This window comes from Bacillus cereus (assembly GCF_002577405.1).
GTDB lineage: Bacteria > Bacillota > Bacilli > Bacillales > Bacillaceae_G > Bacillus_A > Bacillus_A cereus_AU.
The window spans coordinates 278,349-393,691 of sequence record NZ_NULR01000006.1; the positions used below are offsets into that span (position 1 = coordinate 278,349).

The window sequence follows — 115,343 nt, forward strand, 5'->3', positions numbered from 1 at the left end:
TTTGAATTGAGCATTTTACAACGATTAATCGCGCAAGCAAAAAATCCTCGTGGAACAATTGGTTCCTCCATGCTTTGTATTATGAACACTGCACATACGAAATTAACAAAGTGGGCATTGCAAAAAGTACATATAAAGACAGATGCAGTCATATTAGATATCGGCTGTGGTGGTGGTAAGGCAATACATACTCTTTCAAAACAAACCCCACTTGGGAAAATATATGGGATTGATTACTCCAATCAAGCTGTTGAAAACTCAAAGAAAGCAAATATGCAAGATATAAAAACAGAGAAAGTAATCATTCATCAAGCTAGCGTCTCCTCTATTCCATATCATACGAACTTCTTTGACCTCATTACTGCCTTTCAAACCCATTACTTTTGGCCTGATGTTGAACACGATTTAAAAGAAGTATTTCGCGTCTTAAAACCGAACGGATCCTTTTTATTAGTGGCTGAAACTTTCAAAATTCAATATCATATGGATAAATTTAAGACGACAGAAGAATTAATAAGCCTCTTTTATACGACAGGCTTTCAAAGTGTGAAATATTATGAAGAAAGAGGTTGCCTTTGTGTAATAGGAAACAAGTAAAAACAGCAGACCTTGAAGGGACTGCTGTTTTTACTAGATTACTTTAAAGATACTCTTAATTTGTCTTGCAAATAACCAATTTTTCGTACCGTAGTTATCATTTAGACTATCTAAATTGATAGATTTTCCGTTAGCAAACTTTAATTCTAACGTTGTATTTTTGTCATTTGTTTTTAAGTTGCTATTTGTAATGTCATCATACTTTAATTTTTCAATTTCAATATATTCTTCTTTTTCTTGTCCGATAACGACATGGTCTTGGAAGAAGAACAATACTTCTACTTTCTTACCGAAACAAAATACATTTTTCGTATAAATTAATGTCGCATTATCAAGTCCAACACATACTTCTTTCATCTCTTCCACAACGTGTCCAAAGTCTTCTTCTTGTCTTGCGTTTGATTCTGCAATCCATTCTTCGATTGTTTTCATGTTAATTGCCATATTGCGCCCCCTGGTTCGTTCATCGCTTTGTTTAAAAATAAATACTATATGAAAATATAAGTGATAAGTACTATGTTTTCAAGGGCGAACGATATATTCAAAATAAAGTTAACTTTCAAAGTAATATATTAGGAACATCTATTTCATTATATTTTAAACGTTTGAACGAGGCATTCTTCATCATCAATTAGCTGTTTTTGTTCGTCAAATTCAATTTTCATCTCGCTATATACTTTCTTCCAAAAAGAAATAGCTGGTATATTTTTTATAAGTTCAATAACGAAATATTGTCCTCGTTTCTCTTCTAGTAAATTTCCAATAACCTTTTTCCCGATTCCTTTTCCCTTATATTGATTCAATATAAAAATATCATTAATACCAAAATCGTTTTCCTTCTTCAAAAATGGCCGTTCCAATAGTAATAAAAACCCTATAATGCTATTATCGGCTTTTATGAAATATGGAGTAATTCCATCAACTTCCCAAAACATGTGCAAATCCTCGTATTCAAAAAATCCGTTCGCTCCAATCGTTATATTAGTAGTGAATTTAGAAAGGTCATGAAGATATAATGCGTACAAATTACGGAGTATTTCTTTTTCTGATTCTTGAACTTTTTGAAGTGCTACAACCATTTTTTAAAATCCCCTTCCCTATATGTAACTATTTCTCCCACTTTATTATTCGGTAAAAAAGATTACTTCCCTTTACACAAAAAAATAGCACTTAAAAAAGTGCTATTCTGCTCTCCTTGCCGCTTGCTGAATTGGATCCCAAACGCTGTTATATGGTGGTGCGTAACTTAAATCAACATCTTCTAAATCGTGAATGCTCATTTTATTGAAAAGTGCCATCGCGATTACATCAATTCGCTTATCTACACCTTCTTCTCCCATTACTTGTCCGCCCAATAATTGTTTCGTATCGGAATGATATAGTAATTTCAAGTGAAGTGGTTTGGCAATTGGGTAATAACCTGCTATATTTGTTGAATCTACTTTGACCATCTTATACGGGATGTTTATTTCTTTCGCTTCTTTTTCATTTAAGCCTGTTCTCGCTAATGTCAGATCCATAAATTTAATGATGCCTGTACCTAACGTACCTTTAAATGATCTTCGTTTATCAACCATATTAAGTCCAGCAAGTCGCCCTTGTTTATTTGCGGTCGTTCCGAGCGGGATATGATCATGAATTTCCTTTATAACATGATAATGTGTTGCACAATCACCAGCAGCATATACATCTTGCACATTCGTTTGCATATATGCATTTACCTCGATTGCCCCTTTATAATTTGTACGTATATTCGTTCCTTCAAGAAAATCAGTATTTGGTTTTACTCCGACAGATACTAAAACAAGATCCGCTTTATATGTACCTTTATCCGTTTCAATTTGTTCTACTCGCTCTTTTCCAATAAACGCTTTTACATTTTCATTCGTTACAATTTCAATATGATGTTTATCTGCTTCTTTATGTATATACTCCGCCATATCTGCATCATAAATCGTACCGATATGATCATTTCGCTCAATCATTCGAACTTTCTTACCAAGTTCGACGAATGTCTCTGCCATCTCCAGCCCGATTGCACCGCCGCCAATAATGGTTACGTCCTCAACTTTATTCGTTTCTAGCGTTTTTAATATGCGCTCAGCATCTGGAATTGTTTTTAAAAGATGAACACCTTGTAACTCTCGTCCTTCCCATTCTGGCATAACAGCGCGTACTCCGGTCGCAATTAATAAACGGTCATACGAAAATTCAAAAACATCTTTCGTCTTCGTATGTACTGCATACACAATTTTCTTTTCCGTATCCACTTTTGTTACTTCATGACGTACTTTCGCATCAATTCCGTATTTATCACGAAATGTCTTCACATTCCGCGCAATTAATTTTTCAGTTGAAGCAATCGCACCGCTAATGACATAAGGTAATCCGCACTGAGCGTATGAATAGATTTCACCTTTTTCTAACGTCACAACATTCGCCGATTTATCGTTTCTAACAATTTGCATTGCTGCGCTCATACCAGCTGCATCTCCGCCAATAATGACATAGTTCACTTTACCACTCCTTCTTTTTTTACATACTCTTTACGATTTCCATATTTTATAGAAATAACACCTACCTCCATTGTAAAGAAAGAGAATTTCATCTACAAATTTGGTGCACAAACCTATACCTTACTAGGTAACCGTCGTGTCTTATAAACAACATGTGTAATATGCTATAACAGTTACTATTGAAAGTAGGTGAAATATACATGTGCGCCGGCCTTCTCGCCCAAACTCCAGAGGAACCGCAAGAACCGAAACCCGCCTTATCACTTGACCAAGAGTTTTCCATTAATACAACACTTTATAGTGCTCGTGCTTGGTTATCTAATGATGAGACTTTCTCACAAACTATTTGGAAAGGTTCTCACTTCGCTTCAGCCTCACACGCTGGCAAATCCATCTTACCAATCGGTACTGTTAAAATTTTAAATTTATCTGATGATACAATAACAGTTACTGCATCATCTGATCCTGATGATACAATAACAGTTACTGCATCATCAGGATCAGATGATGCGCTCAAAATAGTCGTTCCCCCTCATTCTGAAGCTGTATTAACATCTAGTGCTTTATCTGATGTGCAAGCTAGTACATCAGGAGGAGCAAGCAAAGTCACATTCCTCTTTCACATCTTTTTCTCAAGGGATCCTGGTTCAGATAAAAAACCATAAAAAAGGTACAGTTATGCACTGTACCTTTTTTACGCACTCTACTCTCTTGATTTGATCAGTTCAACATTATAAGACTCAATATTAGTTAACGCCCCTGTAAAATATGGATTTTCTCTATACCAAGATTGTTTTAAAAAATACGCTTGCATATCTTTCGTTTGAAAAATATGTCCATGCCTTGCGTATATTTCATTTCTGGCAATTTTCAATTGTTCTTTCGATAAATATCTTAAATCCGCACTCGTTAATTTTCGAATATCACTATCTGGGAAGATGAAACCATTATATACATATGAAGTCGTCACTGGCGGAGTGACATTATAAACAACGTTTTTTTCTGCACTTTTCTTTTGAAACGGGAGATTATAAGCCGAAAGTGCCGTTACCGTTTCTACCTTTGTCGTTTCCCTTCCACTTTCTCCATTTCGTTCTAAATAAATCGCCGCACTTCCATCAGTCGCTATCGGTCCCCACGTAATCTCTTCTCCGGTCAGCGCTGTAACTGGCTTTTGATTCACGTACAATGTCGCACCAGGTGCATTCGTTTGGACTGTAATATATTGCCCTTGTAGTGTTAAATCTATCGTTACATTATTTTGGCTTTGTTTCATAAGTACAACCTTTTCCTCACGTGATAGTTTAACATATTCATTTTTAAATTCTGATTGAAATACTTGAGTTCCTGGAAGAAATGGTCCATATTGCTTCTCAAACTTTTTTTCATCCGTCTTATCAATTTCTTTTCCGTTCATTTTTAAAGATGTGCCTTTTTCATTTGTAAGCAAAGTTGTATAGTACGTCTTCGCTTTCAATTTATACCGATCAAATATAAAGAAATACTTCCCGTCTTTCGTTAAAGAAAAATCTGCTCTTTCTATTCCATCCCCTTGTTTTTCACCTTGCCTCAAATATTCTTTCAATTCATTCACGTAAGATGGATTTTCTTTTATATACGAAAATAGAGGCATTAAACTCTCTCTCGTTACAATAACCGATGGATCATCTGCCTTGATGATCTCAGCTAATTTCTCCCCGTCCCGCTCTTGTAAAATCGTAATCATCCGGTCTACTTGTGCCACCTGCGTGTAATACGATGATCCGTACAAATACAATCCAACAATCGCTACAATAAGTATTAATAAAAGTGTAATACCAACTTTTGTACCGCCGCTCATGTTCTTCTTTACTACAGGACTTCCCCTCTTCGTCCCGCAGTTTTGACAAAATTGCACACCATCTTCAAACCGAATTCCGCACTTTGTACATACATTCATCCATTCAACCACCTTTTCGTTAGAAGCCAGTTAATCCCTGTGTAATGGTTTGAATTATCGTGCTAATGTAAGACCAAAGTACAATGAATGTTGCGATTCCAATTAAAATATTTGCGATAATAAGTGTGTAAACTGGATCTAGTCCACCGTTGTCTAGTTTTAATATAGCTACGATGATACTAATTGACATATACGTTGTAGCCACCCCTAATAATATTGGTAGAAAAAAGATTAATAGGAAACTAAACAGAAAAGAAAGAACTAATATGGCAATAGCCGGAGTCGCTATCGTTCCCCATATGCCGAATACTTCAAGAAATGAAAAAGATGATTTCATCATCTTACCACTTACAAAAATAATAAATCCGACAAATAAAGTTAAAATTAATAAAAAGAAAAAGACCGTTACAGCTTCTCCAAAAAATGTAGGAGTAGAAACATCTGGTACTAATGTTCTCGTAACAGTTGCTGCAGCACTCATCATTCTATAAAAAATACATGCTCCTAAAAAACAAATAAGAACAAGACTTACAATTCCATTTCGCACTTCAATATTGCCACTTTTCATAATCGCTGTCGGTGCTTTTAAAGCATGTGTAAAAAACTGAAAATAGCCACTCGCAAATCGTTTCGCTTGCTCTACCGTTTCATTCGGACGAGTTTCCTTTACTTGTGCTACGCGCGCTTGTTGCTCTCCTCCTTCCTCTGCACCACTTGCCACCACTTCTGCCGTTAACGACTGTCCACAATTCCCGCAAAACTTCGCCTCTGCTGCATTCTCCGTATTACACGCCGGACATTTCATGCTCTCATCCCTCCTTAAGCATATACCTTATAGGGTGTTACAAATTCAATATATGACTTTGTACATAAAACATGACTACAAGAAAAAGATTATGAAATCCTCCTTTTGAAGGAAAATATAGAGACTAGCAATCTAGAAAAATAATGCTATTATGAAACAGAGCAAATAAAGTGAACCTTTAAACAGATTGGATGAAAGACAATGGAATTTATAAACTCTATTTTTCAAATACTTCTTACAAGTGTAATCCAATTATTTTCTTTAATTGGAGTCATCATTGTAATCGGATTGCTATTAGGTTATTTAGAATCACTAACAAGAATGTATTGGTCGAGGGCTTTCGGAAGAAAAGGATTCCTTTTAACTGCGTGGATTGGTGTTCCTATTCACGAACTTGGACATGCCATTATGTGCGTACTATTCCGTCATAAAATTGTAGCAACGCAGTTCTTCCCAACAGATACAAGTCAAGGAGCTTTAGGTTACGTACAACATCAATACAATCCAAAAAGTATATATCAACGAATCGGGAATTTCTTTATCGGTATCGGTCCTATCATTTCTGGTATTACTGCATTAATCCTTTTAATGCGCTATTTCGTACCAGAGTCGTATTCCTTATTTAATACAACTCTCGAAACAACTGTTGCCTCTACTTCTATTAACTTAGACATGATCCAAAACATGTTTTTATCAACATTCTTTTTATTAAAAAGCTTGTTTACAATGAGTAATTTATTGAATCCTTCTTTTTGGTTCTTTTTATTTATCGCTATTTGCATTTCCGCACATATTGCTTTAAGTAAACCAGACATTAAAGGATCCATAGACGGTGTTATCGTCATGTTTATCGTCTTATTTTTATTCAATATAATAGCAGGGCTTTTCCAATACGACAGTAATCTGCTAATTGGACAGGTTATGAAATATAATATGTATCTCATTGCATTTTCTAGTGTGGCACTGCTGTTCTCTTGTATTTCTACACTTGTGAGTTTTGGGTTTTATAAGATGAGAAGAGGGCGTTCGTTTTGAACGCCCTCTTCTATCTTTAAATAATTATTTATCAGATTTAATAAGCTATTGAATCGGAATTGATGGTCCAATCAATTCGTTTGCTTTCCCCGAATACGGTACAAGTGAATATTTCCCCGCCACTATATTAATTCCATCAAATCTACTAATAGAAATGCCGCCATCTTTATTCGATACAGATGCCTCTTTAAATGTATACACTTCTCCAGATTCTGATTCGATTTTAAAATAAATATCTTCATTTGTACTTTGTGTCACATCATAATAAATCGTTGTGGAAATCGGCGTAGAAACTACTTTATTAACAGTTACTTTATTGCCATCATATAAAATAATTGTTTCATTTAAATCAAACGTCTGCCTCTCTTTCATCAACTGAGCTTGCGATACTTCTATATTAAATATCCATGGCTGCTCGATTACAGTATCTCTGTTGAATGTATCATAAGTAATTTCGATTTGAAGTACATCAGTTTGTGGCATTTCACTTAACTCAACACCACCGTAGATTGTAAACATAGAATCATTTACTTCAATTGATTGTGCATCCTTTGTATTAGAAAAGTCATGCCCATTTATTCGTACCTGTGGAATTAAATATGTTTGGTAATCAAATTTCACACCTTTCGCTGGCTCAAATGTTGAACTGATAAGTAGTTTATTGTCATCCACTAGTACCTCGTTTAAAGTCAGTTTACCGTATTTATTTTCAGCAGTTTTCCCAATAGCAGTCTTATACGATGAATAGTCTAGTGGTTGCTCTTCATCAATATATTTTTCAATCAATCCCGCAAAAAATGGTGTATTTGCTAAAGAAGATTGTCCAAGTGGCACTGTAATACTGACAATTAGCATGCAAACTACAGCGACTCCGAACCATTTTTTTGATTGTGTTTTTTTACGGAGCTTACTTTTCACACGCTTTTCCCACTGCTTTCCCTCTAGTTTGGTTAAGGAAACCTCCTCAAATTCTGTGATATCCAACTGAATGTCATTTAACTCTTTATAAATCGACATGCCCTCACACTCCATTTTTAAAAATAAAAATCTGTTTGAGCTTTTTTCGTCCGCGTGACAGTTTGTTATGGATCCATGATTCTTTCACGTTAAGATGGGAAGCAATTTCGCGAGACGGTACACCTTCTAAATAATACTTTTCAAAAATGTTACGCTCTGTTGCTGACAACTTACTAAGTAGTTCCTGTACGTCTAAGAAGTCGCTTTGTTTTCTTTGTTCTTGATACAGACGATCATTAATTTCTGTACAGACAGTTTGTTGCTGATTTCTCGCATTTTTCCGTTGATAATCAATTGCTCGATATTTAGCAATGGCTGCCATCCATTGTTTAAACGTATTTTTACTTGGATCGAATGAATCGATATGAAACCAAACGGCTAATAATACATCATCTAAACATTCTTCATAATCTTGCTGATTACTCTGTACATATTTTTTAATAATAGCGCTGAGTAATCCTCCATATGTTTGAATAATAAACGTAATGCTTTTCTCATTACGTTTTTTAATTTGTTTTACAACATTTTCTTCCGTTATCTTCAAAGGTAGACCTCCTTGTACTGCTAATTGGTATCTACTTTCTAATACGAATGAAAAACAATAACCCTATCACTGTTTTTCATATTGCAAACACAATTTCACCATTAAACAACATATATCTTGCTCATAATGAGAAGAGCTAGTTCATTGCGAACTAGCTCTTCCCTTTAATTACTTCTCTTATAATCACAATGCTCAACCGGAACACGAGCGTGCCCTTCTTCATCGGTACACCATGACTGTGACTGGAATGCAAGGAAGATACCAATCCATTCTTCTTCTTTTTCAAAGTGAATGAGTATTCCTCCGTCTTGCCATATCCCATTATCACCTTGCCATTTTTCTACATTCCCTTGATTCATATGAATATCGTGTATACCGTTTCCTGGTTTGAAATGAAAATAAGAATCGGGTGTGTTTTCTTCTGGCCCCCATCTTTCACCAAACGCGTAAATAATTGCTTTTTCCTCGATTGCTCGTTTTATATAACGTTCTATTTTTTCATTTAAATCATTATCAACACCTGCTTTTTCAGCAGGTAAAGGAATCATTTGCTTCGAATCAAATAAATTGCCTCTTACATAATCTAAAGCGACTTTCGGTTCATTGTTTTTCACTTCCGTAAAACCAAACGGTAATGTCGGTAATATATGAATCGCCTCTGACTGAGTATTATTACTCGCAAAATATAAAACTTCTGACGGATAACTTTGTGACTTTACGTTAATTGCAATGCGATAGTCTACTCCTGCTTCGCCTTGTAAATGAACTTGATAATGAGGTGTTTTCCCTTTTCCAATCTTTGATTGTACAACTGTACCTTTTAATACACCATAGTTTTTTAGGGGCATACCTTTCATCTCCTATTCATTTAGTAGAAGCTTTTCATATTTAAAACATTATCCAATCATAAAAAAAATCCTCCTACGTTAGGAGGATTTTTCACTTTATCAACACATACCAAATAATTACCTCCACCACTACAAGCAACACCGCACCAAAGATCATTAATGTCGTTTTCTTTAATAGTTCATTTTCACGATGAGGTATATTACATAAATAAGCACCTAGTGTAATACGTGATGGGCAAGCGATTGTCGCTACTGATGATGCGGTGTTTTGAAGCGTTGTGACGTATTGCCACGGGAGTGCTACGTTTTGCGCTGTTTGCATTTGTAGTTTTATAAACATTGCATTTGATCCTGCGTTACTACCTGTTAAAAAACCGCCGATTCCGCCGATGAACGGAGCTACGAAAACAAAAAACGTACCAAATGTTTCACCAGCTGTTTTTGCAAGTAATAAATGCATGCCAGATGCACCCATTAGTTCTGAAATGGCGATAAACATTGTCGTTGTAATAGCGAAAGGAATCCATTGTTTTATCGTTTGCGAGAGTGATTGTTTAATAATTTTTGATGGAATACGGAAGAAAATAATTGTAAATAAACAAGTCATACCGAGCCAAAATCCTGGTGAATACAGCATTTCTAATCTATAAGAATATGATTTTAAATCGAGAACTGCATATGATCTGAGCAAATCATGTAATGCTGGAACGAGGCGAGAAAGTAAAATGCAAACTGTTAAAAATATATAAGGGCTAATAATTTTTATAATGGATACTTCTCTCTCCGTTGCCGCAGCATGTTCTGTCATAAGGTTTTGCTCACTTTTTCCTTTTAGTTTAATGATAAGAAAACCAAACGTAATCGTAACGATAGAACTTAGTATCCCTGCTAGCTCAACACTTACGTACGCATTAGAAAGATAGATTCCAAGAGAAAATAATAGAAAGAATCCTACTCCTTCTTTCCACTTTTCAATAACAGCCTTCCAGCCACCAACAACGTGTAAAGAAAGAATGACGAAGTAAGCAAACATTGGGATACTTAATAGTGCTGTATTTGTACCAAGTGTCGTGAGTGGCATATTTATAAGCTGCGAACCGATAATCGTACCTGTTGCCATCGCTCCCCATGAACTAGCTAGTAACCCGATAAATGAGAGTAGTACAGCTTGAAACGGTTTATATCCTAATGAAAGAAAAATAGGTGCCGCGACCATGAAACCAATACCGAATCCACTTACTGATTCAATAAGCGGACAAATGCCAAAACACATAAGCAGCATTTGTAATAAGCGATCGTGAGTAACTTCTTCTAGAAAACGTGCTACTTGATCGATGTATCCCATTTTGTTCATGAGGTGAAATAAAAAAATACCGAAAAATAAAACGTATCCAACAATAAAACAAATTAACCAACCTTTAATCGTCGCGTGCACAGTTTCACTTATCCCTAACCGAAATGTTGGCGAGAGTAAAACAATTCCAACAGAAACGGCATAAGAAATTAATGAGGATCTTAATGACGTTTGTTTAAACAAAAATAAACAAATGAAAATCATCATAATTGGGATGAGTGCCAACAATATGGACATGTTATCATCTCATTTCGTTAAAAATACAATTTTTAACTATTATATAACAGATAGAACGATTTTCAATTGTTTTTGTAACAGAATCAAAAAAGAACCGAAGCGGCTCCTTTTTGATTCAATCCCATTTTCTTTTATCTTGAAAAACCGTCTGCTGTCCGATTATTTTGTCTAACACAACAAACACAATATAAGCACATATTACTTGCAATACAATATTCCCAAGTTTCATTAATTCAAATGAATGGATCCATCGGAATAATTCATTTAATAATACAATCGAAACGATACTAAATAGTTCTATACTAATCGAAAATATACATACTTCGAAAATAGATTGCTCTTGAATCCTGTTTAAGTTGGAAAAGATGAATAAATACCCTAGAAATAGAGCCATTAACTCCATTTTCGTCATGCTAATTAGCCAGGCATATAGTGGTACTGTTAATAGAAGATATAATAGTTTCCGTCTTAGCATGCCTTCTCACCTCTAAAACATATATATTTTCTGTATATTTTAACATTTATCACATAAAAGAAACAGAAGAGACTTATGCCTCTTCTGTTTCTTTTACTGCATGTATTAACTCACATATTTCATCTAGCTTTTCATTTTCTAACAGCTCAATAACTTTACTCCCAACGACAACACCGTCACATAGTGTAATCATTTCTTCTACATGTTCTTTTGTTGAAATGCCGAATCCTGCAACTACTGGTAAATGCGTATGTGATTTTACTTTTTCTAAGTAACTATGAATCTCGCCTTTAAAGTTTTGACGTACTCCCGTTACGCCTGCTACTGTAACTGCGTAAACAAATCCTTCTGATTCACTCGTAATTTTTTCGATTCGCTCAATTGGGCTCGTTACAGTTACAAGTGGAATTAAAGCGATATTCACCTCTCGAAGTAATGGGGCAATAATGTCTTGTTCTTCATACGGTAAGTCTGGAACGATAATACCGTCTACCCCTGCTTCCATACAGTTCTCGATGAATCGTTCTTTTCCAAATGCAAGTACCGGATTTAAATATGTCATGAGTACAAATGGAATTTGTACTTCTTTCCTTACCTCTATTAACGCTTGAAAAATACCTTTTAATGTTACGCCGCTATCTAACGCTCGTTTCCCTGCTCTTTGAATCGTTGGGCCGTCCGCGACTGGATCTGAAAACGGGATACCAATTTCAACGATGCTTGCTCCTGCTCCATCTAGAAAACGAATTCTTTCTTTTAATTTCTCAAGGCCACCATCTCCGCCCATTACGTACGGAATAAATGCTTTTTTACCATTTTCAAACGCTGCTGTAATTCTTTCTACTCCCATTGTTTACACCTCTTCCATATAACGTTTTATGCTCTCTACATCTTTATCACCACGGCCAGATAAACAAATAACAAGTCCTTCGTCTTGCTTCATTTGCGGTGCTAATTTTAAAGCGTACGCGACAGCATGTGAACTTTCTAGCGCCGGAATAATCCCTTCTTTTTTCGTTAATAATTGAAATGCCTCTAACGCTTCCTCATCTGTAATGGAATGGTAAGAAACGCGCCCAATATCTTTTAATAAACTATGTTCTGGTCCAACACCAGGGTAATCAAGTCCTGCTGAAATAGAGTGTGCTTCTTGAATTTGTCCTTCTTCATTTTGCAGAAGATACATCATCGATCCGTGTAAAACACCGACACTTCCTTTCGTTAAAGTCGCTGCATGTTTTTCTGTATGAACGCCTTTTCCAGCTGCTTCTACGCCGTAAAGAGCTACTTCTTCATCGTGTACGAACGGGTAAAACATTCCCATCGCGTTACTACCACCGCCAATACAAGCAACGACTGCTTCTGGTAGTCTTCCTTCTAACGCTTCATATTGTTTTTTCGTTTCTTTCCCAATTACACTTTGGAAATCACGAACCATTTGCGGAAATGGGTGTGGTCCGAGAACAGATCCCATAATGTAGTGCGTATCATGCACGTGTGAAACCCAGTAACGAAGCGCCTCGTTCACCGCATCTTTTAATGTGCCGCTACCTGCCGCTACACTTTCTACTTTCGCTCCGAGTAATTCCATTCGGAACACATTTAATTTTTGACGTCTCACATCTTCTTCTCCCATAAAGATGACGCATTCTAATCCAAGAAGGGCACATACAGTAGCTGTTGCCACTCCGTGTTGTCCTGCTCCTGTTTCAGCGACAACTTTTTTCTTGCCCATTCGTACTGCAAGAAGTGCCTGACCAATCGTATTGTTAATTTTATGAGCTCCTGTATGGTTCAAATCTTCACGTTTTAAATAAATCTTTGCTCCGCCGCAATACTTCGTCATATTTTCAGCAAAATAAAGCGGCGTTTCTCTTCCGACGTACGTTTTTAAATAATGAGTTAATTCCTTTTGAAACGCTTCATCTTGCATCGCTTCTTTATATGCTTCTTCTAGTTCTAATACAGATTGCATTAACGTTTCTGGAACATATCGTCCTCCGTATATACCGTAATGTCCTTTTTCATCTGGATATGTGTAGTTCATTTGGAACACTCCTTCGCTTTTTTAATAAATTGTTTTATTTTCTCCAAATCTTTCTTTCCTTCTGTCTCTATTCCGCTGCTCACATCAACCATATAAGGCTGAACAGTTCGAATGGCTTCTTCTATATTAAGGATGTTTAATCCACCAGCTAATATCGTTTTCTTTCGCAACTCTTTTGGCATATGTGCGAGTAATTCCCATGAGAATGTCTTTCCATTTCCTCCATGGAACTTTTCTTTTGGGCTATCGAATAATAGATAATCTGTTTCGTATTTTTTCGCATGTTCAATATCTTTCTCTACAGCTACTCCTACCCCTTTTATAGACGGAATATTCAATTTTCTAATTTGATGATTGTCTTCATCCCCATGTAGTTGCACATGTGTTAACCCGCACTCATCTGCAATTTTCTGTATCACTTCTACTGATTCATTTACGAAAACACCGACTTTTAACACGTTTGCTGGAAGCTCCTGAATGATTTCTTTAGCTAGCTCTGGGACGATTTTTCGCTTACTTTCTGCAAAAACAAATCCGATTGCATCTGCTCCGTATTCGCAAGTACGTTTTGCTGTTTCCATATCAGTAATGCCACAAATTTTCACTTTCATATGTTCACCTTACAGTCTTCAAAAAAGGTACTGATAGAAGATGATGTCATAAGCGCTTCTCCGACTAATACGCCTTTTGCTCCGGCTCGTTTGACGCGGATAATATCTTCTTTTGAATGAATGCCACTTTCACTAATCCAAAGTAGGTTTTCCTCATTCAATCGTTTTCCGAGCTTTTCAGTTTGTTTTAAATCTACTTCAAACGTTTTTAAATTACGGTTATTTATACCGATAACGTGCGGATTTAATTCGATTGCAATTTCTAATTCTCGTTCATCATGCACTTCAACAATTGCTTCTAATCCTTTTTCTAGTACGTAACTATATAGCTCTTTTAGCTTCTCTTTTGACAATGCTGCAACGATTAATAAAATAATATCTGCTCCTGCTTCATATGCTCTATCAATTTGAATCTTATCGATTATAAAATCTTTGCATAAAAGCGGAATGTTACTTTCTTCTCTTGCCGTTTGTAAATCATGAAACGATCCTTTAAAAAATTGACCGTCTGTTAACACCGAAACTGCTCCAGCACCGCATTCTTCATATGTTTTTACTTGCTTTCGTACATCAACGTGTAAATTGATATCTCCTTTTGATGGTGATGCTCGCTTTACTTCTGCAATGACAGTGAACTGCTGCAACGCTTCTACGAGTGAATGTGTCTTTCTACTTTCTTTTAATGGTGTATACGTTTCATATAACTCCGCAACTTCTACTTTCTTCTGCTCTACAATTTTGTCTAAAATCGTCCCCACTTTAATTCACCCTTTCTAATTTTTCGTTGCTTGCTGTAATTAATAAATTTAATTTTGCTAATGCTTTTCCAGAGTCAATGCTATGCGTTGCTAGTTTAACTCCTTCTTCAATCGTTTCTGCTTTTCCGTTTGCGAAAAGAGCAAGCCCTGCATTTAATAAAACGGTATCGCGGTATACTCCCTTTTCTCCGCTCAATACGCCGATTGTAATCTTTGCGTTTTCCTTTGAATTCCCGCCTCTAATTTCTTCATTTTTCACTCTTGAAAAACCATACTTTTCCGGATCAATACTCATTTCTACTATTTCATCATCCTTTAAAAGGGCGACATGATTTTCTCCTTGCAGTGATGCTTCATCTAAAAAGCCACTTCCGTTTACGACAATCGCTTGTTTCCGTCCTAGCTTTTGTAATACTTGCGCAACTGGTAATAACATATCTCGTTTATAAATACCGACAAATTGTGTTTCTAAATGAACTGGATTTGTTAATGGTCCAATTAAGTTAAAGATCGTCGGAACGTTTAATTCTTTTCTTATTTTCATAATGCGCCTTAATGCTGGATGCATCGCTGGTGCGAATAAAAAGGCGATCCCAACATGTTCTAATAAATAATCAATTTCTCTTGGCGTACTGCTAATGTTTACACCAAGTTCTTCTAATAAATCAGCGCTTCCAGTCTTACTAGAAACAGCACGATTACCATGTTTCGCAACCTTTACACCTGCTCCTGCCAGTACGAATGCCGATGTTGTACTAATATTGAATGTTTGCGCACCGTCACCACCCGTTCCGCAATTGTCCATCGCGCCTTTTATATGGTTTGAAAACGGTAATGCCTTTTCGCGAAGAGCACGAACAAGGCCGTATATTTCCTCTGCTGTTTCGCCTTTCGCTTTCAGCAATACTAGGAAAGCTGCAATTTCACTTTCTAATAGGTTTTCACTTAATAAAAGTAGTCCAGCTTTATACATTTCCTCTTCTGTTAAATGTTGTCCCTCCACTAATTTACGAAGATAGTTATTCATACTCTTTCCTCCTCTTTCATTTCTGCTAAAAAGGCACGTATTAACTTTCCGCCTTCTTCTGTTGCGATTGATTCCGGATGAAACTGTAATCCGAAGAGCGGATAATAGTTGTGACGAACTGCCATAATTTCTCCGTCGTCCATCGCCGTGGCCAGTACGTCAAAACACTCTGGCAAGCTAGTTTGCGCTGCAACAAGAGAATGATAGCGCATTGCTTTTAATGGTTGCGTCACGTACGAAAAGATTGATGTCCCGTTATGTTTCACACGTGATGTTTTTCCGTGTTTAATGCACTCCGCTCTCACAATTTCTCCTCCAAATGCAGATATGATTGCCTGATGGCCAAGGCAAATACCTAACATGGGAACGTTCTTATAAAAATGACGAATGACCTCGATACAAATACCAGCATCTTCTGGTTTCCCTGGTCCTGGTGAAAGCACAATTCCTTTTGGATTCATCGCTTCTAATTGTTCTATTGTTATTTGATCATTTCTTACGACGACAATTTCCTCTTCATATTCGCCTAATAGTTGATACAAGTTATATGTGAATGAATCGTAATTATCGATAAGTACAATCATTTCATTACCTCCAAAAGCGCTCTCGCTTTATTTAATGTTTCTTCATATTCAGCTACTGGATCTGAATCATACACGATGCCTGCTCCTGCCTGAACGTACGCTTTTTCATCTTTTACAACCATCGTTCGAATTGCGAGCGCCATATCAAGATTACCTGAAAAACTAACGTATCCAACTGCACCTGCGTATACATTCCTTTTTTCTTTCTCTAGTTCATTTATAATTTCCATCGCTCTAATTTTCGGAGCTCCTGATACTGTGCCAGCTGGCAGGCAATACGCCAATGCATCAAAACCACTCATCAGTTTTCGCAATGTTCCGTAAACTTCAGATACAATGTGCATAACGTGAGAATATTTTTCTACTTTCATATATTTGTCTATTGTAACTGAGCCGATTTCACTTACTCTGCCAATATCGTTCCGCCCAAGATCTACAAGCATCATATGCTCTGCTCTCTCTTTCTCATTTCCTAACAGTTCTTTTTCGATTTCCTCATCTTCCCTCTTCGTTTTCCCCCTCGGTCTCGTACCAGCAATTGGATTTGTCATCACTTTATCCTCTCTTACTGATAACAAACTTTCCGGCGAAGAACCAAGTACAACATAATCTTGAAAATCGATATAGAACATATATGGTGATGGATTCGCAATTCGAAGTTTCCGGTAAAGGGCGAATGGGTCTCCTTTACATTCACTTTGCAAACGTTGAGATAATACAACTTGGAAGATGTCCCCAGCTCGAATGTATTCTTTCGCCGTTTCTACCATCTCACAAAACTCTTTTTCTGTTATGGAAGACGTGAATGATAACATTGATCGTATTTCATTTACTTCCGCTTCTTCTCCCTTTAGTACTTCCTCTTTGCATACTTGTAATCTTTCGTATACTTCTTCATAAGAAGCTGCATCCTCTTCCCTGCATACATATACAAACGACAACTTTTGGCGTAAATGATCGTAAACGATAAACTCACGATATAGTAAAAGGTGTACTTCTGGAATATTTAATGGATCGTGTAAATCTGCTCCAATGTTTTCATATTGCCGAATGACATCATAGCCAATATAACCAACTGCTCCTCCGCAAAACGGGAATGGACTGTCTACTTCCGTTGGTGCGATTACACCTTCTAATACTTGCAGTACGTTGCTTTGCAACTTTTCTGTTCGGCCGTACATCGTTCGTTCTACTTCTATACCAACGCTTTTTACTTCTCCATAAGGATTACACCCTAAGTAAGAATAGCGCCCTTTATCTTGATGAAGCTGTGAGCTTTCTAATAAAAATTTCTTATTCCCTTTCATACGTCTATATAAAGAAATTGGCGTAATGCTATCTCCTTCTTCTTCAGCGATTACTAAAAATGTTTTTCCTTGTTCTTTTTGCTTCATAAATTCTTCTTTCGTCATCATGTCCTTCACCTCGCCCTGAAAAATAAAAAAGTCCCCTACATATCGAAAATATGTAGAGGACGATAAATTTACCGTGGTACCACCTCATGTTGGACGCAAAAGCATCCCGCTTTATTCAGGTACAAAATATATACCTTATCCTTGTAACGGCGGAACCCGGGTTGCCTACTGAAATAATTGTTCAGCATACCTCTCGTAAGCCCATTCCGTATATGGCACCGCACCGGGCTCCCACCTGTCCCCGGCTCTCTGTAACGTCTCCAAATATACGTACTCTTCTTACTTAAACGATTTCATTTATTTAATTTTTTGTATACAAAAAGGGAGTACTCATCCTATAAAAAGGACGGGTACTCCCGTGGTGCCACCTTAATTCGTTACAAACGTAACGCACTTTGCCGTATCAAAAACAATACGTGTCTCTTGTATCGATGAGATCATGTCGCCAAAGCCTACTTCTTTCGTTTCGGTTTGGAAGCTCCGAAGCCCATTCCACATCAATCCCATACTGATTCGCACCAACCATCAGCTCTCTGACATGTTCATCATGTGTACTCTTCTTCATCAACGCTTGCATTTTTTTAAGTTGCACTCATTATATTCCTCTCGTTTCTAAAAAGTCAATGATTTTTTAGAAAAAAATATTTTTTCTTCATTAGATATTATATTGACAAAACAACCTGTTTTTATGTAAATATAATAAATACTCTATTAAAATTAAGGTTTTTTGTCTTATATTTATATATCGAAAAAATAAACCATTATCAAAAAACGCTTACATTTCAGAAAATTCATATTTCAGCATGGATTTTTCTGAATAATCATGATAGATTATAAATATGCATAACGCATCAAAAGACATGACAAACGGAAGGGGAACTACATGAGTACGCAGATGTTAACTTTAACTTCTATCTCTATTTACATGCTGGGGATGTTAGTAATCGGCTATTTCGCCTACAAACGAACGTCCAACTTAACAGATTATATGCTTGGCGGGCGTACACTAGGCCCCGCAGTAACAGCATTAAGTGCTGGAGCATCAGATATGAGTGGTTGGCTTTTAATGGGATTACCCGGTGCAATGTTTAGCGTTGGATTAAGTAGTAGTTGGATTGCGATCGGCCTAACACTAGGCGCATACGCAAACTGGCTTTATGTTGCTCCTCGCTTACGTACCTACTCTGAAATTGCTAATAACTCTATTACTATTCCAGAATTTTTGGAACACCGTTTCCACGACAAATCTCACATGCTACGCTTAGTATCTGGACTTGTTATTATGATTTTCTTTACTTTCTATGTAGCTTCAGGACTAGTTTCAGGCGCTGTATTATTTGAAAATTCATTTGGCATGAATTATCATGTCGGATTATTCATTGTCGCAGCAGTTGTCGTAGCTTACACATTATTTGGTGGTTTCTTAGCAGTAAGTTGGACAGACTTCGTGCAAGGAATCATTATGGTAGTCGCTCTTATTCTTGTTCCTATCGTAACAATTATGAATTCGAACGGACTTGGACCTGCGTTTGATACAATTCGATCTGTAGATCCAACACGTTTAGATATTTTTAAAGGTGCCTCTACTTTAGGAATTATTTCTTTATTCGCATGGGGCCTTGGTTATGTTGGACAACCTCATATTATTGTACGCTTTATGGCGATTTCGTCTGTAAAAGAAATTAAAAGCGCACGAAGAATTGGTATGAGCTGGATGATTTTCTCTGTTGTCGGAGCTATGTTTACTGGTCTTATCGGTATTGCTTACTATTCACAACAAGGGTTGACATTATCTAACCCAGAGACAATTTTCCTTGAACTTGGAAAAATTTTATTCCATCCACTTATTACTGGATTTTTATTAGCAGCTATTTTAGCGGCTATTATGAGTACAATCTCATCTCAGTTGCTCGTTACTTCAAGCGCGGTAACTGAAGATTTATATCGTACATTCTTTAAGCGATCTGCTTCTGATAAAGAGCTTGTATTTGTCGGTCGTATGGCTGTACTTGGGATTGCACTAATTGGGTGTGCATTAGCGTTTAAACAAAATGATACGATTTTAGCTCTTGTTGGATATGCTTGGGCTGGATTTGGTTCCTCATTCGGACCTGCTATTTTATTAAGTCTATATTGGAAACGTATGACAAAATGGGGCGCGCTTGCTGGTATGATTTCTGGTGCCGCGACTGTTATTATATGGACACAGTTTAAATTCTTAAAAGACTTCTTATATGAAATGATTCCTGGTTTCGCTATTAGTTTACTAGTGATCATAATTGTTAGTTTACTAACACAACCTTCAAAAGAAGTTGAAGAACAATTTGAAGATTTCGAAAAACAACATCGTCATAATCTATAAAAAGAAAGCTCTGCTGTTACGATAACAGCAGAGCTTTTTTAATCAAAGTTCGACAATCTTCTTCGCGAATTTAACAAATTCTTTATGTTTCGTTAAATTTAGCATAACACTACTCCTTTATAGTGTTAGTATCAGCACTTATACAGAAAGGGGACTCCAATATGTTAGCATCTTTCCAGCAACAACAAACACGAAAATTTTCACCTATTACAAACGCTTCTACTTCTTGTTTACACATACAGCCTAAACCTACAATTTCCATTGCTCCTTCTGTTATTTCAGTTATTGGTGTTCATATACAAAAAAATAAGCTTAAAATAAAAACCGGACAAAGCGCCGATTTATCAGCTTCCGTTTTGCCAATACAGGCAACAAATCAAGAGCTTATATGGACAAATATGAATTCCGATATCATTACCATCTATCCGAAAGGTGAGTCGGTAACGATTACAGGAAAAAGCGCTGGAAGAGCCGTAGTAATTGTGACTACCGCTGAAGGAAAATTCCGTGATTTATGTATCGTTCATGTACAATCTTATATGATAAATCCAAAGTAAAAGAGTGGCTTCCTTAGCCACTCTTTTACTTTGTTTCAATATTTGAGTTTTTACTCTTTACAAGATGGATAAATCGCTCCTTATCTTTAGGAGAAATAATCTCTGTTTCATATGACCCGTAAACAATTTCAAGTCGATCAAATGATAGTGCATGAGCTGCTATTAGATTTTTCGTGTTCGAAATTCTTTTTATATCTCGTATAAATATGCGTTTTTTAACGAGACCTGATCTAATAGTAATTGTTTCTTCCCCGACAGTATATTTCGTTGTAAACCAACTCCAAATAAATAATATTGCGAACGGAATTGTGAAAAATAAAAGAAAATATTCTCTCCCTGCAAATATTGGTGCAAAACAGGCGCCTACAACAATAAAAAAGATTGGATATAACCATGCATCTTTTTTTGATGAAAATTCCATTACACTCCCCCTTTTAATTTAATTCAATGAATCCTTCCTTTCTCTTTTATTTTGGTATAAAACAAAAAAGAGAAGTCGCTAACTACTTCTCTGTTCAACTCTTATATCATTTTATTTCCTAGCAACTCGTCATAATTCCTGCGTATACACCGGCTTGTTTACCACATGTTTCGCTGTTCGCTTTTGTTGCTGTAGTAAGAATACAGATACACCCAACAATACGAGAATACTGCCGATAATTTGCATTGCATTTAATTTTTCTCCAAGTAAGAAGAACGCTAGTATAGATGCCCCAACTGGTTCCCCTAAAATACTCATTGAAATCGTTGTTGCATTCACATAATTCAACAGCCAGTTATTAATTACATGTGACACTGTAGGTACGACCGCAAGTAAAAGAAAAACGGTCCAATCCCACTTCGTATAGCCTGTAAAAGGCACTTTCAATATAACATTATAAATTCCCATGAAAATACCTGCGAATGCAAAGACTGTAAAGCTATAAATCCAGTGTGATACTTTCTTTACTGTTGTTTGCCCGATAAATAAATAACCGACAACTGCTATCACACTTAAAAAGGATAATATGTCTCCATAAATTGCTTGTTCACTTAGTCCTAAATCTCCCCACCCAATACACATTACACCTAGTATCGCAATTCCCATTGTCGCAATGGCTGAGTATGTTGTTCTTTCTTTAAATAAGAAAAACCCTCCAACTAAAGATACGATTGGTTGGAGTGCTAAAATAATCGTTGAACTCGCAACTGTCGTATGCTTTAAAGATTCAAACCATAAAAGAAAATGTAGCGCTAAAAAGAAACCAGATCCAATTAAAAATCCCCAGTCTTTTATTTGAATCTTACTAAACTCTTCCCGTTTTTTCCAAACGATAGGCAGCATAATAAGTACGATAATCCATAATCGATACATACTTAATATTGAAGATGGTGCTGAGGACATCTTTACAAAAACTGCTGCGAATGAAATGGCTATAATGGAAATAGCTAATGGTAGTGCGATTGATTTTTCTTGTTTCAAATCCTGTCTCCCCTCTCACCTGTAAAAAATCCCACTTCATTATATCCGTTTTCTTTCATAACTTAAATACTAATTTTTTAGATTCTTCGTACCATTATGGTAAAATAGAAATTAAGGCACCCATTAGTGAATATTTCTTTTCACTACAAGCGTCGCTCTTACAATCATTACAGTAAATTTTATTTAGGGGGATCTACATGAACCAAACAATAGGGAGAATTGAAGAAATTTCATTTTTTAGTACATCACTTCAAGAAGAAGTTACGCTTCTCGTTTATTTACCAGTAAATTACACGCCATTGCACAAACATACAGTTGTAATTGCACAAGATGGTAGAGACTATTTTCAGCTTGGTAAAGCACACCGTGTAATCGAAAGCCTTCGTGAAACTGAAGAAATTGACCGTACAATTATTGTCGGTATTCCATATAAAAACGTACACGACCGTAAAGAAAAATATTTCCCAAATGAAGTAAAAAATGCTGCGTATATTCGTTTCCTTGCTCATGAACTTGCACCATATATCGATGAAAATTATCCAACGTATCAAATGGGGAAAGGCCGTGTTTTAATTGGGGATTCTCTTGGCGGAACAGTTTCCTTTATGACTGCGCTTATGTATCCGCATACATTCGGTAAAGTTGTGATGCAATCACCATTTGTGGATGAAACAGTGATGAACTTAGCAAAAGAATTCAAAGATCCACAGGCGTTAGAACTTTATCACGTCATTGGAACAGAAGAAACAGCTGTAAAGCGTACAGACGGACAAGTATCTGATTTCGTAGAACCGAATCATAATTTGAACGCTCTTCTTACAGATAGAAATTTCATCACGCATTACGAGGAATTTGAAGGGAATCATACTTGGAAATATTGGCAAGCAGATTTACCGAAAGCATTTTCTCATATTCTATCAATGAAATAATAGAGAGCAGTATTCAGAATAATTTGATATAATAGATAAAGAGATTTATTCTCAAAATCTAACTAGACTTACAAAGGGAGGAATTGGAACATGAAATTAGGCATTGTAATTTTTCCATCTAAAATGATTCAAGATAAAGCGAACGGATTGCGTAAACGTTATGATCCACATTACGCATTAGTTCCGCCACATATTACATTGAAAACACCCTTTGAGACGCAAGATGAGCAATTAGAATCGATTGTACAAGAGTTACATACAATCGCAAGCAGAACGAACCCTTTCACCCTTCATGTTGGAAAAGTTGGTTCATTCGCACCTGTTAATAATGTTCTATATTTTAAAGTAGAAAAAACGCCTGAACTTACTTTCTTAAATGAAGAAATGCATAATGGATTCTTCACACAAGAACGCGAGTACTCTTTCGTACCTCATTTAACAATCGCTCAAAGCTTATCAGATGCAGAGCACGCTGATGTATTAGGTCGATTACGTATGAAAGATTTCTATTATGAGCAACCAATCGATCGTTTCCACCTTCTATATCAATTAGAAAACGGAACTTGGACTGTATACGAAACATTCCACCTTGGAAAGGGGAACAACTAATTTGCACGCACAAATCGTACAAACGGAAGAACAACTAAGAGATGCATTCTCTGTACGTAAGCAAGTATTTGTGAACGAGCAACGTGTTTCTGCTGAAGAAGAGTATGATGAGTTTGAAGAAACTTCTACACATGTTGTTATATATGATCATGATGCTCCAGTTGGTGCTGGCCGCTTTCGCATCGTTGATGGGATAGGAAAAATGGAACGCATTTGCGTACTAAGTTCCCATCGCAAAAAAGGCATTGGAAAAATTGTTATGGATGCACTTGAGGCGTATGCGAAGGAAAACTCGCTACCAAAATTGAAACTTCATGCCCAAACACATGCTGAAGATTTCTATACAAAACTTGGATACGTAACGAATTCTGATGTATTTATGGAGGCAAATATTCCTCATGTCGTTATGATAAAAGAATTATAATTTGAAAACAGGAGGTAACCCCTCCTGTTTTTTACATTGCTATTTTCTTTTTCTTCCGCTAAAGTTAAATGTTGATGCTATAGTTTTGAAGGTGAATATATGACACAAGAAAAATTTTCACAAAAATCGTTAACATACGCTGACATTCCGCGTGCGACATATCATATTCCGAAAACATCTACTCATTTAATTATGGAAGAAGATGCAGATGCGGCGTATTTTCGTGCTCTTGAACAGCAAAATGTTTATTTAAACGAAAAACAGTTAGAAGCAGTGCGAACGACAGAAGGTCCTGTCCTTACATTAGCTGGTGCCGGAAGCGGGAAAACATCTGTTTTAACAACTCGCGTAGGTTATTTAGTGAATGTAAAACAAGTTCATCCACGAAATATTTTACTACTAACGTTTACACAAAAAGCAGCTGAAGAAATTCGAACTCGCGTAGCGAACTTACCTGGTATGAACCATGCTGCAAGTAGCTATGTTGTCGCTGGTACATTCCACTCTGTCTTTTTAAAATTGCTTCGTAGCCAAGGATATAATCAGCAAATTTTAGCAAATGAAAAACATAAACAAATTATGATAAAGAAAATTTTAAAAGAATTACGTTTAAAAGATGGTTATGATGCGGAAACGATGCTCGCTATGATTTCGCTTGAGAAAAACAAATTGAATCGTCCGAAAGATGTAAAAGCGAAAACACCAGTTGAACAAGAATTCAAAGAAGTATACGAACGTTTTGAAGAGGTAAAACAGCGATATAATTACATCGATTTCGATGATATCTTATTAGAAACGTATTATATGTTAGAAAATAATGCTCCTTTGCTTACTCAATTGCAACAACGTTTCCACTATATTGAAGTAGATGAGTTCCAAGATACATCGTATGCACAATATGAAATTGTAAAATTGTTAGCCTCTCCAAGAAATAATTTATTTATCGCAGGTGATGATGATCAAGCGATATATGGCTGGCGAGGAGCAAGTCACCAAATTATTTTATCTTTTCCAAAAGAATTTGATAACACTACGATTATTGCGCTTAATACGAATTATCGATCCAATCCATTTATCGTCGGACTTGGAAATGAAGTTATCAAACTAAATCAAGAACGTTTTGATAAAGAGCTATATTCTGTTCGTGAGGAAGGTGTACAGCCATTTTATGCACGACCAGCTACGACTCTTGATGAAGCGAATCAAATTTTGCAGCTCATTCAAGAAAAGGTAGATAGTGGTGAGCGAAACTATAAAGATTTTTGTTTACTATATCGCACACATTCTGTAAGCCGCTCGTTACTTGACCAGCTTACAATTCATAAAATCCCATTTATCAAACATGGTGCGAGTCAATCATTTTACGAGCATTCTTTAATTAAACCTGTATTAGATCATTTACGACTCGTGCTTGAACCGTTTCGCCTAGAATCACTTTCTAATATATTGCCAACGATGTATATTGGCCGTGATGATTGTATTTCATTTATTGAACGTGAGCAATGGAAGTATGGTGAAGGACGCTTCCCTTCTCTTCTTCATTTCTTATTACTAAATCCAAGCTTGAAACCTTTTCAAGTGAAAAAAGTAAATGAACGTATCGATTTTATTAAATTTATAAAAGAGCTAGAGCCGAAAAAAGCATTAAAAGAAATTATTCATGGTAAAGGAAAATATTTAGAGTACTTACAAAGTAACGATCGTTCTTCCTTTACGATGCATAAGGACATACAAGAAGAAATGCTAGAAGAATTAATGGAATCCGCGACTCGATTTACGGATATTTCCGCTTACTTAGAATTTATTAATGAAACAATTCAAGGGCAAAAAGAAATGGAAGCATTAAAAACAATGCCTCAAAAAGATGCTGTATCGCTTATGTCGATCCATAACGCAAAAGGCCTTGAATTTCCATGCGTCTTTTTACTTGGTGCAAGCGATGGCATACTGCCGCATACATCTTCTTTAAAAGACGCGAATGACCGTGTAACTGAGACTTCTGAAGCATTAGAAGAAGAACGACGCTTACTCTACGTCGCAATTACACGTGCAAAAGAAGAACTTTACATTTCCTCTCCGCAATTTTTCAGAGGAAAGAAACTAGATATTTCACGTTTTTTATATACTATGCGAAAAGATTTGCCTGAAAAGACATCCACTAAATAAGGATGTCTTTTTTCCATATCACGTTATGTACATCCCTTCTATATAAATTCCCTATTTTTATCATGAGAATTAACGTAATATCGACCATATCCTACTCATATTGTAATAGTGTATGTCAGAACTCACGATAAGGAGTGAACATAATGAGCTGCAATTGTAATGAAGACAATCAACATGATTTTGATTTTAATTGTGTATCTAATGTCGTTCGTTTCATACATGAATTACAAGAATGCGCAACCACAACATGTGGATCTGGTTGCGAAGTTCCGTTTTTAGGAGCACATAATAGTGCATCAGTAGCGAATACACGTCCTTTTATTTTATACACAAAAGCTGGAACACCTTTTGAAGCATTTGCACCAGTAGGAGATCTTAAGCATTGTACTTCCCCCATTTTCCGTGTTGAGAGTATAGATGATGATGACTGCGCTGTGCTACGAGTATTAGCTGTAGTATTAGGTAATGGTTCCCCTGTTCCACCAGGTGACGATCCGATTTGTACGTTTTTAAATGTACCAAATGCCAAATTAAAATCGACCCCTGCTTGTCTAACTGTTGATTTAAGTTGCTTCTGCGCTATTCAATGCTTACGCGATGTTTCTATATAAAACTAAATACTAATGTAAGCATGGATTGGGTGGCANNTGCCACCCAATCCATGCTTAAAAGGTATTATTATGTATTTTTCGTAAAATTAGGAACTTGTCTAGAACATTGAACCTGTCCTTTTCATTAACTGAAAGTAGAAACAGATAAAGGAGTGAAAAACATGTTCTCTTCTGATTGCGAATTTACTAACATCGATTGCGAAGCGAAACCAGCTAGCACATTACCGGCCTTCGGTTTTGCTTTCAATGCATCTGCACCTCAATTTGCTTCACTATTCACACCACTACTATTACCTAGCGTAAGTCCAAATCCAAATATTACTGTTCCAGTAGTAAATGATACAGTAAGTGTCGGAGATGGTATTAAAATTCAACAAATTGGTATTTATCAAATCAGTTATACATTATCAATAAGCCTTGATAATTCCAATGCAGTCCCTGAAGCTGGTCGTTTCTTCTTATCATTAGATACACCACACAACATTATTCCAGGCTCTGGTACTGCGGTCCGCTCTAACGTTATTGGAACTGGTGAAGTAGATATCTCCAGCGGTGTTATCCTTATTAACTTAAACCCTGGCAACTTAATTCAAATTGTACCAGTCGAATTATTCGGTAGTGTAGATGTTCGCGCTGCAGCATTAACAGTTGTACAAATCGGTTAGTAAAAAGGAGTGTCTCATAAGTCAAATTTCTGACTATGTGACACTCCTTTTATTCTGACGTTTTGGAGTAGCATACCCTTTTGAGTAAATCCATTTTATTTTTATAATAAAAAACACTCACAGTAACATGAGTGTTTCATTCTTCATATTGTTTTATTATGTTCTTCTTTTTCCCGCAATTACATCCCTTTTTCTTCACAAATCCTTGTTGCTCTAATTGTTCTTGATATGCCTGTTGTTGCGCTTGGTGCTGTTGCTGTATGTTATACCATTGCTGCAGGTCATATGAATTTCGCCTTGGATTATTGCTCACAGCAAACATCTCCTCTACTGTCAATTCTGTCTATTCACTATATGAACAACTTCTTATTTTCGTTCCCTCATTCTTTTAAACTCCGCTTTTTCTCGGTATTATAACAAATATATTATTCTCCCATAAAATATCCTGTAATCGTTTCAATAATCGCTGCTGCACCTGCAATAGCTAATAATGCCAGTAACGGCTCTGCAACGATAGGAATCCAATTATATAAAACTAATAAAAAAGCACTAACCCAAACACCTGTACACCAATAACAGCTTAATAATTCGCCAATCCACTTTCTTAATCCTTTACCTTTTATTTTTGTAAAAGTTGATACACTTCCATCCGGCTCCGTAATCTCTAACTCATCAATAAACGGTCTTCGTACAAAGGCTGTAATTTTATCATAAACAATGAGACGAGTTAACCTAAAAGCTGCCAGTGCGAAAATAAAAAATAAAAGCCAACTTGTAAACAGCATGATCCCACCTTCCCTTATCTTCTTTCGCCTATTTAAAAAAAAAGGTCTTGAGATTGTGACCAAATCTCCCCGACTCCAATATCTTATTAATGTAAATACAAACAAGAAGATAAGGAGTGACATTAATGAGTTGTAACGAAAATAAACACCATGGCTCTTCTCATTGTGTAGTTGACGTTGTAAAATTCATCAATGAATTACAAGATTGTTCTACAACAACGTGTGGATCTGGTTGTGAAATCCCATTTTTAGGAGCACACAATAGTGCTGCAGTAGCAAATACACGCCCTTTTATTTTATACACAAAAGCTGGAACGCCTTTTGAAGCATTTGCACCAATAGGAGATCTTAAACACTGTACTTCCCCGATTTTCCGCGTTGAGAGCGTAGATGACGATAGCTGTGCTGTACTACGTGTATTAGCGGTAGTATTAGGTAATGGTTCCTCTGTTCCACAAGGTGACGATCCGATTTGTACGTTTTTAAATGTACCAAATGCTAAATTAAAATCGACTGCTACTTGCATTACTGTTGATTTAAGCTGTTTCTGTGCGATTCAGTGCTTACGCGACGTTTCTATCTAATAAGTTAAGTAAACTAAAAAACTATTAGGGTGGTAGAATTTCTCTACCACCTTTACATATTTATAAACCGGCCATATCAATCGATTTGATGTCTTCTATAGATAACCTAATATCTCGCATACTATTTGGCGGCATAATAGACACAATGCCATTACGGTACGATATAATCGATCCAATGTATGAGACCGTCGCTGTCTTTATTCTGCATCTTACTTTCGGAATGTAATGAGGGCGGTTTAATAAAAAATGAATTTTTTCGTCATTATTCATATCCTTAAATGATTTATTGTACGGGATCGTTCTAACTTGCTCCTGCTCTTCTTGTTCCTCTTCTTCTATTTTTGCTTCTACTTGCTGCTCTTCTTGTTGTTTTTGTTCTAGTACCTCTTCCGCAGCACTGCTTACAATATTTTCATTTCTATTGCTTTGTTCTTTTCGATCCTCATTTTCAAAGTTTGTAAGAATAATTCTTTTTATTTTCGGTGCAGCAAGTTCTAAATTTACTTGCGTGATATATAACAACGGTTTTCCAACTGTTGAACTTTTATTTTTATTCTTCACACTCGTCCCTCCCACTTCCATACGTAGCTGAATAAATCGTGTACTATTATAGTTATATTCATCACGCGGCAAGAACTTTCGTAAAATCGTTCTTTCTGAGAACAATAAAAAAGGGCAACCTCAATGTTTAGAGACTGCCCTTTAAAAACTATAATCAATATTTATCCTAAAATATGATATCCTGAATCAACGTGAATGTTTTCTCCTGTTACGCCGCGCGCTAAGTCACTGAATAGGAATACTGCTGTATCCCCAACTTCTTCTGGCGTTGTTGTACGACGAAGTGGAGCACGCTCCTCGATTTCTCTTAAGATTGAGTTGAAATCGCCTACACCTTTCGCAGATAACGTACGAATTGGTCCTGCAGAAATAGCGTTCACACGAATGCCGTGTTGACCTAAATCGTTTGCTAAATATTTCACGCTTGCTTCTAATGAAGCTTTCGCAACACCCATAACGTTATAGTTTTTCACAACGCGCTCGCCGCCAAGGTATGTTAAAGTTAAAATATTTCCGCCCTCTGTCATTACTTTCTTCGCTTCTCTTGCTACAGCTGTTAAAGAGAATGCACTAATGTTTTGTGCAAGTAAAAATCCATCACGAGAAGTATCTACAAATTCACCTTTTAAATCATCACGATTTGCAAAAGCAATACAGTGTGCAACACCGTGAATTGTACCAACTTCTTGTTTAATTGTTTCAAAGCAAGCTGTAAGTTCTTCATCATTCGTTACATCACAAGGTAATACAAGTGATTCTTGCCCTTCTAATGTATCCGCTAATTCACGAACATTTCTTTCTAAACGTTCTCCTGCATATGTGAATATTAATTTTGCACCTGCATTATGCAAAGAGCGAGCAATTCCCCACGCAATACTTCTTTGGTTCGCAACGCCCATAACAACAAATGTTTTCCCTTGTAATAGTTCCATGATATATCCTCCCAGAAATACTTATACTTGTTATTAGTACCTGATACTTATAATTATAGTACCATAAAACCGCTTAAAGGCAAACAAAAAAGTCATTAACGTAAATTTGTTAATGACTTTTTGTTTCTATAAAAAACCGCTCTAATCCTTCTTCCCAAGAAGGCATTTGTAAAAAACCATTTAATCGTAGCATGTTATGTTGAAAGATAGAATATTTCGGTCTCGCAGCCGCAGCCCCGAATTCTTCAGTTGAAACAGGTAATACATCCACTTTCATATTTGCATACGAAAATATTTTTTTGGCAAATTCGAACCAAGAGCACGATCCCCTGTTGGATACGTGATACGTACCATATAAAGAAGTACGAATGAGCTTATTAATCATCATATTTAAATCTGCCACGTACGTAGGAGAGCCAACTTGATCCGCTACAACGGATATTTCATCTTTTTCTTTCCCTAACCGCATCATCGTTTTCACAAAATTACTTCCATATTTACCATACAGCCACGATGTGCGAACGATAAAATATTTATTATGTAACTCTTTGACGAACTGCTCTCCAGCAAACTTTGAAGCCCCATATATATTTATCGGCGATGGATTATGAAACTCATGATAGCCATCTGGTCTGTCACCTTGAAATACATAATCGGTGCTAATATAAACTAACTTCGCCCCTACTAATTGTGAAGCAACTGCTATATTTCGAGCTCCTATCGCATTTATTCCATACGCAAGATCCTGTTCTTTCTCTGCATGATCTACTTTTGTATAGGCTGCACAATGAATGATTATATGTGGTCTTATCTCTTGTACCACTTGCTGAATTCGGGGCATATTTGTGACATCTAGTAATTTTTTATCAAATGGATATATGTCATATTCTCCAGAATTCAACTCCTCTACTAGTTGCTTTCCTAATTGACCATTCGCTCCCGTTATGATAACCCGCTCTTTCATTTACATGCCCCTTACTTTTCTTTTAGTGGTTTCCACCATTCCTTATTCTTTTCATACCATTGCACCGTTTCTTGTAATCCTTGTTCAAATGTATACTTTGGTTCCCAATCAAATTCGTTCTTCATTTTCTCTGCATCGATCGCATAACGGCGGTCATGTCCTAAACGGTCTGTAACGTATTCAATATCTTTTTTTGTTTTTCCTAAGAGAGTAATAATTTGTTCCACAACTTCTACATTTGTTTTTTCATTATTTCCACCTATGTTATATACTTCTCCTACACGTCCCTTATGCAAAACAATGTCAATCGCACTACAATGATCCGTTACATGTAACCAGTCTCTTACATTTAATCCATCACCATATAACGGCAGCATTTTTCCTTCCAGTGCATTCGTAACCATTAATGGAATTAACTTTTCAGGATATTGATACGGTCCATAGTTATTGGAACAACGAGTCACTATAACTGGTAATTGATATGTTTTATAATAAGATAAAGCTATCACATCTGAGCTCGCCTTACTTGAAGAATATGGACTATTTGGAGCTAACGGGGTTTCCTCGGTAAACTTTCCTGTTTGCCCTAAAGAACCGTATACTTCATCTGTTGATACCTGCACGAGCTTAATAAGCGGATACTTTTTCACTAGTTCTAATAAAGTGACTGTCCCGATTACATTCGTATCATAAAACGGGATTGGGTTTTCAATACTACGGTCCACATGCGATTCAGCTGCGAAATTTACAATCACTTGCACGTCTCGCTCCTTTATGACATGCTCTAGCAGCTCTCCATTTTGAATTTTCCCTTTTACAAAAGAGTAATTAGGATGATCTTGAAGAGACTTTACGTTATTTAAATTTCCGCTATATGTTAATGCATCGTAATTAATGATTTTATATGTTTCATATCTTTGTAACATGTAATGAACAAAATTACTTCCGATAAATCCAGCCCCACCTGTTACTAATATATTCATAAACAACTCTCCTACTTAAAAACTATCTTCATATTCCTGAAGTAATGGTAATATGCGGTCCTTATCAGATAAGATAGGGTTTGTTACCGGCCATGGAATCGCTAATTCTTTATCTTCCCAAAGCAAACCTGAATCGTGATTAGCACTATAATACTCATCTACTTTATACATAACAGTAGTATGCGGGACAAGCGTACAAAACCCATGAGCAAATCCTTTTGGAACCAATAATTGCCGATGATTATCCGCACTTAAAATATATCCTCTCCACTGTTTAAACGTTGGTGAATCTTTTCGTAAGTCCACGATTACATCATAAATTGCTCCTTGCATAACTTGAATGAGTTTCGTTTGCGCTTTCGGATTTTTTTGAAAATGTAGTCCCCGAATTGTTCCCGCCTGTGCTGAATAAGATACGTTGTCTTGTACAAACGAATACGTAATCCCTAATGTTTCTAGCACCTTCTTATTATAACTTTCTGTAAAAAATCCCCGCTCATCTCCAAACAACCTCGGTTCTAACAATTTTGCATCGGTAAAGTTTGTTTCTACAACTTTCATATTCTCACCTATTCTCCGTTAAACTGTTTCCCAAAGTTTATATCTCGCGCTAACGTATTCGCCCTTTGAAGAGAAGCATGAGTTCCCGCATCAGTCCACCAGCCGATCATTTCGTTATAAGTAAGAACCCCTCGTTTTAAATACCAATTGTTTATATCTGTAATTTCAAGTTCTCCCCGTGCAGAAGGTTTTAATTCTTTTATATAAGAAAAGACTTTCGAGTCATACAAATAAATTCCCGTAACAGCATAAGAGCTTTTCGGTTTTTTCGGCTTTTCTTCAATTTCAATTATTTTTCGGTTTTGAATATGTGCTACACCAAATCTTTCAGGATCTTCTACAGATTGCAATAGCACTTTCGCACCTTCTTTTTGCTTTGTAAACTCTTCAACATATGGACGAATATCATCTGAAAAAATATTATCCCCTAATATAACTACCATACGATCATTCCCGACGAATTCTTCACAAAGCCCTAATGCTTGTGCAATTCCACCAGCTTTATCTTGCACACGATACGTAAAAGACACGCCAAATTCGTGGCCACTTCCTAAAAAGCTAACAACATCTCCCATATGCTCTTTACCTGTAATAATCATAATATCTGTAATCTCGCATTGTTTCAGCTTATATACCGCATGATAAATCATCGGATACCGTCCAACAGGAAGTAAGTGTTTATTCGTGACTTTCGTTATTGGATATAGTCTCGATCCAGTTCCGCCTGCTAAAATAATCCCTTTCACCCTGCATCTCTCCCTTATGATGGAGATAGTATATCTTTATAATGTTCTACAAACACTGTTCGGTACTTCTCATATGTATCCGCATCAAACTCATCTCCGTTGTAATGAATACACCATAAGTTTGCTTGATTAGGGATACCAATTAAATAGCCAGCCCTTTGAAACTCTAAAGACTGTGATACATCATAAAAGTGGAACCCTTGAAACAAATCTTCTCGCCACGGAATATCATACTGCGTTGCCATGAATAAACCATCAATTGCCTGCACTGATATAAATGATTTATTTTCGTAAAACAACTGATCTAAATTTAATAATTGATAATTCCGTCTTCTGTATTCAATTACTTTCCCTACTAAATTTTTTCCTTCCCACCATATCCCGTTACTCGGTAAAAATTGAGCACCAGCGACTCCTATTAAACCTAGCTTTTCATTTTCTTTAAAAAGGGAAATAAGGGTATAAAACATATCCCGATTAATTAGATACGTATCTTGATGTATATATACTTTGTACTTCGCCGGATATGCAAGTGCCCGGTTGTAAGCACTTGCCATACTCTTTGCATCTCGTATCGGAAAAATTTGAACGGCATAGCCAGGGGGAACAAAAATGTTTCTTATTTGTCTCTCACATTGCTTGAAAAGCTCTTCATTATTTATACAAACAACGACTAATATTGTATGATCTTTCATTTTGTATCCCCTTTATTTTTCCTTATTCACATCTGACATATAGTTCTCTACAAGTACTTTTCTATACTTTTCATAATTCGTCATATTCACATCAAAATGATAATGAATACACCAAGCATCGCGTTGTACAGGTACACCGACTGTATACCCCGCTTTTTTAAATTCCAATGATTGAGATACATCATAAAAATCAAACCCGTCAAATAAGTCTTCCCGCCACGGAATATCATATTGTGTCGCCATTAATAAACCGTCAATACATTCAACAGGAATAAACGTTTTTGATTCATGAAATGGTTGCTCTAAACTTGCCATATAAAACAAATCATCCATATAACCAATGACTTTCCCGACAATCCCACGCCCTTCGTTCCATACACCAGTTGGAGGAACATATTGCGCTCCAACCATCCCAATCATCCCAAGGTGTTCATGTTCCTCAAATAATTGAATTAATCCGTATAGAAAAGCTCCATTTATAATAAAAACATCTTGGTGTAAATACACTTTATACTTCGCTGGATGTGCAATGGCTTGATTGTATCCGCTTGTCATACTTTTCGCTTTCCGAATTGGCATAAATTGTATAGTATACCCGGGAGGTACTGCCAATTTCAATATATGTCGCGCACATTGTGCATACAATTTCCGATCATTTATACATGTAACGAATAATATTGTTTTTTCTGCAGCACTCATAATTGTGATTTTTCTGCTTCAATAATATATTGAAATACAACCGTCTCAGCCATGAAGCCACTTCCAAGACGATATTTTTTACAAATTCCATATAACTCTTCAATAAGTGGTTCATACATTTTATGATCAACATATACACGATCTACTTTACTAATAGAATATCCTGCTTTAAAAAATAGTCTTATCATTTCATTAAAAGTAAAGAAACGAATATGTGTTTTATCTAACAGGCCGTACTCTGTATACGTCCAATTTCCAGCGAGTAAGGGTGCTAACACTGAAATGTGAGAAACGTTCGGTATACTAGCTAAAATCACACCATTTTGTTTTATATATGGTTTTATTTTTTCTATCACAGCCCATGGATCAAATAAATGCTCTAATACGTCCCCAAATATGACGCAATCAAATTGCTCCTTTTCATAAGGCAAATCCATCGTCTCTATATCCCCGAGAACAACGTGATCCAGCTTTTCTTTTGCTTTTTCCGCCGCTTCTGGAAATGCTTCAATTCCTGATACACGTGTACCATTTTCTTTAATAGCCGCTCCTAAAGCACCATTAGAGCAACCAATATCAAGAACTTCTTTCCATTCCTTTTTTATATGTTTTAATAAATTTGGATTCGCTGCATTATAATAATGCTCCGACTTTTCTTCATATAAAGAACTTTTTTCCCGATTCATTTCACACGCTCCTTATGCAAACTGAATTTGAAATATAAATCTCATATGAATTCTATAAAGTGAAACTTTAATCAGTAGGGGGGGTTCATCCCTCACTGATTATTAGCCCTCACCAATCGAGCATTTACGGGCAGCCCGATTCCCATCTAACTTCTTTGCTCCAGCCGAATTTTGAAGCGGGATAAAAGCTGTTAGCTGCATTGATTACATTACTAATACTCTAATATATAGCCAATCTATTAGAGTTAGAATAGCGATAAGTCATTTCTAAAAAACGAAACCCCTTACACTTTATATTGTTTATCAAAAACACCCCGAAAATATTTGCGGTTATACTCGATTGCAGCATTATTCGGAACATAAGAAGCAGCTAATTCATTGTAATAATACGCTTTATCTTGATCTCCTAACTTGCTATAGCAAATACACATTTGCAAATACGGAATCCATGTGTAACTAGCTGGACTATGAAACGGGCTATCCTCTGCAAGTGGTACTTCCGTTGCTAATTTGAACCAAAATATCGCTTCATTATATTTTTGCTGTTCCATATATATATATCCTATTCTTGTACAATTCTCCCCTCTAGGAACACCGTACCGAAATGACTTTACACAAGCCTCAACTGCCTTCTCCCACGTTCCGAGCTTCGCATAACAATCCCCTAACTTACCGCATGCATAAATTTTCTCTTCATACCACCCTTCATCTTGATTCAGAAATGTTTCATATAAAGGAACCGCTTCATCGTATTTTTGATTATCCATAGATTCATTTGCATAATAAAACAATTCTCTCGGACCCAATTCTTCTCCAGCTGCTACAGCATTTTGAAAAATTTTCAAATTACGATCCGTTACATCTTTTTCTTTTTTATGTGTAACAGCAATGTTACTATTAAAAGTTTCACCAAAAACCGCTAAATACTCATGTACTTTACCAAACCATTGAAACTGTTTTTCGCGCTTTATCAGTCGATTTCTTCTCGTGCAATATAAAGGTTTCCCGTTAGAATCCATTGCAAGATGATATGGCATCGAAACAGCATCCACATTAGAATCTAATTCCCCTTTTAATCGTTTCAATGCTTCTTGAGCACCTTCTTCTAATACGTCATCTGCATCTAGCCATAATATATATTCTTGCGTCGCTTTTGAAAAAGAAAAATTTCTAGCCGCCGCAAAATCATCAATCCACTGAAAATCATATATGTTAGAAGTATATTTCTCTACAATTTCTTTCGTTCGATCAACGGAACCTGTATCAACTATTACAATTTCTTCAACAATTTCTTCAACTGCCTCCAAACATCGGGCTATTGTCTTTTCCTCATCTCGAACTATCATACATAAACTAATTGTAATACCTTGCTTGTTCAATATAATCACCTTCTTCCAACTCAATCATATGTTATACAAATACTAAACTTTCCACTTTTTTATATTGTTCAAGTTATTTTAGATTTCTTTTCAATAATTCAAGCGTCCGTGTCATTTTCTTAAGATTTTGCATCTACTATATAATGAAAGCTTTATGGAGGTGAATTTATGTCAAATAATAATTATTCAGATGGCTTAAATCCCGAAGAATCATTATCCGCAAGTGCATTTGATCCTAACCTTGTAGGACCGACATTACCACCTATACCACCATTTACTCTTCCAACCGGGCCAACTGGGCCAACTGGACCGACTGGGCCAACCGGACCGACTGGGCCTTCTGGTGGACCAATTGGACCGACTGGACCAACTGGTCCAACTGGTCCAACTGGATCGACTGGGCCGACTGGGCCAACTGGACTGACTGGACCAACTGGGCCAACTGGACCGACTGGGCCAACTGGACCAACTGGACCGACTGGACCGACTGGGCCGACTGGGCCGACTGGGCCGACTGGGCCTTCTGGATTAGGTCTTCCAGCAGGATTATATGCATTTAACGCTGCTACAGTTAGCTTAGCTCTTGGTTTTGATGAGCCTGTACCGTTTAATACAGTTGGATCTAAATTTGGTACAGCAATCTCCAAATTAGATAATGATACTTTCATCATAAGTGAAACTGGATTCTATAAAATTACTGTTATCGCATATACTGCATCAGTTAGTATATTAGGTGGCCTTGCAATTCAAGTGAACGGCCTTAACATACCTGGCGCTGGAACAAGTTTAATCTCACTTGGGGCGCCTCTCGTTATCCAAGCAATTACACAAATTACAATGACTCCATCAATGGTTGAAGCTGTTGTTACAGGACTTGGATTATCTCTAGCTCTTGGTACTAGCGCATCTATTATTATTGAGAAAATCGCTTAATATTTTACTTAGCAGTAAAACTGATATTAGTTTTACTGCTTTTTCAATTTCAAATTCAATCATGAAACCTTCGTTATCTACATAATCATATTGTTGTATGACATTTTGCAGGAGGCACATATATGGAAAATAAATCAGCTGTCCAGCTTTATCTAGAGTTGTTGAAGAAAACAATTTTATTTGAAATATGGCTAGAATATGAACCATATTTACCTGCTTCGTTACATATTTCTAAGGAAATTCCATACGAACCAGTTACATTACCGCTCCCTTTATTCATTAAACAATATGCCGAAAACCATAACTTGAAAATTGTGAAGCCAAGTGTTTTAAAAAATGAACGTCAAGATGGATTGGATTGGCCAAGAGCAGCACATAGCATGATTGGCCGAGAACGTATTAATCAGTTACACGAAGCAATGGAAACCGTTGTTCGTGAAAATATAGATGGTGATTTTATTGAAACAGGTGTATGGCGTGGTGGATCATGCATTTTTATGAATGGTTTTTTACAAGCTTATAATATTACGAATCGTAATGTGTGGGTTGCTGATTCATTTGAAGGTTTGCCAGCACCTAATTTAGAACAATATCCGAAAGATTACGGGGACTATTTACACACGTTCGATTACTTACGTATTTCTTTAGAACAAGTGCAAGAGAATTTTAGAAAATATAATTTATTGAATGATCAAGTAAAATTTTTAAAAGGCTGGTTTAAAGATACTTTACCAACAGCGCCAATTGAAAAAATTGCAATCGCTCGCCTTGACGGTGATATGTATGAATCCACCATGGATGGCCTTGTGAACTTATACGATAAAGTTTCTAAGGGTGGCTATATAATTATTGATGACTATGGGCTACCACCATGCGCTGAGGCTGTGACAGATTTTAGAAATGAAAGAAATTTAAAAGCCCCTATTATTAAAATTGATTTATTTGGCGTTTATTGGAGAAAAGAATAAGAATCATTTTATTCAACAAGAGGTTCCATTCCGACCAATTGTTCATTCTCATCAATAGTAAAATATTTCAGGAATCTCATTACATAACATAGTCGTTTGCATATTATTGTGAAACTACAATTACTAGATCGGCCGCAAATAACGGGATAAAATAGATATTGTATATTAACAATATCTATTTATCCCCTAAGAAAGGAGTGTACTCATGAGCGAACTTGAAAAAGAAATGACATTACTCCCCCCTCCCGAACTCGTCCTATATGTAGGTGGCGATTTCAAAAAAGTTGGAAAAGAATTTATAAAGCACTTTATTAAAATTGGCGGTTTAAAATCAAACGAAAAAGTACTAGATGTAGGATGCGGTGTCGGCCGAATGGCTGTGCCACTAATGAGTTACTTAACTGATGATGGAGCATACTATGGATTTGATTTATTTAAAGAGGGAATCACTTGGTGTCAAAACAATATTGCGACTATGCGTAATAATTTTCATTTTGAACACGTTGACATATACAATCATTTCTACAATCCCGAAGGAAAAGAAGATGCTTCTCAATATAAGTTTCCATATGAAGACGGAACATTTGATTTCATCTTTTTAACTTCTGTATTTACACATCTTCTCCCGAAAGAATTAGAGCATTATGTATCAGAGATTGTACGTGTGCTCAAAAAAGATGGAAGATGTTTTATTACATTCTTTTTAATAAACCCTGAATCGTCCTATTACTTAAATGCAGGGCTAAGTACATTAGGATTTTATCATCAAATTGAAAATTGCTATGTTGTAAATAAAGACATTCCTAATTTCGCAGTTGCTTATCCTGAAACAGATATTTGTACTTTATTAAATAAATACGGGCTAGAACTGATTAATAAACCTCATTACGGCTTATGGTGTGGCAGACATGAATATACAAGTTATCAAGATATTGTTCTTGCAAAAAAAAGCTTCTGAAAGGAAGTTACGTATGACGAATGAAAAAGAAACGCCTCTCGTTTCCATCCTTATTCCTACTTATAATCGACCTCATTATTTCAAAATTGCTCTAGAAAGTGCAATAGCCCAAACTTATTCAAATATAGAAATTATTATCGGTGATGATAGTACAGATGATGAAACAGAAACTTTAATATTTGAACAGTATTTACCAAATTATAAAAACATAACATACATTCGAAACAATCCTACCCTAGGACAATTTCACAACGACCTTATCCTCTTAGAAAAATCGAATGGCGAGTATATAAATTTTTTAATGGACGATGATGTATTTTACAAGAAAAAAATAGAAAAAATGATGTCCTATTTTTTGCAGAATTCCAATGAAAACCTTGCTCTTGTCACTTCTTACCGAGTACGTATTGATGATGATGGCCATCTAATAGATGACTCCCGTTCAACGCAAAGATTATATAGCGAAGACACACCATTAAACGGAATATTATTAGGGGACTGGATGTTAAAGTCTGGCCACAATATTATCGGGGAGCCGACAACTACTTTGTTCAAAAAAAAGTTACTCACTGACCCTTTTGGCACACTAAAAGGTAGACAATATGCTTGTAGTGTCGATATGGCATCATGGATTTCCTTACTTTCTAAAGGTGATGCTGTGTATATCTCCGAGCCATTAAGTCAATTCCGCCACCATGCTGGACAACAAGTACACAACAAGCTCCTTCAAGGCTCTGAAGATTTCACACATCTCGTTATAACATCAAAAGAATATGGCTTTTTACAAAATACCACGGACTATAGAGCAGCTCTACTTAACGCCTATCAGTGGTGTAAAAATTCTTTACAATATTATCACAGTCTACCAGATCTCATTCCAGATGCACATGTACGTCTTTCCCATTGTTTGGATATAATTATTAAAGAGTTAAATTATTAAGCTATTCGACAAAATAAAAAATGTAAGAACTATACATTGTTCGTATAGTTCTTACATTTTTTCTAAACTATAAAATCCATTAATATAAAGAGCAGTAGAAAGGATTACATACAGTGAAAGATACAAATTCTCAATATCAAATAGACTACGTATTACTATTCATTTTATTTGCCATTGGGACTGTTAGTTGCTTTGCTATTGCAAGTGCACAAGCCTCTTTACCACCATTTTTACAAAACGTAAATTTTGCACTAAAGCAACTTCAATGGTACTTCATTGGATTTCTCGCTATTGGTGTTATTATGATTATCGATTTCGACCGATATCAAAAAATTGCTTGGTATTTATATAGCTTTGCAATGATACTACTTATTGGGCTAGAACTTCAAGTTCCAGGTGCCGTTACAATTAAAGGGGCTACCGCTTGGTACAGGCTTCCAGGTATCGGGAATTTTCAGCCTTCAGAAATTATGAAATTATTTTTAATTATCGTCATTGGACGAATTATAGCGGATCATAATGAAAAATACTTTCTTCGAACACCACGTGAAGATTTTATCTTACTCGGAAAAATATTCGCAACGAGTTTGCCACCACTACTACTTATTGCAAAAGAACCTGATTTAGGAAATACAATGGTAATTTCAGCGATGCTCGCAGCAATGATTTTAGTTTCTGGTATACATTGGCGCTTCATTTTCGGATTAACGTCCGGCATGTTTGCATTAGGCTCTACCTTAACATATATTTATTTTGCTCATACGGAATTCTTTAAAGAGCATATATTAAAAGAGTATCAATTAAACCGATTCTATGGCTGGCTAGCACCTTACCAATATGACGCGCAAGGCTATCAATTAAGACAAGCCTTCTTAGCTACTGGATCAGGAGAAATGCAAGGTAAAGGATGGGAAAATGGACAAGTATATTTTCCAGAACCACATACAGATTTTATTTTCACTAACGTCGCTGAACAATTTGGTTTTTTAGGTGCAAGTATCATTATTTCACTTTTTTTCTTACTCATTTTCCGCATGATTCATATCGCTTTAGAAAGCAATGATCCTTTCGGTAGTTACATTTGCGCTGGCACAATCGGTATGTTTACTTTCCAAGTATTCCAAAACATCGGTATGACAATCGGATTACTCCCTATTACAGGGATTACATTACCCCTTATGAGCTATGGAGGAAGTTCGTTGCTTACATACATGATTGCGATTGGATTTATTTTAAACGTTCGCTCACGGACGAAAATCTTTATGTTTAAATAAAGCGTATAAAAACGATATTTTTATCTCTATCCTTTTTTAGATATACTAATGAAAAATAGGCTGGAGGTTTAAATATGAAATATGACATTATAGGGGATATTCACGGCTGCTTCCAAGAGTTTCAAAACTTAACGACGAAACTAGGATATAAATGGAATAGTGGCTTGCCAGTTCATCCCGACACACGGAAGCTTGCATTCGTTGGTGATATTACAGACCGTGGCCCTCACTCATTACGGATGATTGAAATTGTATGGGAACTTGTCATACATAAAAAAGAGGCTTATTACGCTCCTGGAAATCACTGTAATAAACTGTACCGATTTTTCCTCGGACGTAATGTGAAAATCGCTCACGGACTTGAAACAACTGTTGCCGAATACGAAGCACTTCCTTCTCACGAACAAAAAGTCATAAAAGAAAAGTTCATCACCCTTTATGAACATTCCCCTTTATATCACGTACTCGCTGAGAAACGGTTAATTGTATGTCACGCTGGTATTCGGCAAGATTACATAGGAAGACAAGATAAAAAAGTAGAAACATTTGTATTATATGGCGATATTACAGGGGAAAAACATGATGATGGCTCACCTGTCCGTCGTGACTGGGCGAAAGAGTATAAAGGGGACGCTTGGATTATATATGGACATACACCAGTAAAAGAACCTCGTTTCGTGAATCATACAATCAATATCGATACTGGTGCTGTATTTGGTGGTAAACTAACGGGACTACGTTATCCTGAAATGGAGACTATTTCCGTTCCTTCTTCCCTGCCTTTTGTTCCTGAGAAATTCCGCCCAATTTCATAACCCTTCCTAGCTTAGTACAATCCACGGGTGGCAAGGGATTCTCATATTTTCTAGACGTATCCCACATAAAAACTGGGTGAAGCAATTAAAAAAGATGCGATAAAGTGCATCTTTTTTTCATTGTGCGGCATATACTGTCGCAGGAGGTGACAGAATGAAGAAAAAATCTTCTAAACAAAAAAGAAAATTCTCCCCTTTATATCTTCCCATGTACGGAATTAACAACTGGTGCGGCATTCGAGCTGCAGCGATAGAAGAACTTGAAGAACAAGAGTCATCAAAAAAAAGAAAAGATAAAACAAAATATGTCTCTTTAGAAAATGCTGTAATGAGCCGCATAATCAATCGTAGAAAAATAAAGATGCAGCAAAAAAATAAACATCTCTCTAATCACAATGAACAAGTACTGCATTCTGAAGAAGAAAAGGAAAATACGGAACAAAACATTCCTGCAGCAATAAATAAAAGCATAGAACCAGAAATTCCAGCCGCTATTATAAATCAAGTAAAAAAAATAAAAGAATCATTAGCTTCATCAATTGAGATCCAAACCGAAAAACCGATCATAACTAAGCCCCCTACAGCTGAAAATGCAAAAGTGAAAAAAAGCGGCCGGTATACACATGCAGAGGGCCTTCACTCTCATGCAGAGGGCACGGCTTCACATGCAGAAGGGCTTCTTACACACGCAAAAGGTTCTTTCTCTCATGCAGAAGGATCAAAGTCAAAAGCAACTGGACATAGTTCGCATAGTGAGGGAAGTGAAACGACAGCAGGCGGCTCTTATGCCCACGCGGAAGGTAAACATACGATTGCTTTCGGTGAAGCAGCACATGCAGAAGGAACCGCAACGATTGCTAACGGATTCTCATCTCATGCGGAAGGTAATCATACATCAACAGCTCATTTTGCAGGTAGCCATATTATGGGCAAATTTGGTACAGCAGAAGAAGCTTATTCCTGGTTTATTGCAAATGGGACAAATGACACTGATCATAATATAGGTGCAAAATGGCTTGCTCATAACGGAGAAATGTATATTGATGGTTCTTCTTACAATGCGGGCGGAACGGATTTTGCACAAATGTTTGAGACGGCAGATTCCAGCCCTATTGATGTCGGTTATTTCGTTACATTTAGTAGCGACGAAAAAATTCGAATAGCTACTTCAAACGATTCATTCATTTTAGGAATATCTAGTGCAACCCCCGCTCTTATAGGAAATAGCGGTGCTTTAAGTTGGCAAAAACGCTATAAAACCGATAACTTTGGAAAGCGTCAATATGTGCGTACAGAAACACATGAAATACAACCACTTTTAAATACCGAATGGGATCCAGCTTGTAAGTATATAGCAAGAAAAGACCGTACTGAGTGGCTTCCTGTCGGATTAATTGGACAAATGTTAGTACGTGATGATGGGACTTGCGAAACACATGGATATTGTCGTCCAAATGATGACGGCATTGCTACAAAAGCTGAAAGTGGATTTTTCGTTATTAAGCGTACGGGTGATAATCAAATTTTAATATTATTCCGCTAAGAAAAAAGGGAACAAAATTCTTCAGTGCGTAAGAATTTTGTTCCCTTTTTAAGTATGCCTTAATAACTCTTGCATATCGCTTGGAATCGTTGTAGTAAAAGACATTTCCTTTTCTAAAATAGGATGATAAAACGTCAAAGATGTACTGTGAAGTGCTTGTCGTTTCATTTCATCCCTTCTTCCTCCATATAAGTCATCGCCAAGTAACGGATGACCTATATGCGCCATATGCACACGGATTTGATGCGTTCTTCCTGTCTCAAGTTCAAGCGATACAAGCGTCTTATGAGATGAGCTCTTCATTACTCTAAAGTGAGTAACTGCCCTCTGTCCATCCTCACAAACTGTTCGCTCAATAATGCTATCCGATTTTCGTCCAATCGGTGCGTCAATCGTTCCTTCTCGTTCTATCATTTCTCCATGAACGACTGCTTCATACGTTCGTTTCACAGCTTTTTGTTGATGCTGTTTCGATAATAGATGATGCACAAAACGATTTTTTGCAATAAGCATAAGCCCTGAAGTATCACGATCTAACCTTGTTACAATGTGCACCGTACTTGCAAGATGCTGCTTATCATAATGGGATAAAAGCGCGTTGGCAATACTCCCTACCGGATGTTCTCTAGACGGAATCGTTGACATGTTCGCTTCTTTATCGATGATAAGAACTGCATCGTCTTCATATACAATGCTTAAAGGGATATTTTCCGCAATCATCCCTTCGCTTCTTTCCTCTACTGGAAAAAAGACACGTAACTCTTCACCAGCTTGTAACTGATGACGAACGCTCGCATGTTGATCGTTTACTTCAATTGCTCCGCCATGAAACTTTATATCCGTTAATGCGGCTTTAGAAATCCCTTTCGTTTTCAAAAATTCCCTAACTAAAGTTCCTTCTTCAGCCGGTCCTATATCCCATTTTAATGTAAACCTGTTCAAATATATAAACCCCTTCTATTTATCTGCAACAAACGAGTCACGGACACGTTTCCAGAACGGGAACGGACGGAAACGAACAAATCGTACTTTCTCGTTTGCAACGCGATACTGAATTGATTTCACATCTTGATGAACCATCGTCAAATGATCCACCGTGATTTGCAAGTTCATTCCTGCAGCCGGCTTCAACACACATGTATGATGTTTCGGCAATACGAGCGGTGAGCCTACGGTACGAAACACACGGTTGTTAATGGATGCCATTTCTGCAATCTGAATCGCTTCAATCGAAGGGTGAATAATTGCCCCGCCAAGAGCCTTATTATACGCAGTACTTCCTGAAGGCGTAGAAATACAAAGACCATCACCGCGGAACGTTTCAAAATACTCTCCGCGTATTTCCACTTCCGTTACTAATGTACCTTCTGCACTTTTTACAGTCGCTTCATTCATCGCTAAATACTGTGACTCTTTACTACCATTCACATAGCGAATAATCACTTCTAAAAGTGGATATTCCACCACTTGGAATGGTGTTTTAGCAATCGCAATTACTAACTTCTCTACTTCTGTCGGTAACCAATCTGCATAGAAACCTAAATGCCCTGTATGTACACCCACAAATGCTGTTTCATCCAATCGATTATAATAGCGATGAAACGCATATAAAAGAGTTCCATCTCCCCCAACAGAAATTACAATATCGGGTTCCTTTTCATCCATTGTAAATCCAAAATCTAGCAAATATTCTTTCATCGTGCTTGCCAGTGTATCTGATGATTGATCTCCCTTTGACATAATTGTAAATTTCATCGCCCAACACCCTTTAGTTTATGATTCGGAATCTTTCGTTTCTTGCTTTCTTGAGAAAGCCTTTTGCGCTTCTTGAATTTCAAGACGAATAGAAGACATTTCTTCATCTAATAAAAATGCCGCTTCTGCTGCACGTTGTAAGCGTATTTTAATATCTTCAGGAAAACGCCCACTATATTTATAATTTAAAGAATGCTCAATTGTTGCCCAAAAGTTCATTGCTAGCGTACGTATTTGTATTTCTACTAATACCTTTTTTTCTCCCTGTATCGTTTGAACAGGGTAACTAATAACAACGTGATAAGAGCGATAACCGCTATCTTTCTTTTGCGTGACATAATCACGCTCTTCCACGATTTCAAAGTCATTTCGTTTTCGAAGATATTCTACAACAGGCTTAATCTCATCCACGAATTGACACATCATTCTAAGACCAGCAATATCCTGCATATCTTCTCTCAATCGATCTAACGGTACATTTCTTTTTTCCGCTTTATCGATAATACTCGCAACTGATTTCACTCGTCCAGTTACAAACTCAATTGGGGAATGCTCCGTCAACATTGCAAACTGTGTACGCATTCCTTTTAGTTTCACTTTCAGCTCTGCCACCGCTTGGTGGTAAGGTGCTAAAAATTCTTCCCAATTTCGATTCATTTCAACCACCACCAAAATCAATCCATTTGCTTATAGAAATACTTTTTCTACAGCAGTTACTAATTCTTCTCCGTAATTTGCATTACCTTCAATATTTTCAACTAAATATTCTACTTCTTCTTTTAATCCTTCTAATTCCATTTCAACATCATTCACGTGAATAAACATTGCTGCATCTTTATTCATCGCTTCATGCATTGCTTCCCAGCATGTATGCGGAATGCTTACATAAATGAAAGATGACTCGTTTTCTAGGATATATAAAAATGATAAATTGTCTGAGTCTACAAGTACGTGATTACGCGCACTTAACTCCTTTACCTCTATTTCAGTATTTTCTGCACAAAAAATAAGAGCATTCTCTCTCTTTTCTACGCTCTTAACTTGAATTTTATTTTGCATGCTCTAACTCCTCCATCTCAACTTCCTGTCTTACTTAACAGTATTATTGTATCATAACATGGACGCAAACAAATAAAACATTGAACCAAATTTGCGAAAAAGCGATAATGTGAAAAGAATTATTTTTCAAAAGGAGCGCATACAATGACACAAGAAATTGAAATTGAATTTAAAAATATAGTTACAGAAGAAGAATTCGGCATATTATGCAAATCGTTTTCGATTGAGGCATTTACAAAACAAGTGAATCACTACTTTGAAACACCGAGCTTCTCGTTAAAAGAAACTGGCTCTGCACTTCGTATTCGTCATAAAGGGGAAACTTATACATTAACATTGAAACAACCTGCGGAAATCGGCTTATTAGAAACGCACCAAGTCGTAACAGCAGATGAAGCAAAATTGATGATGGAAACAAACACAATCATTCAAGGGGATGTAGTAGACCAACTACACAAATTACAAATTCCCGTTTCCTCTTTAACGTATATGGGCAATTTAACAACAGAAAGAGCAGAAACGTTATTTGAAGGCGGAACACTTGTCTTTGACCATAGTTTCTATTACAATCACGATGATTATGAAATCGAATATGAAGTACAAGATGAGGAAACTGGTAAAGCCTCATTTATGAATTTATTAAAGCAACATAACATACCAGTTCGCCATACAAATAACAAAGTAAAACGCTTTTTCCTTGCCAAACAAAACAAAGCACGCTAAAGTGAAAATTCCACTAGTGAGTACGTTTTACTGGTGGATACATCTCACTTAAAAAGTACAATATTCATTTATAACATATAGAATAGGCAAAGAATGTTATGAAGGCTGTTTAGTTGCCCTCTCGAACATTCCATTGCTACAATAGATATACATTTCATGGAAAAAGGAGTTTATAAAGGATGAGCAAGCAACCGATGACACCATTTGAAGCAATTGGCGGTGAACAATGCATTGCAATATTAGTGGATACATTTTATTCCTATGTCAGTAAACACCCTGACTTATCTCCCATCTTCCCGGATGATTTAACAGAAACCGCTAGGAAGCAGAAACAATTTTTAACACAATATTTAGGTGGTCCTAATTTGTACACTGAAGAACACGGTCATCCTATGTTAAGAGCACGCCATCTTCCGTTTGAGATTACTCCAAAACGAGCAGAGGCTTGGCTATCATGTATGGAGCAAGCAATGGATGATACAGGAGTGCATGGTCATATAAGAGAGTTTGTTTTTGAACGTTTAGCATTAACTGCTCAGCATATGGTTAATACTCCAAACGAAACAGGTGAAGTGTAATGGATAAGCAGGAAGCAAAGCATATCAATATGCCCTCTCCTTCCGCATGTGAGCATAAGTCTGTAGAAGCATATTTATTTATTGATCCACTTTGTAAAGATTGCTGGGAAATCGAGCCATTTATTATTAAACTATGGCTCGAATACGGGAAATACTTCTCTATTCGTCATATCGTAACAGGAAAAGTGGACGGAACGAACGCTTCCTCACACAAATGGAATAAACCTGCTAATATTCGATTTGTGTGGGAAAAGACAACAAGTTTACAAGGCTTTTCATGTGACGGAAAGGTACATATGCAAGAAGCATCATCAACACCATATTTAGTTTCGATGGCAATTAAGGCGGCGGAGTTGCAAGGCCGAAAAGCAGGTTCGAAGTTTTTGCGCAAACTCCAAGAATACATTTTCCTTGAAAATGTATCGAACCCTGACTGCGAATTATTACTTGCATGTGCGAAAGATAGCAATATTGATGTAGAAGAATTCAAAAAAGATTTACATTCCGCTAGTGCAAAAAAAGCTTTCCAATGTGACTTGAAATTCACAAATGAGATGCATATTACAGAAATACCTTCCCTCGTATTTTTTCATGCGAATTCAGATGAAGAAGGTATTAAAATCGCTGGAACTTATTCCTATGACGTATACGTACAATTATTGAAAGAACTTGTAAAATGCGAAATTGAGCCAGAACCGTTACCACCTTTAGAGGTGTTACTAGAAGCAACACAATTTATCTCTTCAAAAGAAATAGCATTTATATACGACTGCCCGCAGCAAGAAATTGAGCGCGAACTAAAAAAATTACAACTGAAACGAAAAGTACAAATGATTGAAGTAAAATGCGAACGGTATTGGAAATGGATAGCAAAAGAAAAAGACCTGGTGTAAACACCAGGTCTTTTTCTTTACGGCTTATAAAAATATTAAAGGGGATGGGAGAAATTTTCACGTTCAAACAAAGGGGTATATGTTTGTATGTGAATTCGTTCACGCTTATTATATTACAAGATTCGACGTCAGATGACAACCCCTTTTGTCGAATTTCACACTTTTGTCACATTCTAAACGTTTTCATTTTTGAATAAGCTATATAAAAGCTCTTGAAAGGAGGTGTTTTTCATAAAAAAATCCTATATGTTACTAATTTTTTTATGTATCCTTGTTTCTTTTTTCTTGTATATTCTCTCTCTACTACAAGCTTTCCCTAAAATTATTGCCTTGCCTCTTTTATTTGGGGTCATCGTCATCGCTCTTTCCTATTTCAATCATAGAAAACGATTTAAAGGGTTTTAACTTCAAAAATCAACTGTAAAACTGTCTCCTAATTTAGAAAAAGTAAGGAAATACACCTATTATTTTCGACAAATATCGACATAGTTAACTTTTTAAAACATGCGCTAAACAAAAAAGACGAGGATAAAATCCCTCGTCTTTTCTCATTAGTTCTCTTCAAATAATAACGCTTCTAATTCATTTAATTTCTCTTCAAATACTTGTAGTGCCTCTTTTACAGGTTCAGGAGATGCCATATCTACTCCTGCTCTTTTCAGCACTTCAATTGGATAATCAGAGCTTCCTGCTTTTAAGAATTCGTTAATGTAACGTTCTACTGCCGGTTGCCCTTCTTCTAAAATTTGTTTAGATAGTGCTGTTGCCGCACTAAATCCTGTTGCGTATTGATATACATAGTAGTTGTAGTAGAAATGCGGAATACGAGACCACTCTAAGCCAATTTCTTCGTCGATTACTAAAGCGTCACCGAAATATTTCTTATTTAAATCGTAGTAGATCTCCGTTAACATGTCTGGCGTAACAGCATGTCCTTCTTGTACTTTCTTATGAATAATATGCTCAAACTCTGCGAACATCGTTTGACGGAATACAGTACCACGGAATCCTTCTAAATAGTGATTTAATAAATATAGACGCTCTTTCTTATCTTCTGTCGTTTTTAATAAATAGTCATTTAGAAGTGCTTCATTACAAGTTGATGCTACTTCTGCAACGAAGATTGAATAATCTCCATATACGTGCGGTTGTGTCTTTCTTGTATAGTAACTATGCACCGAATGACCAAACTCATGAGCAAGTGTAAATAAATTATTTACATTATCATGCCAGTTCATTAAAATATACGGATTTGTCCCGTATGCACCAGATGAATATGCTCCGCTTCGTTTTCCTTTATTCTCATACACATCTACCCAGCGATTTTCATATGCTTCTTTCAAAATATCAACATACTCATCACCAAGTACATTTAAAGACTTTAATAACATTTCTTGCGCTTCTTCATACTTCACATTCATTTTCACTTCTGGTACAAGTGGTGTATATAAATCATACATATGAAGCTCATCAAGACCTAGGGCACGCTTACGAATATCAATGTAGCGATGTAGTAAGTGTAAATTATCATTTACCGATTCAACAAGTTGATCATACACCGCTTCAGGAATATTATTATTACTTAATGCAGCTTGACGTGCAGAATCGTATTTACGAACGCGTGCATTGAAATTATTACGTTTCACAGCCCCACTTAACGTACTTGCAAAAGTGTTCTTATATTTTCCGTACGTTTCATATACAGCTTTGAATGCATCTTCACGCACACGACGATCATCACTTTCTAAAAATTGAATATAACGACCATGTGTTATTTCTACTTCTTCTCCATCTTCACCTTTAATAGATGGGAATTTTAAATCCGCATTATTCAACATACCAAATGTATTACTTGATGCACTCATCACTTCAGATGCTTCTGCTAATAGCGCTTCTTCAGCTTCAGATAATACGTGCGGACGTTGACGTGTAATTTCTTCTAATGCATGCTCATATACACTTAGCTCTCGATTTTCTTGTAAGAACGTTTGTAGCGTCTCTTCTGAAATAGATAAAATTTCAGGAACGATATAAGCTGTGCTACTAGATACTTGTGAATATAAATTTGTTGCGCGATCATTTAATGCTTGATACACAGAGTTTGTTGTATCTTGATCGTAACGCATATGTGCATATGTATATAGCTTACCTAATCGCATTGAAATTTCATCTTCATATTGCAATGCCTCAAGCAAATTGTCTGCAGAGTCGCCAAGCTTCCCTTTAAATTCAGTTAACTTTGGCAATAGCTCTTTAATAGCTTGGAATTCTTTTTCCCATTCTGCATCTGTTTGGAAAATATCTTCTAATCGCCATGTGTTTGCTTCTTCAATCTCATTGCGATCTGGTAATGATTTTACTCTATTTTGTTCAGCCATTCTGTAAGCCCTCCTTTAAATATCTCTACTTAAGTACAATTCGTTTTTTTCTTATGTAATTCCTTCACGATCAGTCTTTATTATATCCCCTTTTCCTCCTCTCATGTTATACTTTGCCTCAAATAAAGATAGCGCATGCGTTAAGCAAATTTCATCATGCTTCCTAACTTCTTCCTCTGTTTGTAACATAACTACATCCCTCATTTTCTGGTACGTATAAGTATCTACTTTATGCAACACACCTACATAGCATAAAAAGGTCATATATTCAGTTACTGCCTCTTTCCATATGTGTTGCGAAAAATATGGTAGTAGACGTCTCTTCGTATACTTTTTCACGTTATGACATACATATTGAAGGGAAATACAGTCCCCTACCGCAAGCTCACCTATACACTTCATATATATGTAAGCCTGCCATATAAATGGATTTGTTTGAAAAGCAAATAAAGACGGGAGCGGAACACCTATTTCAGAAGGAAAACTCGCTGGGGTACACTTATATTGATATAAGAGGCGCAATAGTGACTTATAATTATAATTCCAAATCGGCAGGGCATTTTGCCGAAAATAGTTCTTCCTTTTCTTCCATTCTTGCCCTATTTTTTCTTTTTGGAAAGGTACGGAAGAAAAGAGCATTTCAAACGTGGTCGTATCGCTTGGTAAATATATCGTATGTGAGAAAGAAACATTTGTAGAAAATGGAGTGATAAAAGCGCATTTCATAAACGATTTTTGTTTCGGACAGAAAAAAATAAGAAATGGCTGAGGATAAGATTGTAAGGAGAAAGCCAGAAGTGAGGAGAATTTCATCCAATATGCAGATTGTTTTTTTAATTGATTTCCACCAATAATCCAGATAACTTGTATACTAGCTTGCCAATACGAATACGTTCGTTTATACAGCTGTTCTACGGAGATATTGGCGCATTGGTATTCGATCGCAATGTTTCTGCCATCTCTCTCTACGAAAATATCTGGTCGTTGCTGAATTTCTGAAAGATAATGCTCTATATCCACATGAAACTTTTGACGTTTTAACCATCTATATAACAATTCTTTTCCGTGCCTATGATACATAGATTCCGCTTCATAAAAGGCAAGGCATGAATCCACTTTCTTATGAGCAAAATGCCAGCTTTTTTGTTTCCCTAATTTCATTAGCACTTCCTTGCCGCAAGCTACGCAAAAGAATCGTTCTTTTTGGCGCATACGGTGTAAAAGCTCTTCATCACGGTTGTAGAGTAAATGAAGTTTTTCTCCGTTCTCTCTTTTAGCGATAAACATCGTCATCACACCCTTTCGATTTCTTATATTCTACAATTTATTACAAATTCCTTTTCAAAAAAGAGATGTCCCAATTTCGGACATCTCTTTTTATAATAAAGGTGATAATAACCGGTACGCCGATTCCACAATGCGTCTATGAAGACGTCTTTTATGAAAACGGTCGACATGAATTTCACTTGATTCTTCTAAATCATCTTTAAAATCTTGCACAAGTTTTCGAATACTATCTGTATCATATAAAAAGGCATTTACTTCAAAGTTCAAATGAAAGCTTCTCATATCCATGTTTGCTGTCCCAATTGAAGCTAAATCAGAATCAACGATGACAACTTTACTATGAAGAAAACCTTTTTCGTATTCATATATCTTTACTCCTGCATCTAATAGCTCTGGGAAGTACGATCTCGATGCGTAAAAGACAGTGCGCTTATCAGGCTTACTCGGCATTAACAAACGTACATCAATACCAGCAAGTGCCGCTACCTTTAACGCGGATAAAATATCATCATCAGGAATGAAATACGGCGTTGCAATCCAAATTGATTTCCGAGCCGAAGCAATCATTGCAAAATACAAATGTTTAATCGTCTCCCATTTATTATCAGGTCCACCTCCAACGAGTTGCACGCCACCCCAATGATCGCCCTCGACTGCCTCTGCTTGTAAATATTCAGGGGCTAACACAGCCTCACCAGTCATATAAAACCAATCTTGGAGAAAAATAAGTTGCAAACTTTGAACAGCTTCACCACGTAAATATAAATGCGTATCTCGCCAAAAACCGAAATATTTATCCTTCCCTAAATATTCATCACCAATATTTAATCCACCTACAAACCCTTCATTTCCATCAATAATAACGATTTTCCTATGATTCCGATAATTAATCTTATCGTTTAAAATCGGAAAGCGCACAGGGAAAAATGGAATCATTTCTACTCCTGCATCATTCAATTCTTCAATATATGAATTTGATAATTTAAAACTTCCAACTGCATCATATAAAAAACGAACGACAACGCCTTCTTTTGATTTTTGTATTAAAATATCTTTAATTTCTGTCCCTAGCTTATCATCACGTACAATGTAATACTCCATATGAATATGATGTTTTGCTCGTTTCAATCCGTCCAAAATAGCCTGAAACGTTTCATCTCCATTTGTTAATGTTCTCGTTTCAGTTTGGAATGAAATATTTAAAGCACCTAATCGATCTGCTAAACGAAATAACAACTCCTGATGCTTATGATCACGCAAAATCCGCTCTTCATAATCTTCATGTCCCTTATATTGTAAAAACGCCTGTTCATCGAGTAACGCCTTCTTTTGGAACATTCTTTTTCTCCGAAAGTTCTGTCCGAATAATAAATAAGCAAAGAACCCAAATACCGGAAAAATACCTAATACAATTAACCACGTAAGCGTTTTAGATGGATGGCGGTTTTCTAAGAAAATAACACAACCAATTAAAAACGCAGATACGGTAAATACAATACTAATAATACCTAAAATCGAAATATCTTTTATCCCAATGACATCCGAATAAAATGCTACATCAATAAACATACGTAACGAAACAAATAATGCGAACAATAGTAGGATAAAGAAAAGTAGCTTTAACGTATTTTTCATCTCTTACCTCCTAACTCAGAAAGCTTTCCTATTCTTCATATAAAAAGCCGATTTCATACTACAGAAATCGGCTTACGTTTTAGCCGGAAAATTATTGCGAATTGTTTCAAGCGCATGCTCTTTCACAATTTGTTTCCCGTACTCACTTACACGATGAATTGTTAAAGTAGATTCTTCTCCATATTCTAAAATAATACTTAAAATACGATCGATTTCTTCTTCATCATGTAGCACTTCATCGAATTCCACATATACATAATAGCGGTCCTCAAATGAATACAGTTCATCTTTTATATCCTCAAAGATTAGACGATGACTTAACGAAATGACATCTTCAAAATCATTAAACTTAATTAAAAAGCCTAACGTACCATCTTCATTAAAGGTTGTTCCTGCTTGTTCTTCTACTTCTTCCACTAATTCTTGCTGGAATAAGGATTCAATCCCTTCATCTAATGGAATGTCTATAATTTTGTCTACACCTATCGGCAGTTCTAACTTTTGTCCATCCTTTGAAAGTTCTGCTTTCGTTACAAGTATTTCAATCCCTTTATCGACTGCTTGCACTTGAATCCATAACGGTCCATCAATAAAGAAATCATCGTGATCACGCGCTTCATCCATCATCTCCCAAAAGAGCTCTTCACTTCGTTCGCGGTCGTACCATATTTCTTCTCGATTAAAACCTCTGTCCTCTATATCAATGTACGTAATAAAAAATTTCATCGTATGATCATTAATTCTTTCAATATCCAAAATATAACTCTCCCTTCCTGCTTAGTATTGTTATGAAGGGATTCCCCACTCATATGATAAATCAATAGATTCTTGTACTTTCATTTTATGATAAGATTCTCCAGAATGGAAATAAAATCGATTTATTTTACAAAAATAGTTATATGCCTATCTTCACTCGATCATCTACATAAATATATCATTATATTGATTTCTTACTCACAAAAAATTTGGACATACATTTCCACATTCCCCCGTACACTGTAATAAAGTGAAACTTCTATTAGAGAAGGTTTTTAGTCCCCAAAGATGCAGGAATCTTTCTTCATCACATACATATAGTTCGCTTATTAAAACATCATAAATGGAGGCAGAAGAATGGACTTAGAGTTTTTAACATCTGTACTAATGATTGTCGGTATCGATGTTGTACTAGGTGGTGATAATGCCATTGTCATCGCACTAGCTAGCCGAAATTTACCTGAATCAAAACGAAATAAAGCCATTCTGATCGGTACTGTTTTAGCAATTGTGCTACGCATTCTCCTTACAATACTAGCTGTCTATTTACTCGACATTCCATTTCTACAGCTTACTGGCGGGGTTTTACTTACATTAATTGCAGTAAATTTACTAACTGATAATAGCAACGATCTTTCTGCTATTCAAGGAAAAACAACTTTATTCCAAGCAGTGCGTACAATCGTATTCGCGGATCTTGTTATGGGATTTGATAATGTTATTGCCATTGCAGGTGCAGCTCACGGGAGGTTTATACTCGTAATAATCGGTTTACTCATTTCTATCCCGATTATTATTTGGGGCAGTAAACTTATTTTAATACTTATGGAACGCTTTCCACTCCTCATTTATTGCGGAGCAGCCATTCTTTCCTATACAGCAGGAAAAATGGTTACACACGAAGACAGACTTGCAACATTTTTTCACAACAACCCAAGTTTCACCAAAGGCATTCCTTTCTTGTTCATTTTCACCGTTCTATGCATCGGCTTTATCGTTCAACAAGTACGATTACGGAATGTGAAACATTAAAAAAAACCTTCTACTCTATAATAAGTAGAAGGTTTTCATATTATTATAATTAATTTACAAGACGCTGTGCTTCACGCAATTGGAACGTTCTTACTGTACGTGGTAAGAAACGACGGATTTCGTCTTCGTTGTAACCTACTTGAAGGCGTTTTTCGTCAATCATAATTGGACGACGTAAAATTCCTGGATAGTCACGAATCATCTTATATAAATCTTGAAGTGGTAAAGACTCTAAGTTTACATTTAATTCTTGGAAAACTTTAGAACGAGTAGAAATAATCTCATCCGTTCCGCTTTCTGTCATACGTAAAATCTCTTTAATTTCCTCAATCGTTAATGGATCTGAGAAAATATTACGTTCTGTATAAGGAATATGATTTTCCTCTAGCCATAATTTCGCCTTTCTACAAGACGTACAGCTTGGAGAACTATATAATGTTACCATACAAAGCTCACTCTCCTTAAAGAGTACAAATTCTGTACTAATTACAGTTTAAATTTCTAATTTCAGCAATTTTTTGCGATAACTTGTCTTATAGCAAAGTGCAAAAATCGCATTTCATGTAAGCAACAACTTATAACAAACAACAATTACTTTTAATAAGTAACTTCTATAATCATTATACAATAGATTTTGCAAGAAATATACAGTAAATTTCCTGCTAGTTGAGAAAACTCTTCCGAGTATTCCACTGCTATGTAACATGATTACACTGTCTTTAACTGTCCTTTAACAACGATATCTAACCCTTTGAACACGCGATTTTCATAGATTTCTCATATGATATATAGTTATTTTCCCATAATCTTTCCTATGAAAAAGAGAACGTTTTCTTACCTTTCCCTGATAATTCAATTAAGAAATGTAAGACTATATAGAAGAAAGAAAAGCAAGAACATTCGTTCTTATTTTAACAAACATTCTTTCCCATGTCTACATGATTTCTAAAGTAATGAAATATTTTTCTGACATTTCTTTCTTTTTTTCCTTTTATCTCATACAATAAACATAGAGACAGGCAAAGGGGGGAATTTGCATATGATCGCTTTTTTTACTGATTTTATCATTGTTGCTACCCTCATCATCGGAATCACAGCATTGATTGGTGTCATTACAAATAGCATCGGTGAAAAACTCTTTGGCGGAAAAGAAAAGATGAAGTTTGTTAATAAAAGTTTGGATGTGCAGTCCGGCTGGAACCAAGTTGGCGGGAAAGGTATTTATAAGAAACGTACGTATTAAAAAAAAGCAGGTAATCACCTGCTTTTTTTTATTTCTCTACTGATGCCCATTTGAAGCTTACTTCGCCACCATATTTATGATTGTACATATCTTTAATTGTTTCTCTTTGTAAGTATGCTCTACCACGTTGATATACTGGAACAATCGCAGCGTCATCAAGTAACATTTTTTCCGCTTCTAATAAGTTCTTCCAGCGAGCATTTACGTCGCTTCCATCTTTCTTCGCTTTCATAATAATCTCATCGTACTTCGGATTAGAATAATTCATTTTATTTTGTGGCCCGTCAGTTACGAACATATCAAGATATGTAATTGGATCTGGGAAGTCTGCACTCCATCCAGAGAATGACATTACATAGTCACCCGCATCTTCTAATTTTAGTTTTTGTGCGAATGGCTGTTGTTTAATTTTCACTGTTAAACCTGGTAAATTCTTTTCTAACTCACCTTTTAAATATTCACCAGTTTTCTTCGATAATTCAACGTCTTCATTTAATAACTCTAATTCAATTTCATTTTTACCAAGCTCTTTTTTACCAGCTTCCCAATACTTTTTCGCTTCTTTCACATTTGGTGTGACAATATCTCCATTTTCAGCACGGAAATCTTTGTTATCCGGCCCTTTAATAAAGTTATCTGGAATTAATCCCGTCGCTGGCTTAGAACCATTATTTAATAACGTATCAACGAATGGTTTACGGTCAAAACCAAGAGAAATTGCTTTACGAATATTTTTATTTGCTAAAGCTGGGTCTTTTTGATTTAAGCGAAGGAAGAATACAGAAGTATCTTCTACCGTTTTAAAATCTGGTTTCCCCTTATATTTATCGATGAACTCTGCTAATAACGTCGCTCGATCGACTGCGTTTGTTTCATATAAATTAATTGGTGTAGACGTATCTTTTACAATATTAAAGTTTACTTCGTCAAGCTTCACTTCTTTATTGTCCCAATATGATGGGCTCTTTGTCATCTTGAAGCTACGTTCATGCTGCCAATCACTTAATGTAAATGGACCATTATAAAGTGTTGTGTTTGCTTCTAAACCAAACTTCGTACCTTGCTCTTTCACATACTTTTCATTAACAGGATAGAAGATCGGATAGACCATTAAATCAACAAGATATGGAATAGAATTATCCAATTCTACTTCTAATGTATGATCATCAATTGCTTTTACGCCTAATTGATCTGGACTCATCTCTCTTTTATTAATTTTTTCTGCATTTTTTATATCATACATAATGTACGCTGATTTTGCAGCTGTATCTGGATTAATCGCTCTTTGCCATCCATATACGAAATCTTTCGCTGTTACAGGTTCACCATTTGACCATTTTGCATCTTCACGTAATTTAAATGTATACTTTTTACCGTCTTCTGACTTTTGGAATTCTTTCGCTACACCTGGAACTAACTTATCATCTTTTCCAAGACGGTATAGTCCTTCCATCGTGTTGTTCATTACTTTCGAAGAAACTGCATCAGCTGATAAAGCTGGGTCCATCGTTGGAATTTCTTGTGTTTCAATTAAGTTAATAACTTGCTTCGTACCGCTTTTCCCGCTATCCCCTTTTGCGTTCGCTTGCGGCTCATCTTTTTGATAACTACATGCCCCTAAAATCATGCTCATTGCTACTGTTGATGCTACAAAAACTGGTATCTTTTTTTTCATACTTCCACCCCTCCAAAAAATGTTAGCCCTTTCATTTTCAAACAGAAAGAAATATATATATGTTCTAATAATTCATATTATACACACAAATATATTTTTTGTATATTTATATTTCTATTTTATTAAAATTTTCTGTTAACACCCAACGAATTTGTAAACGTTTCATACTGCGTTTTTATTGAACTAAAGTGTTAAAAATACCAAATTTTATACTTTTCTAAATTATCAGAGAAAAATAAATTTTATATTCTATAATATCCTATGTATAATTATTCCTCCCTTTTTATCATAAAATAAAGGTTTATTCATATTAAAAATATGTAGGCTAAAATGAGTGCAAAGGATATGAAAGTGTGTTACGATACACTTTGCTAAAAATAGATATCGGTAAAGAGGGGACGGACATGACAGCAATTCACTCCAAAAACGGGCCGACAGAGAAATTAAGTTTATTCTTATTAACATGGCCTATTTTTCTAGAAGTTTTTCTTTTTATGTTGATGGGGATCGCTGATACTTTCATGTTAAGTGCATTATCAGACGATGCTGTATCTGGGGTTGGTGCAGCGAATCAATATCTTCATATCGCTATTTTGGTACTAGAAGTTATCGGGAACGGCGCAGCTATCGTCGTATCTCAATACCTTGGTTCCAAACGTTTTATGGAAGCATCTAAAATATCAGCATTAGCCATCACATTAAATTTAGTGGTCGGGCTCGTTATAAGCGCTGGTTTTCTTTTATTTTCAAAACATATGATGATGGCAATGAACTTACAAGGCGACGTACTAACGTATGCGCAAAACTACTTATCCATCGTCGGAGGAGCTATCTTCCTTCAAGCCATCATTAATTCATTAGCCGCAATTATCCGTGTACACGGCTTTACAAAGCAAGCGATGTTTGTTTCACTTGGAATGAATATTATTCATATCGCCGGAAACTACGTACTTATTTTCGGGAAATTTGGTTTCCCTGAACTTGGTGTGCAAGGTGCTGCGATTTCTTCCGCTGTCAGTCGACTACTGGCACTTATTGTGTTCTTCTGGTTACTATACCGCGTTATGGAATATCGTGTGAAATTACAATATTACTTCACCTTATCAAAAGAATACATCGGGAAAATTTTAAAGATTGGCATTCCATCTGCATTTGAACAAGTCATGTATCAAGCCTGTCAAATTGTCTTCCTATATTACGTAACATATTTAGGAACGGATTCATTAGCTGCTAGACAATACGCTACTAACATTTCCATGTTCACTTATTTATTCGCAATTGCGATTGGTATGGGAACTGCAATTATTATCGGGCGCCTTGTTGGCGGCGGTGAAAAAGATGAAGCATATGAACGCGTATGGAAAAGTGTAAAATGGGCAATTGGCGTAACTTTATGTATGGTCGCTCTCGTTATTACATTCCGTACACAATTAATGGGACTGTTTACAGATAATCCGCACATTATTGCATTAGGCGCGTCAGTTCTTTTACTAAGTGTACTACTTGAGACGGGACGTACAATGAACATTGTCATCATCAATTCACTTCGTGCAGCTGGTGATGCAAAATATCCTGTTTTAATCGGTGCATTCTCTATGGTGTTAATGAGTTTACCGCTCGGTTACTTTTTCGCCTTTCATTTAGATATGGGGCTAGTCGGTATTTGGCTAGCGATTGCGATTGACGAATGGACGCGGGCAATTATTATGTTCTTCCGCTGGAAAAGTAGAGCGTGGGAACGTTATGCGCTTGTTAAACCACCTGAACAAGAAGAGAGTGTTTCTGTTCAAGCGCAGTAAAAATCATTTGATTAAGGTATCAATAATGATAAATGAAATTCCCACCAGCGATTCTTTGAATATATCAATTTATTGACGAATGTTTATAATATAAATGTTTTATATAATAGAAAAAGAGCCATCCTCCCGTAACAGAAGAATGGCTCTTTTTCTTATTGATAGATTTCTTTATATTTCTTATACTCCGCTTCAGAACATAGTACGAAATGTCCTGGGCGAATCTCGCGCATTGTTGGCACTTCATTGCCGTAATCATGTTGAGATGGATCGTATACGATACGTTTACGATTGCGCTCATAATCCGGATCTGGAAGCGGAATCGCTGATAATAGTGATTTTGTATATGGATGAATTGGATTCGCATATAACTCATCACTTGTTGTTAGCTCAACGATTTGACCACGGTACATTACGCCGATGCGGTCACTAATGTATTTTACCATTGATAAATCATGGGCGATGAATAAGTATGTTAAACCTTTTTCTTTTTGTAACTGTTTCAGTAAGTTTACAACTTGCGCCTGGATCGATACGTCAAGTGCTGAGATTGGCTCATCGGCAATGATAAATTCAGGTTCTACAGCAAGTGCTCGAGCAATACCGATACGTTGACGTTGTCCACCTGAGAATTCATGTGGGAAACGGTTTGCGTGTTCTTTATTTAAGCCAACTGTGTTTAACAGTTCATGAACACGGTCCATACGCTCTTTTTTGCTTTTTGCTAGTCCGTGAATATCAATACCCTCTGCAATAATGTCCCCTACTGTCATACGAGGGTTTAATGATGCATATGGATCTTGGAAAATCATTTGCATTTTACGGTTGAATTTCTTCAGTTCTGCGCGTGATTTTTTACCATGTACATTTTCACCATCGAACAACACTTCACCAGCAGTCGCATCGTATAAACGAATGATCGTTCTTCCAGTTGTTGATTTACCACAACCTGATTCTCCTACAAGACCAAATGTTTCTCCGCGGTAAATATCAAATGAAATATCATTAACCGCTTTGACAACACCACCACTCACGTCGAAGTGTTGCTTTACATTTTTTACTTCAATTAATTTCTCACGTTGTTTAGTCATGTTGTTCACCTGCTTTCATTTGAAGAATGCGTTTTTCAACGACTGCCGGCGGTTTTACTTCTGGCGCTTGCTCATGAAGTAACCAAGTTGCCGCATAGTGTGTATCACTTACTTTAAATAAAGGTGGTTCCATTTCAAAATCAATTTTCAGCGCCTGCGGGTTACGTGGTGCAAAAGCATCACCCTTTGGCGGCTTCAATAAGTCTGGAGGCGTTCCAGGAATTGCATATAGCTCTTCTTCTGAACCATCTAAGCTTGGCATAGATGCGATTAAGCCCCATGTGTATGGATGTTGTGGATTATAGAAAATTTCATCAACAGTTCCAATTTCAACAACTTTACCAGCGTACATAACCGCAACTCGGTCTGCAACGTTTGCCACTACACCTAAGTCATGCGTAATGAAAATGATTGCCGCTTCTGTTTTTTGCTGAATGTCCTTCATAAGCTCTAGAATTTGTGCTTGAATTGTAACGTCTAGCGCTGTTGTCGGCTCATCGGCAATTAATAATTTTGGGTTACAAGCTAACGCCATCGCAATAACTACACGCTGTCTCATACCACCTGAGAATTGGTGAGGATATTGTTTTAAGCGAGCTGCTGGATTCGGAATACCTACAAGGTCGATTAATTCTACAGCAACTTTACGTGCATCTGCTTTACTCATCCCTTGGTGTTTAATAAGACCTTCCATAATCTGATTACCAATTGTCATCGTTGGATTTAACGATGTCATTGGATCTTGGAAAATCATCGCAATATCTTTACCGCGTACTTGCTGCATTTCTTTTTCTGTTAGTTTCGTTAAGTCACGACCTTCAAATACGATTTCACCGTTTTTAATACGTCCTGGAGGATTCGGAATTAATCCCATTAACGCTTTAGAAGTAACTGATTTACCAGAACCAGATTCTCCTACAATCGCTAATGTTTCTCCTTTTTTCAAATCAAAAGTAACACCGCGTACAGCTTGTACTTCACCTGCATGTGTATCAAAGGAGACTTGCAAATCTTTTACCTCTAGCAATGTTTTCATTTGTACTTCTCCCCTCTTTTACTTACGCATTTTTGGATCTAACGCGTCGCGTAATCCGTCTGCCATTAAGTTGAATGCTAAGATTAACATACTGATGACAACCGCTGGGATGAACATCATATGTGGATACGTTTGAATTGATTTATAACCGTCATTTACAAGAGATCCAAGTGATGCGAATGGTGGCTGAATACCTAAACCAATGAAGCTTAAGAATGCTTCACCAAACACCGCTGTTGGAATTGTAAACATTGTCATTACGATAATTGGTCCCATTACGTTCGGGATTAAGTGTTTCACAATTAATTGTGTATTCGTTGCGCCTAATGTACGAGATGCTAATACGTATTCTTGGTTTTTTAACTTTAGGATCTGTCCACGAACGATACGCGACATCCCTATCCAACCTGTAATTGCCATTGCAAGTGTAATCGACCATATACCTGATCCCATAATGATTACCATTAAAATAACGATGATTAAGTATGGAATACCGTTAATAATCTCCATAATACGTTGCATAATGTTATCTACTCTACCGCCGTAGAATGCGGAAATACCTCCGTATGCAACCCCAATTACTAAGTCAATCGCTGCTGCTAAAAGAGCGATATATAATGATACTCGCGTACCTTCCCATGTTCTTGTCCATAAATCACGGCCAAGATCATCTGTACCAAACCAGAAGTACTCTTTAATATCACGTTTTTCATATTGGTCAACACCATATTGATCTGTACCGTCAAATGGTAACCAATGAATATTTTCAATCACTGGAATTTTCGGTGGCATTTTTGCACGACCTAAATCCTGCTCTTTATAAGAATGTTTACTTACCATCGGTCCAAAAATTGCTAGTAGTACAATAATGCTTAATAATACGAAACCAAACATCGCACCTTTATGTTGGAACAAACGTCTTCTTACATCTTGCCAAAACGTTAAGCTTGGACGGGCAATGACTTCATTATCAACATTATTTTGATTGGCTGGTTGAAATAAATCTGGAGATAATTTTTGTACATCTTTCATCATTTTTTCCCTCCCGCTAAACGAATACGAGGATCAATAATTCCGTATAAAATATCGACAATGAAAATAACTACGATGAAGATCGCACTATAGAAAATTGTAGTTCCCATAATAACTGTATAGTCATTCACTGTAATAGATTTAACGAACTGTTCCCCAAGTCCAGGTACAGCATAAATTTGTTCAATAACTAGTGTCCCTGTAATTAACCCTGCAACCATTGGTCCTAAAATTGTTACAACTGGAATTAACGCGTTACGAAGTGCGTGTTTTACAATGATAACGCCTTGGCTAATCCCTTTTGCTTTCGCTGTTAAAATATAGTCAGCTTGCATAACTTCAATTAACTCTGCACGAGCGAAACGTGCGATTGTTGCGATAACTCCCATCGATAAAGCAATTGTAGGCATTACTGTAAACTCTGGTCCTTTCCAGAACGCTACTGGGAACCAACCAAGTTTTACCCCTACGAAATATTGTAGTAATGCGGCGAATACGAACGATGGTACCGACATCCCGAGTACGGAAATGACTGTCGCTCCATAATCGACCCATGTATTGTTACGAAGTGCCGCAACAATTCCTAAAATTAAACCGATAAATGTTCCTAATATAATCGCTTGTAAACCAAGTTGTGCTGATGGTCCAATGCGATCCACAATCATATCTGTTACTGGACGGTTATCATATTGGAATGATACCCCTAAATCACCTTGTGCCAAGTTACCTAAGTAACGTGCATATTGAACTGGTACTGGATCATTTAAACCATATTTTTCAAGAATGATTTCTTTTTGTGCCGGTGATAACTTCTCCTGGTTTTTCAGCGGAGAACCCGGAAGTAATTTCATCAAGAAGAAAGTCAGTGTAGTAATTAAAAATAATGTCAAAGCCATGTACACGAAACGTTTTAATACATAACGTCCCATAGTCAAGCACCTCCCCGTTTTTCTCAAAAGCAATAAGATAGTTTGAAATATTCTTACTTTTATTTTTTAAAATAAGAGCATATGCCCATCATAGGCATATACCCTTGTAAACGATGGAAAAAAAGATTATTTTTGTTCAACAGATGCCCATTTGTAAGTTAATTTACCACCATAGTTAATTGGGATAATATCTTTCACGGCACCTTTTACCACATATGCTGAACCTTTTTGGAAGATCGGAGCAATAACTGCATCCTCTTTAATTAATATTTTCTCTACTTCTAAAAGGTTGTTCCAGCGAGCTTGTAAATCTTTTGTATCTGTTTTTGCTTTTAGAATTAGCTCATCATATTTCGGATTAGAATATCCTGTTTTATTTTGTGAACCATTCGTAACAAACATATCTAAATATGAGATTGGATCTGGGAAGTCTGGAGCCCAAATACCAAACGCCATATCGTATTCCTGAGAGTCTTCTAACTTATTTTTTTGCGCAAATGGCTGCTGTTTAATTTTAATCGTTAAACCAGGTAAGTTCTTTTCCATCTCACCTTTTAAGAATTCGCCAATTTTTTTAGCATCTTCGTTATCGAAGCTTAAGAATTCTAGTTCGATTTTATCAGTGCCAAGCTCTTTCTTCGCTGTTTCCCAAAGTTTTTTCGCTTCTTTTGCATCCGTTTCCACTAGATTTCCATTTTCAGCACGGAAGTCTTTTTTATTCGGACCTTCAGCGAAATCTTTTCCAACAAATCCGTAAGCACCGATTGCGCCGTTGTTTAAAATAACTTTTGCAATGTTATCACGGTCAAAGGACATCGAAATTGCTTTTCTCAAGTTTTTATTACTCAAATACTTATTATTTTGATTAAATCTTAAGTAGGCAACTCCAGCTTCTTTTCGTGTTTCAAACTCTGGATTTTGTCTAAACTTATCAACAAATTCCGATGTTAAAACCGCACGATCAATCGCATTTGTTTCATATAAATTTACATCAGTTGATGTATTTTTCGAAATATTGAAATTTATTTCTTCGAGTTTAACTGTTTTGTTATCCCAATATGACGGGTTTTTCTTAAATTGGAAGCTTTGTTCATGTTTCCAATCACTCATAACGAATGGCCCGTTATATAATGTTGTATTTGCCTCTAAACCAAACTTATCACCTTGTGATTTCACAAAGTTTTCATTTAGTGGGTAAAATACTGGATATACTGTTAAATCAATAAAGTAAGGAACTGGATTGTCTAATTCCACTTCTAATGTGTAATCATCAATCGCTTTTACACCTAATTGGTCAGCAGGTAATTCTCTTTTATGAATTTTTTCTGCATTTTTAATATCGAACATAATGTACGAATACGTAGCTTTTGTATCTGGATTTACTGCTCTTTTCCATGAATACACAAAGTCTTTCGCTGTTACAGGCTCCCCGTTCGACCATTTCGCATCTTTTCTTAATTTAAATATGTATTTCTTCCCATCATCTAGCTTTTGGACGTCTTCAGCAACCCCAGGCATTCTCTTTTGATCTTTGCCAGTACGATATAAACCTTCCATCGTATTATTTAATGCTGTTGAAGATGCAGAATCTGATGCTAATGATGCATCCATTGACGGAATTTCAGATAACTCTGTTAGATTAAGAATCTGTTTCCCGTTACTACTACTAGTAGCGTTTTCTTTCCCTTTTGCTTTCGCGTCATCTTTCTCGTAACTACACGCCCCAAGCAACATACTTGCAGTTAAAGTTGATGCAAGTAATAACGGTATCTTTTTCTTCATGTTGTGTTGCCTCCCCTAATTGCCATTCCTGTGCCCCCACTTGTAAAAAAGTAGAATTGAAAGAATAATCTCCAAGTTTCTACAATTTTCATTATACATATAATACGACGATTGTGAATATAGTTTTTTGTTTTTTTGTTAAAATTTTTAATAAAATGTTTATATTTTAAATTTTTTGTAAAGGAATACGTTAACATTGCTACCATCATCTTGAAATTAGAACTCAATTGCATGCAATTTTCAAAAAATTATTTATATTACTTATTATAACTTTTATAGTATAATAATTCTAGTAATATTTTGACGGAGGGGAATATTTTGAATAAAGTTTTTTTTCATACTTGTATACTATTTTTTGTAGCGATAATCGCTTCTAGTGTGGGCGCATTCCTCGTTTCATCACAGTTTTTGTTGAATTTTGTCAACATCTCATTCTATATCGCATTGTTTTTTATTCTTATAGGTGGTTTTTTATTCATCTTTCAAAAGGGATTTTTTAACGTAACAATTTACGCATTCCAAAAAGTGTTTGGTACGAATAAAAAAATTGACTCTTTAATTGAAGAAGCAGAGGAACCTATCGATAAGAAAGAACGTATTTATAAAACATATTCATTCAAATGGACGTATCCGATTTGTATTACTGGTGTCGTACTTGGATTGTTCTCGACTGTCATTAGCTTTACTATTTTGATGTAGTTTGCAAACGCTATTCCATATGATATAATAATCAGCAAAACATTTTGTTATAAAACTTTAGTTCTTTCATATTAAAAGGGCTCAGTTAACAATAAATAAATTTATATGTATGCGATGATAAAGAAGAGTACATATTGGGGCAATTTCAGAGAGCTTGTGGCTGGTGTGAACAAGTAATTGTACAATATGGAATGGGCTTTTGAGCACCAAACCGAACCGAAAGTAGTAGGCTTTGGCGTTATATCCAAACGTTATTATGGATCTGAGAGATTTCACAGCTGTGAAATAATTAGGGTGGTACCGCGGTCCATTCGTCCCTATGTAATTTGGGATGAATGGGCTTTTTTGTATGCCTTCTCTTCCCTATCGCACACTCAATTTTAGGAGGAATTACTTATGTCAGTTATCTTTTCTGGTATTCAGCCAAGCGGAACGATTACACTTGGAAACTATTTAGGGGCTATGAAGCAATTTACAGAACTTCAAAACGAACACGACTGTTATTTCTGCATTGTAAACCAACATGCCATTACAGTACCTCAAGATCCTATACAACTTCGTAAAAATATCCGTAGTCTTGCAGCTTTATATGTTGCATGCGGCATTGACCCTGAAAAAGCTACTTTATTTGTACAATCAGAAGTACCAGCGCACGCTCAACTAGGCTGGATTATGCAATCAGTTGCGTATGTTGGAGAATTAGAGCGTATGACACAATATAAAGATAAAGCATCTGGTAGAGATTCAGTTCCAGCTGGATTACTTACGTATCCACCATTAATGGCTGCTGATATTTTACTTTACAACACAGAAATCGTGCCTGTTGGCGATGACCAAAAACAACATATGGAATTAACACGTGATTTAGCAGAACGTTTCAACAAACGTTTCCGTGAAGTGTTCACGATTCCTGAAATTCGCATTCCAAAAGTAGGAGCTCGCGTTATGTCATTAACAGAACCTACGAAGAAAATGAGTAAATCTGATCCGAATCCAAAATCAATGATCAGTATGCTTGATGAGCCAAAAACAATCGAAAAGAAAATTAAAAGTGCCGTAACTGACTCTGAAGGCATCGTGAAATTTGATAAAGAAAACAAACCTGGAATCTCTAACTTATTAACAATCTACTCTTCATTCTCAGGAAAAACAGTTGAAGAAATAGAAGCAATGTACGAAGGAAAAGGATACGGCGACTTCAAAGGCGACTTAGCACAAGTAGTCGTAGAAGCAATTCGCCCAATCCAAGACAAATATAACGAACTAATCAACTCACCAGAACTAGACGAAATTCTAGACAAAGGTGCCGAAAAAGCAAACCGCGTTGCATTCAAACAACTACGCAAAGTAGAAAACGCAATGGGACTAAGCAGAAAACGTAGGTAACATATAAAGCGGAGGCGACTGTTTAGCCCTGACGGCTAAGGTTCTTTCGCATAGAAGACGCTCTTTGTCTTCTTATGCGGAAGGTTCTTAGACGCGAAGGGCTTGCCGCTGGAGCTGGATTTCTACAAATTAAAAAACCGCCAATTGGCGGTTTTTTAATTTACCTTCTGCTCATTTTCCATTTCCCATAACTTTTCGAAAAACGGTTGTCCTTTTACAAGGCGCTCGCATAATTGTTCGTGCTTTTTAGACCATCCAGTTTTCGCTTCATCATAAAGCTTAGTCCAAACATCTTCAAACTCCATATGTTGAACCATTCCGTATGCTGATGGATCCCACTCCGTGAACCAATAGCGAATTTCAGCTGGATTTTTCGTTGTATGTAATTGATCTAACGCCATGAATAATAATTGTTTAAGCTGTCTTTCTTTACGAGTCAAGCCATTCATAATGAAAGGTGATGGTGATAAAATATGATGTTCTTTTTCAATTTCTTCCACTTGGAACTCATACTTTTCTGCTTGCACATTTTCTACCATCTCATATACCATCTGTTCTTGACGAGGTATAAGTCTGCTTTTTCGAATCGGCACATTGTAGCCAATTGAATCAATCGCAATAATTCCTTTCCCATCTGTAACTACAAAACAATATTCTTGCTGCAAACGTTCGTGATTTTTACGAATATAAGCCTTATGATGTACGTCTTCCAATAACTTTTGCGGAAGCTCTAACAATTCGTTCTCGATGTAATGATATAATGTGGAATCTACTTTTAATAATGGCACTTGATCTAATAGCTCAATCGTATCATCTTTCCGCCATTCGTAAAAATGACAAACGTTATACCCATTTTCTTCACCTTCAAACCAATTTACCCATACATCATGTAGATATAACATTCTCTACCCCTCACTTCACTACTGTTTGTACCAATCATTATGTTCAACTTTGCTTAACTTTATTCCACCTTAGGAAATATATTCTAATTATTATTTTTTCTTCTATAATATAAAAAAACAGGAGATAGCCCTCCTGTTTTTCATGACACATGAAATGCATTTGCTTTATTCAATATTTCCTTCGCATCTATAGATAATAAAGAAAGCGTATCTTCTCCTTCAAAAGCTACACAATCTTTTACAATATGGAATCCAAGCGCGTAACCAAGCATTTTCGGATAGGAATGAAGTCCATTTAATAAAATATCATGCTCCCTCGTTCCCCGTTTTATCGTTATTCTCTCCTGTACAACGTTTTCCCAATAATAAAGTGCTTCTTCTTTTGAAAGATACGTCGTCCACGGCGCATTGTTTTTTTCTGTATACCTTTCCGTTACCGCCTGCTCAGCTAACCCTTCCATGATCATCGTATCAAGTAATGTATATTCTGTTTCTTTCGTCTCAATTTGATGTAACCTGCATATATGATGATATTCATGTGCCAATAACGCTTTTAACTCTTCCACCGAATTTCGTCCACATACGAATAAGAAAATAACGTGGCGCATAGATAGTCCAGCCTTCCCGTTATACTCTTCCTGTATCGTTCGATTATATGAATCTGATAGTAAAATAAAGACAGGGACATCCGGACCTTTTAACCAATTTTTCAATTTATCATACTCTATACTTAACTCTTTCCAAATTTCCTTCTTCTCTAACTCTTTAATTTCTTTTTCTCCTCGCATGACCGGGCGATACATCCCTTTAGAAATTAAAAAGCGATACAACCTTTCTTTTGGCAACGGAATATACTTCGTAAATTTCTCACAAAGCTTTTCTGGCCGTCCATAATATAGATGTAACCACTCGGCTGTTTCAACAACCCCCATCTTTATCCCTCCTTTTTCTTATATATATGCAAAAGGAGAAAAAGACGTAAAAATAAATAAGGTGTTTTTTCGCAATATATTACGAAAAAACACCTTATTTCATCTATTATTTATATGATTTAAATACTAATACTGCGTTATGCCCACCGAATCCTAGTGAGTTACTTAATACCGCGTTTACTTCTTGTTGTCTCGCTTTATTCGGTACGTAATCTAAGTCACATTCTGGATCTGGTGTTTCATAGTTAATTGTTGGAGGGATTACTCCGTCTGTAATTGATTTAATAGAGAAAATCGCCTCAACAGCACCTGCCGCTCCTAATAAGTGACCTGTCATTGATTTCGTTGAGCTAATTGCTACTTTATAAGCATGCTCGCCGAACGTTTCTTTAATTGCCATCGTTTCATACTTTTCATTTGCATCCGTACTTGTACCGTGTGCATTAATATAATCAATATCTTCTGGCTGTAGACCTGCATCAGCTAAAGCTTGACGCATCGCGCGAACTCCGCCTTCACCGCCAGGAGCTGGCATTGTAATATGGAACGCATCACCAGTTGCACCATAACCAGCGATTTCCGCGTAAATATGAGCACCACGTGCTAATGCATATTCTAATTCCTCAAGAATTATAATACCTGAACCTTCACCCATTACGAAACCACTACGGTTTTTATCAAATGGGCGGCAAGCAGTTGCTGGATCTTCATTAAATGTTAATGCTTTCGCTGAACTAAAGCCTGCAAATGCCATACTTGTTAACGGTGCTTCTGCTCCGCCTGTGATCATTGCGTCAGCATCACCGCGCTGAATGGCTTTAAATGCATCACCGATTGAGTTGGCACCTGATGCACAAGCTGTTACAGAACAAGTATTAATTCCTTTCGCTCCTGTCGCGATTGATACTTGACCTGCCGCCATATCTGGAATCATCATCGGTACGAAGAATGGGCTCACTCGGCGTGGACCTTTTTCAGCAAAAATCTTAAATTGTTCTTCGTATGTTTCCATACCACCAATCCCAGAACCAATCCATACACCAATTCGAGGTGCATTTTCTTCTGTAATTTCAAGCTTCGCATCTGCAACTGCCATTTTCGCTGCTGCTACTGCATATTGTGTAAAGCGATCCATACGGCGCGCTTCTTTTTTATCAATATATTTCTCGACTTCAAAGTCGTTAATTTCTGCTGCTACTTTTGCTGGAAACAATTCTGGATCAATTCTTGTAATTCGTCCGATTCCAGATACACCCTTTTTAATGTTTTCCCAAGCTGTTTCAACATCTGTTCCGATCGGTGTAACAGCCCCTAGTCCTGTAATTACGACCCTCTTTTTTTCCATACAAAATACACTCCTTTTTTTCTCTCAGTCCTTATTTACCCCAACGAAGAGCTACCGCTCCCCATGTTAAGCCGCCGCCGAAACCAACAAGTATAATTAAATCACCGTCTTGAATACGTCCATTTTGCAATTCCTCTACCATTGCAATCGGAATTGAAGAAGCTGATGTATTACCAAACTTTTCAATTGTCATACTCATTTTTTCTTGCGGTAAATTTAATCTCTCTCTTGCAGATTCCATAATACGAATGTTTGCTTGATGCGGTACTAAGAAATCCACATCCTCTTTCGTAAGACCAGCTTTCTCCAACACACGAAGACAAGAATCACCAAGTTGACGAACAGCAAATTTAAAGACTTCTCTGCCATTCATCATAACATACTCGTCTTGATAAAGATGCTTGCCACCACTTCCGTCCGCTCCTAATTCGAATGAAAGTACACCTTTTCCTTCCGAAACAGCTCCCATTACGACAGCACCTGCTCCGTCCCCAAATAGTACTGCTGTATTTCGATCATTCCAGTCTACAATTTTAGATAGTTTATCACTGCCAACTACTAATACATTTTTATAAGTCCCCGTTTGAATAAATTGCTGCGCTGTAATCATTCCGTACATAAAGCCAGCACATGCTGCACTTAAATCCATTGCAGCTGCATGTTTTGCGCCAATTGCTTCTTGAATTACACAAGCTACTGCTGGGAATGCGCGATCTGGCGTTACTGTTGCCACTAAAATAAGATCGATATCCTCTCCGCTAATCCCTGCATCTTCAAGTGCTTTTTTAGAAGCCTCTACCGCCATATTTGAAGTATCTATTGTATCATCGGCAATGCGTCTTTCTGCAATTCCCGTTCTCGTACGAATCCATTCATCAGATGTATCTACGATTTTCTCTAAATCGTGATTTGTGACTACTTTTTCTGGCACATATCTTCCGATCCCTAAAATGCCCACGTTCACATCGCAGCCCTCCGTTTTATATCAATTATTATGACTTGGTACTAATTTTAAAACATAAATGTATTTTTGTCTAGAATATATTTCGCATAAAACATAAAGCTAACGCATTATTCACGTTATTTTTCATTAAAAGAAACAGAAACATACCTCTCAAATATAAAAAGACTCAAACCGCTTCTATTCACGGTTCGAGCCTCTCTTCCATCTAAAAAGATGCTTTTTATTCCTTTTCTGCTTTTCTTCTAAACTAGAGAGTTCTCCTCACTACTTTTCCTTTATCCTCTTCATATCTCTGGTTTTCCCCCAGGCGAGAATAAAAAAGGCCCTGACCGCTTCTATCCACGGTTCGGGCCTCTCTTCCATCTTAAAAAGATGTTTTTTATTCCTTTTCTGCTTTCCCAAGCTCATACGCTTCGCCCATTACTTTCATCAATAGCTCTAACACTGGCTGTGCTTTCTCCATATCAAGTGCAATTCCGTTATCATCTAAAATTGCCTTTGCCTCTGGTAAATGCTTCATTGCGATTTGTAAAAATTGCATGCTTTTTTCGTTCATATTATGCTCTTCCTCTCCATTAAAACTTTCAATTCATAATCCATACAATAGTGTAACACGCGGGCTATCCTTCGTATAACTCTTTATATTTTTTCACATGTGCCAATTGCTTATTTAAACCGTATTCTAACGGGGTATTTCTTTTTATTGAAATATCCTCGGCCGCTTCATCTCTTTCTTCCTTACTATTTTTATTTACTTTATCATCTGCACGTAAAAGATTCATGCCTTTTTCCCACAATGACTGTTTACCACTAAGTAAATTATATATCCCAAGATGCTCCCCGTTCGTTCCATTTTCCCATAAGTATTCACATACATCTTCAACGTAAAGTAAATCGCTCCCTTTTTCCTTACTCGTACAATGACACTCTTTCTCATCCAGTTCTGATAAAATGAGCTGATGATACATCATAAAGGATGGTTGCCACGGTCCATATAATGTAGGAACTCGAAATACACTATATTGCAATTCCCCTTTTTTTAATCCTTCTTCCACTTTTGAAAATAGACGTTTATTTTCGGATTCATCTGCGCTCCCTACTTCAATAGAAGAAATTAAATTTAACTTCATTTTATGTTCTTCACACATTCTTATAATCCGTTTTAAATATTGTAATATGACTCTCTCATTCCGAAAACCGCTTTGCTGATTCGGCTCATATAAGCAAACGTAAACGGCATCGAATTTCTCTTCCTCTATCGACTTCCATCCATCTTCATCCCTTATCGAATAATACGTAAATAATGCATTTCGCCCAATTAACAATAACTTCTCTTCATTGATTTTTGTCATACTATCGAATTCATCAAAATCAAGACCATACACTTCTACTTCTTCTGCAATCATTTTATTCACAAGGTGATAACCTACAAACGTAAGTGCACCTATAATTAGCACGCGTTCCATACCACCAACCCTTTCCCCTTGAAACAAATAGCTCCTCATTTATGTATATGGGAGCTTCACAATTCTTCTTCATATTTTTTAAAGAAATCACTCGTTTGCCTAACCATTTTATATTTCACATCTTGCAGATGGAATAAAACAGAAGTATCACATTGATTAAATTGCCTCATTTTCTCGTATTTACGTAACAATTGTTTTCTTCCTCTTTTTTCTTGTGTTGATACGAAAATTTTAACAGGTACACAAGATGGAAGAAGCGTAAATGATTTCTTATTTATTTTTGATTCTAATTCTTCTTCTTTGGAATCATACGCCAAACTTAATTCCTTCACTAATCTTTTGTAAAAAAACTTATGCTCTTTCTCGAACTCCACATATTCTGGTAAATCTAAACATGGATTTAACATAACGACAGAGCGTATACATTCAGGGTATTTATTCATCATTTCAAGCGCTACAAGCGCCCCCATACCATCTGCCATAATGTGCATTTTCGCATTTAATGTCTCTTTTCTTAAAACAACATCATATAAACGTTTTGCGAGACGAACAGATTGATCGTTTCCCCAATGTCTTCCGTATAAATTAGAGGAAAAAACCGTGTAGCCCTCTTCAATAAGGCCATGTAAAAAATAAGATCTTCCCGCATGCTGTGTCCATAAACTTGTACCATTCTCAATAAAGTAGTTGTAATCACCGAGAAGCATAACAGAAAATCCATTTGGCTTCTCCGGTAAATAAATGACACATGGCTCTTTTTCTAAGTAAAAAAAACGTTCTGTAATACTCATTTTTCCCCCGCCTTATTTTCTAAACGTATAAAAGTACTCTTTTATAATGTATGAACAGAATGCAAATTTGCGTTGAAAAATCTACAAATATTTTTCTATATTCTTTTTTCAATTGTGTTACAATAAGGACAGATTGAACGAATAGAGGTGTAAAATATGCGTTTCATTTGGGCATTAATTTGGTCGTTCGCGCTTGTACATATGATGAGCTATGTAATTGGTTCTATGACTGGCGGTACATACGATTTTAACCAAGCGTCTATTTTCTCAGTTGTTCTTGCGGTATTAGTATTAGCGATTGCAGCTGCGATTCCAAACGAGCCAGTAGAACAACACTAAAAAGAGTCCGGATTTTATCCGAACTCTTTTTTTACTTTACATGAACAATCAATTGGTTATTTTCTACATCGACCACTACGTGACTATTATCAGTAATCGTTCCTGCAATTAATTCGCGTGCTAATTTCGTTTCGACTTGACGCTGTACATATCGTTTTAACGGACGAGCTCCGTACATTGGATCAAAGCCTGCTTCTACAACGAATTCTTTTGCTGCATTTGTTAATTCCACTGTAATGTGACGGTCAGCTAAACGGTCTTGTAATTCTTTTACAATTTTATCAACAATACCTTTAATTTCATTCGTTGTAAGAGGTTTGAATAAAATAATTTCATCAACACGGTTTAAGAATTCTGGTCGGAAATGCCCTCTTAATTGCCCCATTACAAGTTCTCTTGACTCTTCTTTAATAGAGCCATCTTCTTCTAGCCCTTCTAATAAGTGAGCAGATCCAATATTTGAGGTCATAATAATAACCGTGTTTTTAAAGTCTACTGTACGGCCTTGTGAATCTGTAATACGTCCATCATCTAACATTTGTAATAAAATGTTGAACACTTCTGGATGTGCTTTTTCAATTTCATCTAACAAAATAACAGAATATGGTTTACGTCTTACTGCTTCTGTTAATTGGCCACCCTCTTCGTACCCAACATATCCAGGAGGTGCGCCAATCAAACGTGACACGGCATGTTTCTCCATATACTCAGACATATCGATACGAATCATTTGCTCTTCACTGTCAAATAACGTTTGTGCTAACGTTTTTGCAAGCTCTGTTTTACCGACACCTGTAGGACCTAGGAAAATGAATGAACCGATTGGACGATTCGGATCTTTAATACCAGCGCGAGCACGAAGTACCGCGTCTGATACTAAGCTTACCGCTTCTTCTTGACCAATCACACGCTCTGATAAAATTTGCTCTAAGCGCAGTAATTTCTCACGTTCGCCTTCAACGAGTTTTGCAACAGGAATACCAGTCCAGCGTGAAACAATATCTGCAATTTCTTCTTCACTTACTTCCTCACGTAATAAACGATTCTCCTGTTTATTATGCGCACCCATTTCTTCTGCTTCTTTTAACTCTTTTTCAATCGCAGGAATTTTCCCGTGACGAAGTTCAGCTGCTTTATTTAAATCGTAATTACCTTCTGCTTCTTCTAATTCACGGCGCAAGCGCTCTAAATGTTCACGTAAGTCACGAACTTTGTGAATATCTTCTTTTTCTTTCTCCCATTTCGCTCTCATGCCACTTGCAACTTCTTTTAAATCCGATAACTCACGTTGCAATGTTTTAAGACGTTCTTGGCTACCTAAGTCCTTTTCTTTCCCAAGAGCGGCTTCTTCAATTTCCAGCTGCATAATGCGGCGCGTTACTTCATCTAATTCTGTTGGCATAGAATCAATTTCTGTACGAATTGTTGCGCACGCTTCATCAACAAGGTCAATCGCTTTATCTGGTAAGAAACGATCTGAAATATATCGATCTGATAAAACGGATGCTGCTACAATCGCGCGGTCATGAATATTTACACCGTGATAAATTTCAAAACGCTCTTTTAATCCACGCAAAATGGAAATTGTATCTTCAACAGTTGGCTCTTCTGCTAATACTTGTTGGAAACGTCTTTCTAGCGCTGGATCTTTCTCAATATATTTACGATATTCATCTAATGTCGTTGCCCCAATACAATGCAGTTCACCACGCGCAAGCATCGGTTTTAACATATTCCCTGCGTCCATCGCTCCTTCTGTTTTACCAGCACCAACGATTGTATGAAGTTCATCAATGAATAATAAAATGCGCCCTTCACTCTTTTTAATTTCATTTAATACAGCTTGCAGACGCTCTTCAAATTCACCGCGGAATTTTGCTCCGGCCACAAGTGCACTCATATCTAATGCGAAGATTGTTCTATCTTTTAATCCTTCTGGTACATCTTTTTTCACAATACGCTGCGCTAATCCTTCAACGATTGCTGTTTTACCAACACCAGGTTCACCAATTAAAACTGGATTATTTTTCGTTTTACGTGAAAGAATACGAATAACGCGGCGAATTTCACTATCTCGGCCGATAACAGGATCAATTTTCCCCGCTCTCACTTCAGCCACTAAATCACGGCCATATTTTTCTAATGCTTCATAAGTTGCTTCTGGATTTTGACTAGTCACTCTTTGATTCCCCCGAACTGTCATTAAAGACTGTAATAAGTTATCTTTCGTAATATGAAATTTTATAAATAATTGATTGATATCGCCTTTTTCTTCAGAAAAAGCAAGCAATACATGTTCTATTGAAATGTAATCATCCTGCAGTTTTTCCGCTTCTTTCCCTGCTCTTACAAGCAATTGTTGCAGCGTGCTTGTTATATATAATTTCCCAGCTTCTGCTCCACTTCCCGTTACAGAAGGTTTCTTTTTAATTAAATTTTCTACACCTTGCTTTAATGCTTCTATATCAATATTCATTTTTTGAAATATACGTACTGCTAATCCATCTTGCTCCTCTAATAATGCAAGCAATAGATGAACAGTATCCACTTCTTGGTGATGATGAGATACCGCTAAAGTTTGGGCACTCATAATCGCCTCTTGTGTTTTCGTTGTCATTTGATTTAAGTCCATCTTTACAGCCCTCCAAAAGTTTGACTTTCTTTGACCTTTGATTTGATTATACGCCAACTGACTTTTTTATACAATAAATTTGCTTATGTATTTTCAAACTTATTATTTGAAAAAGAAAAAAGGAGCATTCATTATGTAACAACAAAAAAAGCCGCAATAACGATTGCGGCTTCTGTTACGGTTTTCTTTTATATGTCCACTGACGGTTATGATTTGTGTTCTCTGGAAACCTATCCCCGGCAGTTAATTTCACCATTTGCGGATCTTTCACCATGCTTCCCGTTTCACCAATTTCTACGTAAATGCCATCATTTGGCGCTTTTTGTCCAGAACGAAACCTGCGATTTTGTCCCATTTCCATTCTCCTTCCATGACGTCTTTGCCTCATTAGTATATCCATTTTAGAAGAAAGCTTTTCTGTCATGTTTAGGAAACAAGTACTACCGTTTACTCATGCACATATATATATTTACACAAGCTTAAGCAGGGATTTCTTTCCTATTTGTAGAAAAAAAAGAAACCAACCTAACTGTAGGCTAGTTTCAAAGGAGAGTCAAACATATACGAGAAGATTACATATTCATTATAAGCCTCCTCATACGAGCAATGTAACCCTTTTCACAATTTGTACATAATGAAAGAAACATTATTTGAACTTTCCGAAAAGATATTGACTTTTCTTCATTTCCAGCGAGAAATAGTAGACACCACAGCACTTTGCGACGTAAGATGGATATATAGTGAAATTTCCATCTATGGTGGTCTCACCCAGTCTAACCTCTTATTTCTGCATATGAAAAACGGAAATACAGATAGATACAAAAAAATTATTATAAGAGGTGAAATTATGAGTAAACAACATTTAATCGCATTAGACTTAGACGGCACTTTATTAACAGACAACAAAATAATTTCCACTCGAACGAAACAGACAATTGCAAAAGCAAAGGAACAAGGACATATCGTCGTCATTTCAACGGGACGTCCATTCCGTGCTAGTTTTGATTATTATAAAGAACTTAATCTTAATACACCGATCGTAAACTTTAATGGCGCTTACGTGCATCACCCTCTTGATTCAAATTGGGGCACACATCACTCTCCACTTGAGCTTTCAACAGCCCAAGAAATTGTCCGAGCTTGCTTTGATTTCGGCGTGAGAAATGTCTATGCTGAAGTCATGGATGATGTATACATTCGTGAAATTGATGAAGATAAAAAACATATTTTCGAATTCGGTTCTCCAAAGATTTTCACAGGAGACTTATTAAATATTTTAAACGATCATCCGACTTGTTTATTAATTGACGCACACGATGATCATTCCGTTGCAATTCGTCAACATTTAACAGACATGCACGCTGAAGTTATCGACCATAGAAAATGGGGCGCACCTTGGCCAATTATTGAAATTGTAAAAAGCGGATTAAATAAAGCTGTCGGATTACAAAAAATTTCAAGCCATTACAACATTCCAAAAGAGCGAATCATTGCTTTCGGTGATGAAGATAACGATTTTGAAATGATTGAATTTGCTGGTCATGGCATCGCAATGGGAAATGCCATCCCTGAATTAAAATCACTCGCAAATCATACAACGTTAACGAATGAAGAAGATGGTATCGCTCTATATTTAGAAGAGGTTCTTGGGTTGTAATCTAAAAATTCCCTGCTTATAGTTTCTCGCCAAACGCTCATACTATAATTAGACGCCGGATTACCGCGTCGATTGTGTTCAGCTAAATAAAGGGGGTTTTTCGAATGGGTAAAAAGAACAAATCAAAACGTTTTATCCAACAAGGAGCCGATTCTATTATGAAGCATGATGCAAGATTCCCGTACAGAGGTACATTAGCTGAGGCAGAAAAAGCGAGAAGTAACTCTTCTTTTGGAGGGGTTTAAATGGGGAACTTACTATTCCAACAAGCTAGAGATGCTGTTGCAAATGCTGTATCTTGTTCAAGCGGCGCTGAACAACAAGATCTCGTATATACAGCAAAAAACGCTTTGCAATCCGCTTATGCAAACTCTTCAACTGCTGAAAAAGTTCAGCTACGCGAAATGCAGGAGCAGTTGCAAAACATTACGAATTTGCATTAAAAAAAGAGGACCAGTTTTGGTCCTCTTTAATCTTTTCGAAACAATCCAAACACCCCGACCGTTTGCAATATATTTGTAAACGCACCTGGATCCACTTGTTTAATAATCCGCTCTAATTCATACAACTCATAACGAGTAATAACCATCATTAACATTTCTTTATTTTCATTCGTATAAGCACCTGTTGCTGGTATAGTTGTAATCCCCCTTACTAATCGTGAGTGAATTGCCTTTCGTACATCTGCCCCATTCTTCGTAACAATTAATGCTGTTATTTTCACATGGCGGGTATGAATTGCATCAATAATTCTCGTTGACACATATAAAGTCACTAACGTATATAACGCTTTTTCCCATCCATACACATAACCTGCAGCGATAATGATAATTGCATTAAAAAAGAAAAAGTATGTGCCGACAGGTTTATCTTTTATCTTAGATAAAATCATCGCGATGATATCTAAACCACCTGTAGAAGCACCCCACTTTAACGCGATTCCTACTCCAATTGCTGAAATAATCCCACCAAAAATCGCATTCAAAATGATATCGTTCGAAACCGCCCGAACTGGGATAATTTCTAAAAACAACGTCATAAATATAACGCATAGAAAACTAAAAAACGTAAAAGCCTTCCCAACCTTTTTCCACGCTAAAATAACGACAGGAATATTAAATAAACTAAACAATACCCCTGTAGATATATGAATAGACAAAAAGTCACCTAATATTTGTGATAATAATTGAGACAATCCAGCAAAACCACTCGCGTACACTTTCGCTGGTGTTAAAAACAAATTCATCCCAATAGCATTTAATAAACCCGCAATGATTACAACAATTAACTTCTTTATAAGTTCGGAATAATTTAACTTCAAATCCATTTCTAATCCACCTTTATTATTCATGAATGTACCGCTATACATAGTCTTTACGAAAAAGGAAATGATAAACGTACAACGTTTAGAAATGGAGTTGATACATATGCCGCATACGAGCGATAACGACAAAAAAGCACGCGATAATAATGCAAAGCGCACTCAAAAAAATGAACAAGAGCAAAAAAATATTCAGCAAGGAAAACGCGCATATTCTAAGAAAACCGATCACCTTTGATTACATCGTACATCAACATAATTGTTGATGTACTTTTTTTACATTTCACAGGAAAAAACATTGAAAATTCACTTCATGTTCACTTCTATATTCTACAATAGCGATAACATATTCGGATGAGGTGTTGGCATGAGAGGGAAACATATTTTCATTATTACTGCACTAATAAGTATAGTAATGCTATCTGCTTGCGGACAAAAAAACGGCTCAGCTACAGTCGCTACAGCAACAGACTCCACCATTACGAAGAGCGACTTCGAAAAGCAATTGAAGGATCGTTACGGAAAAGACATGCTATACGAAATGATGGCACAAGACGTTATCACAAAAAAATATAAAGTATCTGACGATGATGTAGATAAAGAAGTACAAAAAGCGAAAAAGCAATACGGTGACCAATTCAAAACAGTATTAGAAAACAATCGCTTAAAAGATGAAGATGATTTCAAAAATCAAATTGAGTTCAAACTTGCTATGAATGAAGCAATTAAGAAAAGCGTTACAGAAAAAGACGTGAAAGACCACTATAAACCAGAAATTAAAGCGAGTCACATTTTAGTAAGTGATGAAAATGAAGCGAAAGAAATAAAGAACAAATTAGACGCTGGTGCTTCATTTGAAGAATTAGCAAAACAAGAATCTCAAGACCTACTATCAAAAGATAAGGGCGGAGACCTCGGATACTTAAATTCTGGTAAAATGACGCCTGAATTTGAAACAGCTGCCTACAAACTAAAGGTCGGACAAATCAGCAATCCCGTTAAATCAACGAACGGCTATCATATTATTAAATTAACTGATATAAAAGATTTAAAACCTTACGATGAAGTAAAAGACTCTATCCGCAAAAACTTAGAAGAAGAACGTATTGCAGATCCTACATTCGGTCACAAATTGTTACAAGATGAATTAAAAAAGGCAAATATTAAAATAAATGATAGTGACTTAAAAGATACGTTTACACTTGTGTCTGAGCCAGAGAACTAAAAAAGCACCGCCTTATTTTTATAAAAAATAAGGCGGTGCTTTTTATTCAAATTATTTCTTAAAGTACGTCCAACCTTCTTCTTGGTACACTTTTTCTTCTTTCATCAACTTACCAAGCGCACGCTTAAATGCAGCTTTACTCATATTGAAACGTTCTTTAATATCTTCTGGATGGCTCTTGTCCCAAAACGGCATTGCTCCGCCTCGTTCTTCCATATACTCATAAATTACTGCAGCATCATCTTCCATTCCTTCTTCTTTACGAGGAAGAAGCGAAATGTTAATTGTACCGTCATCTTTCACATCAATAATACGGCCCGTTACACGCTCACCGATGCGGACTTGTTCTTTTCTTTCTGTATGGTGTAAGAAAGCACGGAAATGCTCATCAGTTAATATGAATGAACCTACTTGAAGTGAACGATACACACGTCCATTTACGTTTTTATTGCGCATAGATGGCGTCGCATCTACGATAATCTCTTGCATATCACTATCTCTTGCCGGAAGCGCAATTAAACGATCACGATTTGTTAATTTTAACGTACAATACAATTCGTCGCCTACTTCTGGCCATACCGGCATATAAATTGGGAACTCATCAGCCGGGATTAGTATATCTTTTGATACACCAATATCAACAAATACACCTAAACTAGGAATAACCTCTACAACCTTTACCCAATTCCAATCATATGTTGTAATGATTGGTTCCTTCATTGTTGCTGAAATACGATTTTGGTGATCAAGGTATAGGAATACATCAATCGTATCGCCTTCTTCAATTTCTCCAGCTACTTCGTTTTTATGTAGGAAGATTTCTTCCTCTTCGTTTCCAACCATATATCCAATTTCTGTTTCACGTAAAACAGTTACCTGTTCAATCGCTCCTAATTGCAAATACATATTCTTTAATTCCCTTCTATATATATAAAATTATCTTTTTTATCATTCCAAACAAAAGTTAATTATAACACGATTTTTCCTTTATTTGTCCAACTGCCCAAAATTCACTATAATAAAAGGAGGTTACATGAATATAAGTATGAAAACACTTAAGTCTAAGCTCGTTTTCAGCTATACTTTAGTATGTACAGTACATAAAAAGATTAGAATTTTATTTGGAGGTGCTAACTATGGCAAAAGACAGTTCTTTTGACATCGTTTCGAAAGTAGAATTACCTGAAGTAACAAACGCAATTAATATCGCATTAAAGGAAATCCAAAACCGATATGACTTTAAAGGCAGCAAAAGTGATATTAAATTAGAAAAAGAAGTACTTGTTTTAACTTCTGATGACGAGTTCAAATTAGACCAAGTAAAAGACGTTCTTATTTCTAAACTTGTAAAACGTAACGTTCCAATTAAAAACTTGGACTACGGAAAAGTTGAAGCGGCATCTGGTAACACTGTTCGCCAACGCGCAACACTTCAACAAGGTATCGATAAAGATAACGCGAAAAAAATTAACAACATCATTAAAGAAATGAAATTAAAAGTAAAAACACAAGTACAAGATGACCAAGTACGTGTTACAGCGAAAAGCCGCGATGACTTACAAGCAGTAATCGCAGCCGTTCGTAGCGCTGACTTACCAATCGACGTACAATTTATTAACTACCGCTAAAAAGAAAACTCCTCTTAATTAGAGGAGTTTTTATATTTATTAAGAGCAACACCATATTGCTTTATCAAATGATTTTTCCGGAATATAAACTTTACCATTTTCGATTTTGTATTGAATATTATTCCTCTTAAGAACTGCTGTATCAACAGAATGAACACTATCGCCCCACCGAACAAATTTCCCATCGTCACCGTCGTCCCAAAAATGAAAACTTACGAATACAACAAAAAGACAAAAACATAAAGTGAACCACTTCTTTTTCCGCAAATATCTCACCTCTTCTGAAACTGCAAACGAACTACTGAAGAAAAGAGTTACTCATTTCCGTTTCCTTTTAACCGCCATTAAAAATGCGATAAATAGTACATTCACACCGACTATTAAGGAAATAAATAACCAATTCATACCCGTTTCTTCTCCAACTTTATACACATTCGATTCTTCGCGCTTTAAAACGAGATAAAACCTTCCGTTTTCTTCTCTTATAATCTCGTCTTCTAACAACCCTCTTAACTCTTGTTTTTCTCCAACAGCACTTACAGGTAAGGAAACTTTTTGAGTTTCTTTCGTATTATTAATCGCCACTAATGTCACTTCATCTTTATACTTTCGTTTTAGTATACTCATTCCGTTTTTATCATATAAAAGCTCAAACGTACCACGTCGTAAAGAGGGTCTCGTTTGTCTAAGTTCACCTAGCTTTGTTATGTGTTGCATAAACTTTTCATCTGATTTAAAATCCATTAATCGTCTATTATCTGGAACATCCCCTCCATCTAATGCGATTTCAGTTCCGTAATAAAAATTCGGTATCCCCGGGGATGTATATAAGTAAGTGAGCGCTAGTTTTAAACGAGACGGCGGGTAATACATATTTTCTTTTGCAATACGTGCAAATCGCTTCGTTTCTTGATTATCTAAATACGTAGCGAACTCTCCTTCTTTTCCGCTCACATCATATAAAGGTTTCACAGACATATCTGCTTTTGAAAATGACTCTACTATTTTTTCATAGTACTCATTCTCTTCTTTTGTCATAATACGAAAATTTTTCTTTACCTTCTGCAAATCTTTTTGCACTTCATTCCAAAAAGCACGTGTCTTTTTTTCACTATGTATCACATAACTTCCGTCTAAATCGACTTCGTTTATCCACCATTTCATCGAGTCTATTAATTGTTGCTCGTTTTCTTCATACGGAAATTGAAATACAACTTTCATTCCTTTTTCGTGAGCCTCATTTACAAGCTCTTTCACATCATTTTCTGTTCCGAAATGTTCATTTACTTTTTGAAAGTTTCGAACGCCTAATCCATCATACTTTTCACTTCCAAAAAGTGGAGACAGCATAATAGTAGTAAATCCCATTTGTTTTATGTAATCCAATCTTTTTATAATTCCTCGTATATCCCCGCCCTGATATCCATCTAAATTACCAACGTCTAACTGTTTATCATTTTTCGGTTCTCCGTTATTGAAGCGATCAATCATAATGGAATATATGACTTCATCTCGCCATTCCCTTTTTTCTTCCGCAAAAGTATGTACTGGTACAAACAAAATAACAGCTAAACAAAAACAAATGAATAGTTCCCTAGTCCGTATTTTTCCCACATGCATCCCCCATGTTTTTTAATTGTAAGAATATTATACCAATTATCCGAACGAAGCGCATATGCTGATTTCATTCATCACAAAATACTTCATGTTAGGTTTTCTAACATTAATTATAAAGTTTTCTGAATTTTTAGTTGTTTTTTCTTTTATTTCGAATATGATATGAAACATAACAAAATGATGTTATTTTTTCTAACATAATAGGAGGGAAAAGAATGACTACGGGAGATACGGTTTTTATGTTTGTAACGACAGTAATGGTCATGCTGATGACACCAGGATTGGCACTTTTTTACGGGGGCATGGTTCGCAGTAAAAATGTACTCAGTACAACAATGCATAGTTATAGCGCAATGGCTATCGTTTCGATTCAATGGGTTATGATCGGTTATTCCTTATCATTCGGACCAGATTGGCACGGACTTATCGGTACACTTGATTGGTTCGGCTTAAACGGCGTTACCTACGCACCAAATCCAGACTACTCATCTACTATTCCTCACAATTTATTCATGATGTTTCAACTCATGTTCGCCATTTTAACTCCAGCTTTAATTTCAGGTGCATTCGCTGAAAGAATGCGATTTTCTGCCTTTCTTATTTTTATCCTTCTATGGACAACAATCGTTTACAATCCTGTCGCTCATTGGGTATGGGGCGTTGGCGGATGGCTAAGAGAACTTGGCGCGTTAGACTTCGCTGGCGGTAATGTCGTTCATATCACTTCTGGCGTTGCTGGTCTTGTATTAGCTATTTTCCTAGGAAAACGGAAAAACATAAGCGGTACCTCTCCTCACCATTTACCATTTACGATGTTAGGCGCTGGTCTACTCTGGTTCGGCTGGTTCGGTTTTAACGTCGGTAGTGCACTATCTTTAAACGACGTAGCTTTAACTGCATTTATTAATACAAATATAGCCGCTGCTGCCTCCGCTCTAACTTGGATGCTTTCCGAATGGTTCTTCCAATCAAAACCAACTGCGATGGGAGCTGCTTGCGGGGTTGTTTCTGGTTTAGTCGCTATTACGCCAGCTTGCGGATTCGTTACACCTTTCTCCGCTCTGCTTATCGGAGCAATTGGCGGTGTATTATGTTTCGGCGCTGTTTTCTTCCTAAAAACAAAATTCGGATACGACGATACACTTGATGCCTTTGGATGTCACGGCATCGGAGGAACTTGGGGCGGTATTGCAACTGGACTATTTGCAACTACTACTGCAAACGGTGATGGTGCTAACGGATTGTTTTATGGGAATGCCGCTTTACTGTTTAAACAACTTGTAGCAATCGGCGCAACATATGCATTCACGATCATCATGACGTACGCCATTATTAAAGCCATTAACTTCTTCCTCCCTGTCCGGGTCGATGAGCACGAAGAACAAATGGGGCTTGATATTTCGATGCACGGCGAGAAAGCCTATGAATATACGGAACGAGTGAATTAAAAAAGAGATGCAATCTACTTATAGTAGATTGCATCTCTTTTTATCACCCCCGACCACATACCCCGCATAGTATCTTTGCGAATATATCAACGGTTTTTCGGATATATCGACGATTTTTCAAATATATCGATCGTTTCTTTCAATATATCAACGGTTCGACACAACATATCGATTTACCAACAGATTTCGACATGACAGAAGCGCAGAATACCCCCTAACGCTACAAGTAAAATAAAAAAGACGACCGAAATTCAGTCGTCTTTCCCTATTTATTTCGGAGCATTTCCTACATATTGCGTAATATCAACATTTAATGCCTGCGCTAAACGCATGCCGTACTCTTGATCTGCACGGAAGAAGTTACAAACAGCTAATAATTTCGTACGTTCATTTACGTCTTTTAGATCATTTGTTAAGTTTGCAATTAAGTTATCTTGCTCTTCTTTAGAGAATGAACGGTAACGCTCACCCGCTTGTTTGAAGTCATTTGGTTTCTCAATTTTTTCACGAGATACGTAGCCTTCTACTTTCATAGTTGAATCACGGTAAGTTGGATCTTCAACTGGATTTTCTGTATGACGGCTCGGTTCGTAGTTTATTGTAGATGGATTTTGATTCATTTGCATCGCACCATCACGTTGTTGGTTACGAACAGCTGCGTATGGGCAATTTACAGGAATTTGTAAATAATTTGCACCAAGGCGGTAACGCTGTGTATCTGGGTAAGAGAATAAACGACCTTGTAATAATTTATCTTCAGATGGTTCAATACCATTTACAGTTGCACTTGGAGTAAACGCCGCTTGTTCTACTTCCGCGAAGAAGTTTTTCGGATTACGGTTTAACGTCATTGTCCCTACTTCGATTAATGGGAAGCGATCTTCTGGCCATACTTTCGTTGGATCTAGTGGATCGAAATCTAAAGAGTCCGTTTCATCTAGTTGCATGACTTGTACGTGTAAATCCCATTTCGGATAGTTTCCTTTTTCGATTGCATCAAATAAGTCACGAGTTGCATGGTTGAAGTCTTTTCCTTGTACTTGCTCCACTTCTTTTGCACTTAAATTACGTATACCTTGCTGTGGCTTCCAGTGATATTTAATGTAAACAATTTTACCTTCTGCATTAATCCATTTAAATGAATGGACACCAAAACCTTCCATTTCACGATAGTTTGCTGGTGTACCATAATCAGAAAATACCCATGTCATCATATGTGTAGATTCTGGAGTTAACGTCATGAAATCCCAGTAACGATCTGGTGTTTGAATATTTGTATCAGGTGCTGGTTTTAAAGAATGCACCATGTCTGGGAATTTAATTGCATCACGAATGAAGAAAACTGGTAAATGGTTACCTACGATATCATAGTTTCCTTCTTCTGTATAAAATTTAACAGCAAAACCACGTGGGTCACGTGCTGTTTCAGGAGAACCTTGACCATGAATAACCGTTGAGAAACGAACAAATACAGGCGTTTCAGTTCCTTCATTTTGTAAAAATGCTGCTTTCGTATATTGCTTCATGCTGTTTTTCGTTACGAATACCCCGTGAGCACCTGCACCACGTGCATGCACAACACGCTCTGGAATACGTTCACGATCAAAGTGTGCAAGTTTTTCTACTAAATGATAGTCTTCTAACAATACCGGCCCACGGCGACCAGCTGTACGAGAATTTTGGTTGTCTCCAACTGGAGCACCTTGGTTTGTTGTTAAGCGATTATTTGGATTCATCTAGGGGGATCCTCCTCTTTCTCTCATAGTAATTATTATTTATTTAAAATTATTATAAACTAATTATTATTCAAAACTAAATCTTTGTCAACTATCTCCATCATTTTTTTAGAAATAATTTCAGCTAAGCAATCAATAAACACAGATTGTACATTCGGCATATTTGATCTAAAATATGCGACATTTAATTCATCAGTTACACCTTTACATTCATGATCTTTGTCATATAAAACTTCTAAATGGAGCAATATGTTTTAACCCTAAGTAACAAGTAAATTCATACTCTGTAAATATATTATTCATTGCATCTGTTAATTTATGCGCTTGCTCTTTCGTAATTTTTGCAAGCCATGAAATTCCGCCAATCGCTTTATACCGTCCGATTAAATCTTGGAGCGCTTCTTCAGACGGCTTACGCCCGTGACGAATGTGAGTATAATACACCTCTACATCATCTAATGACTCTCGCGTTCCATACGCCATCACAAGCAAACCTATTTTCTTCTTACATCTCAATTTTGTAAATGAGAATCTTTTTCAAGAATATTTGTTCCAAGTATAACAAGTAATAATAAATACGTCAAAATAATAATTCTAAATAAATATTATTTATAATATGATTTTGAGTTTTATATGGCAATTTATTTAATAAAAAAAGCGGCTCACATACATGTAAGCCGCTTTTCCCTTATTCTTTAATATCTACACCATCTAACTACAACAAAAATAAAACGTACAGCGTATATATACACTGTACTCTTGCACACTATTTTCCCAAATATAAAAACCCTTAAATTGAAAACAGTTGAGGTTATGACATGAAATCCCTTATTAAGTCATTCTTTTATAGCTTTTCGCCAATATGCACCATAATGATCAATTCTAACAAGGGGTTCATTTATATTATTTTCTTTCCGGAAATCTGTTACAGCAGCTTCACAAGTATGCAAGCCATAATCATCAATAATAATAAACCCGCCTGGAGATACTTTGTGATATAGATTTGTTAAGCTATCCATCGTAGATTCATATAAATCACCATCGAGTCTAGCGATAGCAATCTCTTTTATCGGCGCAGTAGGTAACGTATCTTTAAACCAGCCCTTTAAAAATGTCACTTGATTGTCGAGTAAATCATATTTTTGAAAATTTCTTTGTACTTCTTCTAAAGATACTCGTAAATAATCAATTGTATATAATGTATCTCCTTGATCTTGAGGGTATTTTTCAACGTTCGGTGCAGGTAATCCTTGAAATGAATCTGCAACCCACACCTGACGATTTTGTATATCATTCGCTTTTAAAAACCCTCTCATAAATATACAACTTCCGCCCCGCCATACACCAGTTTCAATAAAATCACCTGGGATCTCTTCTTTTATAACAGTTTCCATCGCAGCATGTAATTGATTTAATCTAGCACGCCCAACCATACTATGTGCAATAGCCGGCCAATCCATTCCATATTTCCTTGCTTCTGGATTAGGCTGTACTTGATGCATTAGTTTTAAATTATGCACCTCTATAAATCTCATTAGATTTATAGGTATCTCTACATGAGCAGGTGAATACTGTTCATGTTCTTGCCAGATTTCAAATAAAATCGCTTTTTTTAATAATTCAAGATATAAATCACTTCTTTCTTTTAGGGTCATAATATTACTCCCTCCAATTTTCACATTTTCAATGTAAGTTATGAAAAATCCGAATGATTTATTCATGAAATGAGAACCCTTAAAAATCATATTATAAAATTTTAAAAATATATTTTATAACGTACTCCCCATTTTATATTGATTGTTAGGAGTGCAGTAATAGACAATTATGTATATCATTTACCTGTTTTTGAATTTGATAACTATAATTCTCAAGTAAGAACTTCTGCATGGAGTGGTCATACTAATTTTGCATATGATTGAGTAAGATATATGAAACCAAAAAAAATGAGGTAATACATTTCAAATTTTATTTAACAAAAAGGCGGCTCACACAAATGTAAGCCGCCCTTTCCTATTCTTTTATATTTACCCCATACTCTTTAAACCACACATGAATTTGCGCTAAATGTGCTAAAAGCTGAGGCCCAGTCATTAATTGACCAAACCATGGCGTTTGAAATGCACTGCCGCCAGACTCAATCAATCCGCCCAGCTGCTCTTTATCAAATAGTTCGTGTAAAATTGATCCTTTATCCGTTAATAAATTTTGAAGCCATACTGTTACTGCTTTTGTATAGTACGGATTGTGCGTTTTCGGATATGGGCTCTTCTTTCTATATAAGATGTCATGTGGAAGTATGTCTTCTAACGCTTTTCGCAACAGACCTTTTTCGCGGTTTTTATACATTTTCATTTCCCAAGGAATATTCCACGCATATTCGACAAGGCGATGATCCGCAAACGGAACGCGTACTTCTAAGCTTGCGCCCATACTCATACGGTCTTTTCTGTCTAATAATGTTGTCATAAACCATACCATGTTTAAATAAAACAATTGTCGTCTTTTCGCTTCTAGTGGGCTTTCTCCTTCTAAAATAGGAACTTCTTGAATGGATTCTTCATAACGCCTTTGTACATATTGTTGCAAATTCAATTTATTTCGCCATTCTTTTTTCAAAAGTCGTTCCCGCGCTTCTGTAGAACGCATCCACGGGAATGCACTCGATTGTAAATCATCTTCTCTATAAAACCACGGATACCCACCGAAAATTTCATCTGCACATTCCCCAGATAAACCAACGACAAAATCTTGTTTAATTTCACGGCAAAACCATAACAATGAGGAATCGATATCTGCCATACCAGGCAAATCCCGAACGAGTACTGCTTCTGTTAAATACTCTGCTAACTGTTCATTCGAAATGACGCAGCGATGATGGATTGTTTCAAATGTCTCCGTCATTAAGTTAATAAATGGTGCATCTGAATTTGGCTGGAACGCATTCGCTTTAAAGTATTTGTCGTTATCTTCGTAATCAATAGAATACGTGTGTAGTTGACCTTTTCCTGCTCTTTCATATTCTTTCGCAGCAATTGCTGTAATCGCACTGGAATCTACTCCGCCTGATAAAAATGTGCATAACGGTACATCAGAAACTAATTGCCTCGTAATGGCATCTTGTAATAAAAAGCGCGTTTTCTCTACTGTTTCTTCAAAAGAATCTTCATGTTTTTTACTTTCCACATTCCAATATCTCCATATACATAAACCATTCTTTGAAAATGTTAATGCATGCCCTGGACGTAATTCTTTTATACCAGCATAAATACCATGGCCAGGTGTTCTAGATGGTCCAAGGCCGAATATTTCTGATAATCCTTCTAACGTTACTTCCGCCTTCACATCCGGATGCGCTAGTATCGCTTTTAACTCGGATCCAAATAATAATCGCCCGCTATCATATTTATAAAATAGCGGTTTTACACCTAATCGATCTCTCGCAATAAACACTTGTTCTTTCTGTTCGTCCCATACTGCAAACGCATATATACCGTTTAAATGATCGACACATTCCTCTTTCCATTCAATATAAGAAGCTAATAACACTTCCGTATCAGAGTGACCTTTAAACGTATATCCTCTTCTTAACAATTCCTTTCGAATGTCTTCTGTATTATATAATTCGCCGTTGTAACAAATGGCATAATTCGTTTCATCCTTTAAACAAGTCATCGGCTGTTTACCACCCTCAGGGTCCACAACAATTAACCTTTTATGCCCAAATGCAACATTGCCTTTAATCCAAACTTTATTATCATCCGGACCACGCTTCGCTAACGTCTCAGCCATCTTCGTAACGACGTCTCTTTCTCCTTCTAATGAGCGTTTATAATCCACCCATCCTGTAATCCCGCACATATAAATCATCATCCTTCCGTCTTATTTCTTTTCCTAAACGAGCAGTAGTCCCCACCCTATGAGTGCGGATCAAAAAAATGACAAAATTGACAATAAACTACTATCCACATATGGAATAGCATTTTCACTCAGTAAAACGTGTTTTATTGTATGCCCACCTATGTCTAGATGTGTCTAGTTATAAAGAATGCACGAACTGTCTATAACAAGAATAACTACTTTCAATAAAGGAGAAATCATGTATGATACAACGTAAACATATTTTATATAACCAGCCCCGCGCTCATACCGTCGGCAATGTAGAATATATAAATAATGAATGGATATTTTTTGATGACGAAAATGAGGAAGCCTTTTTACTAGAAGATATTGCCGAAGATGGTTTTGAAGTTTTATATAACAGTAACTGGCTACCCGCTCGTTTTTATGAACAAAACATATTGCAAATCGCAGATGAACAACACCCTCTTCAAAATGGAGAAATGATACGAATTCGTAAAAAATTACTTCTTAGTTATAACGAATGGCTTGAGGAATTACCTGATTCTGTCTTTACATTATTAACAGAGGCATTACAATCACTTCATTACTCTTTATATGATTGCATGTATTGTCATAATTATTTATCCTTCTTACCAAAAGAGGAAATGTGCGAAGGAGTAAATATTCTTTTATTCGATAACGAAGAGATGATCTGTACATTGCAGCATCATTTCGTTCGTCACGCTACATCAAATAAAAACATGTTCCGTTTTACGAAAGTAAATGGAGAAGAGCTGCATATCGATGCGACATAAAAATAAAAACCACCTTATCTCCCAAACATTTGAGATCATAAGGTGGTTTTATTTTCAATTAAAATACTTGCCAGCCAATCGGTAATTTTAAACCAAGATAAAATACCGCTACAAGTGCGATAACAAATAATCCCCAAAATGCCCCTGTTGCCTTGTTCTTGCTCATCTTTACAAGAACCATTTCCATGCCGCCGATTACTAAAATACCTGCTAGCATTTTCATGCCGTACCACATGTGCATGCTACCTGTTGCTGTTTTCACAATACTCATGTACAACATAAATCCTGTCACAATAATGATGATATACATTAGGCGAAGCCCCATATGTACACCTTTACCTTTTCTTCCTGCCGAATAAAGTGAATACGCCACAAAGAATAAAATTAAACCTAACGCCCATGCTGTAATATGCATATGTACCATCGTATCCCTTACCTCCTCTTTTCACACTTTTTCACTTTATATGATAACATGTTCATTTATTTTCAGGAAATGTTTCGCTTTTTTATATTTAAATGCTATAATATTTAGAGTATTTACAAACTTCTTGTAATAACAAAAGGGGGAACAATCATGATTCAAACTAAGGATATTATCGAACTTACAGACACATACGGAGCAAATAACTACCATCCACTTCCAATCGTTATCTCTAAAGCAGAAGGTGTTTGGGTAGAAGACCCTGAAGGAAACCGCTATATGGACTTACTAAGTGCATATTCTGCAGTAAACCAAGGTCATCGCCATCCAAAAATTATTAACGCTTTAATCGACCAAGCAAATCGTGTTACGTTAACTTCTCGTGCTTTCCATAGTGATCAATTAGGTCCTTGGTACGAAAAAGTTGCGAAACTAACTAATAAAGAAATGGTACTTCCTATGAACACAGGTGCTGAAGCTGTTGAAACTGCAATTAAAACAGTTCGTCGCTGGGCTTATGATGTGAAGAAAGTAGAAGCAAACCGTGCTGAAATCATCGTTTGTGAAGATAACTTCCACGGACGCACGATGGGTTCTGTTTCTATGTCTTCAAATGAAGAGTACAAGCGTGGATTCGGTCCAATGCTTCCTGGCCTCATTGTAATTCCTTACGGTGATTTAGAAGCATTAAAAGCTGCAATTACGCCAAACACAGCAGCATTCATTTTAGAGCCAATTCAAGGTGAAGCAGGAATTAACATCCCACCAGCTGGTTACTTAAAAGAAGCTCTTGAAGTATGTAAAAAAGAAAACGTTTTATTCGTAGCAGATGAAATCCAAACAGGCTTAGGCCGTACTGGTAAAGTATTTGCTTGTGACTGGGACGATGTAACTCCTGACATGTACATACTTGGTAAAGCACTTGGTGGCGGCGTATTCCCAATCTCTTGCGTTGCAGCAAACCGCGACATTTTAGGCGTATTTGAGCCAGGTTCTCACGGTTCTACATTCGGTGGTAACCCACTTGCATGTGCTGTTTCTATCGCAGCTCTTGAAGTATTAGAAGAAGAAAAATTAACAGAGCGTTCTCTTCAATTAGGAGAAAAATTAGTTGGGCAATTAAAAGAAATTGATAACCCAATGATCACTGAAGTTCGCGGTAAAGGTTTATTCATCGGTATCGAATTAAACGAGCCAGCTCGTCCTTACTGTGAACAATTAAAAGCAGCTGGGCTATTATGTAAAGAAACACATGAAAATGTAATTCGTATCGCACCACCTCTAGTAATCTCTGAAGAAGATTTAGAGTGGGCATTCCAAAAAATTAAAGCTGTATTATCTTAATAATAGTGAGGCATTCCTACATTAGGACTGCCTCTTTCTTTTTTTAGTAATTTACCGTAAAATAAAATTGAATATTCTGTTTCTTTAAAAAGGAGGTAATTGTATGCTTTTGAAATATGGCAAACATATTAACTATTTAGCTACTATTCTTATTTCCATTACATTCATCGGATTCCTATTATCTACAACGTTACTCAGTCACTATTCAACGCCTCATACATTCACACTACTTAAAGCCTCATTTTGGGCCGCCGTTTTCCTTACAGTTATCGGGTTTGGCCGTGAAAGAAGTTCTCTTGCCGTTATGCTAATCGGAATTTGTACGTTAGCACTTATCGGATTTTATATTTTCGCTATTTTAGATTTTTTCAATAACCCAAGGCCATAAAAAAGAGCTATCTTTTGATAAGATAGCTCTCTTCTTCATTTCACTATATTTCGCAGTGTACCGATTCCTTCTACTGTAATGACCACTTCATCACCTGCATGCAAAAATTTCGGTGGTGTGAAACCTTTTCCTACACCAGCCGGCGTTCCTGTGGCAATAATATCTCCTGGTTCTAATGTCATCCCTTTACTTATCGTTGAAATAATTTCTTCTATTGAAAAAATCATTTTATTTGTGTTTGAAGTTTGCCTTACTTCTCCATTTACTACTGTTTCAATGTGTAATGCATTCGGCGTCCCAACCATTGATTTATGAATTAAATACGGTCCCATCGGACAAAACGTATCGAAACTTTTTCCAAGGAAAAATTGTTTATGCTTCCTTTGAATATCTCGAGCAGTTACATCATTTATAACCGTATAACCAAAAACATGCTCAAGTGCTTTTTCTTTTTTTATTTGTTTCCCTCGCTTGCCAATAATGATAGCTAGTTCGCCTTCATAGTCTAGTTCATCCGTTGCGTGAGGGTGACCATTAATGTACTCATTCGTGCCAATAACTGTTGTTGGTGCTTTCGTAAAGATCATTATATTTTCTGGAATAGACTCTACTCCGCCCATTTCCACTGCATGCTCACGATAGTTTTTTCCAACGCACAGAATATTCTTTCTTGGCCTTGGAATCGGTGCTAATATTTTCACCTCTGTTAACGGATAATACGCCGCTTCCCCGTTCTCTTTTGCCCAATTTACAATTTCACATACTTTCTCAAAGCATTCAGTCCCTCTTTCAATACACTCTAGCATTGTAATAGGAATTGTAACCTTTTCCCCTTTTTGCCTTTGTGCTTCTCTTAAATGCAATACCTGTTCTTCTTCTTCATCCACGATACCTACAAATACCTTTTCTTCTTTCTTCGCCGTTACAAAACGCAATATTTCCACTCTCCATCCTAAAACTCATACCATTTAATTGTATTCGCATCCGTAAGAAAAAACCCTTCTCATGCACGCTAATTTTTACAATATTCTTCTCGCACCCTATTCGTTACTCAGCGACTATTTGACATAAAATGTAGAAATTATACTTTTTTTAGCGAATATGTTTCTTTTTTATGGGATTTTTGTATAATATGTACTAAATATATACATAAAAATTTATTGAGAGATGGAGCCGATTTCAATGTTTGAGCAAGCTATCGAAAAAAAACGCGAAAAAATGATCTATTTTGCTGAACGCTACGGAATGACTTCTCAAAAAACAGTGGATTGTAGCCAAGAACTGGACAGGCTCTTAAATGTTATTTGGCATATACACACAGATTGCACGCACACTCAAATGTTCGAAACACATACGCAATAGCGTGTGTGTTTCTTTTATTTCAAAAAAATACACATTTTATTGAAAACGCCCATACAATAGTAGAAAAGAAAATTTTAAAACGAAGGGTGTTTTGTATGCCGGCTATGGTTGGACATATTCGTATCGTTAATATCGGATCAAGTGGTATTTTTCATATTGGAGATGTATTTGCGATTAGGCCTATTAGTTATTCACGCGCTTTTGCTGGGGCCGGTTCCTTTAATGTTGGAGATAATGTTTCTGTCTACAATTATCAAAGTTCAACGACTGTCAACGATTCAGATGTAATCGATCAAGCAATAATTGGCGCAACTTAAAGGAGGCGATTGCATTGAATTTTTATGTAAACCAAAGTATCATCATCAACAGTATTAGGATTGATAGCATTACAACTTCTTCTGTATTCCAAATTGGCACTGCCGGAAGTATTAAAGCTCTATCTAAATTTTCAAATTCCGGCGGATTTACAGAGCCTCTTCGCCCATTACAGGCGAAAGGACAAATTATTTCCATCAAACCATCAACTAGTTCTTCTTAAGGCATCCTTGTCATAAATATATAGCAGGAATATATTTACCCTCCCTATCGAAAAGGAGGTTTCACAAAATGAATCAAGATATATATACTTACTTACACCAACTTCAGCAAGCTCTCCAAACACAACAAGCAGCCATCCTTAACTTAGAAAATCAAGTTCGCCTACTACAAGAAGAGCTTAATGAATTAAAAAGTCGCCCCTCCTCTTCTATAGGAAAAGTGGAATACAAATTCGATCAATTAAAAGTAGAAAACTTAAATGGTACTTTAAATATTGGTTTAAATCCATTTTCAGCAAAAGGACAACAAATTGAGGATTTTCAAGTGGATACAGAAACATTGAAGGTAAATCCTGAAAGTGACACAAACCCAGACTTTTATCAAGGTATCCTCCAAGAAATGCATCGATACTTAGATGAAGAAGCATATAATCGAATTCTCCATTTTGAACAAGAAGAGCGAACACCGCTTGATGAAATGTATCGACAAATGATGGTTGATGACATAAAAAAACAGATGGAACATAGACTTCCATATTATTTATCACAAGTTCAATCGTATGAGGGTATTTCCACAGATCCCGATTATTTACGAGATATCATTATTCAAGCAATGAAACAAGATATCGACAAAGCCTTCCTTTCCTTTATTCAACACATACCGGGTAATTTCCGAAAGGAGTAAGTATGTATGAATTTAAATGTTGTAAATCGTGAGCTAAAAGTCGGACAGATTAAAATGAACGGTGTATCATCGTCAGCACTCTTTTTAATTGGAGATGCCAATCTCCTCATTCTATCTTCTATTCTCGATACACCATTTGAAGCTGTTACAGAGGGTCCATTTGTACCATTAGTAACAGATGTCCCTCCTACTCCAAGTTAAGGAGACTGAAAAATTATGTTACACCATGTGTCTGTTGTCCAAAATGTTTCTATTATTTCTTTAGGGATTACTGCCGTGTTTCAAGTTGGAGATGCCAATCAAATGGAATTAAAAAGTAGAGCTCTTGCCGTCCACCGGGAAATCCCTTGTTATATAAAAGGTGAAGGCAGCTTAGATTCATTCGAAATCTTTACAGATGAGCACATTACAATCCCGAAGCGAACAACAGATGTAAAATTAAATATCATAAATGAATGTCCTTTTATTGAAGTCAATAACGTTGAATTGCGAACACTTTTAAATTCTGCCTGCTTTCAAATTGGAAATGTTGATTATGCTTTTACTAACTCTCGTATTATGCAAATCCGCCAATATATTACGGATGAACCTTCCGCTCAATAATTCATATAGTAATTAAAAAGCTTAGAAAAGTAGGTGGATGGTATGCCCTCTGTTGTTGGAAATCTTGTCGTTCAAAACAGTAATGGCTCTTTCAATTTAGGGGATTTTTATAACGTATCTCCGAAAGAAAATACGAAAGCGTATAATGGATCTGGAGCTTCTAATGTTGGATTTGTCGTGAATACTTTTAGCGGTGTTAGCGCAACAAATACGTTTGATTCTGATGTGGCAGATCAAGACCAGATTGGAACAGCGTAAAAAAAGTAGGAGATGCTCTCCTACTTTTTTCTTATTCCCACTCTAATTACAATTTCATTTTATTTAAATGATAATCCCTTTTCCTCTAGAGCCGCTCTCAATTTAGGTAAAGATGCCGGCCCCATACCATGCAGTTTTAAAACTTCTTTCTCGCTATACTTTGAGAGTTCTTCTATAGTATGAATCCCATGATGTTCTAATGCCCTTCTTGCTGGTGCTGAAAGAAGAGAGAGAAAACCTTCTTTTGGCTTTCTCTCTTTCTCACAAGTCGGGCAAGTTGGACAATCGCTACTTTTATAATACTCGTGTCCATTGTCACAAGTTCTTAACGTTGCCATACTCCATAGCCCCTTTCCAAACCTTATTCCTCGATATTCACAACATGATTTCCATCAAAGAAGTATAAACATTTCTCTTTCACAGGATGTTGTAAGCTTTTCTCGAGTGCTTTTGCATATAGTGATAGCTGTACTTTGTATCGATCTTCTAAAATTGGTTTCGCTTGTTCGAATCCACCAGGGAACTTCCCTTCAATCGTATCTGTTTTAAAGTCGATTAACGTAATTCCGTCTTCCTCTTCGATCATACAGTCGATAACCCCTTGGACAAGTATTGATTCGTCTTTCTTCCCTTGCCAATCTTGATACGCTTCTTCTGCCGAAAGCATCATCGTAAATGGTACTTCACGCTCAACACTTTTTGCTGCTAATACCCTTTTACCTAAGTCACTGTCAAAGAATGAAATCACTTTTTCAATTGCTATTTCTTCCGCTTGATCGAATGTTAATAGTTCTTTATTTACCATTCTTGCAATTTGTTCTTGAAGAACTTCAATTGTAATTGGTTTCTTCAAATCTACATGTTGCATAACTGCATGGACTGCTGTTCCACGCTCTGCGTATGTTAATCCTTTTTTCTCCATAAAACGAGGACGTGTTCTAATTGGTGCACGCAGTTTTTTAATAAAGGCGTTATCGCTACCATCTTCTGATTGATAGTTTCTCTTTATTTCTGTAACAGATTGCTTCGCACGGTGGGATGTTGCATCCTCATATCCGTACTTCCACATTAATCTGTCGTACACTTCTTCTTTTCGTTCACTCTCTAACGGAACGGCCTTTTTCTCACGAAGTGCTTCTAACAACTCTTGTTTCTCTTCTTGAACTGGTTCTGGTGCAAGTAACGTGTTTCCATCAACAACTTCTACTTTCCAGCTAGTGTCATACCCATAAATTTCACCTGGAATATTTCCTTGTCCTAATTCAAGTAGCATTTCACTATCCCGATGTCTATATAGTGAAGGAGCAATCCAGTCTAAATAACACGATGCTCCGGCACGTATATGGTCTGGTAATAACCATTCACTATGCTCCCTCGCATCAAGCCATTTTTCCATTTCCTTATTTGCATCCTTAACTGTTCCGATTAAAATTAACTTCTCTTTCGCACGCGTTAACGCTACGTATAATACACGCATTTCTTCCGCAATTAATTCCATCTTCATTTTACGCTTAATCGCTAGTTGCGATAATGTCGTATATTTAATTCGTTTACGAGGATCGATAAATTGTGAACCGAAGCCGAAATCTTTATGCAGTAAGAAGCGTTTCATTAAATCTTGTGTATTAAAACGACGACCAAGTCCAGCTACAAATACGACCGGGAACTCAAGCCCTTTACTTTTATGAATCGTCATAATGCGAACGACGTCTTCTTGTTCACCAAGAGCTCTTGCCGTTCCCATATCATCACCGCGTTCTAAAATACGCTCAATAAAGCGTAAGAAGCGGAATAATCCTCTAAACGATGTTGCTTCATATTGCCTTGCGCGGTCATATAGTACGCGTAAGTTTGCCTGCCTTTGCTTTCCAGCCGGTAAACCACCAACAAAATCGTAATAACCTGTCTCACCGTACACTTTCCAAATTAAATCAGAAAGTGATTGTTGACGTGCAAATTCACGCCATCCTTGCAGTAAATTGTAAAACCACTCTAATTTGTCATGTAGTTCTTGCTCTTCTTCAAGCGGTGCTCCTTTTAAGAACGAGCTCATTACTTCATAAAACGACCCTTTCTTTCCGTGAGCACGAAGCGTTGCAAGTTCTTCATCATTCAGTCCAACGATCGGTGAACGGAGGACTGCTGCAAGAGGGATATCTTGCATCGGATTATCAATAACGCGGAATACGTTCATCATAATATTTACTTCTGTCGCTTCAAAGTAACCAGTCGCAAGGTCAGCGTATACTGGAATTCCTTGCAGCTTTAACTCTTCCATAATTTGCGGCGCCCACGGCATGGAGCGAAGTAAAATAACGAAATCACGGTATTGTACTGGGCGCATACTATCAGTTTTACGATCATACACTTCATAACCTGAATCAACCATCGCTTTAATACGCTGTGCCATAAGACGAGCTTCTAACTGTGCTTTTTCTACTTCTGCACCTTCTTCTCCGTCTTGCACTTCTTCTTCCGTTTGCTGAATACATAACAGTTCTGCCGCTACATCTTCACCTTCTGGATAGCTAGCACCTAGCTTTAATTCAGCGTCAGCATCGTAGTCAATCTCCCCAACTTCTTCGCCCATAATTTGTTTGAAGATAAAGTTCGTACCTGCTAACACTTCATGACGACTACGGAAGTTTTTCGCTAAGTCGATCTTCATTCCGCCGCCCAATCCTTCTTGCGTGAAGCGTTTATACTTTCCTAGGAACAAGCCTGGTTCTGCTAGTCGGAAACGATAAATCGACTGCTTCACGTCACCAACCATGAACAAGTTTCCTTCACTCTCAGAATCTTTCGTTACGAATTTAATAATCGATTCCTGTACGAAGTTCGTATCTTGATATTCATCGACTAGTACTTCAGCAAATTTATTACGGTATTGCAGCGCTACTGCTGACGGCTTCATTTCACCACTTTCACTTTGCTCACTTAAAATTTGTAAACAGAAATGCTCTAAATCTGTGAAATCGACCATTCCTTTATCGCGCTTCATCGCTTGGAAACGCTCTGTAAATACTTTTACGAGCTGAACGAGTTTTTCTAATACAGGATGCATATCTTGAAAATCTCGTAAGAAACTTTCTGGTCTGCGGCTAAATAGCTCTTCTTGTAATTTCTTCACTTCATCTTTCGCTTTATTACGAAGAGAGTCTACTTGTTTTACAATGTCTTCATTGTAATCACTTTTCTTAATACGCTTTAACGTTTGCCACGATACATTTTGCATCGCTTCATACACACATGTCCACGACTCATGAGCTGCTGCTGATAACGTTCCAAGTAAAGCTACATCCGCTTGCAGGGTTTCAACGCGAGGCGCTGGACCGTCAGGAAGCATTGCGAGTTCTGTCGCTTTCCGAATATGCTTTTCCGCTGTTTCAAGCTGGAATTTCACATCTTCTAATAAATACGAAGCGTATACTAAATCTTCAATTGTTTTTCCTTCCACATCGTATGCTTCTACTAATTTATCAAGCCATTTTTCCGGGTTCGGATGCGCTCTTGATTCCGTATGAAGCGCTAAAATCATACGTTGTAAGTCATCGTCACTACGGTCGCTCGTATAACGATCAACGAGTTCAAAGAAAATACTATTATCTTCGATTCCATACTCTTCTTCTAAAATGTCGTCTAGCACTTCTTCTTTTAGCAACTCATTTTCTGTTTGATTCGCAATACGGAAACGAGGATCGACATCAAGCATGTAGTAGTATCCTCTAATTACTTGTAAACAAAATGAATGGATCGTCGAAATAGAAGCTTTATTTAATAAGCTAAGCTGCTTTCTTATATGCTGTGAACCTGCCCCATCAATTAATACTTTTTCTAACGCTTCCCCAATTCTGTTTTTCATTTCTTGCGCCGCTGCATTCGTAAATGTTACAACGAGCAGGCGGTCGACATCGACTGGATTTTCTTCGTTAATAATCTTTTTAATAATACGTTCAACTAATACCGCCGTTTTACCTGATCCAGCTGCAGCCGCAACTAAAATATCTCGTCCGTTCGCTACAACGGCTTTCCACTGGTCATCTGTCCATTGACTACCTTCTGGTTTTTTAGGCCAATTTTCTATCATTCTCCGCCAACCTCCTCTCTTATTTTCTCCATCGCTTCGCTATCTTTCATATCTTTTAACGAGCGGAACTGATTATCTTCAAGTGACTCATCAAACTGACAAACTGATTTGAAGTTACAGAACGTACATGCCGCTTTATTCCCCATTTTATAAGGAGCAATATCGATAACACCTTCTGTAATGTCTTTCCCGATATTTTCAAACGTATGGTGTACGTATTTTTGAAGTACGTTAAACTCTTGCTCACTTGCAATGCTAGAACGCGCACTAAAGCTACCGTCTTTTTTCAGACCCGCAGAAATAATATCAGAGCTTCCTGTTGTGAGTTTGTTATCCATTAAACGAACAACGTCAGCATCGCCTAGCACGAGCCCTTTCATTTTAAATTTCTTTAAAATTTCTTTTTCAATTTCTGCTTCAGATGCGTCACCTTTCATCTCAACGATTGGGTTATGGATATGGAAGTACAGTACACCAGCCGGTGATGCTGTCCCGCCTTTTTTCATCCACGTCTGTGCATTTGAAGTAACAACATCTAAATACGTTAACATTTGAAGCGCTAAGCCGTAATACACTTCCGTTAAGTCTAACGCTTTTGAACTTGATTTATAATCAATAATACGCAGGAACGTACCACTCTCATCTTCCGCCTTATCAACACGGTCAATACGGCCGACAACTTCCATCTTCACACCATTTGGCAACGCAAATTCCATTGGCGGAAGCGATCCTGTACCGCCCATACCGAACGGCACTTCTAAATCAACTGGTACAAATCCACTCGATTTCGCATGTTCACGAAGAATGATTGACGTACGGAAAATGATTTGTTGTAGTTTTTGTTTTAAATAGAAATGACGGTTTGAACTTAATAAAATTTGCCTTTGTAATAACGGTGCGATTTCTTCTATTACTAAAACAGAAAGATGCTCACACTCTTTTATTGATAAATCCGCCCAAGTGCGGTTTTCACGTAATAACTTGTCCGCAATTTTCTTTAGTGCCGCATGGAATAACTCACCGATATCTGGCGCATCAAGTTTGAAAATATCACGCTCTCTAAGCGACAAACCGTGCTGTGCAAAATGAGCGTACGCACAACGGTTAAATAGTTCCATACGAGAGACGCTTCCCTTAATTGTATCTCCGTATAAATCTCTACTTACAGCTGTACTTAGTTTCTGCGCACGATTTCGGTAGAATAAACTTGATAGCACGCGGCTACTTTTTTGTTTCCATTCATCTGAAGTCACATAGAAATTATATACGTCCCACCAAAAGTCTAAATTCCCTTCAAATCCGTATCGCTTCCACGTTTGTAATTGCTGCATAACGTAAGATAACGTCACTTCTGGCGTTGCTACGTATGAGATTTGTTCTGAACGCGATAAGTCGTTTACATCATTCGTAATGAACGAGTCTTTTACATCAGGGAACATTCTTTTTATTTTCTTAATAAAGCTAGACGCTAGTAACGTCTTTCCTTCTTCATCTGCAAGCGGGCATGAAATATATAATTTCTCAGTCGCTCTCGTTACCATTTGGTACATAACGAACTGTTCTTCTAATAAAGTTTGTCTCGTCGTTGGTGCTAATTCAATTCCTGCCGCGCCAAGAACTTCTCTTTCCTCATCAGAAAGCATCCCTTCATCCATCGGTGCTGCTGGAATGACACCTTCATTTACGCCTATAATGAAGGTTGCTTTCACGTTTGATAACCTGGAGTGATCAATATTCGCAACTAATACTTGATCTAATGACGGCGGAATGTTAGCGAATTGAAGCGCCTCAAGACCTGTCGACATAACGTCCGTAAACATAGAAAGTGACATTTTTTCTTCACCAAGCATCTCTACAAATGTATCAAGAAGACTCATTACTTCTTCCCACACTTGTTCATGGTCTGTCGCAAATAAGAAATCTCCGCTTTCTTCTGCACGAATACGTAATTCTTCTAGTTTTTTCGGAACGTCAAGCTCCTCTAAAAATAAATATACTGCTTCGCACATTTGCATAACAGTTCCCGCACGCTTCAGTCTTTTTTGCATGCGAATAACAGGCGTTCTTACAACGTCACGTAGTCGATTTATTTTCTCTTCCATTTCACGTTCACTGTCTGTTATCATTCCGTTTGTATCGTCAAGTGAACGATAGCGGCGATACATCCATGGATCCTCAGAAGTCCACCTTTTCCCTTGTACACCGTACGCCAAACAGTAATTCTCAAACTCATCCATCTCTTCGCGCATCGCTTCTTTTCTTACGTCTAGCGGATATAAAAGCTCTGTTTTCACGCAGCGGAACACCGCGTCGTAGCGCCAGTTCCCGCTAATAATTTCTAATGCAGAACGAATACATTCTACTAACGGGTGATGTGACATCGGGCGTTTTTCATCGATGAAATGCGGGATATTATAATCCGTAAATAACGTTCGCATCACATCGTAATAACTTTCTCCATTACGAAGAAGGACTGCAATATCTCGGTAACGATACTGTTCATCCCCGACAAGTTTACGAATTTCACGAGCAACACCTTCTACTTCAGCTCGTAAATTCGCGGCTGTACTAATCGTTACACTTGCTTCACCGCTAAATTTCTCATTCGGACGCGCTTCATAATGAGCTTCTAAATGAGCTAATGCCGGAGAATGAAAACGCGGCTGTTCCATAAGTGGAATTGTTTTTTCAATTTCTATTTTCTCTTCACGCGCTACTTGTTTTATTTTTTCATACGTTAACGTCGTTTCATAAAATAGATCTAGTTCATTTACTGGCTGCGCTAACGTTTTTTCATCTATCGTTAACGCAATTGTGACTCTCGCTCCGCAAATCATAAGCTGCCTTAAAATTTCAAGCTCTTGCGGAGAAAATGAGTGAAATCCATCTATATAAATTTCAGCACCTTGTACATATTCAGACTGCGGAAGCTTTTCCACTAGTAATTGCAGGTAGTCTTCTGAATCTAAATATTTGCCGATTAAAGCACGTTCAAAATCATCATATAATAACTGTAAATCATACACTTTATTTGCTAGCAATTTTTGCTCTGCACTACTACTATGCGCATCTAATTGTTGCCACATTTCATATACGTTTGATGGCGTCACATTGTAACGTTTAAACTCTGCAATCATACTACCTAGATGTTCAAAGAAACCATTTTGCTCCGCTGCTTTTTGAAACACTGATAGTCCGTCTTTACGAGACTCTACAATTTTACGAAGTAACATGTGTACGCCCGCTTCATCAATATGAAGACGACTTGCTCCGCCAACTTCTTGCAACACCTTCCACGCTAATCTTGAAAAACTAAAAACTTGTGCCCGAATAGAACCTCTTACATCCTCACTCCCAATTAACGCCTGCTGCGTTTGGAATGTCATCTGTTCTGGCACAAGATATAATATTGTTTTCCCTCTCGGACGTTGTTTTAACTCTTCTTGCACTTCGCGTAAACAAAGTGTACTTTTTCCACTTCCCGCTCTACCAATCACAAATCGAAGTGACATGTAACCCCACCTTTCACTTACATAACGAACGTTAGTTTGCTACCATAATTGTATTATAGGACACGAAAAAAGACAAACTGAGTTGTTTGTCTTTTCTATACTTCTACTTCATTATATCAACCTTTTGAAAAATTCGTTTGCACCTCTCGAATCGGCCAATATCGTAAATCAACTTTACCGACAACTGTATCAGCTTTTACAAAGCCAAAGTGCCTACTATCCCAGCTGCCAAGGCGGTTATCACCTATTACAAAGATATATCCAGGGGGCACCGACTTTTCTTTCGTTAACTCTTCTAGTTTAAAATCACCTGTTAGTTGTCGTCCATTTATCTCTTTCTTATACGCCTCTAAATAAGGTTCATCTACGAATTGTCCATTTATATAAAGCTTATCATGCTTATATTCAATATGATCCCCAGGTAAACCGATAATCCGCTTTACATAGTCCTCTTTTTCATTCGCATGAAACACAACAACATCGAACCTGTTCAAGTCCCCTACTTGATAACTCACCTTATTTACAACAAGCATATTGCCATCTTGTAATGTAGGCATCATTGATTTCCCCTCTACAACATACGTTGAAAAGAAAAACGTTCGAAAAAATACAGCTAATAGTACACCAATTAAAATTGTTCGTATCCACTCTATGCCTTCTTTTTTCAAAGTTTTCTTCATCCGCTTCTCCCCTTATCCTTTAATAATGAAGCCTGCAATTATAAAGAAGACTATTTTTAATGTAGTTCTAACTTTACTTCGATTTTTTTACCGACATACCATAAAACAAAAATACCAATCGCTACAATTACTGATTTCACCGGATTATGAATAAATGACATTAAATCATGGCCGATATACGTTAAAATAAAAATCATCACAAGCTTGCCAAATGCTAATGCTAACCCAAACTGTTTTACGCTAATACGAGATAAACCAGCTACAACGTTTATAAGCGCAGACGGTGTGAATGGAAAACAAAATATGACAAAAATTGGTGCGAATCCCTTTCTTTCAATCCATCCCATTGCCTTTCGCACTCTCTCATGTTTATTTACAAAAGAAAAGAAACGACTTCGTCCAAAGCTGCGAATGATGAAAAATACGAGTAACGCACCTATTACTGATCCAAGCCACGAATAAATAAATCCATACCAAAAGCCAAATGCAACAGCATTCGCCAACACAAACACAATAAGTGGCAACGCTGGAATGAGCGCCTCTATCATCGGTAAACCAATACCAAGAAGTGGTCCGAACGCCTTATAACTTTCAACAATATGATCCATATTTTCTGGTGAAAAATACTCTTTGATTGACTGAAAATCCATTCTACACTTTACCCCTTTACTCTAATTACTACCTCTACTTTATCATTGCTTAAATAAAAGAGGAAATGGTAGATACGACATATGGAGACGTAATTATTAAATTTCCATATCTTTCATTAGAATCCCTTCATTATTTAGCTATGATAATCTATCAATATTCGACAGGACGTGAAGTTAATTTAGATAACGTGCCGGGATTATAGCTTAATGGTTATATTTTTATGAGAAAGAAGAAAATACAGAAAGTAATAATTAGTCTTTTTCATAAGAATACCCTTACTACATGTAAGGGTATTTCTATCTATATGGAAATGAGTAGCCTTTTCTATTGGCTAGTTCTTACAAGCAATTTTTTTAGCAAGCGTACACTGTCAATCACGATAAGTATTAATATATGTAAGAAAGATAATATTAATACTGTACTCGGAATAGGTAACATTCGAAATTTGTATAGAAATTTATCAATCATATATATATCTTCTTCATTCGTTATAGTTGTAGGAGTGAAGATAAGGTAATCTTTCCAATTATCTATCCAAGTTAAATTAACTGCGGAAAATTCCATCGTTCCTAACCACAAGTAAAGAAAAATTGGTATAAGAATCATATATTGCAGGCTATGTAATATCTTTCTTTGCTTCTTACATTCAATAATTTGAAAGACAATAAGTGTCAGCACATACACGATCGACAGAAAACATACTATGGTGATAAATGGTTGAATTGAAAAAGCAAATAGTAATTTATCAATTTCATTAATTTGACTATAATCTGTTGCATTTTGAGGTGTAAAAACAAAATATCGTTTATCAGCATCTATCATCAACTGACTACCAGTGAAACTAGTAAACACAAATGTAATAAAAAATATAGGCAAAACAAGAATATATTGCACAAAAAATAACATGGTCCTTTTCAACATACCATCTCCTTTTTATACAGCAGGGAAAAAATATGGTGTATGTGCACACCATATTAAGTATATAGAGGAATTACCATTATATTGTAATTCTATATTATCTTGAGCCCTTCGAGAACAAAAAGTTTGTACATTTCTCTCGTTTTATTTATGAATCTTACAGCGTAAACGGTATATATAATGAAATCAAAAAGGATGAGTCTCCCCACCCTTTTCCTCTCATACATCCTCTTCTCTAACAAAATACACTTTCTCATAAGCTGGTCTTAAAGTTGATTCCTCTTTTTTATCAATCTCTTTAAAGCAAGGATTTCCTTGTTTTTTCCTACGATCTTCATACTCTGTTCGTAATTTCGCTGTACGGTTTTGCTGATTTTCAAAACTAGTTTTTGATATTTCTAATTTCACAGCAAAGCCATTTATAAATCTAATAATAAGATTTCCATCTTTTAATTCTTTATTACTTTCAATATAAAAATGAGATAACCACGCGCACTCTTTTCTAGAGTACGAATAGGTAGGGAAAAAATAAAGTTGATCTGTCGGACTAATCGCAATCGGTGCTTTATGTGTAATATGAGTTAACTCTTTCGTTCCTTCTTTTCTACCTAAGAAGCTAGAACCATGTTTGCGGCAACTTCTTTCTATAATATCTAAAGGCTTTTGAAATACGAAAAAAGAATCATCCATTTCAACAACTCGCGTAACAGTTTTCTTTTCACTTAGAATAACAGGAAGTAAGGCCATCGTATTTTTATTTACAACATAATTTTCGACATAGCGTTCCACTTTACTTTCCATATTCCTCTATCTCCTTTATCTTTTTATTTATATTAGCAGCTGCATATATAATTTTAGCACTTACAAAAAGGAAATACTTTACCGATTCCGCTTTTTTACAATCTCTTATCATTTATCAAGTATTCTTCAAATTATAAAAGATTAATATACAAATAAACACATTAAAATCTATGTAAAAAACATTTATATTAGCTACAAATAATTATAATCACTTCCCCTTTTCACAGCATTACATCAATCAACTTTGCTATAATTAAAATACAAATCCAATATATGGAGGTTCCTTATGGAAGAAAAAGAGATTCAACCAACCATTCAAATGAAAGACAGCAGCATCGTGATCGTAAAAGTAAAAAACTCAGCTAGTATTATATTCGGTTTATTTTTCATTTTATTACTATTCGTCAAGCCTTTTCGTAATTCGAAATGTCCAGAATGTAAGAAACTTGAGAAGAAAAAAACAGGAAAAGAACAATAAAAGGCCTTCCTTTTGTGGAATGCCTTTCACTCTTCTTCATCCTCAAAAAAGCCGCATACTTTTTCTTCTTCGTATTCATATTTTCTTCCGAGGTTTTCTGTATCTCTTTCGATTTGTAATAAGATTATATATCGTTCCTCATCCAAAACATGAGAATGCGATTTCTTCAAATCGATTAACGTCACTTTATCATATTCATACGTTTTCGCGTACGCTTTTATCTCTTCAATCGTATGTTTCAAGTTCTCTTCGTTACCTCGATACACGTCAAGTATAACTTCATTTGTATGTTTTTCAATCATACATATTCTCTTCCTTTCTTCCCTAATCCCCCTGTCCTTATCACTAATAGAATAACAATGCTCGTATATCTAGACAACAAAAAAAGGATGGCAGTAGCCATCCTTTTTTCCATCATCAACTATAAATTATAGTTTGATTACGTTTTTAGCTTGAGGTCCACGGTTACCGTCTTCGATTTCGAAGCTAACTTTTTGACCTTCTTCTAGAGATTTGAAACCTTCAGTTTCGATTGCAGAGAAATGTACGAATACATCGTTTTCGCCTGGAACTTCGATGAAACCGAAGCCTTTTTCGTTGTTAAACCATTTTACTTGTCCTGTTACTGCCATGATTATTTCCTCCTAAGAAAATACAATTTATTTTAGTCTTCCTGTATAAACAAAGAATCCACACATTATCAAATACGAAACATAAACTAGTTCTCACATACTTTTTCTCGTTCGTTTTCAGCACTTGATAATATATGGATTGCTTAATTTAACTATTCAACTGACATCATCATAGCATATTTAAAATGAAATGTACAATCTTTTTTGAAAATAACTGACAAATTAAGTCGAGTATACGATCGCAAATATATTATATTAACATATAAAAATTTCAACACTACATGAACAAACACATCCCTTGAATACGATTACATTTATTTTTGGTAAATATTAAAATATAATCTCACATTGATTTCGATGTTGCTGCTCTTGGCCCAAGACTATGGGATATCGCTTATACGCTTTACACTTGTGTGCCTTTAAGTAGAGTATATTATACAGAATCAGGTAAGGCAGTTCATTATGACTCGTCGCAACATGCTGGCCGTATGAAAGAAAGAGTGAAATTGTTTGCTCAGTCCTACGGTAAAAGTATGGACGAGGATTACTTAGGGATGGTATTACCGCGCTTAGAAGGGTTATGTATATATATGAAGTGAAAAGTCAAAGAAGGCGATGTAAATTTCCAAAGAATGATAGATGAAGGCCATTTGGATCATTACGAAAAAGATATAAAGTTTATTCGTGAACATGGGAAAGAGTGGATTTAATATTATTGCTGTTTTTTTCGGTAAATCGATATATCTTTTCGAATCGTTGATATAAATTCATTTACTACCTGCACTATCAAAAAAAACACAAAAAGGTGATCACGATTAAGTGATCACCTTCCTTTTACTTCGTAAACTGTTCTTCTTCCGTAGATCCTTTTAAAGCTGTCGTTGATGAAGTACCGCCTGTAATGACTTGTGCTACTTCATCAAAGTAACCTGTTCCTACTTCGCGTTGATGACGTGTTGCAGAGTAACCATGTTTTTCAGCTGCGAATTCAGCTTGTTGTAGTTCAGAGTATGCAGCCATGCCGCGCTCTTTATAGTCGCGTGCTAATTCAAACATACCGTAGTTTAATGAGTGGAATCCAGCAAGTGTTACGAACTGGAATTTGTAACCGTAAGATGCGATTTCCTTTTGGAACGTCGCAATCGTTTTTTCATCTAGTTTTTGTTTCCAGTTAAATGAAGGTGAACAGTTGTAAGCTAACAATTTCCCTGGATATTTTTTATGAATTGCATCAGCAAATCGTTTTGCATCTTCTAAGCTTGGTTCAGATGTTTCACACCAAACTAGGTCTGCATACGGTGCATACGCTAAACCGCGCGCAATTGCTTGATCAAGACCTGCTTTCGTACGATAAAATCCTTCTGGTGTTCTTTCTCCTGTAATAAACGCTTTATCAACAGGGTCAATATCGCTCGTAATTAAATCTGCTGCATCCGCATCTGTTCTTGCGACAATAATTGTCGGTACTCCCATTACGTCCGCAGCAAGACGTGCAGAAATTAAATTACGTACCGCTGTTTGCGTTGGTAGTAATACTTTTCCGCCCAGATGACCACATTTTTTCTCTGAAGATAATTGATCTTCAAAGTGTACACCTGATGCCCCCGCTTCAATCATGCCTTTCATAAGTTCGAATACGTTTAATTGTCCGCCAAACCCCGCTTCTGCATCTGCTACAATCGGTACAAAATAATCTGTATCACCGTTTCCTTCCATATGCTGAATTTGGTCAGCACGTTGAAGTGTTTGGTTAATTCGTTTTACTACAGCTGGTACGCTGTTCGCTGGATATAAACTTTGATCTGGATACATATGTCCAGAAAGATTTGCATCAGCTGCTACTTGCCAACCGCTTAAATAAATTGCTTTTAATCCAGCTTTTACTTGCTGCATCGCTTGGTTTCCTGTTAATGCGCCAAGTGCGTTTATATAATCTTCCGTATGAAGCGACTTCCAAAGCTTCTCTGCACCGCGGCGTGCTAATGTATGTTCAATATCAATCGATCCGCGTAGGCGAATTACATCTTCTGCTGAATATGGACGTGTGATCCCTTTCCAGCGCTTATCTAATTCCCAGCTCTCTTGTAACTTCTCGATTCTTTCGTTTTTCATATGTTCCATCCCCTTTTCACTTTATAAAATTTCATAACCCGGTAATGTTAAAAACGGTACAAAATCATTATTCCGAACGAGATTTGTAAACAACGTTGTCGCTTCTTGGAATCTCCCTTTCTGAAACACTTCCTTACCAATCTCTCTTTCTATTTTTGCTAATTCTTCTTCTTTTAATTCTTCCATTAATTCAAATGTAATATTGCGGCCATCCTTTAACTTTCCGCCTTCATGACGAATCCATTGCCATACTTGTGCCCTTGAGATTTCCGCTGTTGCCGCATCTTCCATTAAGTTATAAATTGGTGCTGCTCCCCGTCCGCTTAACCAAGATGCAATATATTGAATACCTACGCTAATATTAGTGCGAAGACCCTCTTCTGTAATCGTTCCCACTGGTACTTTTAGTAAATCTTTTTCTGTTACACGTATTTCTTCACGTTTTCTAAAAATTTGATTCGGTGTTTTCATAATGTAATTAAATACTTCCATTGCGACCGGTACAAGTCCCGGGTGGGCAACCCAAGTCCCATCATGACCGTCTAAAGCTTCGCGCTCCTTATCAGCACGCACTTTTTCAAAAGCAGCTTCATTTGCTTCCGGATTATTTTTAATCGGAATTTGCGCTGCCATCCCTCCAATTGCTGGTGCATTACGGCGATGACACGTTTGAATTACTTTCAAAGAATACGCGCGCATAAACGGCGCCGTCATCGTGACTTGCGCTCTATCTGGTAGTAAAAATTCGTTATGATTACGGAAGCTCTTTAAGAAACTGAAAATATAATCCCATCTTCCGCAGTTTAAACCCGCAGAATGCTCTCTTAATTCATACAAAATTTCATCCATTTCAAATGAAGCGTGAATCGTTTCTATTAACACAGTCGCTTTAATCGTTCCGTTCGGAATACCGATATACTTTTGAGCGAATGCGAAAACGTCATTCCATAATCTTGCTTCTAAATAACTTTCCATTTTCGGTAAGTAAAAGTACGGGCCACTTCCTTTTGCTAAAAGAGCTTTCGCATTATGGAAAAAATACAAGCCGAAATCTACTAAACTGCCAGATATGTTCTTCCCGTCAACTTGCATGTGTTTTTCTTCTAAATGCCATCCTCTTGGACGTACAATAAGTACTGCTGTTTTATCATTTAATCTATATTCTTTTCCTTTATCATTTTTATATGAGATCGTTCCCATTACTGCATCTCGTAAGTTCATTTGGCCTTCAATCGCATTTTCCCAAGTTGGTGCATTCGAATCTTCAAAATCCGCCATAAAAAGATGCGCTCCTGAATTTAAAGCGTTAATGACCATTTTTCTATCTACCGGTCCAGTAATCTCTACGCGGCGATCCTCTAAATCTTTTGGCAACTTGGCGATTGTCCAATCACCTTCACGAATGTGCTTTGTTTCTTCTAAAAACTTCGGAAACTTTCCTGCATCAATTCGTTTTTGTTTCTCCACACGTTTTTGTAAAAGTTCTATGCGGCGCTCATTAAAATTTTCATGCAGTTCCTTTAAAAAACTAAGCGCCTCAGGTGTCAATATTTCGTTGTACGCTGGTAACATTTCTCCTACGAGTGTAACCCGTGAAGTTTGCGTCGACATATTAGCATCCCCTTCTCAAACTGTTTTATAACAGATTTAATTTTATGTTTTATATTATATAACAAATCTTCAGAAAAGGAAGTTTTTTTTGAAAATTTAATGGATTTTTTTATGAAACTGTATTTATACGTTATTATTTCAAGCAAAAAAAGGGCCGGTGTTGTATAACACCGGCCCTTTTTCATAAATTATTGTTGCTGATCATTTAAAATTGCTTTGTATAGGAACTGTGCATATTGTT

The 115,343-nt window shown here is 36.6% G+C and carries 124 protein-coding genes, 2 pseudogenes and 3 other annotated features (1 of these 129 only partly in view); of the genes and pseudogenes, 47 read left to right on the forward strand and 79 right to left on the reverse strand.

The window, feature by feature from the left end; all coding sequences use genetic code 11:
* Positions 1–6 precede the first annotated feature (6 nt).
* Positions 7–597 carry a class I SAM-dependent methyltransferase gene (locus COC96_RS09810; protein WP_098768700.1) on the forward strand — a complete coding sequence of 197 codons (591 nt, stop codon included), beginning with the start codon at positions 7–9 and terminating at the stop codon, positions 595–597.
* Between the two features lie 33 nt (positions 598–630).
* Here the strand turns inward: COC96_RS09810 and COC96_RS09815 are convergent, their stop codons facing one another.
* From COC96_RS09815 to COC96_RS09825, 3 genes are all read right to left on the reverse strand, one after another.
* Positions 631–1,041 carry a DUF3908 family protein gene (locus COC96_RS09815; protein WP_097903889.1) on the reverse strand — a complete coding sequence of 137 codons (411 nt, stop codon included), beginning with the start codon at positions 1,039–1,041 and terminating at the stop codon, positions 631–633.
* Positions 1,042–1,187: 146 nt separating this feature from the next.
* Positions 1,188–1,676, reverse strand: coding sequence for a GNAT family N-acetyltransferase (locus tag COC96_RS09820; protein WP_098269079.1), 489 nt, complete (start codon positions 1,674–1,676; stop codon positions 1,188–1,190).
* Between the two features lie 102 nt (positions 1,677–1,778).
* Entirely contained in the window at positions 1,779–3,113 is a 1,335-nt protein-coding gene (locus COC96_RS09825; RefSeq protein WP_098768701.1) for an FAD-dependent oxidoreductase, read from the reverse strand.
* Between the two features lie 200 nt (positions 3,114–3,313).
* On the opposite strand from COC96_RS09825, the gene COC96_RS27175 reads away from it, so the two are divergent.
* Positions 3,314–3,778, forward strand: a complete 465-nt coding sequence (locus COC96_RS27175) for a hypothetical protein (protein ID WP_142339982.1) — start codon at positions 3,314–3,316, stop codon at positions 3,776–3,778.
* 38 nt (positions 3,779–3,816) lie between these two features.
* On the opposite strand, the gene COC96_RS09845 is transcribed toward COC96_RS27175, so the two are convergent.
* Complete coding sequence (locus COC96_RS09845; RefSeq protein WP_098768702.1) at positions 3,817–5,052, reverse strand: TcaA 3rd/4th domain-containing protein; 1,236 nt, start codon at positions 5,050–5,052, stop codon at positions 3,817–3,819.
* Between the two features lie 19 nt (positions 5,053–5,071).
* Positions 5,072–5,857 carry a zinc ribbon domain-containing protein gene (locus COC96_RS09850; protein ID WP_098768703.1) on the reverse strand — a complete coding sequence of 262 codons (786 nt, stop codon included), beginning with the start codon at positions 5,855–5,857 and terminating at the stop codon, positions 5,072–5,074.
* Between the two features lie 201 nt (positions 5,858–6,058).
* On the opposite strand from COC96_RS09850, the gene COC96_RS09855 reads away from it, so the two are divergent.
* Entirely contained in the window at positions 6,059–6,892 is an 834-nt protein-coding gene (locus COC96_RS09855) for a hypothetical protein (protein ID WP_098269075.1), read from the forward strand.
* 45 nt (positions 6,893–6,937) lie between these two features.
* Here COC96_RS09855 and COC96_RS09860 read toward each other — a convergent pair whose 3' ends face one another.
* The 12 genes from COC96_RS09860 to trpE all read right to left on the reverse strand — a co-directional run bounded on the left by COC96_RS09860 (position 6,938) and on the right by trpE (position 17,809).
* Positions 6,938–7,909, reverse strand: coding sequence for a DUF4179 domain-containing protein (locus COC96_RS09860; protein ID WP_098768704.1), 972 nt, complete (start codon positions 7,907–7,909; stop codon positions 6,938–6,940).
* Between the two features lie 4 nt (positions 7,910–7,913).
* Entirely contained in the window at positions 7,914–8,453 is a 540-nt protein-coding gene (locus COC96_RS09865; RefSeq protein ID WP_098768705.1) for a sigma-70 family RNA polymerase sigma factor, read from the reverse strand.
* Positions 8,454–8,617: 164 nt separating this feature from the next.
* A complete protein-coding gene (locus COC96_RS09870) occupies positions 8,618–9,301 on the reverse strand; it encodes a DUF2278 family protein (RefSeq protein WP_098768706.1) in 684 nt (227 codons plus the stop codon).
* 91 nt (positions 9,302–9,392) lie between these two features.
* Positions 9,393–10,892: an L-lactate permease gene (locus COC96_RS09875; RefSeq protein ID WP_142339983.1), complete on the reverse strand. Its 1,500-nt coding sequence runs from the start codon at positions 10,890–10,892 to the stop codon at positions 9,393–9,395.
* 115 nt (positions 10,893–11,007) lie between these two features.
* On the reverse strand, positions 11,008–11,367 hold the full coding sequence (locus COC96_RS09880) for a DUF4029 domain-containing protein (protein WP_098269073.1): 360 nt from the start codon (positions 11,365–11,367) through the stop codon (positions 11,008–11,010).
* A 73-nt stretch (positions 11,368–11,440) separates the two neighbouring features.
* Positions 11,441–12,217, reverse strand: a complete 777-nt coding sequence (gene trpA, locus COC96_RS09885; protein ID WP_098768707.1) for a tryptophan synthase subunit alpha — start codon at positions 12,215–12,217, stop codon at positions 11,441–11,443.
* Positions 12,218–12,220: 3 nt separating this feature from the next.
* Entirely contained in the window at positions 12,221–13,414 is a 1,194-nt protein-coding gene (gene trpB / locus COC96_RS09890) for a tryptophan synthase subunit beta (protein WP_098768708.1), read from the reverse strand.
* Positions 13,411–14,025, reverse strand: a complete 615-nt coding sequence (locus tag COC96_RS09895) for a phosphoribosylanthranilate isomerase (protein WP_098269070.1) — start codon at positions 14,023–14,025, stop codon at positions 13,411–13,413. Before COC96_RS09895 ends, trpB begins: the two co-directional genes overlap by 4 nt.
* On the reverse strand, positions 14,022–14,783 hold the full coding sequence (trpC, locus tag COC96_RS09900) for an indole-3-glycerol phosphate synthase TrpC (protein ID WP_098768709.1): 762 nt from the start codon (positions 14,781–14,783) through the stop codon (positions 14,022–14,024). The genes COC96_RS09895 and trpC overlap by 4 nt, the downstream gene beginning before the upstream one ends.
* Before the next feature lies 1 nt (position 14,784).
* A complete protein-coding gene (gene trpD, locus COC96_RS09905) occupies positions 14,785–15,810 on the reverse strand; it encodes an anthranilate phosphoribosyltransferase (RefSeq protein ID WP_098269068.1) in 1,026 nt (341 codons plus the stop codon).
* Positions 15,807–16,394: an aminodeoxychorismate/anthranilate synthase component II gene (locus tag COC96_RS09910; RefSeq protein WP_098768710.1), complete on the reverse strand. Its 588-nt coding sequence runs from the start codon at positions 16,392–16,394 to the stop codon at positions 15,807–15,809. The genes trpD and COC96_RS09910 overlap by 4 nt, the downstream gene beginning before the upstream one ends.
* Complete coding sequence (gene trpE / locus COC96_RS09915) at positions 16,391–17,809, reverse strand: anthranilate synthase component I (RefSeq protein ID WP_142339984.1); 1,419 nt, start codon at positions 17,807–17,809, stop codon at positions 16,391–16,393. The genes COC96_RS09910 and trpE overlap by 4 nt, the downstream gene beginning before the upstream one ends.
* A gap of 52 nt (positions 17,810–17,861) precedes the next feature.
* Positions 17,862–18,106: a binding site (T-box leader), on the reverse strand.
* 42 nt (positions 18,107–18,148) lie between these two features.
* Positions 18,149–18,386, reverse strand: a binding site (T-box leader).
* A gap of 306 nt (positions 18,387–18,692) precedes the next feature.
* On the opposite strand from trpE, the gene putP reads away from it, so the two are divergent.
* A complete protein-coding gene (putP, locus tag COC96_RS09925; protein ID WP_098768712.1) occupies positions 18,693–20,171 on the forward strand; it encodes a sodium/proline symporter PutP in 1,479 nt (492 codons plus the stop codon).
* A 161-nt stretch (positions 20,172–20,332) separates the two neighbouring features.
* Positions 20,333–20,728 carry an Ig-like domain-containing protein gene (locus tag COC96_RS09930; RefSeq protein WP_098269064.1) on the forward strand — a complete coding sequence of 132 codons (396 nt, stop codon included), beginning with the start codon at positions 20,333–20,335 and terminating at the stop codon, positions 20,726–20,728.
* Positions 20,729–20,753: 25 nt separating this feature from the next.
* Here the strand turns inward: COC96_RS09930 and COC96_RS09935 are convergent, their stop codons facing one another.
* Both COC96_RS09935 and COC96_RS09940 read right to left on the reverse strand, forming a co-directional pair.
* Entirely contained in the window at positions 20,754–21,149 is a 396-nt protein-coding gene (locus COC96_RS09935) for a PH domain-containing protein (RefSeq protein WP_098269063.1), read from the reverse strand.
* A 129-nt stretch (positions 21,150–21,278) separates the two neighbouring features.
* Positions 21,279–22,190: a DMT family transporter gene (locus COC96_RS09940; protein ID WP_098269062.1), complete on the reverse strand. Its 912-nt coding sequence runs from the start codon at positions 22,188–22,190 to the stop codon at positions 21,279–21,281.
* Between the two features lie 197 nt (positions 22,191–22,387).
* Between COC96_RS09940 and COC96_RS09945 the strand changes: the two genes are divergently transcribed.
* The 6 genes from COC96_RS09945 to exsF all read left to right on the forward strand — a co-directional run bounded on the left by COC96_RS09945 (position 22,388) and on the right by exsF (position 27,594).
* Entirely contained in the window at positions 22,388–23,119 is a 732-nt protein-coding gene (locus tag COC96_RS09945) for an alpha/beta hydrolase (protein WP_098768713.1), read from the forward strand.
* A gap of 90 nt (positions 23,120–23,209) precedes the next feature.
* A complete protein-coding gene (locus COC96_RS09950) occupies positions 23,210–23,728 on the forward strand; it encodes a YjcG family protein (protein ID WP_098269060.1) in 519 nt (172 codons plus the stop codon).
* 1 nt (position 23,729) lies between these two features.
* Entirely contained in the window at positions 23,730–24,152 is a 423-nt protein-coding gene (locus tag COC96_RS09955) for a GNAT family N-acetyltransferase (protein WP_097903866.1), read from the forward strand.
* A 99-nt stretch (positions 24,153–24,251) separates the two neighbouring features.
* Positions 24,252–26,318 carry an ATP-dependent helicase gene (locus COC96_RS09960; RefSeq protein ID WP_098269059.1) on the forward strand — a complete coding sequence of 689 codons (2,067 nt, stop codon included), beginning with the start codon at positions 24,252–24,254 and terminating at the stop codon, positions 26,316–26,318.
* A gap of 143 nt (positions 26,319–26,461) precedes the next feature.
* Entirely contained in the window at positions 26,462–26,929 is a 468-nt protein-coding gene (locus tag COC96_RS09965; RefSeq protein WP_098768714.1) for a CotY/CotZ family spore coat protein, read from the forward strand.
* A 161-nt stretch (positions 26,930–27,090) separates the two neighbouring features.
* The gene (gene exsF, locus COC96_RS09970) at positions 27,091–27,594 is read left to right on the forward strand and encodes an exosporium protein ExsF (protein ID WP_098768715.1); all 504 of its coding nucleotides are present in this window, start codon (positions 27,091–27,093) and stop codon (positions 27,592–27,594) included.
* 136 nt (positions 27,595–27,730) lie between these two features.
* Here the strand turns inward: exsF and COC96_RS09975 are convergent, their stop codons facing one another.
* Both COC96_RS09975 and COC96_RS09980 read right to left on the reverse strand, forming a co-directional pair.
* Positions 27,731–27,916, reverse strand: a complete 186-nt coding sequence (locus COC96_RS09975; RefSeq protein WP_098768716.1) for a cytochrome C oxidase subunit III — start codon at positions 27,914–27,916, stop codon at positions 27,731–27,733.
* A 103-nt stretch (positions 27,917–28,019) separates the two neighbouring features.
* Positions 28,020–28,379, reverse strand: a complete 360-nt coding sequence (locus COC96_RS09980; RefSeq protein WP_098269055.1) for a DUF1360 domain-containing protein — start codon at positions 28,377–28,379, stop codon at positions 28,020–28,022.
* 125 nt (positions 28,380–28,504) lie between these two features.
* On the opposite strand from COC96_RS09980, the gene COC96_RS09985 reads away from it, so the two are divergent.
* Positions 28,505–28,963 (forward strand): CotY/CotZ family spore coat protein, encoded by a 459-nt coding sequence (locus COC96_RS09985; RefSeq protein WP_098269054.1) that lies wholly within the window; start codon positions 28,505–28,507, stop codon positions 28,961–28,963.
* Between the two features lie 60 nt (positions 28,964–29,023).
* Here the strand turns inward: COC96_RS09985 and COC96_RS09990 are convergent, their stop codons facing one another.
* The 10 genes from COC96_RS09990 to COC96_RS10035 all read right to left on the reverse strand — a co-directional run bounded on the left by COC96_RS09990 (position 29,024) and on the right by COC96_RS10035 (position 37,172).
* The gene (locus COC96_RS09990; RefSeq protein WP_098269167.1) at positions 29,024–29,545 is read right to left on the reverse strand and encodes a spore coat CotO family protein; all 522 of its coding nucleotides are present in this window, start codon (positions 29,543–29,545) and stop codon (positions 29,024–29,026) included.
* Between the two features lie 140 nt (positions 29,546–29,685).
* A complete protein-coding gene (gene fabI, locus COC96_RS09995; RefSeq protein WP_000421885.1) occupies positions 29,686–30,456 on the reverse strand; it encodes an enoyl-ACP reductase FabI in 771 nt (256 codons plus the stop codon).
* Positions 30,457–30,565: 109 nt separating this feature from the next.
* The gene (gene rfbD / locus COC96_RS10000; protein ID WP_098269053.1) at positions 30,566–31,420 is read right to left on the reverse strand and encodes a dTDP-4-dehydrorhamnose reductase; all 855 of its coding nucleotides are present in this window, start codon (positions 31,418–31,420) and stop codon (positions 30,566–30,568) included.
* An 11-nt stretch (positions 31,421–31,431) separates the two neighbouring features.
* A complete protein-coding gene (gene rfbB / locus COC96_RS10005; RefSeq protein ID WP_098269052.1) occupies positions 31,432–32,403 on the reverse strand; it encodes a dTDP-glucose 4,6-dehydratase in 972 nt (323 codons plus the stop codon).
* 15 nt (positions 32,404–32,418) lie between these two features.
* The gene (rfbC, locus tag COC96_RS10010) at positions 32,419–32,964 is read right to left on the reverse strand and encodes a dTDP-4-dehydrorhamnose 3,5-epimerase (protein WP_098768717.1); all 546 of its coding nucleotides are present in this window, start codon (positions 32,962–32,964) and stop codon (positions 32,419–32,421) included.
* Between the two features lie 8 nt (positions 32,965–32,972).
* The gene (locus COC96_RS10015; protein ID WP_098269050.1) at positions 32,973–33,710 is read right to left on the reverse strand and encodes a sugar phosphate nucleotidyltransferase; all 738 of its coding nucleotides are present in this window, start codon (positions 33,708–33,710) and stop codon (positions 32,973–32,975) included.
* A gap of 14 nt (positions 33,711–33,724) precedes the next feature.
* A complete protein-coding gene (locus tag COC96_RS10020; RefSeq protein ID WP_098269049.1) occupies positions 33,725–34,405 on the reverse strand; it encodes a glycosyltransferase family protein in 681 nt (226 codons plus the stop codon).
* Between the two features lie 12 nt (positions 34,406–34,417).
* A complete protein-coding gene (locus COC96_RS10025; RefSeq protein ID WP_098269048.1) occupies positions 34,418–35,104 on the reverse strand; it encodes a glycosyltransferase family protein in 687 nt (228 codons plus the stop codon).
* A complete protein-coding gene (locus COC96_RS10030) occupies positions 35,101–35,790 on the reverse strand; it encodes a class I SAM-dependent methyltransferase (protein ID WP_098768718.1) in 690 nt (229 codons plus the stop codon). The genes COC96_RS10025 and COC96_RS10030 overlap by 4 nt, the downstream gene beginning before the upstream one ends.
* 284 nt (positions 35,791–36,074) lie before the next feature.
* Positions 36,075–37,172, reverse strand: coding sequence for a glycosyltransferase (locus COC96_RS10035; protein WP_098768748.1), 1,098 nt, complete (start codon positions 37,170–37,172; stop codon positions 36,075–36,077).
* A gap of 165 nt (positions 37,173–37,337) precedes the next feature.
* Between COC96_RS10035 and COC96_RS10040 the strand changes: the two genes are divergently transcribed.
* From COC96_RS10040 to COC96_RS10070, 7 genes are all read left to right on the forward strand, one after another.
* Positions 37,338–38,102, forward strand: a complete 765-nt coding sequence (locus COC96_RS10040; protein ID WP_098768719.1) for a BclA C-terminal domain-containing protein — start codon at positions 37,338–37,340, stop codon at positions 38,100–38,102.
* A 122-nt stretch (positions 38,103–38,224) separates the two neighbouring features.
* Positions 38,225–39,070, forward strand: coding sequence for a TylF/MycF family methyltransferase (locus COC96_RS10045; RefSeq protein ID WP_098768720.1), 846 nt, complete (start codon positions 38,225–38,227; stop codon positions 39,068–39,070).
* 205 nt (positions 39,071–39,275) lie between these two features.
* Positions 39,276–40,028, forward strand: a complete 753-nt coding sequence (locus tag COC96_RS10050; protein WP_098768721.1) for a class I SAM-dependent methyltransferase — start codon at positions 39,276–39,278, stop codon at positions 40,026–40,028.
* A 13-nt stretch (positions 40,029–40,041) separates the two neighbouring features.
* Positions 40,042–40,968 carry a glycosyltransferase family 2 protein gene (locus tag COC96_RS10055; protein WP_098768749.1) on the forward strand — a complete coding sequence of 309 codons (927 nt, stop codon included), beginning with the start codon at positions 40,042–40,044 and terminating at the stop codon, positions 40,966–40,968.
* 113 nt (positions 40,969–41,081) lie between these two features.
* Entirely contained in the window at positions 41,082–42,242 is a 1,161-nt protein-coding gene (locus tag COC96_RS10060; protein WP_098269044.1) for an FtsW/RodA/SpoVE family cell cycle protein, read from the forward strand.
* 74 nt (positions 42,243–42,316) lie between these two features.
* Positions 42,317–43,057 (forward strand): bis(5'-nucleosyl)-tetraphosphatase PrpE, encoded by a 741-nt coding sequence (gene prpE / locus COC96_RS10065; RefSeq protein ID WP_098269043.1) that lies wholly within the window; start codon positions 42,317–42,319, stop codon positions 43,055–43,057.
* 154 nt (positions 43,058–43,211) lie between these two features.
* Entirely contained in the window at positions 43,212–44,600 is a 1,389-nt protein-coding gene (locus COC96_RS10070) for a peptidase G2 autoproteolytic cleavage domain-containing protein (RefSeq protein WP_098269042.1), read from the forward strand.
* Positions 44,601–44,648: 48 nt separating this feature from the next.
* On the opposite strand, the gene COC96_RS10075 is transcribed toward COC96_RS10070, so the two are convergent.
* The 4 genes from COC96_RS10075 to COC96_RS10090 are packed head-to-tail and all read right to left on the reverse strand — an operon-like array spanning position 44,649 to position 47,414.
* On the reverse strand, positions 44,649–45,542 hold the full coding sequence (locus tag COC96_RS10075) for an RluA family pseudouridine synthase (RefSeq protein ID WP_098269041.1): 894 nt from the start codon (positions 45,540–45,542) through the stop codon (positions 44,649–44,651).
* A 15-nt stretch (positions 45,543–45,557) separates the two neighbouring features.
* Positions 45,558–46,355 (reverse strand): NAD kinase, encoded by a 798-nt coding sequence (locus COC96_RS10080; RefSeq protein WP_000673196.1) that lies wholly within the window; start codon positions 46,353–46,355, stop codon positions 45,558–45,560.
* A gap of 18 nt (positions 46,356–46,373) precedes the next feature.
* The gene (locus tag COC96_RS10085) at positions 46,374–47,012 is read right to left on the reverse strand and encodes a GTP pyrophosphokinase (RefSeq protein WP_001081480.1); all 639 of its coding nucleotides are present in this window, start codon (positions 47,010–47,012) and stop codon (positions 46,374–46,376) included.
* Between the two features lie 30 nt (positions 47,013–47,042).
* Positions 47,043–47,414, reverse strand: a complete 372-nt coding sequence (locus tag COC96_RS10090; protein WP_097903981.1) for a hypothetical protein — start codon at positions 47,412–47,414, stop codon at positions 47,043–47,045.
* 144 nt (positions 47,415–47,558) lie between these two features.
* Here COC96_RS10090 and COC96_RS10095 point away from each other — a divergent pair, with 144 nt between their 5' ends.
* The 3 genes from COC96_RS10095 (at position 47,559) to COC96_RS10105 (ending at position 49,608) form a co-directional block, all read left to right on the forward strand.
* Complete coding sequence (locus COC96_RS10095; protein WP_098269040.1) at positions 47,559–48,137, forward strand: CYTH domain-containing protein; 579 nt, start codon at positions 47,559–47,561, stop codon at positions 48,135–48,137.
* 179 nt (positions 48,138–48,316) lie between these two features.
* Positions 48,317–48,715, forward strand: a complete 399-nt coding sequence (locus tag COC96_RS10100; protein ID WP_000043382.1) for a globin domain-containing protein — start codon at positions 48,317–48,319, stop codon at positions 48,713–48,715.
* A complete protein-coding gene (locus COC96_RS10105; RefSeq protein ID WP_098269039.1) occupies positions 48,715–49,608 on the forward strand; it encodes a ClpXP adapter SpxH family protein in 894 nt (297 codons plus the stop codon). The genes COC96_RS10100 and COC96_RS10105 overlap by 1 nt, the downstream gene beginning before the upstream one ends.
* 551 nt (positions 49,609–50,159) lie before the next feature.
* Here COC96_RS10105 and pepF read toward each other — a convergent pair.
* The 4 genes from pepF to mecA form a co-directional block, all read right to left on the reverse strand.
* Positions 50,160–51,986, reverse strand: coding sequence for an oligoendopeptidase F (gene pepF / locus COC96_RS10115; protein WP_098768722.1), 1,827 nt, complete (start codon positions 51,984–51,986; stop codon positions 50,160–50,162).
* 51 nt (positions 51,987–52,037) lie between these two features.
* A complete protein-coding gene (locus COC96_RS10120) occupies positions 52,038–53,282 on the reverse strand; it encodes a competence protein CoiA (protein WP_098768723.1) in 1,245 nt (414 codons plus the stop codon).
* A gap of 81 nt (positions 53,283–53,363) precedes the next feature.
* Positions 53,364–54,908, reverse strand: coding sequence for a cardiolipin synthase (locus COC96_RS10125; RefSeq protein ID WP_098269036.1), 1,545 nt, complete (start codon positions 54,906–54,908; stop codon positions 53,364–53,366).
* 72 nt (positions 54,909–54,980) lie between these two features.
* Positions 54,981–55,664: an adaptor protein MecA gene (gene mecA, locus COC96_RS10130; protein ID WP_098269035.1), complete on the reverse strand. Its 684-nt coding sequence runs from the start codon at positions 55,662–55,664 to the stop codon at positions 54,981–54,983.
* Positions 55,665–56,021: 357 nt separating this feature from the next.
* Here mecA and COC96_RS10135 point away from each other — a divergent pair, with 357 nt between their 5' ends.
* Positions 56,022–56,696, forward strand: coding sequence for a TerC family protein (locus COC96_RS10135; RefSeq protein ID WP_098269034.1), 675 nt, complete (start codon positions 56,022–56,024; stop codon positions 56,694–56,696).
* A gap of 49 nt (positions 56,697–56,745) precedes the next feature.
* Here COC96_RS10135 and spx read toward each other — a convergent pair whose 3' ends face one another.
* Positions 56,746–57,141 carry a transcriptional regulator Spx gene (spx, locus tag COC96_RS10140; protein WP_000258267.1) on the reverse strand — a complete coding sequence of 132 codons (396 nt, stop codon included), beginning with the start codon at positions 57,139–57,141 and terminating at the stop codon, positions 56,746–56,748.
* Positions 57,142–57,735: 594 nt separating this feature from the next.
* Here spx and COC96_RS10155 point away from each other — a divergent pair.
* Positions 57,736–57,939, forward strand: a complete 204-nt coding sequence (locus COC96_RS10155; protein ID WP_000559981.1) for a hypothetical protein — start codon at positions 57,736–57,738, stop codon at positions 57,937–57,939.
* Positions 57,940–57,967: 28 nt separating this feature from the next.
* On the opposite strand, the gene COC96_RS10160 is transcribed toward COC96_RS10155, so the two are convergent.
* Entirely contained in the window at positions 57,968–59,614 is a 1,647-nt protein-coding gene (locus tag COC96_RS10160; protein WP_098269032.1) for a peptide ABC transporter substrate-binding protein, read from the reverse strand.
* Between the two features lie 353 nt (positions 59,615–59,967).
* Between COC96_RS10160 and COC96_RS10165 the strand changes: the two genes are divergently transcribed.
* Complete coding sequence (locus COC96_RS10165) at positions 59,968–61,413, forward strand: MATE family efflux transporter (RefSeq protein WP_141536105.1); 1,446 nt, start codon at positions 59,968–59,970, stop codon at positions 61,411–61,413.
* Positions 61,414–61,565: 152 nt separating this feature from the next.
* Here the strand turns inward: COC96_RS10165 and COC96_RS10170 are convergent, their stop codons facing one another.
* From COC96_RS10170 to COC96_RS28360, 6 genes are all read right to left on the reverse strand, one after another.
* The gene (locus COC96_RS10170; protein ID WP_097903970.1) at positions 61,566–62,501 is read right to left on the reverse strand and encodes an ABC transporter ATP-binding protein; all 936 of its coding nucleotides are present in this window, start codon (positions 62,499–62,501) and stop codon (positions 61,566–61,568) included.
* Positions 62,494–63,537, reverse strand: coding sequence for an ABC transporter ATP-binding protein (locus COC96_RS10175; RefSeq protein WP_097903969.1), 1,044 nt, complete (start codon positions 63,535–63,537; stop codon positions 62,494–62,496). Before COC96_RS10175 ends, COC96_RS10170 begins: the two co-directional genes overlap by 8 nt.
* Before the next feature lie 18 nt (positions 63,538–63,555).
* Complete coding sequence (opp3C, locus tag COC96_RS10180) at positions 63,556–64,572, reverse strand: oligopeptide ABC transporter permease (RefSeq protein WP_097903968.1); 1,017 nt, start codon at positions 64,570–64,572, stop codon at positions 63,556–63,558.
* Entirely contained in the window at positions 64,569–65,498 is a 930-nt protein-coding gene (gene opp3b, locus COC96_RS10185) for an oligopeptide ABC transporter permease (protein WP_097903967.1), read from the reverse strand. Before opp3b ends, opp3C begins: the two co-directional genes overlap by 4 nt.
* 126 nt (positions 65,499–65,624) lie before the next feature.
* A complete protein-coding gene (locus COC96_RS10190) occupies positions 65,625–67,280 on the reverse strand; it encodes a peptide ABC transporter substrate-binding protein (protein WP_098269029.1) in 1,656 nt (551 codons plus the stop codon).
* A complete protein-coding gene (locus COC96_RS28360; RefSeq protein WP_098269028.1) occupies positions 67,277–67,489 on the reverse strand; it encodes a hypothetical protein in 213 nt (70 codons plus the stop codon). The genes COC96_RS10190 and COC96_RS28360 overlap by 4 nt, the downstream gene beginning before the upstream one ends.
* A gap of 109 nt (positions 67,490–67,598) precedes the next feature.
* Between COC96_RS28360 and COC96_RS10200 the strand changes: the two genes are divergently transcribed.
* Positions 67,599–67,979, forward strand: a complete 381-nt coding sequence (locus tag COC96_RS10200; RefSeq protein WP_098269027.1) for a DUF3899 domain-containing protein — start codon at positions 67,599–67,601, stop codon at positions 67,977–67,979.
* A gap of 105 nt (positions 67,980–68,084) precedes the next feature.
* Positions 68,085–68,301: a binding site (T-box leader), on the forward strand.
* Between the two features lie 74 nt (positions 68,302–68,375).
* Entirely contained in the window at positions 68,376–69,365 is a 990-nt protein-coding gene (gene trpS, locus COC96_RS10205; protein WP_097903963.1) for a tryptophan--tRNA ligase, read from the forward strand.
* Positions 69,366–69,520: 155 nt separating this feature from the next.
* Here trpS and COC96_RS10210 read toward each other — a convergent pair whose 3' ends face one another.
* The 7 genes from COC96_RS10210 to COC96_RS10240 form a co-directional block, all read right to left on the reverse strand.
* Positions 69,521–70,267 (reverse strand): YjbA family protein, encoded by a 747-nt coding sequence (locus COC96_RS10210; protein WP_097903962.1) that lies wholly within the window; start codon positions 70,265–70,267, stop codon positions 69,521–69,523.
* Positions 70,268–70,407: 140 nt separating this feature from the next.
* The gene (locus tag COC96_RS10215) at positions 70,408–71,199 is read right to left on the reverse strand and encodes a DUF2268 domain-containing protein (protein WP_098269026.1); all 792 of its coding nucleotides are present in this window, start codon (positions 71,197–71,199) and stop codon (positions 70,408–70,410) included.
* A 106-nt stretch (positions 71,200–71,305) separates the two neighbouring features.
* Entirely contained in the window at positions 71,306–72,544 is a 1,239-nt protein-coding gene (fabF, locus tag COC96_RS10220) for a beta-ketoacyl-ACP synthase II (RefSeq protein WP_097903960.1), read from the reverse strand.
* A gap of 31 nt (positions 72,545–72,575) precedes the next feature.
* Positions 72,576–73,508, reverse strand: a complete 933-nt coding sequence (gene fabH, locus COC96_RS10225; protein WP_097903959.1) for a beta-ketoacyl-ACP synthase III — start codon at positions 73,506–73,508, stop codon at positions 72,576–72,578.
* Between the two features lie 379 nt (positions 73,509–73,887).
* Positions 73,888–74,064, reverse strand: a complete 177-nt coding sequence (locus COC96_RS10230) for a ComZ family protein (RefSeq protein WP_098768725.1) — start codon at positions 74,062–74,064, stop codon at positions 73,888–73,890.
* Between the two features lie 64 nt (positions 74,065–74,128).
* Positions 74,129–75,001, reverse strand: a complete 873-nt coding sequence (locus COC96_RS10235; protein ID WP_098269025.1) for an NAD-dependent epimerase/dehydratase family protein — start codon at positions 74,999–75,001, stop codon at positions 74,129–74,131.
* A 29-nt stretch (positions 75,002–75,030) separates the two neighbouring features.
* Entirely contained in the window at positions 75,031–75,765 is a 735-nt protein-coding gene (locus COC96_RS10240; RefSeq protein ID WP_098768726.1) for an alpha/beta hydrolase, read from the reverse strand.
* 156 nt (positions 75,766–75,921) lie between these two features.
* Here COC96_RS10240 and COC96_RS10245 point away from each other — a divergent pair, with 156 nt between their 5' ends.
* On the forward strand, positions 75,922–76,104 hold the full coding sequence (locus tag COC96_RS10245; protein WP_001211111.1) for a YjzD family protein: 183 nt from the start codon (positions 75,922–75,924) through the stop codon (positions 76,102–76,104).
* 31 nt (positions 76,105–76,135) lie between these two features.
* Here the strand turns inward: COC96_RS10245 and clpB are convergent, their stop codons facing one another.
* Together clpB and COC96_RS10255 are read right to left on the reverse strand one after the other, a co-directional pair.
* On the reverse strand, positions 76,136–78,736 hold the full coding sequence (clpB, locus tag COC96_RS10250; protein ID WP_098768727.1) for an ATP-dependent chaperone ClpB: 2,601 nt from the start codon (positions 78,734–78,736) through the stop codon (positions 76,136–76,138).
* Between the two features lie 175 nt (positions 78,737–78,911).
* Positions 78,912–79,091 (reverse strand): YjzC family protein, encoded by a 180-nt coding sequence (locus tag COC96_RS10255; protein WP_071744626.1) that lies wholly within the window; start codon positions 79,089–79,091, stop codon positions 78,912–78,914.
* Between the two features lie 492 nt (positions 79,092–79,583).
* On the opposite strand from COC96_RS10255, the gene COC96_RS10265 reads away from it, so the two are divergent.
* From COC96_RS10265 to COC96_RS10275, 3 genes are all read left to right on the forward strand, one after another.
* Complete coding sequence (locus COC96_RS10265) at positions 79,584–80,393, forward strand: Cof-type HAD-IIB family hydrolase (RefSeq protein WP_098768728.1); 810 nt, start codon at positions 79,584–79,586, stop codon at positions 80,391–80,393.
* A gap of 104 nt (positions 80,394–80,497) precedes the next feature.
* On the forward strand, positions 80,498–80,638 hold the full coding sequence (locus COC96_RS10270; protein ID WP_000516818.1) for a hypothetical protein: 141 nt from the start codon (positions 80,498–80,500) through the stop codon (positions 80,636–80,638).
* Positions 80,639–80,836: a DUF3813 domain-containing protein gene (locus tag COC96_RS10275; protein WP_000527396.1), complete on the forward strand. Its 198-nt coding sequence runs from the start codon at positions 80,639–80,641 to the stop codon at positions 80,834–80,836. It begins immediately after the preceding gene.
* A gap of 26 nt (positions 80,837–80,862) precedes the next feature.
* On the opposite strand, the gene COC96_RS10280 is transcribed toward COC96_RS10275, so the two are convergent.
* A complete protein-coding gene (locus COC96_RS10280) occupies positions 80,863–81,720 on the reverse strand; it encodes a YitT family protein (protein WP_141536104.1) in 858 nt (285 codons plus the stop codon).
* 100 nt (positions 81,721–81,820) lie between these two features.
* Between COC96_RS10280 and COC96_RS10285 the strand changes: the two genes are divergently transcribed.
* Positions 81,821–81,952: a DUF3941 domain-containing protein gene (locus COC96_RS10285; protein ID WP_001120851.1), complete on the forward strand. Its 132-nt coding sequence runs from the start codon at positions 81,821–81,823 to the stop codon at positions 81,950–81,952.
* A gap of 129 nt (positions 81,953–82,081) precedes the next feature.
* Entirely contained in the window at positions 82,082–82,939 is an 858-nt protein-coding gene (prsA, locus tag COC96_RS10290) for a peptidylprolyl isomerase PrsA (RefSeq protein WP_098269020.1), read from the forward strand.
* Between the two features lie 51 nt (positions 82,940–82,990).
* On the opposite strand, the gene COC96_RS10295 is transcribed toward prsA, so the two are convergent.
* Positions 82,991–83,845: a CvfB family protein gene (locus tag COC96_RS10295; RefSeq protein ID WP_098768729.1), complete on the reverse strand. Its 855-nt coding sequence runs from the start codon at positions 83,843–83,845 to the stop codon at positions 82,991–82,993.
* A 230-nt stretch (positions 83,846–84,075) separates the two neighbouring features.
* On the opposite strand from COC96_RS10295, the gene COC96_RS10300 reads away from it, so the two are divergent.
* Entirely contained in the window at positions 84,076–84,567 is a 492-nt protein-coding gene (locus COC96_RS10300) for a YajQ family cyclic di-GMP-binding protein (RefSeq protein ID WP_002170814.1), read from the forward strand.
* Between the two features lie 39 nt (positions 84,568–84,606).
* On the opposite strand, the gene COC96_RS27970 is transcribed toward COC96_RS10300, so the two are convergent.
* The gene (locus COC96_RS27970; protein WP_098269018.1) at positions 84,607–84,834 is read right to left on the reverse strand and encodes a hypothetical protein; all 228 of its coding nucleotides are present in this window, start codon (positions 84,832–84,834) and stop codon (positions 84,607–84,609) included.
* 51 nt (positions 84,835–84,885) lie between these two features.
* Positions 84,886–86,187, reverse strand: coding sequence for an alpha-amylase family glycosyl hydrolase (locus COC96_RS10310; RefSeq protein WP_098768730.1), 1,302 nt, complete (start codon positions 86,185–86,187; stop codon positions 84,886–84,888).
* A gap of 212 nt (positions 86,188–86,399) precedes the next feature.
* On the opposite strand from COC96_RS10310, the gene COC96_RS10320 reads away from it, so the two are divergent.
* The gene (locus tag COC96_RS10320; RefSeq protein WP_098768731.1) at positions 86,400–87,632 is read left to right on the forward strand and encodes an ammonium transporter; all 1,233 of its coding nucleotides are present in this window, start codon (positions 86,400–86,402) and stop codon (positions 87,630–87,632) included.
* Positions 87,633–87,901: 269 nt separating this feature from the next.
* Here the strand turns inward: COC96_RS10320 and katB are convergent, their stop codons facing one another.
* The 5 genes and pseudogenes from katB to asnB all read right to left on the reverse strand — a co-directional run bounded on the left by katB (position 87,902) and on the right by asnB (position 93,226).
* Positions 87,902–89,368 carry a catalase KatB gene (katB, locus tag COC96_RS10325; RefSeq protein ID WP_098768732.1) on the reverse strand — a complete coding sequence of 489 codons (1,467 nt, stop codon included), beginning with the start codon at positions 89,366–89,368 and terminating at the stop codon, positions 87,902–87,904.
* Positions 89,369–89,427: 59 nt separating this feature from the next.
* Entirely contained in the window at positions 89,428–89,616 is a 189-nt protein-coding gene (locus tag COC96_RS28690) for a ferrochelatase (RefSeq protein WP_441296590.1), read from the reverse strand.
* Positions 89,606–89,851: pseudogene (locus tag COC96_RS28695) on the reverse strand (ferrochelatase); the annotation flags it as partial. The pseudogene COC96_RS28695 and the gene COC96_RS28690, both read right to left, overlap by 11 nt.
* Before the next feature lie 353 nt (positions 89,852–90,204).
* Positions 90,205–91,023 carry a TylF/MycF family methyltransferase gene (locus COC96_RS10335; RefSeq protein WP_098269165.1) on the reverse strand — a complete coding sequence of 273 codons (819 nt, stop codon included), beginning with the start codon at positions 91,021–91,023 and terminating at the stop codon, positions 90,205–90,207.
* Positions 91,024–91,378: 355 nt separating this feature from the next.
* Positions 91,379–93,226 carry an asparagine synthase (glutamine-hydrolyzing) gene (gene asnB, locus COC96_RS10340; protein WP_098269014.1) on the reverse strand — a complete coding sequence of 616 codons (1,848 nt, stop codon included), beginning with the start codon at positions 93,224–93,226 and terminating at the stop codon, positions 91,379–91,381.
* A gap of 242 nt (positions 93,227–93,468) precedes the next feature.
* Here asnB and COC96_RS10345 point away from each other — a divergent pair, with 242 nt between their 5' ends.
* Positions 93,469–94,023 carry a DUF2777 domain-containing protein gene (locus COC96_RS10345; RefSeq protein ID WP_098768733.1) on the forward strand — a complete coding sequence of 185 codons (555 nt, stop codon included), beginning with the start codon at positions 93,469–93,471 and terminating at the stop codon, positions 94,021–94,023.
* A 58-nt stretch (positions 94,024–94,081) separates the two neighbouring features.
* Here COC96_RS10345 and COC96_RS10350 read toward each other — a convergent pair whose 3' ends face one another.
* Positions 94,082–94,447, reverse strand: coding sequence for a YisL family protein (locus COC96_RS10350; protein WP_098768734.1), 366 nt, complete (start codon positions 94,445–94,447; stop codon positions 94,082–94,084).
* A gap of 150 nt (positions 94,448–94,597) precedes the next feature.
* On the opposite strand from COC96_RS10350, the gene rocD reads away from it, so the two are divergent.
* Entirely contained in the window at positions 94,598–95,788 is a 1,191-nt protein-coding gene (rocD, locus tag COC96_RS10355) for an ornithine aminotransferase (protein ID WP_098768735.1), read from the forward strand.
* A 103-nt stretch (positions 95,789–95,891) separates the two neighbouring features.
* Positions 95,892–96,176: a hypothetical protein gene (locus COC96_RS10360; protein ID WP_098269011.1), complete on the forward strand. Its 285-nt coding sequence runs from the start codon at positions 95,892–95,894 to the stop codon at positions 96,174–96,176.
* 35 nt (positions 96,177–96,211) lie between these two features.
* Here the strand turns inward: COC96_RS10360 and COC96_RS10365 are convergent, their stop codons facing one another.
* Entirely contained in the window at positions 96,212–97,111 is a 900-nt protein-coding gene (locus COC96_RS10365) for a fumarylacetoacetate hydrolase family protein (protein WP_176538805.1), read from the reverse strand.
* 247 nt (positions 97,112–97,358) lie between these two features.
* Here COC96_RS10365 and COC96_RS10370 point away from each other — a divergent pair, with 247 nt between their 5' ends.
* The 7 genes from COC96_RS10370 (at position 97,359) to gerPF (ending at position 99,620) form a co-directional block, all read left to right on the forward strand.
* Positions 97,359–97,538: an aspartyl-phosphate phosphatase Spo0E family protein gene (locus COC96_RS10370; protein WP_071744611.1), complete on the forward strand. Its 180-nt coding sequence runs from the start codon at positions 97,359–97,361 to the stop codon at positions 97,536–97,538.
* A 95-nt stretch (positions 97,539–97,633) separates the two neighbouring features.
* Positions 97,634–97,855, forward strand: a complete 222-nt coding sequence (gerPA, locus tag COC96_RS10375) for a spore germination protein GerPA (RefSeq protein ID WP_088231464.1) — start codon at positions 97,634–97,636, stop codon at positions 97,853–97,855.
* A gap of 14 nt (positions 97,856–97,869) precedes the next feature.
* Complete coding sequence (gerPB, locus tag COC96_RS10380; RefSeq protein WP_001012513.1) at positions 97,870–98,076, forward strand: spore germination protein GerPB; 207 nt, start codon at positions 97,870–97,872, stop codon at positions 98,074–98,076.
* Between the two features lie 68 nt (positions 98,077–98,144).
* The gene (gene gerPC / locus COC96_RS10385; RefSeq protein ID WP_098269009.1) at positions 98,145–98,759 is read left to right on the forward strand and encodes a spore germination protein GerPC; all 615 of its coding nucleotides are present in this window, start codon (positions 98,145–98,147) and stop codon (positions 98,757–98,759) included.
* Positions 98,760–98,765: 6 nt separating this feature from the next.
* Positions 98,766–98,960 carry a spore germination protein GerPD gene (gene gerPD / locus COC96_RS10390; RefSeq protein WP_098269008.1) on the forward strand — a complete coding sequence of 65 codons (195 nt, stop codon included), beginning with the start codon at positions 98,766–98,768 and terminating at the stop codon, positions 98,958–98,960.
* A gap of 15 nt (positions 98,961–98,975) precedes the next feature.
* On the forward strand, positions 98,976–99,362 hold the full coding sequence (locus tag COC96_RS10395; protein WP_098269007.1) for a spore germination protein GerPE: 387 nt from the start codon (positions 98,976–98,978) through the stop codon (positions 99,360–99,362).
* Between the two features lie 42 nt (positions 99,363–99,404).
* Positions 99,405–99,620: a spore germination protein GerPF gene (gene gerPF, locus COC96_RS10400; protein WP_001141570.1), complete on the forward strand. Its 216-nt coding sequence runs from the start codon at positions 99,405–99,407 to the stop codon at positions 99,618–99,620.
* 59 nt (positions 99,621–99,679) lie between these two features.
* Here the strand turns inward: gerPF and COC96_RS10405 are convergent, their stop codons facing one another.
* The 7 genes from COC96_RS10405 to COC96_RS10440 all read right to left on the reverse strand — a co-directional run bounded on the left by COC96_RS10405 (position 99,680) and on the right by COC96_RS10440 (position 110,269).
* The gene (locus COC96_RS10405) at positions 99,680–99,958 is read right to left on the reverse strand and encodes an RNA polymerase alpha subunit C-terminal domain-containing protein (protein WP_098768736.1); all 279 of its coding nucleotides are present in this window, start codon (positions 99,956–99,958) and stop codon (positions 99,680–99,682) included.
* Positions 99,959–99,981: 23 nt separating this feature from the next.
* Positions 99,982–103,707, reverse strand: coding sequence for a helicase-exonuclease AddAB subunit AddA (gene addA, locus COC96_RS10410; protein WP_098768737.1), 3,726 nt, complete (start codon positions 103,705–103,707; stop codon positions 99,982–99,984).
* A complete protein-coding gene (gene addB / locus COC96_RS10415; RefSeq protein WP_098269004.1) occupies positions 103,704–107,219 on the reverse strand; it encodes a helicase-exonuclease AddAB subunit AddB in 3,516 nt (1,171 codons plus the stop codon). The genes addA and addB overlap by 4 nt, the downstream gene beginning before the upstream one ends.
* A 116-nt stretch (positions 107,220–107,335) precedes the next feature.
* Positions 107,336–107,899 (reverse strand): signal peptidase I, encoded by a 564-nt coding sequence (gene lepB, locus COC96_RS10420; RefSeq protein WP_098269003.1) that lies wholly within the window; start codon positions 107,897–107,899, stop codon positions 107,336–107,338.
* A gap of 56 nt (positions 107,900–107,955) precedes the next feature.
* A complete protein-coding gene (locus COC96_RS10425; RefSeq protein ID WP_097903932.1) occupies positions 107,956–108,549 on the reverse strand; it encodes a TVP38/TMEM64 family protein in 594 nt (197 codons plus the stop codon).
* A gap of 325 nt (positions 108,550–108,874) precedes the next feature.
* Complete coding sequence (locus COC96_RS10435) at positions 108,875–109,471, reverse strand: DUF4306 domain-containing protein (protein WP_098269002.1); 597 nt, start codon at positions 109,469–109,471, stop codon at positions 108,875–108,877.
* Between the two features lie 216 nt (positions 109,472–109,687).
* Entirely contained in the window at positions 109,688–110,269 is a 582-nt protein-coding gene (locus COC96_RS10440) for a competence protein ComK (protein WP_098269001.1), read from the reverse strand.
* Positions 110,270–110,555: 286 nt separating this feature from the next.
* Here COC96_RS10440 and COC96_RS10445 point away from each other — a divergent pair, with 286 nt between their 5' ends.
* Positions 110,556–110,747 carry a hypothetical protein gene (locus tag COC96_RS10445; protein WP_098768738.1) on the forward strand — a complete coding sequence of 64 codons (192 nt, stop codon included), beginning with the start codon at positions 110,556–110,558 and terminating at the stop codon, positions 110,745–110,747.
* A gap of 26 nt (positions 110,748–110,773) precedes the next feature.
* Here COC96_RS10445 and COC96_RS10450 read toward each other — a convergent pair whose 3' ends face one another.
* Positions 110,774–111,049: a hypothetical protein gene (locus COC96_RS10450; RefSeq protein ID WP_098269000.1), complete on the reverse strand. Its 276-nt coding sequence runs from the start codon at positions 111,047–111,049 to the stop codon at positions 110,774–110,776.
* A 126-nt stretch (positions 111,050–111,175) separates the two neighbouring features.
* Positions 111,176–111,379 carry an RNA chaperone/antiterminator CspA gene (gene cspA, locus COC96_RS10455; RefSeq protein WP_000301521.1) on the reverse strand — a complete coding sequence of 68 codons (204 nt, stop codon included), beginning with the start codon at positions 111,377–111,379 and terminating at the stop codon, positions 111,176–111,178.
* 347 nt (positions 111,380–111,726) lie between these two features.
* Between cspA and COC96_RS10460 the strand changes: the two are divergent.
* Positions 111,727–112,089: pseudogene (locus COC96_RS10460) on the forward strand (aminoglycoside phosphotransferase); the annotation flags it as partial.
* Positions 112,090–112,213: 124 nt separating this feature from the next.
* Here COC96_RS10460 and aceA read toward each other — a convergent pair.
* From aceA to COC96_RS10475, 3 genes are all read right to left on the reverse strand, one after another.
* Entirely contained in the window at positions 112,214–113,491 is a 1,278-nt protein-coding gene (aceA, locus tag COC96_RS10465) for an isocitrate lyase (RefSeq protein WP_098268999.1), read from the reverse strand.
* 21 nt (positions 113,492–113,512) lie between these two features.
* Complete coding sequence (gene aceB, locus COC96_RS10470; RefSeq protein ID WP_098768739.1) at positions 113,513–115,102, reverse strand: malate synthase A; 1,590 nt, start codon at positions 115,100–115,102, stop codon at positions 113,513–113,515.
* 188 nt (positions 115,103–115,290) lie between these two features.
* Positions 115,291–115,343 carry the end of an S-layer homology domain-containing protein gene (locus COC96_RS10475; protein WP_098268997.1) on the reverse strand. It continues 622 nt past the right edge of the window, so the window shows 53 of its 675 coding nt (coding positions 623–675); its start codon lies off the right edge, out of view; the stop codon is at positions 115,291–115,293.

Excerpts from the sequence above, each read along its gene's own strand:
- COC96_RS09815 (WP_097903889.1), bottom strand. The coding sequence starts at position 1,041 with ATGGCAATTAACATGAAAACAATCGAAGAATGGATTGCAGAATCAAAC.
- COC96_RS09820 (WP_098269079.1), bottom strand. The coding sequence starts at position 1,676 with ATGGTTGTAGCACTTCAAAAAGTTCAAGAATCAGAAAAAGAAATACTC.
- COC96_RS27175 (WP_142339982.1), top strand. The coding sequence starts at position 3,314 with ATGTGCGCCGGCCTTCTCGCCCAAACTCCAGAGGAACCGCAAGAACCG.
- COC96_RS09845 (WP_098768702.1), bottom strand. The coding sequence starts at position 5,052 with ATGAATGTATGTACAAAGTGCGGAATTCGGTTTGAAGATGGTGTGCAA.
- COC96_RS09850 (WP_098768703.1), bottom strand. The coding sequence starts at position 5,857 with ATGAAATGTCCGGCGTGTAATACGGAGAATGCAGCAGAGGCGAAGTTT.
- COC96_RS09855 (WP_098269075.1), top strand. The coding sequence starts at position 6,059 with ATGGAATTTATAAACTCTATTTTTCAAATACTTCTTACAAGTGTAATC.
- COC96_RS09860 (WP_098768704.1), bottom strand. The coding sequence starts at position 7,909 with ATGTCGATTTATAAAGAGTTAAATGACATTCAGTTGGATATCACAGAA.
- COC96_RS09870 (WP_098768706.1), bottom strand. The coding sequence starts at position 9,301 with ATGCCCCTAAAAAACTATGGTGTATTAAAAGGTACAGTTGTACAATCA.
- COC96_RS09875 (WP_142339983.1), bottom strand. The coding sequence starts at position 10,892 with ATGTCCATATTGTTGGCACTCATCCCAATTATGATGATTTTCATTTGT.
- COC96_RS09880 (WP_098269073.1), bottom strand. The coding sequence starts at position 11,367 with ATGCTAAGACGGAAACTATTATATCTTCTATTAACAGTACCACTATAT.
- trpA (WP_098768707.1), bottom strand. The coding sequence starts at position 12,217 with ATGGGAGTAGAAAGAATTACAGCAGCGTTTGAAAATGGTAAAAAAGCA.
- trpB (WP_098768708.1), bottom strand. The coding sequence starts at position 13,414 with ATGAACTACACATATCCAGATGAAAAAGGACATTACGGTATATACGGA.
- COC96_RS09895 (WP_098269070.1), bottom strand. The coding sequence starts at position 14,025 with ATGAAAGTGAAAATTTGTGGCATTACTGATATGGAAACAGCAAAACGT.
- trpD (WP_098269068.1), bottom strand. The coding sequence starts at position 15,810 with ATGAATAACTATCTTCGTAAATTAGTGGAGGGACAACATTTAACAGAA.
- COC96_RS09910 (WP_098768710.1), bottom strand. The coding sequence starts at position 16,394 with ATGATTGTACTTATCGATAATTACGATTCATTCACATATAACTTGTAT.
- trpE (WP_142339984.1), bottom strand. The coding sequence starts at position 17,809 with ATGATGACGAAAGAAGAATTTATGAAGCAAAAAGAACAAGGAAAAACA.
- putP (WP_098768712.1), top strand. The coding sequence starts at position 18,693 with ATGAGTACGCAGATGTTAACTTTAACTTCTATCTCTATTTACATGCTG.
- COC96_RS09930 (WP_098269064.1), top strand. The coding sequence starts at position 20,333 with ATGTTAGCATCTTTCCAGCAACAACAAACACGAAAATTTTCACCTATT.
- COC96_RS09935 (WP_098269063.1), bottom strand. The coding sequence starts at position 21,149 with ATGGAATTTTCATCAAAAAAAGATGCATGGTTATATCCAATCTTTTTT.
- COC96_RS09945 (WP_098768713.1), top strand. The coding sequence starts at position 22,388 with ATGAACCAAACAATAGGGAGAATTGAAGAAATTTCATTTTTTAGTACA.
- COC96_RS09950 (WP_098269060.1), top strand. The coding sequence starts at position 23,210 with ATGAAATTAGGCATTGTAATTTTTCCATCTAAAATGATTCAAGATAAA.
- COC96_RS09960 (WP_098269059.1), top strand. The coding sequence starts at position 24,252 with ATGACACAAGAAAAATTTTCACAAAAATCGTTAACATACGCTGACATT.
- COC96_RS09965 (WP_098768714.1), top strand. The coding sequence starts at position 26,462 with ATGAGCTGCAATTGTAATGAAGACAATCAACATGATTTTGATTTTAAT.
- exsF (WP_098768715.1), top strand. The coding sequence starts at position 27,091 with ATGTTCTCTTCTGATTGCGAATTTACTAACATCGATTGCGAAGCGAAA.
- COC96_RS09975 (WP_098768716.1), bottom strand. The coding sequence starts at position 27,916 with ATGTTTGCTGTGAGCAATAATCCAAGGCGAAATTCATATGACCTGCAG.
- COC96_RS09980 (WP_098269055.1), bottom strand. The coding sequence starts at position 28,379 with ATGCTGTTTACAAGTTGGCTTTTATTTTTTATTTTCGCACTGGCAGCT.
- COC96_RS09985 (WP_098269054.1), top strand. The coding sequence starts at position 28,505 with ATGAGTTGTAACGAAAATAAACACCATGGCTCTTCTCATTGTGTAGTT.
- COC96_RS09990 (WP_098269167.1), bottom strand. The coding sequence starts at position 29,545 with ATGGAAGTGGGAGGGACGAGTGTGAAGAATAAAAATAAAAGTTCAACA.
- fabI (WP_000421885.1), bottom strand. The coding sequence starts at position 30,456 with ATGGAACTATTACAAGGGAAAACATTTGTTGTTATGGGCGTTGCGAAC.
- rfbD (WP_098269053.1), bottom strand. The coding sequence starts at position 31,420 with ATGAAAGAGCGGGTTATCATAACGGGAGCGAATGGTCAATTAGGAAAG.
- rfbB (WP_098269052.1), bottom strand. The coding sequence starts at position 32,403 with ATGAATATATTAGTAACAGGTGGGGCTGGATTTATCGGAAGTAATTTT.
- rfbC (WP_098768717.1), bottom strand. The coding sequence starts at position 32,964 with ATGAAAGTTGTAGAAACAAACTTTACCGATGCAAAATTGTTAGAACCG.
- COC96_RS10020 (WP_098269049.1), bottom strand. The coding sequence starts at position 34,405 with ATGAAAGATCATACAATATTAGTCGTTGTTTGTATAAATAATGAAGAG.
- COC96_RS10025 (WP_098269048.1), bottom strand. The coding sequence starts at position 35,104 with ATGAGTGCTGCAGAAAAAACAATATTATTCGTTACATGTATAAATGAT.
- COC96_RS10030 (WP_098768718.1), bottom strand. The coding sequence starts at position 35,790 with ATGAATCGGGAAAAAAGTTCTTTATATGAAGAAAAGTCGGAGCATTAT.
- COC96_RS10040 (WP_098768719.1), top strand. The coding sequence starts at position 37,338 with ATGTCAAATAATAATTATTCAGATGGCTTAAATCCCGAAGAATCATTA.
- COC96_RS10045 (WP_098768720.1), top strand. The coding sequence starts at position 38,225 with ATGGAAAATAAATCAGCTGTCCAGCTTTATCTAGAGTTGTTGAAGAAA.
- COC96_RS10050 (WP_098768721.1), top strand. The coding sequence starts at position 39,276 with ATGAGCGAACTTGAAAAAGAAATGACATTACTCCCCCCTCCCGAACTC.
- COC96_RS10055 (WP_098768749.1), top strand. The coding sequence starts at position 40,042 with ATGACGAATGAAAAAGAAACGCCTCTCGTTTCCATCCTTATTCCTACT.
- prpE (WP_098269043.1), top strand. The coding sequence starts at position 42,317 with ATGAAATATGACATTATAGGGGATATTCACGGCTGCTTCCAAGAGTTT.
- COC96_RS10070 (WP_098269042.1), top strand. The coding sequence starts at position 43,212 with ATGAAGAAAAAATCTTCTAAACAAAAAAGAAAATTCTCCCCTTTATAT.
- COC96_RS10080 (WP_000673196.1), bottom strand. The coding sequence starts at position 46,355 with ATGAAATTTACAATTATGTCAAAGGGAGATCAATCATCAGATACACTG.
- COC96_RS10085 (WP_001081480.1), bottom strand. The coding sequence starts at position 47,012 with ATGAATCGAAATTGGGAAGAATTTTTAGCACCTTACCACCAAGCGGTG.
- COC96_RS10090 (WP_097903981.1), bottom strand. The coding sequence starts at position 47,414 with ATGCAAAATAAAATTCAAGTTAAGAGCGTAGAAAAGAGAGAGAATGCT.
- COC96_RS10095 (WP_098269040.1), top strand. The coding sequence starts at position 47,559 with ATGACACAAGAAATTGAAATTGAATTTAAAAATATAGTTACAGAAGAA.
- COC96_RS10100 (WP_000043382.1), top strand. The coding sequence starts at position 48,317 with ATGAGCAAGCAACCGATGACACCATTTGAAGCAATTGGCGGTGAACAA.
- COC96_RS10105 (WP_098269039.1), top strand. The coding sequence starts at position 48,715 with ATGGATAAGCAGGAAGCAAAGCATATCAATATGCCCTCTCCTTCCGCA.
- pepF (WP_098768722.1), bottom strand. The coding sequence starts at position 51,986 with ATGGCTGAACAAAATAGAGTAAAATCATTACCAGATCGCAATGAGATT.
- COC96_RS10125 (WP_098269036.1), bottom strand. The coding sequence starts at position 54,908 with ATGAAAAATACGTTAAAGCTACTTTTCTTTATCCTACTATTGTTCGCA.
- COC96_RS10135 (WP_098269034.1), top strand. The coding sequence starts at position 56,022 with ATGGACTTAGAGTTTTTAACATCTGTACTAATGATTGTCGGTATCGAT.
- spx (WP_000258267.1), bottom strand. The coding sequence starts at position 57,141 with ATGGTAACATTATATAGTTCTCCAAGCTGTACGTCTTGTAGAAAGGCG.
- COC96_RS10155 (WP_000559981.1), top strand. The coding sequence starts at position 57,736 with ATGATCGCTTTTTTTACTGATTTTATCATTGTTGCTACCCTCATCATC.
- COC96_RS10160 (WP_098269032.1), bottom strand. The coding sequence starts at position 59,614 with ATGAAAAAAAAGATACCAGTTTTTGTAGCATCAACAGTAGCAATGAGC.
- COC96_RS10170 (WP_097903970.1), bottom strand. The coding sequence starts at position 62,501 with ATGACTAAACAACGTGAGAAATTAATTGAAGTAAAAAATGTAAAGCAA.
- COC96_RS10175 (WP_097903969.1), bottom strand. The coding sequence starts at position 63,537 with ATGAAAACATTGCTAGAGGTAAAAGATTTGCAAGTCTCCTTTGATACA.
- opp3C (WP_097903968.1), bottom strand. The coding sequence starts at position 64,572 with ATGATGAAAGATGTACAAAAATTATCTCCAGATTTATTTCAACCAGCC.
- opp3b (WP_097903967.1), bottom strand. The coding sequence starts at position 65,498 with ATGGGACGTTATGTATTAAAACGTTTCGTGTACATGGCTTTGACATTA.
- COC96_RS10190 (WP_098269029.1), bottom strand. The coding sequence starts at position 67,280 with ATGAAGAAAAAGATACCGTTATTACTTGCATCAACTTTAACTGCAAGT.
- COC96_RS28360 (WP_098269028.1), bottom strand. The coding sequence starts at position 67,489 with ATGATGGTAGCAATGTTAACGTATTCCTTTACAAAAAATTTAAAATAT.
- trpS (WP_097903963.1), top strand. The coding sequence starts at position 68,376 with ATGTCAGTTATCTTTTCTGGTATTCAGCCAAGCGGAACGATTACACTT.
- COC96_RS10210 (WP_097903962.1), bottom strand. The coding sequence starts at position 70,267 with ATGTTATATCTACATGATGTATGGGTAAATTGGTTTGAAGGTGAAGAA.
- COC96_RS10215 (WP_098269026.1), bottom strand. The coding sequence starts at position 71,199 with ATGGGGGTTGTTGAAACAGCCGAGTGGTTACATCTATATTATGGACGG.
- fabF (WP_097903960.1), bottom strand. The coding sequence starts at position 72,544 with ATGGAAAAAAAGAGGGTCGTAATTACAGGACTAGGGGCTGTTACACCG.
- COC96_RS10230 (WP_098768725.1), bottom strand. The coding sequence starts at position 74,064 with ATGAACGAAAAAAGCATGCAATTTTTACAAATCGCAATGAAGCATTTA.
- COC96_RS10240 (WP_098768726.1), bottom strand. The coding sequence starts at position 75,765 with ATGAGTATTACAGAACGTTTTTTTTACTTAGAAAAAGAGCCATGTGTC.
- COC96_RS10245 (WP_001211111.1), top strand. The coding sequence starts at position 75,922 with ATGCGTTTCATTTGGGCATTAATTTGGTCGTTCGCGCTTGTACATATG.
- clpB (WP_098768727.1), bottom strand. The coding sequence starts at position 78,736 with ATGGACTTAAATCAAATGACAACGAAAACACAAGAGGCGATTATGAGT.
- COC96_RS10255 (WP_071744626.1), bottom strand. The coding sequence starts at position 79,091 with ATGGGACAAAATCGCAGGTTTCGTTCTGGACAAAAAGCGCCAAATGAT.
- COC96_RS10265 (WP_098768728.1), top strand. The coding sequence starts at position 79,584 with ATGAGTAAACAACATTTAATCGCATTAGACTTAGACGGCACTTTATTA.
- COC96_RS10270 (WP_000516818.1), top strand. The coding sequence starts at position 80,498 with ATGGGTAAAAAGAACAAATCAAAACGTTTTATCCAACAAGGAGCCGAT.
- COC96_RS10275 (WP_000527396.1), top strand. The coding sequence starts at position 80,639 with ATGGGGAACTTACTATTCCAACAAGCTAGAGATGCTGTTGCAAATGCT.
- COC96_RS10280 (WP_141536104.1), bottom strand. The coding sequence starts at position 81,720 with ATGGATTTGAAGTTAAATTATTCCGAACTTATAAAGAAGTTAATTGTT.
- COC96_RS10285 (WP_001120851.1), top strand. The coding sequence starts at position 81,821 with ATGCCGCATACGAGCGATAACGACAAAAAAGCACGCGATAATAATGCA.
- prsA (WP_098269020.1), top strand. The coding sequence starts at position 82,082 with ATGAGAGGGAAACATATTTTCATTATTACTGCACTAATAAGTATAGTA.
- COC96_RS10295 (WP_098768729.1), bottom strand. The coding sequence starts at position 83,845 with ATGTATTTGCAATTAGGAGCGATTGAACAGGTAACTGTTTTACGTGAA.
- COC96_RS10300 (WP_002170814.1), top strand. The coding sequence starts at position 84,076 with ATGGCAAAAGACAGTTCTTTTGACATCGTTTCGAAAGTAGAATTACCT.
- COC96_RS10310 (WP_098768730.1), bottom strand. The coding sequence starts at position 86,187 with ATGCATGTGGGAAAAATACGGACTAGGGAACTATTCATTTGTTTTTGT.
- COC96_RS10320 (WP_098768731.1), top strand. The coding sequence starts at position 86,400 with ATGACTACGGGAGATACGGTTTTTATGTTTGTAACGACAGTAATGGTC.
- katB (WP_098768732.1), bottom strand. The coding sequence starts at position 89,368 with ATGAATCCAAATAATCGCTTAACAACAAACCAAGGTGCTCCAGTTGGA.
- COC96_RS10335 (WP_098269165.1), bottom strand. The coding sequence starts at position 91,023 with ATGACCCTAAAAGAAAGAAGTGATTTATATCTTGAATTATTAAAAAAA.
- asnB (WP_098269014.1), bottom strand. The coding sequence starts at position 93,226 with ATGTGCGGGATTACAGGATGGGTGGATTATAAACGCTCATTAGAAGGA.
- COC96_RS10345 (WP_098768733.1), top strand. The coding sequence starts at position 93,469 with ATGATACAACGTAAACATATTTTATATAACCAGCCCCGCGCTCATACC.
- COC96_RS10350 (WP_098768734.1), bottom strand. The coding sequence starts at position 94,447 with ATGGTACATATGCATATTACAGCATGGGCGTTAGGTTTAATTTTATTC.
- rocD (WP_098768735.1), top strand. The coding sequence starts at position 94,598 with ATGATTCAAACTAAGGATATTATCGAACTTACAGACACATACGGAGCA.
- COC96_RS10360 (WP_098269011.1), top strand. The coding sequence starts at position 95,892 with ATGCTTTTGAAATATGGCAAACATATTAACTATTTAGCTACTATTCTT.
- COC96_RS10370 (WP_071744611.1), top strand. The coding sequence starts at position 97,359 with ATGTTTGAGCAAGCTATCGAAAAAAAACGCGAAAAAATGATCTATTTT.
- gerPA (WP_088231464.1), top strand. The coding sequence starts at position 97,634 with ATGCCGGCTATGGTTGGACATATTCGTATCGTTAATATCGGATCAAGT.
- gerPC (WP_098269009.1), top strand. The coding sequence starts at position 98,145 with ATGAATCAAGATATATATACTTACTTACACCAACTTCAGCAAGCTCTC.
- gerPD (WP_098269008.1), top strand. The coding sequence starts at position 98,766 with ATGAATTTAAATGTTGTAAATCGTGAGCTAAAAGTCGGACAGATTAAA.
- COC96_RS10395 (WP_098269007.1), top strand. The coding sequence starts at position 98,976 with ATGTTACACCATGTGTCTGTTGTCCAAAATGTTTCTATTATTTCTTTA.
- gerPF (WP_001141570.1), top strand. The coding sequence starts at position 99,405 with ATGCCCTCTGTTGTTGGAAATCTTGTCGTTCAAAACAGTAATGGCTCT.
- COC96_RS10405 (WP_098768736.1), bottom strand. The coding sequence starts at position 99,958 with ATGGCAACGTTAAGAACTTGTGACAATGGACACGAGTATTATAAAAGT.
- addA (WP_098768737.1), bottom strand. The coding sequence starts at position 103,707 with ATGATAGAAAATTGGCCTAAAAAACCAGAAGGTAGTCAATGGACAGAT.
- addB (WP_098269004.1), bottom strand. The coding sequence starts at position 107,219 with ATGTCACTTCGATTTGTGATTGGTAGAGCGGGAAGTGGAAAAAGTACA.
- lepB (WP_098269003.1), bottom strand. The coding sequence starts at position 107,899 with ATGAAGAAAACTTTGAAAAAAGAAGGCATAGAGTGGATACGAACAATT.
- COC96_RS10425 (WP_097903932.1), bottom strand. The coding sequence starts at position 108,549 with ATGGATTTTCAGTCAATCAAAGAGTATTTTTCACCAGAAAATATGGAT.
- COC96_RS10435 (WP_098269002.1), bottom strand. The coding sequence starts at position 109,471 with ATGTTGAAAAGGACCATGTTATTTTTTGTGCAATATATTCTTGTTTTG.
- COC96_RS10440 (WP_098269001.1), bottom strand. The coding sequence starts at position 110,269 with ATGGAAAGTAAAGTGGAACGCTATGTCGAAAATTATGTTGTAAATAAA.
- COC96_RS10445 (WP_098768738.1), top strand. The coding sequence starts at position 110,556 with ATGGAAGAAAAAGAGATTCAACCAACCATTCAAATGAAAGACAGCAGC.
- COC96_RS10450 (WP_098269000.1), bottom strand. The coding sequence starts at position 111,049 with ATGATTGAAAAACATACAAATGAAGTTATACTTGACGTGTATCGAGGT.
- cspA (WP_000301521.1), bottom strand. The coding sequence starts at position 111,379 with ATGGCAGTAACAGGACAAGTAAAATGGTTTAACAACGAAAAAGGCTTC.
- aceA (WP_098268999.1), bottom strand. The coding sequence starts at position 113,491 with ATGAAAAACGAAAGAATCGAGAAGTTACAAGAGAGCTGGGAATTAGAT.
- aceB (WP_098768739.1), bottom strand. The coding sequence starts at position 115,102 with ATGTCGACGCAAACTTCACGGGTTACACTCGTAGGAGAAATGTTACCA.